We start from the raw sequence: 115,343 nt of genomic DNA, 5'->3' as shown, positions 1-115,343 counted from the left end.
GAACACGCGAAGAAGACTTAAACTGCTATCCTAAACTATTTGATAAAGTAGATGAGAGTAAATTTAGAAATGGACTAGATATTGAAAAATGCAAGCAAATTATATTTTGGTCTAATATTGGATTTACTAATCAACTATTAGAGGACATTCGTAATGGTGATATAAGTGCCTTGAACAGCGAAGTTATTATAAAAAAAATAGATGAATATTTTGATGAACTTAGAAAAGTATTCTATATTTCACTAAATGATTAGGGGAATGAAATCTGTGTGTTGTAAACGGAATATACGCATACTTGGCGTTGCACTTATAGCACTAATTATTTTTAATATTGGTAAACAACGGATTTATAGGAGGAATATAATGATTGAAATGCGTGAGCCAATAATTGTAGAGTTTCCTTTGCGAGGGGAATGGCTTTCACCTAATACTCCAGGAACAAAAATTCCGAGTCACGGCACGAACAAATTAGGTACAAGATATGCTTATGATTTTATACAGGTAGATTGGGAAAGAAAGGGATTACCCGCTTATCGAGTTAGCTTCTTGCAATATCTTATTTTTGGGGTTCCAGTGAATGAATATTATTGTTGGGGGAAAGAAATATATGCACCTTGTGACGGAACCATTGTGAAGGCAGAGGACGGTTATAAAGAACGAACACGGACGAAGCTACTATCAGATATGTCAAATGCTTATAAAAATGCTCATTATTTTGACCCTAAAAAAGACGACGAACAATCTGTCGCAGGCAACTACGTTATTATAGAAAGTAGCAAAAATCTATATGCTGCCTTATGTCATCTTCAAAAAGGGTCTATTCAAGTTTCAGTTGGTCAGAATGTGAAAAAAGGTGAAGTTATTGGCAGAATAGGAGATTCAGGAAATTCTCTTGCTCCACATTTACATTTTCAGCTTATGGATAGTAGTGATATATCAACGGCAAAAGGGTTACCTTGTGCTTTTGAAGAATATGAACTATTCAAAAATAGTGCATGGGTAAAAGTAAGGAATGGTATACCCAAATATAAAGATAGAATAAGATTTCAATAATTTAACCTCAAAATAGCAGGAAACGATAATTAACATTCAACAATTTAATATGTCAGTTATCAAAGAGCCAGACGCTAAGACGCAGAGCCGATAACCTATGATTCCTTTTCCTGACATTGTGGCAGCAAAACCATTAACCAGATTGTGAAGCATTACAGCGGCTATTAAGCAACTTTCCAAACTGGATAAGGAAATAGAATCAATTGAGAGAAAGAAAAGTAAGTTGGTGGATATGCGGTTGGAAGATACCCTTGACAAGGGCTCCTATGAATCAAAATATTCTTCTTTTACAGAGAAGCAGGGACAATTATTAAAAGACCGAGAGAAATTACAGGAAACGGCTGCAAATGAAAAGGGTATAAAACGACGTTTACGAGATTTTAAGAAGACTTTGGAGCATAATGAGGTTTTATCCGAATTTGACCGCTATGTTTTTGAAAGTATTGTTGAAAAAGTTATTGTAGGCGGTTATGATGAAGATGGAAACAAAGACCCAGCCCAACTTACATGTGAATAGGTGTCCATTGTAGTGGCTAACTTACTGTGTCCGAGACGAGTTTGAATATCTTTAGGTTCTGCACCTGACTCTAAAAGCATAGTTGCATGTGTATGTCTTAATGAATATATGGACAAGGTGATATTGGAGTAATGATAAATGGAGAACTTTATAATAAAATTCAAAATAATAGTAAATTAACCAGTAATAATATGGTATAATTTTTATAAAATTTAAGTCTTATAGTAAATAATTGTGAGCGATAAATAGTAATTTATAAGGAGGGTTCTATGTAAATATGAGTGATATTATTAGAATTCCATGTGGAAATGTAAATGCCTTTTTGATTAAAGAAGGAGACAGTGCAGTTCTTGTTGATACTGGACTAGCAGGATATGCAGAAAAAATCTATGATGTTTGTAAAGATAGCCAAGTAAAATGTATTATACTGACACATGGACATATTGACCATATTCAAAACACAGCAGTTTTGTCTAAACGACTAAATGTTCCAATTGCTATTGGAATTGGTGATGAAGATTTAGTTGATGATAACACATTACAATCCATGTATGGAAGAGGTGCAATTGGTAAAATATTGTGCTATTTCTCTCAAAAATCAATTAAAAGTAATCCTATAGAAAAATTTAAACCTACTATATTTTTAAAAGATGGAGATTCTTTAGAATGCTTTGGGATTAAAGGGAAAATACTTGGACTTCCAGGACACACTAAAGGCTCAATAGGTATTGATGTTGAAGAAAGAGATTTGATTGTTGGAGATTCCTTAATGAATATGATAAAACCATCTATCTCATTGATTTATGAAAATAAAATGCAACTTGAACTTAGTGCAAGAAAGATTAGCGATTTGGGGAATAGATTTATTCATTTTGGGCATGGAAAACCGGTACAAAATAGAAAATGGGTTTAAAATGCAAATTTCAATAAATAAACTTGAAGTTACTTTTGAAATTATAAATGAATTGGAGAAATTATAATGAGTACAGAATTAATATTAAGAATAGCGACTATAGACGATTTAGACTATGTAGAAAAAATATTTAAAAATGCTATTGAAGTGATGGATAGCAATGGAATTAATCAATGGGATAACATATATCCAACCAAAGAAATTTTAAAAGAAGATATTTTAAAAGGTGAAATGTTTTTAGGAGTAGTTGATAATAAAATGGCATGTGCATTTGTTTTAAATAGTGATTATGATGAAGAATACATTAATGGAAATTGGAAATATAGAAATGAATCTTTTAGCATAGTTCATAGATTATGTGTTAATCCTGATTTCCAAAATCAAGGTATTGGTACTCAGAGTATGATACTAATTGAAAAAATGCTAAGAAAAGATGGGATAGAATCTATTAGATTAGATGCTTTTTCATTAAATCCAGCTGCTTTAAGATTGTATGAAAAAATTGGTTATGTAAGAGTAGGAGAGGCAAATTGGAGAAAGGGATTATTTTATTTATATGAAAAAAAGATATAGATAAGAGTGCATATATTGATAGATAATTAGTATGATACATAATATTCTTAATGTATATGTGGATTATTATCTAAGATATAAGCTATTTGGAGAAAAGAAACCTATAGGAATACTGCAAAATTATAAGGATTTAATTACAGAAAATTAAATTTGCGCTATAATTAAGTAAAATACAAGAATTTAAAAAATCTTAACAATACGGTACAATATTAAAATATGACATCGTAATACAATAATTGGTTTGGAAGTGTAAAATGTAACAGAGATAACTTTAGAAAGATAAGGTAAAATGATGAACTTACTGTTAATAACTGCATCTTCAGATGAGATAAGGAATATAAGAAAATCAAGAGTTATTGGATTTCAACAATGTACTATGCCATATTTAGCTGCTCTTACCCCACCAAACTGGAATATTGAGCATGTAGATGAAGAGGTTGAAAGAGTTAACTTTAATAAGCATTATGATCTTGTTGCTATAACATTTCATACCCCAAGTGCAAATCACGCCTACAATATTGCCACAAGGTTCAGAGAAAAAGGTGTTGTAGTGGCCATGGGAGGCCCTCATGTTACACTGATGCCTCAGGAAGCAGAGAAATATGCTGATGTAATCTTTGTTGGGGAATCAGAAATAACCTGGCCTCAATTTATATATGAGTTTGAAAAAAAGCAGTATAAAAGAAAATATATATGTACTTATCCGCCAGAATTAGACGGTATACCTATGTCAAGAAAAGATTTATTTCATAGAAAAGATCACTCTAATGGAATAATGTTTGCTACTCGTGGATGCCCAAATAAATGCGAGTTTTGCACTATTTCAGTAATGTATAAAAATAAACTGAGAAAGAGGCCTATAGAAGAAGCTGCAAGAGAATATGCTTCCTTCAAAGGTAAAGTGATAATATTTTGGGACGATAACATCTCTGCTGATTTAGAATATTCAAAGAAACTATTTAAAGCTATAGCACCATATAAAAAGTGGTGGAGCAGTCAAGCAAGTATAAATGCAGGTAAAGATGACGAGTTTCTTGAATTAGCAGCAAAAAGTGGATGTAAACAGCTTTTTCTTGGTATAGAATCAATATCCCAAAAGAGCTTAAATAGTGCTAACAAGTCCTTTAACAAAGTAGATGATTTTTATAAAGTGATTCATAAAATACACTCTTACGGCATTTCTGTACAAGCTGGTGTAGTGTTTGGTTTTGATCAGGATACTAAAAATATATTTAAAGATACCTTAGATTTTCTAGAAAATGCAGGAGTTCAGAATGCCACCTTTAATATATTGACTCCATACCCAGGAACGCCACTGTTTAATAGACTTGAAGCTGAAAACAGGATTCTAACCTATGATTGGAGCAAGTATAATTCTAGAAAAGATGTAGTCTACATTCCTAAAAATATGAGTTCGGAGGAACTACTAGAAGGTTTTATTTGGGCTAATAAACGCTTTTATTCCTTAAAAAGCATATCAAAAAGACTGTCAAAGTCTACAGCAGGGTTATATTGGACACTTCCTCTTAACTTGATGTATCATTATTATTTAAAGTTACATAAGTAATCGAAAATTATTGTTCATCAACAGAAAATAACTTGAATAAATCTTATATGAAGTGAAATATAATAATAAATTAGTTGATTGTCCTAATTAAGTGCAACAAGGAGGAAATTTAGATGGAAAGTTATTTTATTAATAATAGTTCTGTAAATATTCATGTTCTAGAGAATGGGGTTCCTTCCAGTAAGACTCCATCACTGCTTGTAATAGGAGGATTATGGGAACCTGCTGAGCGTGCAATTCCAATACTCTCAGGGCTTTCGAGCCATGTTGTTGCCCTGAGCTTACGTGGCCGTGGGTTAAGCTCGACTCCTGAAGTAGGCTATGATCTTTCGGATCATTTGTCGGATATTGAATCGGTTGTTAAACATTGCCAACTAAAAAATTATTGTGTACTTGGGTTTTCACGAGGTGCATCCTATGCACTTGGATGGAGTTTAAAGAATCAACAGAATATGAGCGGTCTGATTCTTGTTGATCAACCTCCAGTACACAGTAAGCAAAGTGAGGAATCTGTAGAATATTGGTCTAATCTCGTTTATCAAGGAGTTTCATTACTTAATTTCATGCGTCGTAAAGCAATCGAAGGGCTTGCAAGAGATGTAAACATGGTTGATTTTTCTTCCGACCTAACACAACTAAACTTACCAGTTGCTTTTTTTGTTGGTAGGAACGAAAAAGCTTCTATACCTTCTAATGTCTCGGATGAGACCTTAGAATTATATAAAAATACTATACACTCCTGTGAAATTATAGAATTTTTACAATCTGGGCACATGATTCCAGATGAAGAACAACAAAAGTACATATCAGAAATTGCCTCGTTTATCAAGAAAATAGAACGTAAGTAATTATTATAGGTTTCCTTAAGTTACTTAAAAAATATTATTAGAGACTTCGTTATTTTCATAGAACTTTTAGTTTAGTAACTGGTATTACAGCTAATGAATATATTAGGAACAGAAGATTATCCATAGCAGGACAGGAACTATCTATATCTGATGCAAAGGTAATTGATATTGCTTTAAAATATGGTTATGAGTCGCCTGAGAGTTTTACAAAAGCATTTACCAGATTCCATTGTATTACGCCAAATGTAGCAAGGCGTGCAGGTATTAAGTTAAAATCCTTCAATCGCCTTCTTATTAAAATAAAGTTGGAAGGTGGTACTGTTATGGACTACAGAATTGAAAAAAGAGAAACATTTAAATTACTTGCTAAGGTTGCAAAGTTTAGGAATGAATCAATTTCGGAAGATGGAAATGCGGGAATTTCAGATTTTTGGAAAAAATGTGGTGCTAATGGCATACTTGACGTGCTAAAACAAAACACTAATAAATATGATATTTATGGACCTTGTGCACCTATTTCAAAGGAAAGTACACATTTTGAATATGGTATTGGTATGGAATTTAATGGAGATAATATTCCGGATGGATATACCGTATGGGAAGTAAAACCTACTTTATGGGCTGTATTTAAATGTATTGGCGACAACGGAGATTGTATAGGGGAAACATGGGGAAAAATCTTTTCAGAGTTTCTACCAAGTTCAGAGTATTGTAATAAATGTCTAAATAATTAATGCACAATCTTCTTATATTGTGACACAATATAAATATAAGACATGCTAAAGAAGGAAGTTTTGTATTATGTTTCATGAGGTGAAACTTTATTAAAATTAGTAGGAACTGCAAAAGTTGTGGAAGTATAAAAATAATATATAGACAGAAGGATTTAGATTGATTTCTAAGTCCTTTTTTAATCCAACTTAGGAGGTGCACTGTGGAAAATGAAGTCTTAAAAATTGCAATGATAATACGAACAATGAACTTTGAAAATTGAATAATACGGTGAAAATATAGTATCAAAAGCATCATATAGTAGATGATTTTATGGATTTAATTTCATAATAATGATATAATTACAAGTAATTAAGTTACAATCGTGATTTAACACAAAATATATACATAAAGCAACAAAAAAGGGGCTGTTTTTAAGTGTATCGGAAATTTGCCAATTATATTAAAAAACATGAGATATTATCATTTATAGTTATGGTGTATATATGTAGTTGGGCTATATGGGGAATATTGTATAGTTCCTGTGATGGAATTATAAGTAAATCAATATATAAAGAGCATATTGTTGTGTTTGTTTCTTTAGGTAGTATTATGCCTAGTATTATTTCAATAGTTCTTACAGGATGTATATATAAAAAGAAAGGTTTAAAACAATTATTTATTAGACTAACAAAATGGAGATTTAATATTGTTTTTTATATATTTGTTTTAGGTTATTATCCATTAATATATTATAGTATTGTTTTAATTTATAATACGATGAATAATGGTTCCAAGATTAGATTTGGTGGGACACCTCATTGGATATTAGTTTCTGCAATATGGATATTGATTTTTGGAGGACCGTTAGGAGAAGAAATTGGATGGAGAGGATTTTTGCTTCCAAGGCTTCAGGGAAAATTCAGTCCTTTTATAGCTAGTTTAGTTATTGGTATTATATGGGCTTGTTGGCATTTACCTTTATTTTTTATAGTAGGGACAGTACAAAATGGCACATCATTCCCATTATTTGTATTATCAACTCTAAACTTAACATTACAAATTACATGGGTGTTTAACAGAACAAAAGGTAGTTTGATATTCCCTATTCTATTTCATACAGCTTCAAACACAGCAGCCGGTTTAATATATGGATTAGTAATGCCACTTAGTTTTTCATTTGTTTTGGTTTGTATTACAGTTCAATTAATAATTACAGTTTTTATTGTAATTGATATGATTAATAATAAATTGGACAAGGTAGTAGATACCAACAAATATCTTTTATAAGATTAGTTCATAATTTTCTTATAAAACGTCATAACTATAAAAACCGAACAATTATATCAAACACCGTATTATTCAATCAAGAATTTTACGGTGTTTTTACGTCGCATTTCAAAAAAAATAAGAATAAAAATTGTACCTTGAAAATTGAATAATACGGTGAAAATATAGTATCAAAAGCATCATATACGCTTATATTTTATGGAGTTAATTGGATATTAATGATATAATTACAATTAGTTGAGTTACAATCTTAAGTTATTACGTCTTAGTGTATTGAAAGGAGAGCTGTATGAATAACATATCTAACATTGATAATATTCCAAAGGAATATATGTATGACCCTGATTTTCAATCTAAACTGAAAACAATATTAATAGGTGATGCTATTGGATGCGAAAAGATTTACGTGAACATAGATTATGTAAAACCTGGTGCTGAAAGTACAAAGTATCATTCACATTCAGTACAAGAAGAATTCTTTCTAATATTAAGCGGGGAAGGGCTATTGAGAATAGACGGAGAAAAAATAATAATAAGGAAAGGCGATGTTATTTCGAAGCCTGCTGGTAAAGATATAACACATCAGTTTATAAATAATAGTTCGGAAATATTGCAGATACTTGATATAGGAACTCGTGAAAAAGATGATATTATTACTTATCCTGATGAAAATGTAATTTATATAAAAGATAAGAAATTGATTTTTAATATTAATAATAGTATTAAAGATTGGACATCAGAACCGAATGAATAATATTAATATAAAATGTTACAACTGCGAACTATAAATTATAGAAAGGTTGGTATGTCTATGATACAGGATAGTTCAACCATTTGCTGGAATAAGGCTGGAAAGGAATTGTGTGAAATCGTAGAAACAAATGATTTCAGAATGTATTTTATTATGCCATATACATTACAACAACTTGGTGATGTTTCTGACAAAGTAATATTAGATTTAGGATGTGGTGAGGGAGGATATTCAAGAGCCTTAGCACACAATGGAGCAAACGTTACATCAATTGATTGTGCTATTGATCCAATAAATTATGCGATAAAAAAGGCTAAAGAGGAAGGCTTGAAAATTGAACATTTTGTACGTAATAGTAATGATTTATATGATATTCAAGATAATATTTTTGATATTGTACTTTGCTCCATGATGTTAATGGATATTGAGGACATTGAAGGGACACTTAAAGAAATATATAGAGTAATAAAACCAAAAGGGAAGGTGTTTATTTCCATACTTCATCCTTGTTTTAAGCCAAAAGAAAGTAAATGGACAATTGAGGATGAAACTATAAAAGTAATAGTTGATGATTATTTTAATCCAACCGAATGGGTTGGAGAAATTAAAGGAATAAATGCAGCAATTATATATAGGCATAGAACACTATCAGATTATATTAAAGCATTTAATAAGATTGGTTTTAAATTGACTGATATGAATGAACCTTTGCCATCTGAAAAACAAATAAATTTGTCTCCAAGAATTAGTTGGTTATCAAAAGTCCCTATGTTTTTGTTTATGGAACTTGAAAAATAAGTTTTAATGTTTCGGTGAAACTATAGGCATAAGATGAACTTAAGTAATTCGTAATTTTCTTATAAAGCGTTACAACTATAAGAACTGACCAATTATTTAAAGTATCGTATTATTCAAAAATGAATTTTACTTTATATTAAAAATAAAATAGGACATGGAAATAATAAATTGGATAGAATTGTAGCAGAACCAAAGCTTATTTATGATTCTAAGAACCAGTCCAGAAAGGAGGCAATATTTACTTTGCTCAATGTTCAGATATGATATAATTACTATTAATTAATTTAAAATAGTAACTAAATGTGATGCATTAGTAATTTAGTACAAATAAAAAATCCATACAGAAATTTTAAGGAGAAATGTTTTATGAAGGTAAGAGCTTATACATTAAATTCATTTGCGAAATGCATAGAGGGAGGAAACCCTGCTGGAGTTGTGATTAATGCAGATGATCTATCCGAAGATGACATGAAAAAGGTTGCAGGTATAATTGGTTTTAGTGAGACTGCCTTTGTCATGAAATCAGACTTAGCAGACTTCAAGGTGAGATTTTTTACACCTAATGAAGAAGTTGATATTTGTGGTCATGCCACGATAGCAACCTTCAGTACACTCTTAAGCCAAGGACGCATTGAACCAGGTAAATACTTTCAAGAAACCAAGGCCGGAGTTTTATGTGTGGAATTACAGGAAGATTTATCAATTATGATGAACCAAAATACTCCAAGCTATTATCAAACAATATGTAAACAAGAAATTGCAGATTCGCTGAACATTACTACAGCTGAAATGAGTGAGGAGCTACCAATACAAATCGTATCTACAGGCCTTAGGGATATACTTATACCTGTTAAAAATATAGATATGGTAAATACTATAAAACCAAATTTTGAAAAGGTATCAAAAATTAGCAGTAAATATAATGCAATTGGTTATCATATTTTCACCCTTGAATCACTTAACGGCTCAAATGCCTACTGTAGGAATTTGGCACCTCTCTATGGAATTCCTGAAGAATCTGCAACTGGTACATCCAATGGTGCCCTTGCATGTTATCTATTTAAATATGGTAAAATTAAATCTGATCATACTAATCATATAGTTATGGAGCAAGGTTATTCAATGGAAAAGCCTTCAGAGATAATTGTTTCCTTGATAACTGAAGGAAAAGAAGTTATTGAAGTTAAGGTTGGTGGAAAAGCATTAAATTTGTCTGAAATAGAGATTGGAATATAACAATTGACTAAAGTACCTCTTATTGTTTTTAAAATACTTCATAAGCTTGCCTGTAATAGTGCATGTATAGACTTAAACTGGAGGACTCATATAGTGCCAAAATCATCATATATCATTAGATTTTATGGAATTAAGTTATATGCTAGAGCAAGTAATTCTAAGTATCAGATTTATTTAAATAATTAGTACCCCAAGCACACATTAAATTTAGTATAGGGATCATACTTTCTCCAAATTCTGAGAGGCAATACTCGGTTTTAGGGGGAACTACTGGATAAACAGTTCTGACAATTAGTTCATCACCTTCTAGTTCGCGTAATTGCTGCGTTAGCATTTTGGGGGTAGCCTGAGGAATAAACTTCTGTAATTCATTAAAGCGCAAAGTTTTGTTTATCAAATGAAACAAAATGATTGCTTTGTATTTCCCGCCAATTAAACTTATGGGAGCTTCAATCGGACAGTTAAATGTTTTTGAATTATTCATTATTTACACCCACTTTCTTTTTGGGTAGTATATTACAAAAAAGTGCATTCTTGATTAAAAGAAAATTATTGTTATAATGATAACATGAATTAATTCATTAATCAAGAGTAATCATGATTACACCAGGAGGAATAAAATAATGAAGAAAAATATTGGAGCAGTGGTAGGTCTTTATCCAACACCTTCAACTCTGGTAGGAACAGTCGTGGAGAATAAAGTTAATTGGTGTAATGTTGCGCATATAGGAATCATAGGATTAGATTCCATAATGCTTAGCATAAGAAAAGGACGTTATACAAATCTAGGGATAAAAGAAAATAAAACAGTATCTGTTAATTTGGTAAGTGAAGATATGGTGGTAGAAGCAGACTATGTAGGACTTGTAACAGGTAAAACAGTTGATAAATCTCAAGTATTTGAATACCACATGGGGGAATTAAATGTTCCAATAATCGATAAATCACCACTTGCAATGGAGTGTGAATTAGTAGATATTTATGATACAAAAGATTATGATAATTTTATTTTAAAAGTTGTTCATACTCATGTAGAAGAACATGCTATAGATAAAAGTGGAAAGGTTGATTATCAAAAGCTAAGACCAGTGTTATTTGAAAAGCTAACAGGGACATATTTAAGAACAGGTGATGTGATTGCAAAATGTTGGAATGTTGGAAGAAAGTATAATGATTTATAAATAAAGATATTGTTATAATCAGCAGCTGCTAAAATTATGAATACACCGGAACAAGCATTTGTAGTTTTACTGAAAGAAAATGAAAAAGACAATATTGGCGTAGGCGGACAACTACTATCCGAAAAATAAAATATTAAAATTTAATATCACAAATTTAAAAACCGAACAATTAATTAAAATACCGTATTATTCTAAAACGAATTTTGCGGTGTTTTGCGATTATAAAGAAGTAGAAAGGCACTTAGCATGAAAGTTAAAGCAGACAATCCGCCTGTGTAATATTTTTCAAAAAAGCTTGTACTTATAAAAAAATTAAAAATCGTAGCTAAAAATAGAAAAAGTGTCATGATAATCAGTTTGAAATTTAAAAAAAGCTTATTCGTTTTTACTTGAATTAAATTTCCATAAATTAGATAGGTTATGCTGTAATAAAACCATAGTATGCAAAGGAAACCACTTACAATTCTAAGTTCAGGTGGGAAAATAGTGTATTTTCCACCAAATGAGAAACGCCCTAAAGGAAATCCAGCCATTAAAAGAAACTGAAGAATTGAGTTTAAAAAAAAGGATAATGAGCAAAGTATTGCTGCAATCTTAGACATAATAAACCTCCTATTTTTTTACTCGATTTACTATACATAAAGTATATCTAGTTATTTCTTGAATTATACATTTTTATATATAATATGTCAAGAGAAAAGGGGTTCTTCGCAGAGTTAGAAAATTTAAAATATCATTGTTACAAGGAGTTCAATTTGATAAAGCTATATTTTGACGTATTACACTAATATAAGATATAATTTATAATAATTATATACCGAGAGGTGAAGAATTATGTTTGATAAGCCAAGCGATTATCTTGAAGTAGGATTGAATTTATCCCTTGGAGAAGATTTGAAACACATATTTAATTCAACAGCTACTGTAAAGAGAGTTTTAAAAGGTACAAATGTTCTTAACCAAGGTGAAATACCATCTTCACTCTACTATGTTCATGAAGGAATCATGAGAGGATATTATATAGATAGTTTAGGAAATGATGTTACAAAATGCTTTGCAAGAGAAAGAGAATTTGCTTGTAGTGAAGGTCTCAGAAAACCTGGAGAAGCTAGTTTCAGTGTAGAGAGCCTTGAAGATAGTATTTGTGTAATCATACCGTATAGCTCAATAGCTGAAGGAGTTAAGAAAGGCAATGAAATGACAGATATAATCAATAAGTATAGTCAGAAAGCTCTTACTGATGCAGAAAGACATACAAGAGCCTTGCTTACGAAAAGTGCATTGGATAGGTATATAGAGTTTAAAAGTGCGTATAGCATTATAGAGGATAGAATAAGCCAAGCTCATATTGCTTCCTATATTGGTGTTAGAGCAAGTTCACTGTCCAGAATTAAAAGAAATTTGAAAACAGAATAGATTTACATAGAAAACATCAAATAAAAATATTTGATGTTTTTTTGTTGTAGTTGACATAGGTCAATTACAAGTAAAATGTTTAATGCTAATATGACTTATAAATTCAATTATAAATGGGAGGATTACAAGTATGAAAAAAATTTCTTTAGTAACAGGTGCAAATGGACATTTAGGCAACAATTTGGTAAGGGAACTATTAAAGAAGGGAGAAAATGTTAGAGCGGGTGTACGTAATTTAAAGGACAAAGAACCATTTGAAGGTCTTCAGTGTGAAGTAGTTTATGCTGACTTAATGGACAAAGATTCACTTCGCAAGGCATTAGAAGGAGTAGATACATTATATCAGGTAGCTGCTGTATTTAAACATTGGGCTGAGGATCCAGAAAAGGAGATAATTATCCCTAATATTGATGGGACTGAAAACATAATAGAAGCAGCGAGAGAAGCAAATGTGAGAAAAATAGTATATGTAAGCTCTGTAGCAGCATTGTCCTTAGACGAAGTTAACTCAAAAGGCAAAATTGATGAAACTACATGGCTTAAAAATAGTCATGGAAATGCATACTTTGTTTCAAAGAAAGAATCAGAGAAGAAAGCTTGGGATTTAGCTAAAAAATATGATTTGGATATGGTTAGCGTTCTTCCTGGAGCAATGCTTGGTGGAGAATTTTTAAAGAAAACTCCTACAATGATGGGCTTTGATAGTATTCTTTTAGGAAAGATGAAAATAAATTATATAACTGAAATGACACCAATAGATGTAACTGACGTTGCAAAGGCAATGATTGTAGCAGCAGAAAAGGGTAAAAAGGGAACAAGATATATTTTAGCTAATGAAGAACCTGTAACTTCAGATGAAATTATAGAAATTGCAAAAAAATTTGTTCCAAAGCTTGAAGCACCACAAAAATATACTAAAGAGCAGTTATTAAATTTAGCTGACAAATTAGAAGCTGAATCTAAAAAAACTAATACTCAGCCTTCGCTGCTTAGAAGTCAGGTAGAATTATATTATGGTGGAATAAACAGACATTATGATATTACTACATCAAAAAAGGATTTGAATTTTAATCCTAAATTAGGTGCAAAGGCATTGGAAGAATATTTTCAGCGAGTTTATAAAAGTCTTTAAGGAGAAGGGAACATTTAAATATTCCACAAAAGATTATTTTTCGTAGGTTATGAATATGGTTTACATAGTATTCAACAGCTTAATAATAAGATAACTACTTTAGAAAATGAAATAGCACAGTTAAAATCAGCATCCTAATAGGGGTGCTTTTTTAACATAGAAAGTGGTTGTATAAAAATTTAAAAAGCATAAATGCAATATATACTTTACATTATGTAATTTATAATGTACAATAAAACTATGAAAGGGGGAATTCCATGAAAAACAAAAGAATGAAAATCGCCCGAATGGAAGCTGATATGAAACAGGAGGACTTGGCAAAAGCCGTAGGCGTTACTCGACAAACTATCGGGCTGATAGAATCAGGTGAATATAACCCCACGTTAAACCTATGTATAGCTATTTGTAAGGAGCTTGGTAAAACATTAAATGATTTATTTTGGGAGGAATCAAAATGAAAAAGCAAAATTTGCAAGACGAAAGAGTTGTAGCGCAACGCCGTAAAATAAATAGTGAAGCATACGGCATTTTAATGATTGCGCTTATCTGTTCAATACTCGTACAGCAGTTTCTGCTGAAAGCTCCGTTTGAGCAGTATGCCGCTGAGCTTATATGCTTTTTAGGAATGTGCATTTACACGATAATACGGTACATGACCTTGGGACTTAACATATACGGCGAGGGAAAATCATCTAAAGCCATCATTTTTATGAACAGTATATTATCCGGAATTGTAGTAACAGCGATCAACGGTGTTTTGAACTATACACAGTACGCAGAAAAATATAAGGAAGATGGTATAGGTTATTTTATCGCCGTGTTGGTAGTTACTTTTATCAGCGCAACCGTTTTGGTTTTTGTTGTACTGTCTTTCCTTAATTATCTGAACAAGAAAAAACAGGCAAAAATTCAAAAACAGTTAGATGAAAAGGAACAGGACGAATAGCTGTGTTTTTCTTCAGTTAATATAATGAAAGATGAATCCAATAAATGAATAACGTTAAAATCAGCATCCTAATAGGGGTGCTTTTTTAATACAAAAAAATATAAAGGAATGGTGATTAATAATTAATATTAATGAAACAATAAACATGAATGGAAATATAACTTTTAAGGATACTTCTGGGACAGATGTCATAGTAGCTTATGTTATTTTTGCATAAATTACGTTAATGAAATTTAGGAGTTGATACTATGAAAAATCAGATTTATAAAGATTTAATACTAATATTCATCATGGGAGCTCTTTATATGGTTCTTGAAGGTTTATGGCGTGGGTGGACACATATCAGTATGTTAGTAGTTGGTGGTTTAAGTGCTTTCTTTATTGGAACATTAAACGAACACCCAAATTTTTGTGATAGGAAAATGTGGCGGGAATGTCTTATAGGTACCATAATAATCCTTGTAATAGAATTCATAAGTGGAATGATATTAAATGTTTGGCTTCGTTTAGATATATGGGATTACTCAAATAACTGGGGGAATTTATATGGCCAGGTATGTATTCCTTATGCTGCTCTGTGGTTTTTCTTAATTCCATTAGCTATTTATGGAGATGATTATTTAAGATATAAATTATTTGGAGAAAAGAAACCTATAGGAATACTGCAAAATTATAAGGATTTAATTACAGGAAATTAAATTTGCGCTATAATTAAGTAAAATATAAGAATTAAAAAAGTCTAATAGTATGAAAGGTGTCACAGGAGTTAATGTTAATATAAATTTTCTTTGAAGGGTGGATTATTGGTGAAAAAATGCGGCATATTAATAATATTTCTAATAATTATATTTGGTGCGTACACATTTTTTAGTCAAAGACAACAAATGCAGGATGCAGATCAAACATTTATTTATAATTTAAGTGAAGCAAATAGTTGTTTTGGAGTGGATTATACCAAATTAAGTGAGGAAGATAAAATAAGTTATTATATGAAAGCAGCTTCTAGTCTAAATGTAGCTATATATACATTGAAGTATACTTCTTATGATGATAAGCAAGACTTAGGAAATGCACTGGGTTCACTTAATTTATCTATTTCATTACATAGTGCGTCCCAATCTACTAATAGATCGAGAGCTTTTAACGAAAAAGAACACGATATATTTATGTGTTTAAGTCATATAACTTTTAATACTAATGATAAAAACAATTGCAAAGAACTTATTAAAGTTACAAATGAAATAGGCTATTAAACTTAAACTAATGTATATACAATGTTCATATATTAAGTCTTAGATTAAATTGGCTATAAAATTATTTTCGATTGGAGTGATATAAAATGATAATTAGAAATTCTGCAAGAGCAGTAATCATAGTCAATAACAAATTGCTTGTTACCAAGATGAACAATAGAGGAATATTTTATTTATTACCAGGTGGTGGACAGAACACAGGAGAGATTCTCACTGAGACTTTGGAACGAGAATGTGAAGAAGAGTTACAATATCAAGTAAAAGTCAATGAACTACTATTTGTGAGAGAGAGTTTTGATGATGATGAAACACAACGAGTTGAGTTTATATTTCAGTGTACTTTAGTTAATAAAGTTGAGAACTATGCTCCAGTTTTTGATGCAATGCAATGTGGCATAGAGTGGTTAAATATAGATGAACTGTCGTTATTACCACTCTACCCAGAGGAAATACGTTGTCAAATCCAACAGTTCTATAAGAAAAAACAAATAAAAACATATCATGGAACTAAAGATATTCAGTTTAGATAAAATATTAAAGTAGTTTAATTCGTAATTTTCTTATATTGTGACACAATCGAAATATAAGACATGCTAAAGAAGAAAATTTTGTATCATGTATAGAATATGCTTCATGAGGTGAAACTTTATGAAAATTAGTATGAACCGTAGAACTTGTGGAAGTATCAAAATAATATATAAATAGAAGGATTTAGATTAATTTCTAAGTCCTTTTTTAATACAATTTAGGAGGAGCATTTACTTACGTTCTCTAAGCTCTACCCTACCGCTACGGCGAAAGAGCTGTTTTATTATGTGAATGACGGCGTATTAAAACCAATCGGGAAAGATTATATTTTCTACAGCGATTGAATATTATCCCATTGTTTCATTATTATACATAAATCTTTAAAAGTAACTTGACTTAAAGCGCGCTTTAAGTGATATTTTAGGTATATAAGGAGATGTTTTTTATGGCAGACATTTAAATAAGTGACGTATCAAAATTAATGAAACTAAACTCAGGTACGCTAAGGTACTAAGAAAGCAGAACAAAGTTAATTTTTAATGAATTAGGAGGACATGGAACAATGAGTAAAAAATTAGTAGCATATTTTTCAGCAAGCGGTGTGACCGCAAGAATAGCAAACACGTTGGCAAATGCACTGGCTGCTGACTTATATGAAATCAAACCAGAAATACCATACACCCAAGCTGACCTAAACTGGCTGGATAAGACAAGTCGTACTTCCGTGGAGATGGCAGATAAAGCATCACGTCCAGCAATTACAGATAAAAATGTTGATATTGAGAACTATGATACCATTTTTATTGGTTTCCAAATTTGGTGGTATGTAGCACCGACTATTATTAATACATTTCTTGAAAGTCATGATTTTTCAGGAAAAACCATTATATTGTTTGCCACTTCTGGAGATAGTGGATTTGGAAAGACGATAGAAAGGCTAAAAGGAAGTGTAGCTGCTGACACTATAATCAAGGAAGGGATACTTTTGAATGGCAGAGAGTCCAAAGAAGCTTTATCTGTGTGGATTGAGAGTTTGAAAGAAAAATATTAGAGGAAAGGAATTAGAAAATGAGTGATACTATAATAGATTCAAACACTATGAACAGGTTTCCGATTTTGGAGTTACTTGCCTTGACAATAACAATATTTACAGCCATTATGACAGAAACACTTCCGGCAGGTCTGTTGCCACAAATAGGAAAGAGTCTTGGAGTCTCAGAAAGTCTTGCTGGCCAGTTAGTTACGCTATATGCAATCGGCTCATTAATTGCAGCTATACCATTGATTACCATAACTCGAAATTGGCGTCGTCGCCCACTTCTCCTTATAGCTACTTGTGGATTGCTTATTTTCAATACAATTACAGCAATATCATCTAACTATATGTTGACATTAATTGTACGCTTTTTTGGTGGGGTATTTGCTGGAGTTTTGTGGGGAGTGATTCCTGGATATGCTCGACGCATGGTTTCAGATAATTTAAAGGGACGAGGTTTAGCAATAGCAATGATGGGTGTCCCAATTGCTTTAGCTCTTGGAGTACCTGTTGGAACATTTATGGGCAACATTGTTGGCTGGCACTATATATTTGCATTCATGTCAATACTTAATCTGATTTCGGTAATATGGATTATTATAAAAGTCCCTGACTATCAAGGACAGTCTGATAAATCAACGTTTTCTGTTTTAAGTATATTTAAGACTTCTAGAGTATGCCCTATTTTATTCGTTATTATGACTTGGATACTGTCTCACAATATTATTTACACTTATATAAATCCATTTCTCGCATCATTGGGTATGGTAAATCATATTGATTTGGCATTGTTCATTTTTGGTATTTCAGCAATTGCAGGTATATGGATTGTTGGTATATTCATAGATCGGTGGTTACGGTTATTAGTTTTGGTTAGTATATTTGTATTTTTATTGGATTCAATCCTGTTTGGAATTTCTATCAATAATCTTATAGCTATCTATGTATGTACTGCTATTTGGGGGCTTACCTTTGGTGGTTCTTCTACGCTATTAAGTACAGCACTTGCTAATACTGTTCCAGATGAAGGTGTGGATATAGCTATGTCAATAAGCACAACTGTATGGAACTTGGCTATAGCAGGTGGGGGATTCGTTGGTGGAATACTCCTTAAAAGTTTTGGCGCTACTTCGTTTCTCAAAGTATTATTTATATTATTAATTTTTGCATTTCTGATAGCTTATATGTCAAAAAAACATGGATTCACTGAATAGAACATGCAATTGAAAATCATTATCTGAATGGAATTACTTTGTGAATGATTAAAAATTTTAATTATTTATAAAAAATCAGCCTGCCTTACGGTAAACACAAAAACGTAGTTATGGCAGGTGATTTGTTGCACTGAAATATAAAAAGAAGCCACACGGCGGGTTTGACATAAAATCAAAGCTGTCGTTTTTTAATACAGGATCTGCTGAGAATATTAGATTTAACTGTTTCATTTTGCGGTAGCTAAAGGAGGTAGCCGTCATGAACACTACTAGCATTAATGTTCATCTTTAGAATCATATTCATCACCCATTAATACTTTAAGAAATATTGTTATTATTGTACATAAAAATATTAGCAACCTTGTACAATTTAATTTTGGCATTAATATTAGCTTGGTATTCGTAGTGTAAGCCTAAAAAACAGTTAGTTAAACATGAAAAAAGATGACAAGTACTAGTTAAAATTAAAAAACGAACAATATTCTTAGAAGATTATAACAGAATCTATAAAATTTGACATGCATATACCGCATACATATAATATAAGGTGAATTCGATATTAAAGGAGATGAAAAAATGTTACAAACCAAAATCAAAGTTAAAATTGTCAAAATAGTTTCTTCTCTTGCCATCAGTACAGTAATGGCTTGTTCAATTTCTACAACTGCATCGGCACAGTCAACTACAACTTCAAGTAGTTATGGTATTTCACTTAGTAATTCCAGCAATTTTTACGGTTATAATTCTTTAGTTAATAGACCGTACACAGATGGCCAAAGTGCTTACAACTACAGCGTTGATATTGTTAAGACAGGAGAGGATACAGGTCAACGTTACAGAGCTTTTACTGGTGGTAGATGGAAGACAAGTACTGGTGACGGAGATCATGTATTGCAATGGACTACTCCTAATGGACAACCTGGTACATGGAGTATGTGGTCTAATGCACCAGAATTTTACCTTGGAAAGGAAACAGGCAACAGCAACTCATGGTATTCTGGAAACACGTTAGAACCAGATGTTTTGACGGCACCAAACACACCGTGGCTAATGTATACTCAGGTGGAGATTGACCCTGGTCAGCCTACAGATACTTATGGAGTCAATGCAAATACACAAGCTGACCGAATTATGCTACTAACAAGTTCAGATTGCAAAAATTGGACAAGAAAATCTGATCGAGGAGTAATAACAGACATACCTGATCCTGCAAATACATTTTTCCACCATGAAGCTGTAATTTATGTCCCAGACGATCCTGTCGGCAAATATTGGATGTATGTTTGTGTAGCGATAAATGGTCAGAATAATGGTTATTATCGTATTCGTTCAAATGACTATACAACATTTGACTTCGCTAAAAGAGAACAATCAAACATGGGAGATTTAGGAGCAAAGATAGGCTATCTCAAACAGGCTCCAGGTGGTCCTTTATATGTCCGTATTCCAACTGTGCAAAGTGGCAGTGGAAGGACAGTTCCTGCATTCCAGTTCTCCAGAGATGGGCTTAACTGGGATTCTAACAACAATTTACTTTTAGAAGGTTCCACAGATAATACTAACAATAAAAATTCTTATTTTAGTGGGGTCTCAACTATAAACGGAACAGGTGAAATTGAATACGCTGGAAATTACCAGTGGAAAGGTCTTTATGCTACTAGTACATCTAATTCACCTACAAGCCCTGATATTTTTAAATCGGAAATTGGATATGGTACGTTTACACTCAACATGAATAATCGGGCTATTACTCAGATCGATTATCCGCAGCAGACAACCTATTCTTCTTCCAGTGACATTCCTGTAACTGGTTGGGGAGTCAGTTTTGGAGGAACACAACGAGTAGATATTTATATTGATAATATTGGTTTGACGTCTATTACGAGTTTGGTTAATCGTCCAGATGTTCAGCAAATTATTAATACTAATAATCTTTACTCTAATGCGGCAAATAGTGGTTATGCAACTGTAATAAAAGCAGGTACACTCTCAAAAGGAACTCATACAATTGAGGTTGCAGGTATTTCTCTAGATGGTTCTGTATGCTGGCAAACTAGGAATTTTACCGTAAATTAAAATTAACTAAAACACCGTATTATTCAATTGAAATTTACGGTGTTTTTACATAGTATTTTAAATATATTTTAATTCATAGCAAAAGTAATGGAAGAACATTCAGAAATGGGTGTTCTTTTTATATTAAAAATAAAATAGGACAGGGAAATAATGAATATATACTTGTTTAATATGAAATAAAAGTAAAAATTAAGCCGAATATATAGTAATTGGTACTAATTAAATATTATTGTATTTCGATAATAATATAGATTATAGATAAAATTATATATATATATATATTAATGAGAGGGAAAATAAAAGTGAGAAAAAAATTTAATGTTATAGGGTTGCTTTTATGTACATTTTTTGTGGCAACGTCAGTTATGTTTAGTGGTGGAAGTAATAAAATATTTGCTGATGTAAATAAAGCAACTATAGCAACAAATACTGAAAAATATGTACCTAAAAAAGATTATTCGTCTAGTTTAGTAGCAAATTATAAAATGGATGAAACGAGTGGAACAGTTTGTAAGAACAGCTTAGGAAATGGAAATGACGGTACTTATAATGGAACTACAAGTGTAACTGATAGTGACGGAACTTATAGAAGTTTTAATGGTACAAGTGATTATATACAATTCAATAATTCAATTCTTCCAACTGGGAAAAAAACAATTAGATTTAAAATAAAAACAGATGTTGTTGGCAATGATGATAATTGCTATGTAATTCTTGATACTGCCGATGGACATACTAACAATAAAGGATTTACGTGTTTTGTATATAATGGTATCATAAGATTTTATTTAGACAGAGGTATTGCAGGTACCGGTGATTGTATTGATACTAAAACATCAATAAATGACAATAAATGGCATGAAATAATGTTTACGTGGACTGGAGATGATTCTACTGATGGAATGAAAGTTTACGTAGATAATATGAGCATTGCTGACAATGAAGTAACACATCAATATGCAGCTGTACATTCTCAAACAGATAAATTAACTGTTGGTAAAATACAGAGTAATGATAAATATTTTAAAGGTTTATTAAGTAACATACAAATTTATAATGATGTATTAGAGTACAATAGTATATCGACAGGAATTACATTAAATAAAACATCAGATTCGATAAATGTAGGCGAAACGGACACTTTGTCAGCTACAGTTAATCCTTCAAGTGTGGTGGTAACATGGAGTTCCAGTGATAGTTCTATAGCAACAGTAGATTCTAATGGTAAAATTACAGGAGTAAAAGCTGGACAAGCTACGATAACAGTGACTACAGCTGATGGCAAAACAGCAACATGCGTAGTTACGGTAACAGATTCAGATAGTTCAGATAAAGCTGCATTAAATATAACTATGACAAATGGCCAAGTTAAGCAGTACAATGTAACTATGAATGAAGTAAATAAGTTTATATCATGGTATAAGTTAAGATCAGCAGGTAGCGGGGATCCATTTTATGAGTTTGACATAACTCAAAGTTCAAATCCTAATATTGTAAGAACTGATTATGTTATATTTGACAAGATATCATCTTTTGAAGTAGATGATTATACAAAATAAATAGAAAAACAACTAAGGAGTCTCAAAATAGACTCCTTTTTATATTGAATTATTTTTCGGAATAGGTTGGTTATATTTTGGTAAAAGACCTTCAAAAGTTGAAGTGACAAATGATATTGATAAAGAACTTATAAATTTATTTAAGATGATTAAATATCATGCACCAGAACTTTAATATGATTTTTCAGGAAGAGATATATTTGAAGAATATAAGAATGAGAGTATAGGAAACCTTACAGAGATAAATAGGGCCGTAAGGTTTTTATATTTAATAACACAAAGTTTTGCAAGTAAATGTGGTAATTATGGTTATGGAACAAACGCAAAACCAAAGCAACAAATATTTTATACTGAAGCATTAAAAGATTTGAAAGAGAGGTTAAGTAATACTTATGCTGAAAACTTAAGATTTAAAAAAATAATTGATAAGTATGACAGAGAATATACTTGTTTATTTGCAGATCCACCTTATTTTGAAACTGCGGGTTATGGTAATGACTTTGGCAAAAAGGAACATTTATTGCTTAGAGATAAATTACATAATATAAAAGGCAAGTTTATTTTAACTATTAATGATTATGAAAAAGTCAGAGAGTGGTATAAAGATTTAAAAAAATAACAGTTGAAAGGAATTTAAAATTATATAATTTACACAAATTTAACATGCTTTTATATGATAAAAAATATAAGAATATGTTAAAAATGATATATTCGACAAAATGTAGCAAAAAAATATTTATTAAATTGTTATAATTATGTATAAATATATTAATTAGGGGGGATAAATAATGAAAAGTAAAAGTATTTTTTTTGTTTTATTTTTGGGTTTAATAGTAACTTTCATGTCAAATAGCAAAGCATACGCAGATGTAAATACAAATGGTATAATATGGAAATTACATACAGCGACACCATTAAGTAAAACAGATGGTAATTGGAGTTTTGCAATGGGGAGTTATAATAATGATGGAAAACCGGATATATACTGTATAAAGAGAAATGGAGGAAATGGAAAAACTGAGTTACACATTTTAAATGGAGCAAATAACTATCAATCGTTTTTACTTGAAACAGCAACAGCATTGCCTGAAACAGATGGTAATTGGCAATTTTTAGTAGGCGATTATAATCATGATGGAAAACCAGATTTATATTGTATAAAGGAAAATGGAGCAAATGGAAAGACTGAAGTACACATTTTAAATGGAGCAGATAATTATCAATCGTTTTTATATGAAACAGCAACAACATTGCCTGAAACAGATGGTAATTGGCAATTTGCAATAGGTGACTATAATAATGATGGGAAACCAGATTTATATTGTATAAAGGAAAATGGAGCAAATGGAAAGACTGAAGTACACATTTTAAATGGAGCAAATAATTATCAATCATTTCTACTTGAAACGGCAACAGCATTGCCTGAAACAGATGGTAATTGGCAATTTGGAATAAGTGATTACAACAATGATGGAGTACCAGATTTGTATTGCATAAAAAAGAATGGATCAGGTGCAACTGAAGTACACATTTTAAATGGTTCAAATAACTTTCAATCATTTTTATTTCAATCAGCAACACCAATGGAACCAACCGATCAAAGTACACAGTTTATAGTTGGACAAGGCAGTCTTAATATATACGCTATAAAGGAACAAGGTGGAACTTCTACTGAAGTACATGAATTTGGATATCCGGATCAAATTGGGACAGGTAATACAGTAGATGCTAATGGCATTATATGGAAACTACATACAGCGACACCATTAAGTAAAACAGATGGTAATTGGAGCTTTGCAATGGGTGATTATAACAATGATGGAAAACCTGATATATATTGTATAAAGAAGAGTGAATCAAAGACTGAGGTACATATACTAAATGGAGCAAATAATTATCAATCATTTCTACTTGAAACAGCAACAGCATTGCCTCAAACAGATGGTAATTGGCAATTTGCAATAGGTGACTATAATCATGATGGAAAACCAGATTTATATTGTATAAAGGAAAATGGAGGAAATGGAAAAACTGAGGTGCATATTTTAAATGGTGCAGATAACTATCAATCATTTTTGCTTGAAATAGCAACAGTATTACCTCAAACAGATGGTAATTGGCAATTTGCAATAGGTGACTATAATCATGATGGAAAACCTGATTTATATTGTATAAAGGGAAATGGAGGAAATGGAAAAACTGAAGTGCATATTTTAAACGGTGCAGATAATTATCAATCGTTTTTACTTGAGACTGCAACAGGATTGTCCCAAACAGATAGTAATTGGCAATTTGGAATAAGTGATTATAACAATGATGGAGTACCGGATTTGTATTGTATAAAAAAGAATGGATCGGGTGCAACTGAAGTGCATATCTTAAATGGTGCAAATAACTTTCAATCATTTTTATTTGAATCAGCAACACCAATGGAACCAACTGATCAAAGTACACAGTTTATAGTTGGACAAGGTAGTCTTAGTATATACGCTATAAAGGAACAAGGTGGAACTTCTACTGAAGTACATGAATTTGGATATCAAGATAACATTATTACAGGAAATACTGGTGATACAAATGGAGTGGCTGTTAATATGGCAAGTGCAAATATAATATATTTTATAAAAGAATGCGAGGGATTTGCACCATCGTTGTATCATGATAGTGTAGGAGTGTTAACAGGTGGCTATGGAATGACTGGGGTAGAATTAAATGGATTACCTGCATCTATAAGTGAAACAACTGCTACAAACTTATTGACCAATCATGTAAATAATGAGTATTATAAACAAGTATTAGATATTATACATGCACATGGAGTTGCAAACCCTTTACAAAGAGAAGTTGATGCGTTTACATCATTTGCTTATAATAACGGGATTAATGCTTTTAGCGGTTCTACACTATTAAAATTATATGCTTCTGGTTCTAGGGGTGCAGATATACAGAACCAATTTATGCAATGGGTTCATGCAGGTGATAAAGTTCTTCCAGGATTGGTAACCAGAAGAACATATGAATGGGAAATATTCAGTGGTTCAAATGCAAGCATTCCAGGATATAATTGTGCACCTAGCATATCATATATAAATACAGCTGGAAATCCTACTGGTCAAGTTGTTACAAACAATAACAGATATGGGGCCAGTCCTTATTAGAAGGTATAGATTAATAAAGCACATATGAAAAAGGAGAATAAATATGATTGATTTATTAAAGAAAAAAACAACTATTTTCGTTATTGTAGGTATTGTATTAATTATTTTAGTTGGAACATCTATTATAGCACGCAATAAGATGCAAAATAATAAATCAGCTTCTATTAACACTAAAAACAAACCTATACAAAATAGCATAAACAATACTACAAATACAAGTAGTTCACCAATAGTACAAAATAATGCTACAAGTACAAATAGTTCAGTATCAAAACAAAGTAATGCTACAAATACAAGCAGCTCAGCAGCAACACCAAGTAATACAACAAGCACAAACAGTTCAGTAACGGAGCAAAAGAGTACTACAAGTGCTTTTAATTACCAAGATTACTTTGGTGAGTGGACAATAAAAAAATCCCTTGGTACATCACCTGTTTCTGCAATGTCAAATGATCAAATAGCTGGCTATATAGGTAAAAAAATTATTCTTTCAGAAAGTCAGTTTACAGATTTAGATGGGAGTGTAGTAAAAAGCCCAACTTATAAACAAAAAATTGTATCAGACAGTGACTTTTTTAATGATAATCGGAGGGAATTAAGTTATTTTCAAATAAGTTCAAATTATATTAATGAAATTCAAATATACAATAATGGAGGTATATATAGTAATATTTTTATAATTGATAAAAATAATATAATGTATTTAGCAGATGGAGTATTTTTTCAACTTCAAAAATAGTTTATTTAATATGAATTCCACACAAGTGTAATTTTATAAAAGTAGTGAAATAAGAGTAAAGCCTTATAAATGCTTTACCCTTATTTTTTATTTTAAAATTACAAACATTAATTGAACATATTGAATCTATAATCATTTTTACTCAAAAAAGAACGCACCAGTTGGTATGCCTAAGCAGGCATTGATATATGAATAAATTCACTATAGTTATTATTCATAACAATTAAATATATGCATAAAAAAGAAAGTCCAGGATGATTAATCTCAGGCTGTTTTTTGCAAACTCAATAAAAATTTATAATCAAGTGCATTATCATTGGTACAAGTATTACATGCTCAATAAACTATAAAATATACAGACATGTATTAAAATTTCACTATTATAAATCTATCATATATTTACAATGTTTTAAATAGCAATAAATAGGAGGCAATGAGGTAGTTAAGACTTTTGTATATTAAGTAGACAATGAAATGATAAAAAAGCTAGGAGGATCAACCTTTAGCTTTTTGTGGAAGAATGTGTTAGATAATGCAACTAAATTATAATATATAATACAATAAAAAGTACGCACCTTTCGGCATGCCCTTATACAGATAATGAATATATAAAACATTCATAGATATAACCCTTAACATATTGTTCCGTATTATATTATATAACGTAGTATTATGTAAACAATATAGTAACACCCATGCAAGAATTTCTCAAGAAGGCGAGCATGTAGCGCAAAACCTGAGATTGGTAGCAAGTTACTGCAAAGACCGGTTTTAAGATGATTCGTTGAACGTGTGTAGGAAACAGGAAGAAAAGAAGAGTTAAGTAATATGCTATAATATTTATGTAAAATATGGTTAGGAGATGTTAAAATGTCTGATATAAAATTATTTAAAATAAATGGCAAAGTAGAAGAATTACCAGCTAAATGGGCTACATTAGAAAGAGCATTGCAGACATTAATTGAAAAAAACATGTCTGTATTCTTTGGCGTTAAATTTCTCAAAAGTGAATATACAACTTCCAATGGTGGGCGTATGGATAGCTTAGGAATAGATGAGAATAATTGTCCTGTGATTTTTGAATATAAAAGAGCTAGCAATGAAAATGTAATAAATCAAGGACTGTTTTATTTAGACTGGCTTTTAGATCATAAGGCTGATTTTGAACTTTTAGTTATGAAAACATTAGGAAAAGAATGTTCAGATAAATTAGATTGGACAATGCCACGTCTAATTTGCATAGCAGGAGATTTTACTAAATACGATGAGTATGCCGTGAAGCAAATAAATAGAAATATAGATCTTATTAGATATAAAAAATTTGGTGATGATTTATTGATGTTTGATTTAATAAATTCTAATGTTGCTACAAGACTTAAGGATATTGATGGAGATAAAGGAGCAAAGCCCCAAAGTAATGATAAGAATTTTGATGATCAATTAGAAGCAACAAGTGAAAAAATAAGAGGAGTATACTATTCTATTAGGGATTACATATTGGCTCTTGGTGATGATGTTACTGAAAATAAATTAAAATTGTATAGTGTATTTAAGAAGATAAAAAATATTATATGTGTAGAAGTTAAGATGAAAAGCATAGTCTTATATTTAAGATTAGATCCTAAAGATATTGCTATTGAAGATGGTTTTACAAGAGATGTAACTAAAATTGGACATTGGGGAACTGGGGATTTAGAAATCACAATAAAAGATGTTAGTGGTTTTGAAAAAGCTAAGAAATACATTGATAGAGCTTATGAGATGAATTAAATATGTTGGAACTGTATTTATAAATAGAAATTTTAAGCATAGTTATTAAGCTTAAAAAAGTTAAGATTGAGGTGGAATTATTTAATCCTATCTCTTTTTTTAGTTAAATAAAATTATTAAATGGGAAGTTAGAATAATAAATTGTGTTGTGTATTTTATAATAAAAACTTCTTAATAGAATGAAAGTTATTATTATAGGATAAGAGCTGGGATATTAAAAAGATGAAGTCCTGAATACTTAATTTTTAACTATAATTAAGTTCCAAAATGATATTTACAATATACAAATTTCAATGTATAATAAAGGATTAAAATTTTTTTGCTACTAGTTTTTGCTTTAATAACATTATTCTAACCTAAAAGTAACAAATATACAAGATAAACTAAGCATATGGAAATATATATTTGCAGTTTAGTTATTAATTGATATCAATATATCAGAGAGGTGTATATAAAATTTAGTATTTTTTATGGATAGTGATACAATATTTTTGGATAGAGACGTCTTTATACTAATTACAGATAAATTTGGAGAGTGATTTTAGTGCAAAAAATTTATGAAACTGAAAGGCTTTTGTTAGAAGTCTTAGACAAATCTTATGCAGAAAGGGTTGTAGATTATTATCTAAGAAACAAGTCTTTTTTAGAAAAGTGGGAACCTGTGAGGAGTGAAGAATTTTATACAAAGCAATATCAGGAAGAGCAATTAGATAAAGCGTTAACAGGTATTATAAATGCTAATTCATTGATATTATGGATATTTAAGAAACAAGATGACCACAGAATATTAGGTTCTATTGCCTTTACTAACATAGTAAAAGGTGTATTTTTATCAACTTATCTTGGTTATAAATTAGATAAAGATGAAATCAATAAAGGTTACATAACCGAAGCAGTTCAAAAGGGAATTGAAATTATGTTTAATGAATATGGATTGCACAGGATTGAAGCCAATATTATGCCTAAGAATGAAAGGTCTTTAAGAGTAGCTCAGAAATTAGGCTTTTACAATGAAGGAGTGGCATATAAATATTTAAAGATAAATGGAAAATGGGAGGACCATATACACATGTGCCTATTAAACGATAAGTTAGAATAATAGTACTTTGTATAGTATTTAATCATGAATTAACTGTTGAATATCCACTGTATTTTAAAACCTATTGCATAATATTAAAATGTAAGTTATAATTTCATTGAACAGGCGGTGAATAAATTGAAAAATAATAATATTAAACTTACAAATAGAGATCTTCAAGCACTAGAAAGACGTAGGCAACTTCTAGACTCAGCAAAGGAACTATTTGCCTCTAATGGTTACCATGCAACAACAACTAGACAGATAACAAAGAATATTGGCATGGCTGACGGGCTTATTTATCACTATTTTCCCGACGGAAAAAAGCAAATTTTAGATATAATTATTAAAGAATTTATCGATGAAAAATGGATTGAATTTGAAGAAGATATATCTGAAGTTACTAGCGACATACCACTTAAAAAAATTCTTTTAAAATTGGGAAATATAATATTTAAGTATATTGGTAATGATAAGAATATACTAATTATATTATTAAGGGAACAAAATATTTTATCCGATGAATATATTAATACTTTTAATAACCATATAAAGAAAGTAATTCATAAAACAGAACTTATTTTAAAAGAGAAAGCTGAAAAAAATGAAATAAAAACTTTTGACTTTTTTATGATGGCAAATCAGTTTTGGAGTGCTATATACACGTATATATTACAAAATACACTTTTTGGAGAAAGAAATTTGTATTCAAGAGGCAAAGATGAGTATTTAGAGCAAATTATAAATTATACTCAAATGACTTGGAAAAAATAAAAATTCCTTTGTGGAATTTTATATATTTTATTCACTGAGCGTTCAATTAAAAATAAAATATATTTACTAACAATAAAACTAAAAATTATTATATAGAGGAGGATTTAACCATGAAACTACATTTTCAAGACCAAGCATTTTCATTTGAATTATTAAGAGCTGTAACTTATGCAGGATATCAAGGAGCAGAAATAGGTGAAGCCTTAGCAACAGCTGCTAAAATTAAAGAAGGAGATTTTGATAGTTGGTATGAAGAATGGAAGAATACAGCTGAAAGAGTTGAACAAACAGGTATTGACTGCTTAAATAAGAGACATAAAATCAGTGCCCGAGAAGCTTTCCTTAGAGCGCATAATTATTACAGAACTGCTGAATTCTTTTTACAAGGAATTGATCCAAGACGCAGTGAAAATTTTGAAAAAAGTGTTGACACTTTCGAAAAAGCAATGAAGCTTATAGATTCACATTTTGAAATAGTTGAAATACCATATGAAGGTACATATTTAAAAGGTTATTTCTATGGAGCATTAAACTATGATAAAGCTAAGTCCACATCAATACCAACTTTATTATTTATCGGTGGATATGACTCAACTCTTCAAGAACTTTATTTCTGTGGGGCTGCTCCGGCTATAAAACGTGGTTATAACTGTCTGATCTTCGAATGCCCAGGACAAGGAGAAGCTTTAAGAAAGAATAAACTGTATATGCGCCATGATGCGGAAGTTCCAGTTGGTGCTGCAATAGATTACCTTGAAACAAGAAACGATATTGATATTAATAAAATTGCTTTGCTTGGCATGAGTTTAGGTGGTTATTTTGCACCAAGAGCAGCAGCTTTTGATAAACGTATAAAAGCATGTATTGCTTTCAACGTATTTTATGATACTTATGAATCTACTATAAATCAAAATCCTCAACTTGAAAAAGTATTAAGTTTGCCAGCAGAACAAAAAGAAGCAATGCTTGCAAAAGCTGAAGAAAATAATTCAAATCTTCGTTGGATGCTAAACAATGGGAAATGGGTATTTGGATTGAAACACAGATATGAAGTTTTTGATGAAATGAAGCAAGCTTCTTTAAAAGGAGTTGCTGAAAAGATTAAATGTCCTATATTGCTTACTATGGGAGAAGCAGATCATTTTGTTTCTAAAGATCAATTAAATGCCCTTTTAGATTCAATAAAAGCACCAAAGACAGTTCACATTTTTACCATAAATGAAGGAGCGGAAGAACATTGTCAGGAAGGTAATCATGCACTATTTCACCAAGTTATGTTTGATTGGCTAGATGATATATTTGGAAATTATTTAGACTAAAATTAAATTAATGTTTATAACCTGCCATGCAAGGATTGCCACTTGCCCTTGCCACAAGGGCAATCGATTTTATGTACATGATATTGAGCAATCAATAGAATTTTACGAAAAGGTCTTAAATGAAAAATGTAATTTGAGGTTTAAGTACCCTCAGGTAAATTTAGAATTAGCACAAGTAGGAAACATTTTAATTCTTGCTGGATCTGATGAGGCATTAAAGCCATTTAGGTATACTCAAGCAACATTTTTAGTTGATTCTATTATTGAATTCAAAGAGTTTTTATTAAATAATGGCGCTACAATTATTAGAGATTTAAAGGAAGTTCCAGCAGGAATGAATATGACTGTAAAACATTTTGATGGTACTATAGTTGAATATGTTGAACATAAAAATTAATCTGCAGTAAAATAATTCAATAATTAATTTATCCCTAGAGTAGTAGAAGCTATTCTAGGGAATTTTTTATTTACAAATTTAGAATAAATGTTTATTTTAAAAAATGTGCTATTTTAATACATAAAGAAATCGTTATGACTTTAGTTAGAATATTTTCACTGTAATTTCTTTAACATAATATTTTTTTATTTATCCCATTGACCTAAACAATTCCATGTGTCTCTTCCAACAACTCCATCTTGTTTTAGACCATAGTCGCCTTGAAATATGGAAACAAGGGTGTATGTATCAACACCATCAACTCCATCAATAAAATTATTGGAATGAACATCAAATATAAGAGCATCCATAGCTTCGTCTTGAGAGATACCTGGTCGAGTAAAGTAATAATAAAGAGCCGTTTGAACTTCTTTTACAACATATCCAACGTCATCTTTTTGTACAACACCACCTTCATTTAAAATAGTTACAATATTAGGACCACCATTAGGACCATAGTTAAATGCTGGACGAATTATTTTGGCTGATTTAACAAATGCTTCTGCTTTAATTGCAGAGGCTGGTTTATTAACAAATGCTTTTGTTTTAACTGCAGCAACGGGTTTATTAACTTGTACATTTCTATTATTATTGGTAGCACCGAAAGCGTTAGAAGAAATTAAGACAGTAGAAGCAATCCCTAAAACTAAAGTTTTTAATTTTAAGTTTTTCATTTTGAATCCCCCTTAAATTTGATTAAAATCTATTTTTAATACAATTACAATATATAACATACTGGAATAAATGTTAAATGTTATATTTGATTGAATTTTATTGTAATTACCTTAATAGGACAACCTCTAACAAATAGATGTAAAATTCTTACCGTAGGCTAGTGTTTCTGCAATTTAAAACATTTGGAGTAATTATAAATGGTGTTGAGACAGATTTTTATTCTGTAGACCATCATATAGAGTGTGACAGTGAACTGTAACGATGTTATACAGGAGAAAATGTAATTGAGCTCACTGGAAATATTATCAAATTATATTAACTCCAACATGGAGAACTTTATAATAAAAATCAAAATAATAGTAAATTTATATTCCAAAATTAAATATAGAACAGGCAATGAAATATGAAATAAAAAAGAGCAATATTGGATAAAAGTATATTTACAAAATATGATATATTAACATTAAAATATATAATTGAGAATCTATAAAGATTTAAATTATATGAAAAATAAAAAGCAAATTAAATTGAGAGTGGGGCTTAAATATGGAAAATACTATAATTAATTATTATAATACGTATGATGAAGACGGACGATTTTTTAGAAACAATGGACACCAAATAGAATTGATAACTTCTATGATATATTTTAAAAGATTCTTTAAAAAAGGTTCATTCATACTTGATGGTTGTGCGGGAACAGGAAATTATTCGTTTAAACTGGCAGAATTAGGACATAAAGTGATAGCAGGAGATATTGTTCCTCATAATGTTGATATTATAAGAGATAAGCAAAACAAAAATCCTATGTTGAATGATATTTATACTGGAAGTATAACTAATTTAACACGTTTTGAAAGTGAAATATTTGATGTTGTTTTGTGCATGGGGGCATTTTATCATATGGGTGATGAAGAAAGAAAGATTGCAATGGCTGAATGTTTACGTGTGTTAAAACCAAAAGGATTATTAGTTATTTCATATATAAACAACACAGCGGTTTCGGTATATTCACTAAATTCAAGTGATAAACTTGAAAATATTGAAGAAGCAGTCACTTGGTATAATAATAAGACAAAGGATGGTGTGTTCTTACATATGTCACCATTAGAAATTGAACAAATTGCAAAAATATACAATACTAAAATAGTTGCTCATATTGCAACAGACGGTATAGGTTATCTTCTTTCAAGTAAGATAAATCAGGCCAATAAAGAAGATTTTGAAAAATGGATTCAATTTCATCTACAAACTTGTGAAGATAAGAGCTTATTAGGGTATAGTTTACATGGATTAGCCATTTTAGAAAAAGTATAATTTTAATGTATGATGTAATCATAATATTAATTAAATTGAATCTATAATTATGAGGTCTTCTCAAAAACAGTCAGTGGAACTATAATAAAATTAACTTACTGAACGGTTTGGTCTACAAAGGAGGATGGCATGAATTTAAAATATTTTGAGTTACCAATAGATAAACAAAAAAAATAGTTAATGGCGGATACAAGCTGTTTGCATTATTCCCTTATAAAAAAGCTTCAATGGCTGCAATTGCTGATGAAGCTAATATTTCCAAGTCATTATTATTTTATTACTTTAAAAATAAGAAGGAGTACTATTTATTTTTATTTGAGACCGCAATTAAATTTACCAATGAGAAGAGAGCAGAAAGTATTCAAGAAAAAAAGTATGCTTTATTTGAATTAATCAATCAAAATGTTAAATGTAGGATGAAAATGATACACGATTATCCGTACTTATACAAATTTATGACAAGAGCATATTATGAAACATTTGAAGACATTAAATTTGAATTAGATATAAAGAAAAAAACAATAACACAAGTTGGGAAAGAAGAAATATTAAATCTTATTGATCATAATAGATTTAAAAATGCAAATGATGTACTGGTTTTGTTTAATATTATACTTTCCATAGCAGAAGGGTGTATGCGTGGTTGTGAAGATTTGGATATTTTGAAAACCCAGAGGATGATAGAAGAGTTTAATTGTATGATGGAATCTTTAAAAAAGCATTATTACAAGGAATAATATGAAAAATTAATGAAAGAGGGGGAATGGATTATGGAAGTCAAATTTCAACATTTAGTATTTCAAAATTTGAACTGTGAAATTCATTATTGGTACAGAAAAGGGTCAGAGAATAAATGGGTGCTATTTTTTCATGGAGCGGGTGTTGACCATGAAATGTTCGAACGCCAATTTGAAGTATTTGATAATACTTACAATTTGATCGCATGGGACGCTCGTGGACATGGAATGTCCAAGGTAGAACAAGGAAAAAAATTTGAGTTCAAGGATATGGTAAGTGACAGTAAAAAACTATATGAAATCTATAGTATTAATAAAGCAATTCTTATAGGGCAATCAATGGGCGGTAATTTGGCGCAACATTTTGCTTATTATTGTCCAGAGTTAGTGGAAAAATTAGTGTTAATTGATTGTACCAAAAACACAGGAAAGTTGATAGGTGTTGAAAAATGTTTGCTGAAAGGTTCTAAGTTTATATTTAAATGGTATCCATGGAAGGCACTTATTAGGCAGAGTGCAAATGGATGTGGAAACAAAGATAGTGTAAGGAAATACGTTATGAATTGCTTTAATAAAATAGATAAAGAAAGGTTTATTGAAATTATGATGGAATTGACAGGATGCCTGAACGAGGATGAAGAATTTATGTTTAAGCAACCGGTGCTATTGCTTTGTGGTTCAGATGATAAATTGGGCAATATCAAAAGAATTGCAGAACTATGGGCTAGAGGCGATAGCAATTGTACGCTTCATATGATTGACAATGCGGCACACAACTCAAATCAAGATAATCCTGAGATGGTAAATGAATTGATTTATAATTTCTTAAATTGTTAACTGAATAAAGCTGATGCACATTATGAGTGCAGTTAAAATAGAAGTTATTTCACATTTTTCTTCAATCATCCTTGCAAAATATGGAATATACAAAATTTAAATATTTAAACCAAGAGCTTGAATTGCAATTAGTTCAGGTTTTTATTTTTTTAAAACCTTTTTCCCCCAGTTCCACGGCATAAATAATTTGAAAAAAGAATTGATACCAATTATATACAGCGTGACTTCTATCACTTTTAGAGTGATATATAGTAGTACTAAATTGATAGAGAGGAGCAAATAAAGTACATGTAAAGATTATTGAACCAACAAAAAATGTACAGAATACTAAGAAGAAAGTATGTGCCTATGCAAGAGTTTCAACTGATAGTGAAAAACAATGAGAATCTTTAGAAAATCAAATACAGTACTATGAAAATATCATTCCCAATAATCCAGATTATGAATCTGCAGCAGTGTTTTCGGATAGAAGTATAACGGGAACTACTAATAACAGACCAGAGTTTCAAAGAATATTGGAGATTTGTAGGAATAAAAAGATAGATTTAATAATCACAAAATCTATATCGAGATTTGCCAGGAATACGACAATCGTACTAGAAACAACAAGAAATCTAAAAGATATAGGAGTAGAAGTTAGATTTGAAAAAGAAAATATAGAAACAATGTCAGGGTACGGTGAGCTAATGCTTGCTGTCCTTTCTTCATTTGCACAGGAAGAAAGCAAAAATGTAAGTGATAACTTAAAATGGAGAGCTAGAAAAAAATTTGAACAAGAAGAATTTATAAAGACTACATTGATGGCAAAGGTCCAAATAGGATTGCAATGGAACTTGAGGTTGAAGGAGTTCCTAATTGGAATTGAAAATCAAAGTGGTATGAAAGCAGCATAAGAAAAATGCTTAGTAATGAAAAGTATAAGGGCGATGCACTGTTTCAAAAGACCTATACGGTGGATTTCCTTACAAAGAAAAGGGTAGAGAATAACGGATAAATTCCGCAGTACTATATTGAAGAAAACCATCCTGGCATAATAGACAAAGAAATCTGGGGGGCGGTGCAGCTTGAAATGGAAAGAAGGAGGGTATTTGCTGAAACTTAAGGTGTATTTAAATTAGATTATGCAACATTAAGATATGTATCTTCATACATTCTAGGTTGATACGATTATTCTGATGGTAAAATGTAGACAGAAGAATTAATAAAATGCTTTAACCACAAAATGTTGTGGTTTTGCAACATAAAACCGGTCAGAAAAGGATAGATAAATACCTGTTTTTGTTTTGATTTTTAAACGAAAATATAGATAATTGAAAGAATATGAAAATAATTCTTGACCGTTCGTTCCCAAAATGTTATTATCAATACTATCAGGGAGGTAAGTTAATGGGAAGAAGTAGGGAATTCGATGAAAATGTAGTTCTACAGAAAGCAATGGAATTATTTTGGAAACAAGGTTATGAAAAGACATCTTTGAACGACCTAGTAGAGCATATGGGAATACATCGTAGAAGTTTATATGATACTTTCGGTGATAAGCATACATTGTTTTTAAAAACCATAGATTGTTACGAAGATTTAATAAAAGATAAAGTACAATTTGAAACTTTACATGCAGAAACGGCAAAACAAGCGATACAATTTATCTTTGATTTTATGATAGAAGGATACGAAGATAGACAATGGGGGTGCTTGATTGTAAATTCAGCAACTGAGATGGGGCTCAGGGATAAAGAGGTAAAAGAGAAGACAGAAGCAGCCTTTATGCAGACAGAGCATCTTCTTGCAGATCTTGTTCGCAAAGGACAGCAGACAGGTGAATTTTCCTGCGAGTATGATGCTGAAGTTTTGGCGGAAATCTTGCAAAATACTTTGCTTGGAATTCGCGTACTTTTAAGAACTTCAGCTAGCAAAGAAAAATTGCATCGTATAGCAGATTTTTTCTTGAATCTTCTAAATAAATAATTTTTTTTACACCAATTAGAATGAACGTTCTCAAAAGATATGCTTATGTTTATTTAAAGCTAGATATCAAACCAATTGAGGAGATGACTCAGACAAAGGGTAATTTACACCTGTAATAATGGAAATCAAAAAATTATGAGAAGGAGCGAGTTTAATGAAAACAGTATTCCACCAAACAGAATCGGGAGAAAATAATGTATTTGAGCCATTTAAATTGGCAGGTATAACATTTCGTAACCGAATTATTAGATCGGCAACGTTTGAAGGAGTGAGTGATGAAAATGGTAAGCCTAAAGAGCAATTACTTAAAAAGTACGAAGCATTAGCTAAAGGAGGGGTTGGTGGAATTATTACTGGTTTTATTGGAGTGGAGCAGCAAGGAAAAGCTTCAGATAATATGGCTATGATTAATAAAACTGAAAATATTGAAGCCTTCAAAAAATTAACGAAGAGAATGCATGAAATGGGGACCCCAATTATTGCACAGCTTAATCATTGTGGAGGTCAGTCAAAAGAAGAAAGTGCCCATATGCAGGTTGCTGCACCTTCTAAAATATCTGACTATAAAGCAAGAGAAATGACTAAAGACGAAATTTTAAAAGTAATAGAAGCTTTTGTTCAAGGAATAAAAAATGCAAAAGAAGCAGGTTTTGATGGTGTACAAATTCATTTGGCGCATGGATACTTACTTTCAGAATTTTTATCGCCAAGAATGAACAGGAGAAAAGATGAATGGGGTGGAAGTACAGAAAATAGATTTAGAATTATTAAAATAATATTTGAAAAAGCTAGGAAGGAAGTGGGAGATTATCCGATCATAGTAAAAGTAAATGGATATGAAACATTAAAGAATGGTTTGACAATTGAAGAGTCTGTAAAAATTGCTAAACTATTAGAGCAGGTGGGATGTGACGGAATTGAAGTTTCGAATGGAACACTAAAAGCTGGGCTTGCAACAATGCGCGGGCAGGTGCCGTGGAAAATGATAATAGCTCAAAATAAGAAGTTAAATAAAATGCCAGAATTTATGAAAAATCTCGTTGGTATAGTTGCAAAGAAAGCAGTACCACAACCTCAGCCAAAAAACTTATATAATTTGGAAGCAGCCATGTCAATCAAGAAAGCTGTAAATATTCCAGTTATTCTAGTAGGAGGAATAACGAAATTAGAAGAAATAGAAGACTTAATTGATAATTATAAATTTGATGCAATTTCCATGTCAAGGCCATTGATAATCGAATCAGATTTAGTAAATAAATTCAAAACAGGAAGACAGACACAGTCAAAATGTATACAATGCAATTTTTGTATAATCGCCGTGGAGAAGGGATCTCTTAGATGCTATTACGGGAATGTTCCAGTAAGTAATTTCTAGCATTTATATTAATCTAGAGTGGGAGGAAGATACTTTCACAGCACCTAAGCAATGGATTAAGTGACTATATTCACCGGACTGTATTGCTTGGGAGTACAGAACTAAAGAAGGATTTAAGAACTTCAAGGAATAGATGCAGGATATAGCTGACAGTCATGGAATGAACAAAATTATTTCCGGAATGGAACCATCTCTGGTAATTTCATTCCATGTAAAGAAAACAAAAGAGTAAGATTAGAAAAGGAGGAGTGCTTATGAGAGGATTAAAAGATCTTTTTCACAATAAAAAGGATTATGAAAATTTAAATTATTTAGTTAGTGGATATTTATTGTTTGTATTTATAATTAGCCATATATTAATGGAAGGCATCTTAATATATTATCAATTGCATTTTATGATTATTTACAATATTTTTTCCATAGTATTAATGTTTATATGCTTTTTTTTAAACCATGTCGGATTTCCGAAAATGGCTGTTATTTTGAATTTAATAGACATATGTATATTTTCAACATTGGGTAGCCTTTTTGGCGGGTGGAATGTAGGATTCTATTTGTTCTTTTTTGATGCAGTTGCAATAGCCTTTTTTACTGAAACATTAGGTCTTAGAACGAAAATGTTTTTTACAATTGCAGTTACTGCATTAGCTGGTATAGTGAAGGTTTATGCTCCGGATAGAGTTGTTTCAGCTGGAAATTCTGCCGATACACTTATCTATTGCATTATATTTTTAGGAATAATTTTATATATGGGGGTAATATATTATTATTTTGATAGTCAGCGAATCATGCTAGCTAAAGAAACTGTCAAATCAAAGCAATTTATAAAAAATATCGAGGGGATTCTAGAAAAGAACATGACAGTTTCAAATGAAGTAAAAAATATTGGAGAGCAGTTTTCAGCCAATTTTAGTGGTAATCTTCGTTCACAGAATGTAATTAGTAGTTCTGCAGAAGTGGTTGCTAAGAACAGCAAAAGTAGCTTGGATATTAATAAAACCATATCCGCAAGAGTTAGTGACTTCTCTGTTATGTTAGAAAAATTAAAAGATTCAGTAATTCAAATTCACGAGAATTCAAAGGAAGCACTTAATCTTAACAACAATGGGAATAAGAATATTATAGATATAGAATTTAAGTTAAATAGTAATGTTGAAAGTACAAATAAGCTAGGAGATGCTATAGTTGAACTAGAGGAAAGAGCTGTTGAAATCGGAACAATTCTTGATGCAATTAGGTCAATAACAAAACAAATTAATCTGCTTTCATTAAATGCTTCGATAGAAGCGGCCAGAGCAGGAGAGAATGGCAAAGGTTTTGCAGTTGTAGCTGATGAGATACGAAAACTTGCTGAACAATCAAGTAGTGCTACCAATGAAATTGAAGAGGTTATCAACAGTGTTAAAGGCAGTGTGGAGGGTTCTCGTAATAATATGAATGAAGTGTGGAATGCAGTAAGTATACAAAAGGAATTAACAGATGAAACGAAAACAAAATTTAATGATATTAAGAGTAAAATTGATATTATGACTAGTGAAATCACTTCAGTAAATGCGGATATACATAGAATTACCAATTTTAAAGAAGAGATATTAACACTTGTTCAGAAATCAGCATTAGAATCTGAAAGCGTTCACAATGAAACAGAAAAAATTGTTGTTTCGATTAAAGAACAAAGTAATTCAATGCAAAATTCAAATTCAATAGCAGAAAAGCTGCTATCTTTGTCGAATAAGTTAAATGCTAATGATGTCCATCTATAATAGCAAAACAAAAAAATTAATGGATAAGTACAAAAATTATTAAGGAGTGAATAAAAATGAGTTTAATAACTATAAATGAAGAAAAATGTATAAAATGTGGATTGTGTGTAGAGGAATGTCCATTAGGAGTATTAAAACTAGAATCTACTGGTCCAAAAGAAGTGAATCCTGATGCATGTTTTGCCTGTGGTCATTGTGTAGCTATATGCCCAAAAGAAGCTATAGATAATAATAAATCACCATTAGCTATGCAAACGGAGAAAGAAGAAATTCCTAAATTAAATGCAGAAGAAGCAAAGAATTTTATTCGATCACGAAGATCTATTCGTTCTTATAAGAATACACCAGTTGAAAGAGAAAAGTTAATGCAACTTGTTGATGTTGCTCATTTGGCTCCAACTGCTAGTAATTCACAAGGTATATCTTATCTAATAATAGATGATAAAAAAACAATTGAATTAGCAGTTGAGGAGTGTATCAACTGGTTTGAGAATGATCCAACTTGGAGTAAGATGCTATCTGGCATTATTAAGGGATACAGAGAAAATAAAGTTGATACTATTTTAAGAGATGCACCTAGTATAATTTTAACTTTAGCTGATGATGATTTTTATAATGGCAGAGAAAATTCTATGATTTCATTATCGTATCTTGAATTATATGCTCCATCTCTTGGACTTGGATCATGCTGGGCAGGAGTATTTGAGATTTGTGCTCGTAGTGAGAATTCACCAATGTACAAGATTTTTAATATTCCAGAAAAAAAGAAAATAACAGGAGCTGTAATGGTAGGATATCCTAAGTATTGTTATAAAAGATTTACAGACAGACAACCATTATCTGCTTCCTTTTATGAAAACTAAATGATGGAATAGATCGAAGCAACATATGGAAAACTTGTACTAGTGATTTTTACTATAAGGAGGTATATATTATGAAAGCAGCACAGATTAGAAAATATTCAAAAATTATTACAGTAGAAGTAAATGACATTCCAATTCCAGAAATTGGTGACAATGAAGTTTTAGTTAAGGTTAAAGTTGCGGCAGTCAATCCGTTGGAAATGCTTATTATTACTGGTAGCGTAAAATTGATTCAGGATTATAAGTTCCCATTGACGCTTGGTAACGAACTGACAGGTGTGATTGAAAAAATCGGTAAAAAGGTGCAGGGATTTAAAGTAGGAGATGCCATATATTCGCGGCTACCCTTAACAAAAATCGGAGCTTTCGCCGAATATGCGGCAATTGATGCAGGTGCTATCGGGCATTTACCGGCTAATCTTGATTTTGTGACCGGGGCGGCTGCACCATTAACGGGATTGACTGCTTATCAGGGGTTACATGAAGAATTGGAAGCCAAAACCGGTGAAACCGTGTTTATCCCCGGCGGTTCCGGATCATTTGGACAAATGGCCATTCCTATTGCCAAGGCAATGGGGCTTAAAGTGATTGTCAGTGGAAATCCTCAGGCACGTGAGCGGACAATTGAGATAGGCGCAGACCAATACCTCGATTATACAACTGAAAATTATTGGGAATTGCTTAGCAATATAGACTATGTGATTGATACCTTAGGACCAGATGAATTCGATCATGAACTTTCAATTATTAAAACGGGCGGCAGGCTTCTTTCTTTGCGGACCAGTCCTAACAAGCGTTTTGCAGAAGATCATGGGTTTCCAGGTTGGAAACAAAAACTCTTTGCTTTTGCTGGGAATAGATATGATAAAAAGGCGAAGAAAAAAGGGGTTCAATATCGTTTCATTTTTGTTCGAAGTGACGGAGCACAATTAGAAAAGATTAAGAAAATTATTGAAGATAACAAGATTGTACCGGCGGTGGACCAAACAGAGTTTCGCATTGAAGACATTGATAAAGCACTGAATCTTGTTGCGCAAGGTCATATAAAAGGGAAAGTTGTAATCAAATTTTAAGGAATGATATGCACAGGTTCATTTTAAGTTTGTGTTATATTCCAATGAAATCATGTTAGATAAGGTGGGATTGCCATGAACACAAAATATTCATATATAAAACAGCCCAATTTAAGTATTACGGCGGCAGATAGAACAGTATACGCTTACCGTGAGCTAGGTGAGAAAAAAGGTATTCCAGTGATTTTTTTCACTCATCTGTCGGCGAATCTTGACAACTGGAATCCGCGTGTCGTGGATGGCGTTGCCGAAAAGCATTGGGTGCTTGCATTTGACAATAAGGGCATCGGACTTTCCAGCGGAACAGTTCCGGATACCATTGAGCAAATGGCAAGAGATGCTTTGACCTTTGTTCATATTCTGGGCTTTGAACAAATCGATATATTAGCCCTTTCTATGGGTGGAATGGTTGCGCAAGAACTTTTAGCTATTGAACCGAAGCTTGTCCGCAAACTTATATTGACTGGAACAGGTCCCCGTGGCGGTGAAGGTATTAAGAATGTTACGAAAATTACTAATTTTGATATGGTACGCGCCATATTTACGCTGAAAGACATAAAAACCTATTTGTTTTTTACGCGTACAGATAATGGCAAACAAAAATCAAAGGAGTTTCTGGCTCGTATCAAGGAACGTAAAGAGGCACGGGATAAGATGATTAGTATCAAGGGATATCGTACACAGCTTAAGGCGATTCACAAATGGGGATTGGCAAAACCCACTGACTTGTCAAAAATTAAGCAACCTACGCTTGTTGTGAATGGGGACAATGACAGAATGGTACCTACACTGAATTCCTATGATTTGGCAAAGCGAATTCCGAATAGTAAGTTGATTATTTATAAGGATTCCGGTCATGGTGGGATTTTTCAAAATCATGATGAATTTGTGAAAGCAGTACTAGAATTTCTGACAAAATAATAATATGAAAATCAAGACACTAAATTACAGGAGTACTTTAATGAGAGTGCAGTTTTTATTAAATATAACGAAATGAGGTAGAAAGAATGAAACTTAATATTCCAATAGAAGAAACTATTAAAAAGAGGGTAAGTGTAAGAACATATGATTCTAAAAGCCTTTCAGAAAAGGATAAAGAAAAATTAGTGAATGAAATTAATAAGTTAACGAATCCATTTGCAGTAAAGGTTCAAGTTCATCTAATTGAAAAAGATACAGCAGCCAATGGAGGAAAATTAGGAACATATGGAGTAATTAAAGGTGCAAAGACATTCTTAGGTGTTTCTGTTGACAAGAGTGAATATGGACTTGTTGCGGCTGGATATCAATTTGAGAATCTGATTTTATATGCCACAAATATGGGGCTTGCAACTGTCTGGCTTGCCGCTACCTTTAGCAGAGAGCAATTTGAAACTGCTATGGATATAAAAAAAGACGAACTGTTTCCGGCAATTTCTCCAATTGGATATGCAGCAGGCAAAAAAAGTGTTACTGAAAGCCTGATGAGAAAAACAATGAAGTCAGATAAACGGAAACCATGGGAAGAGATTTTCTTCCAGGATTCTTTTGAAAATCCACTTTCAAAAGAAGAAGCAAATGAGTATTTAAAACCTTTGGAAATGCTTCGTTTAGCACCTTCTGCTACTAATGCACAACCATGGAAAGTAGTGAAAAAACAAGGCTCTTATCATTTTTTTGAGTCACATAAGAAGAATATAAAAGAAGAGGAAATTATGATTAAAAAGGTTGATCTTGGAATTGCTTTAAGTCATTTCCATCAGACAGTACTGGAGAATGGATTAACTGGAAATTTTGAAAAGCAGTCAGATTTTAAAATAGATGTTCCAGATAATACGGACTATATTATTTCCTGGAATATGGCGGATTAAAAGTAAAACTATTAAATCAAGATCTAAGGGATGTTTGACAAATACATGATGTAGAATACAATTTTACGGTGTGAATGGATATTTAGAGACTAATATTTCAACTTTTATAGAAATTAAGGCGATCGATTAATGAATTGGTTGTATTTTTGTTTATGGACTTTAGTCTGTTGAGATCGTGAAGCAGGCGAAACAATAAACCACCCGCTATGCGGGTGCGAGACAGGAGTTATACGAAAAATAATATACAATGAATAAAAATAAAGTATAGGAGTAGTAATAAGATAATTATGCAATTACAAAGTAGTAGAGATAATAGAATGGCATTTAATGAATGACCATATACAAAGGTTTGTAAGTATGACACCTAAATTAAGTGTATCTAGTTTTATGGGATGCTTAAAAAAGGAAAGAGTGCTTTAATAATATTTGACAAATATGCAAATTTAAAATACAAGTTTAGTAATAGACATTTTTGGGCATAAGGCTATTGTGTTAGTACTGTTGAACTAAACGAAACAATAATAAAAAAATATATACAAGAGCAAGAAAAACACGATATTATAGTTGATAAATTAAGTGTAAAGGAATATGAAGCCCCTTTAAGGGATATCAAGTAGTACGTTCGTCCATTTAGGGACGGCAAAAGAGGCTTATATCCTCAGAGTAAGCCACCCGTTTTACGGGTGGTCATGACTTTCAATTTTGTCAACTTTAACAATTCTCAAACAATTTACAAACATAACTTTTGTAAAATACGAAAATATATTATAATAAATTAAAGGAGAATTGTAAAATGAAAGACAAAGAAAAATCAGACGAATAAAATATTTCTCAAGACAAGTATAGTATGCTTAAAAAAATTATGAGTAACAATTTAAATATAAGCAAGAGTAAATCAGAGTATGGATTGAATATTACTAAAAAAATTATTTTTAGTAAATTTAATACTTGACCTCAAAATGAAAATCTAGTATCATTTGTATATGCAAGTGATGTTATTAGGAGGGAAGTTATGAAAAGTGATGAATCTGTTTTAGCTAAGTGTTTATTTTTTACATCAAATCGTCTTTCTAATATAATGAGAAAGGTTGCTGATGAAGCCTTTAGTAATTTAGATATTGCATCATCTTATGTATATTTATTAATACTAGTTAATCAATATAATGGAATTACTCAATCAGAACTTAGCCAAAAGCTAGATATTGCACCATCTACGTCTACAAGGTTTGTTGATAAATTAATATCACAAGATATTGTGAAAAAGGAGTATCAGTGGAAAACTGCTCATATCTATCTTACAGACAAAGGAAAATATATATGCGAACAGATTGATGATTGTTTTAAAAACTTATATAAATGCTATACTGATATTTTAGGCGAAGATGTGAGTAATAATTTAGCTAAGGAAATGTGGGAAGTTAGTGAAGCTTTAGCGAAAAAGGGATACTGATTTCTTTTTTTACAATATCAATTGCATATGCAACTGATGCTAATTATAATCTTAAAATAGTTTTTACAACAGCTGAAGCAACTGGTAAGCATATTATCAAAATTGTTGGTACAGCAACAATTGTAACTAAACTGTCCGAAAAAGAAGAAGCTTATTCTAAAATGGATAAAGTAGTTTTAGCCATATATAAATCTTGGAGTAATCCATTATTAGAAATTTTGTGTTTGTCAGACTGTGAAATAAAATTTACAAAAGGATTTGGGCTGTCTGAGATGATTAAAGGTTAATTAAATAGGTATAGTTCACATTTTTGTGATTAGTCCATATAATTATGGAGACTTGTGCTCATTATAATATTACATATAATTGTGTTGTAATCAAAGCATTGCAACAATTATAAATAAATAAATAGGTAATATTGGAGGAAAATCAAATGATTAATTTTGAAGAAATTTTAAACAAAAAAGTAAATGGTGTTCTTGCAACAATCTGTGAGAATGGTCCACAAACTAGAATATTTCAATCTTTATGGGCAGAAAATAATAAGGTATACTTTTGTACTGGAGCACAGAAGGATGTTTATAAACAATTAGTAAATAATTCTAACGCATCTTATTGTGTAGAGAATAAGTTCTCGCCAGTTCTATCTGTAAACGGAAAAGTTTCGCTTGCAGAGGAATTGGAATATAAGGAACGTGCATTTGAAGTATTGCCTATGTTAAAAAATCTTTATCAAGAGCCAACTAATCCAAATTTCAAAGTTTTTTATATTGATATAAAACAAGTGAAAACTTTTAGTTATGCTGAGGGACCAAAAGAATACAAACTATAAGATATTAATGTAAAAACCTATGCCAAATTTCTTGTTTAGCATAGGTTTTTTGTTGCAAAAAGTACTGTAAAATAGTCTGTGCTTTTTAGGTTTACACCTCTAAAGTAAATCCGGTAATAAAATATTTGGTGCTTTTTCAAGGCTAAATCATGAGTTAATAAATCGCAATCAAATAAAAAAACGAGTGGATTGAAATTGTATATCTTTATACTTTTACTGGATAATTGAATGAAATTTAATTATCTACACCTTCTATATCTTGGAAAAACATTTTTGCACAAAATCACATTGTTACGCATATCAACATCATCTTATCTTAGAGACAAAGAGTTAATCAATCTAAATTGGAGAATTTCACCACCACATTTGATTTATGGGGGACATCTTTACGCAAAATCAATCGTAATGCGTATTAGTATCATTTTTCTATGAAAATATACTTTGTTTACAAGGAGCGAAGTGACGAAGTAAACAATATAGTACCACCAATGCAAGGATTGCCCAATAAGGCGAGAAGGTGCAAAACCTGATTGGTAGCAAGCTACTGCGGAAATCCATTTTAGGATGATTCAAAAGCGTTGAAGGGTTTTAATTAAATATTGAAGTGTTTTTTATGTTCCCTCAGACTTGGGTTTGAGGGGATTTTTTAGTTTAGATGGGTAAAGCAATTTGGAATAATATAAATGAAATCAAAACTTGAGCATGGACTTATCTGGAGAATTTTGTGATAAAAATCAAAATAATAGTAAATTATCCAGTAATAATGTGATATAATGCTTATAGAATTTAGGTAGCGATGGTAAAATGTGGTGAAATAATTAACATTAATAATAATGGAGGTAAAATATGTCTAAAATTATATTCTTTGCTCAACCAACCGTGGGTCATACGAATGCAATGTTAAACATTGCTGTCAAATTAAAAGGACTTGGGCATGATATAAAATTCATTGTTCCTATCGCAGAGAAAATGTCCCCCAAAATACTTGATAAAATGCCTAATTTTATTAAGACATCTTTGGCAATACCCGAAAAAATAAAAGCAAATGGTATAGATTATATTAGTATGGATATACCGATAAAACAAGGATTAGGATTTTGGGTATTGCCTTTAGCTAAAGGATTTGAAGAAACCCAATTCGCAGTCAAGGTGTTTTCAACTTCTTTATATAAGTATTCTAAAGAAGTTGAAAAAATAGTTTTAGATGAAAAACCTGATGCAATAGTTAATGACTTTTTCTTTATAGCACCATATATTGTTGCTGAAAAATATGATATTCCATGCATAACTATATACCATAGTGGATTACCTTTCAGTGGGAAAGGAATACCACCATTTGGCAGTGGACTGGCTATTAATGGGCAGTGGGGCTGGAAAGGAAAACTATACTATATTCTTTCAAAACATAATAGAAAATTGGTAACAAAAAGATACAAAAAAGCCTGTAGGAAAATGGCAATTTCAGATATTAAAGATTTCGACCTATATAAGCCATACTCTAAATGGTTGAATTTATTGCTCACAGCAAAAGAAATTGAAGCACCAAGAGAAATAGATAATGACAATACAATTTATGTAGGACCACGCTCTTCAGATAAAATAATCTACTCAAAAGAAAACTTCCCATTTGAAGTGTTAAAATCAAATACACCAAAGATTTATGTATCACTTGGAACAGTGTTTAACAATAAACCTAAAGTTTTTAAAAAAATATTGTGTGGATTGGAAAAAATGGATTATAAAGTTATAGTTAGTGCAGGTGGTGCATATGAAAATTTAATAAATTATGGCTTTGATGATAATATATTAATATTTAAAAGTGTACCTCAACTTGAAATTTTAAAGAAAGTTGATCTTGTTATAAGTCATGGAGGAAATAATACAATAAATGAGACTTTGGCAGCAGGAAAACCAATTATTGCAATGCCTATTGGAGGCGAACAAGGAGATAATGCCAGTAAAATTGAGTATTTGAAAGTTGGTAAGAGAATAAATGTATGGAATTTTAGTATGAAAGAGATATTAGAAAAAGTAAAAATGATACTTAATGAACCCATATATAAAGAAAATGCTGAAAAAATTAGAAAAATTTTAAATAAAATGGACGGTGTTAATAATTCTGCTGAATTAATAAATTGGGTAGCAGAAAACAAAAAAACTATAAGCTTGAGGTCATAGTGTTAAATAATTGAATAATATATTTAAAAAAGGAGACATGATAATAAGATATAGCTATTTATAGAAAAGAAACTTATAGGAATATTAAGGTGGGATATATGTTATGACAAAAGTAAAAGCAAATGGCATACAAATTGAATATGAAATTTTTGGAAATGACACAAATTCTACAATAGTGCTTATTGCAGGAAATGGTGCGCAACTAAATTTTTGGGAACCAGATTTTTGTGAAATGCTCACAAAGAATAAACTGCAAGTTATACGCTTTGATAATCGCGATGCAGGATTGTCTACAAAATTCCATGCGGCTGGTATTCCTGATATGAAAAGAATATACCAGGCAGCAAAAGAAGGAAAACCAATTAAGACAGCATATACATTGGAAGATATGGCTGATGATGTGGCTGGTTTGCTAGATGGGTTGGGGATAGATAAGGCTCACATCTGTGGTGCTTCTATGGGAGGCACAATTGCTCAGGTTTTTGCCTATAGGCATCCTTTGCGTATAAGTAGTTTAATTTCAATTATGTCATCTACAGGTAATCCGAATAATCCTGAGATATCACCAGAAGCATTGGCCATTGTTACAGCGACACCTCCAGCTGAGCGGGATGAATATATTGATTATAATTTACGTATGTGGAAAAATATTTGGAGTAAGGGATTTCCTTTTGAAGAAGAACGTGCAAGGCGTTATTGTGAAGAAAGCTATGATCGTTCTTATTATCCACAAGGAGCTGTGCGCCAAAATGCAGCGTTGGTTGCTAATGGGGATAGGAGAAAACACCTTTCATTATTAACAGTTCCAACGCTGGTGATTCATGGAACTGAAGATATGTTGTTTCCTGTTGAAGCAGGAAAAGATACAGCACGCACAATACCTAATGCTAAATTACTTTTAATTGAAGGAATGGGACATGATATGCCTAAGGGAACCTGGAAAGACATAGTTCAAGCTATTGCTAGTCAGGTAAACGAAACGTCACATTCATATTAATACGGTACAATAACAATTTAAAGCGAAATAAATTAAGGAGATGAGACTATGAATCTTGCCAATAAAATAACATTAGTTAGAATATTTCTTGTGCCAATATTTATGTTATTTTTAACACCAATACCAGATTGGATAATAAGCAAGAATGCGCTACTGCATACAATTAATCATTATGGTTTGGGGATTGCTACTATTATATTTATTATTGCGGCGATAACAGATAAATTAGATGGATATATTGCTAGAAAATATAATGAAGTAACAAAGTTTGGGTGCCTAGTAGACCCACTTGCAGATAAGCTAATGGTAGTTTCAGCGTTATTTTTCCTTGTACAGCAAAACAAAGTAGCTGGATGGATAGCACTTGCTATTATAATAAGAGAATTGGCAGTAACTGCTTTAAGAGTAACTGCAGCATATAATAAAAAAGTGCTTGCTGCTGATAAATATGGAAAAATTAAACTTGTATCTCAGGTAACTGCAATACCATTATGTTTACTAAATAACTATCCAATAAGTCTTGTAACACATTTTCCACTTGATAGTGTTATGATGCTTTTTGCGGTTCTAATTACTGTATTCTCAGGTATAAATTATTTCATAAGAAATAAAGAAGTCTTTTATGAGTGTGGAAAGTTTAGTATTTAGTAGAATATAATTCGGAATAAGGTTAGTTTATTATATTCTTTTATTGCGAAATAATCCAAATATAATACGTGCCAAAGAAGGAAATTTTGTATCGTGTATAGAATATGTCTCATGAGGTGAAACTTTATGAAAATTAGTAGTGACTGCAAAAGTTGTGGAAGTACCAAAATTAAATATATGGGTAAGTCTTATTGTATATTTAAAAAGAATAATCTTGAAACAATTATAATGGAAGATGAATCAAATAATTGCATTTTTTTAAATGAGAAAGATTCCGTTTATAAAGAGATTTTAACAAAGTATAGAAATAATATATAGACAGAAGGATTAAGAAAGATAAAATTTCGAATTATGGTATTAGCATGATGAAAGGTGGTTTAGCAATGAAGATACTTATAGTTGGATATTTTACAGAGGACTCAAAATCAAATATTATAAGGCATTTTCCGGAAGAATGGGAGGTTGTAATTGTCCCACCAGGAAAAGAAATGCTGCAGCATATTAAAGATTGTCAGATAATCATACCTGAACATATTAAAGTGGACAGCAATCTGCTTTCTATAGCAAAAAAATTAAAGTTGGTACAGACAGGTGCAGGATTTGACAATGTAGATATTGATGCCTGCACGAAGTCAGGCATTTGGGTGGCTAATGCTGCGGGAGTGAATGCACAGGCAGTGGCCGAACACGTAATGGCGCTGATATTGTCCTATTATAAAAACATACCGTTTCTTGATGCATTCATGAAAAACAGGATGGATGAAAATCAATTGGCCTATACAGGAAGTGAATTAAAGGGTAAAACCATTGGGATCATCGGCTTGGGCGCTGTCGGTAAAAAATTAGCTGAGTTTTGCAAGGTTTTTGATATGAATGTGCTGGCTTATGCTAGAAATGCCGTTGTACATTCTGACGGTTTTGTGAAAATCACGGATTTCGATACTCTTGTAAACACATCAGACATAGTAAGTGTACATGTATCCTTGAATCAGCAGACAAAACAGCTAATCAACAAAGCAGTATTCAAGAAAATGAAGAATACAGCCATTTTTATCAATACGGCCCGAGGTGGAATTGTCAATGAAAGAGATTTGATAGATGCATTAAAAAACAGGGATATTTCAGGTGCATGCCTAGATGTGTTTGAATCTGAACCACTTCCTATTGACAGTGAGCTCCGAAATTTTGGAAATGTAATACTTACCCCACATACGGCAGGTATGCCTGACGGTCTCAAATTCCACAAAAAAAGATATGAGTTCTTCGTGAATAATATAAAACGTGTAGAGAATGGCGAAGAGCCTGAAAGCAAGCTCAATCAGTTATTATAGTTTTGGTACAAAAATGCACCCCTCGGGTGCATTTTTTATCGGAAATATTTTTAATGTTTTTTTATTCATCATAAATTAAGGAGGTTTTTATTAAAGGTGTTTTAGGTGTGTGCGATAGTGACGTAATTTCGATTCATTTTGAGTTTTGCACATCTTTTCAAGATAGGTGACTATGGTAACTTTGTCCTTTGGAAGATGGCCTTTAACAAAAATAGCATTTGACGCACCTAGAGTGGCGAAGAATGTTGGAATATTCAAATTTACAATGAGAGTCTTCAATTCCTCCAATTTTTCCAATTCTGTTTCTTCAGACCAATTACCAGCCTGAATCTCAGCGAACAGTTCAGACTTAGGATAGATAGTAAGCATGGATGAACCTATAATTTGTGGGTGAGTTTGGTTAATTACTTTGGCGGTTTCTAATGCACCGATTTTCCCTCGTCCAGCACCAGAAATACCCGCAAGATAAAAATAATTATATTTGATGTTGGCATCATCCAGGCGGTGGCTTTGGGTTGTGATTTCTTCCGGTGGATATCCCTTATTCATGAATTCAAGAATTTCTCCATCACCAGTTTCCACGCCGATGGTAATGCCATCATAACCAAGCTTATGTAAAGCCTTTAACTCATCGGATGTCTTAAGAGTAATATCAGTAACACGGGCAAAACAGCCTATTGTCTGGCAATTGGGTAGATATTTGTGAATCAGATTTGCGATTTCTTTTAGCCGTTCGAATTTTAAAACGAAAGGATTGGCTCCGGTTAAGTAGACGCGGTTGACTTCCTCGCTATGCCATTCAGCCTGTACTTCTGCTAAATCTTCTTCGATATCTTTCAGGGGGGACATTCTAAATTTGAAAGGAAGATCATCATAGAGAGTACAAAATTTACACTTGTGATGAGTGCAGCCAGCGGTGACTTCAATTAGTAGAGAGGATGCCTCATATGGAGGTCTCCAAATGGTTCCAGTGTAATGCATATATATCACTCCTAGTAGTTTTTCTCGATGAAACGAGTCTCAAGATGATGGCCTCCCGTTTCTGATTATTATGTTACAGTAAAGGTTTTTTTTATTCAAGTACGGTATTTTTATGATTATAGTACTATTTTTAATACTAGGTATAAGAAAAAGCAGTACATTGTTCTTATTAAAATCGTGAGGTATACTGTTTATGAAATGGAGGGATAACTTATGGCAGAAAATAAGTTCCGCGACAAGAATTTGATGGCTCAATGTGTGCCAATGAGCACTCTACAGTCTGTATTGAATGGTAAATGGAAAATATTAATTTTATGGTATATAGCTTTTTATAAAGTTCAGCGTTTCGGCGAGCTTATACGACGGTTGAATGGCATAACACAGTCTACACTTACCAAACAGCTTCGTGAGTTAGAAGAAGATGGTTTTTTACACCGGGAAATTTACAAAGAAATTCCACCGAAGGTTGAGTATACTTTAAGTGAACTGGGAGAAAGTTTTATTCCCATTTTAAATGCCATGATGGACTGGAGTCAAACTCATTTGTGCCCAGATTATAAGAATCCATATATAAGCCAAGAATAAGTAGATAAAAACATAAACAATATGATATAATGTTCATGCATTAAGAAACATATATCAATAATGTTTAAATAAAACGTTATATTAAAATTATATGAAAAAATTAATTGTGAGGTGGTTTTATGAATAAAATAACAGAGTATATTCAAAGTTTTATTACTATTGACAACAAACAAATAAATGAAATTGTAAAACAAGATGAGGTTATGAATGATATCCAGCCGTGTGTAGGAATGGAGGTTGGGAAACTTTTAGGTTTATTGATAAGGTCAAACAGTGCCAAAAGAGTGTTGGAATTTGGTACATGCCTTGGGTATTCTACAGTATGGATAGCACAAGCCTTAAAGGAAACTGGAGGAAGACTTACATCAGTTGAATATAGGGAAGATTTATATGAAATAACAAAAAGAAATATTGAACTAGCAGGGTTGTCTGAAGTTGTGGAACTAATATTAGGAGACGCAAGTGAAGTAATTAACACTGCTCAAGGACCATTTGATATAATCTTGCAGGACTCTGATAAATCTTTATATTCTCCAATGTTGGAAAAGTGTATAAGTTTAACCCGTAAAAACGGATTGATAATTGCAGATGACGTTCTTTTTAAACCTATGGGTATACCAGAAAAGTTTAGTGAACCTGTACATGAATATCTTAAAAAAGTTTCCTCAGATAAGCGTCTTTATAATACGATACTTCCCATAGGCGATGGGTTAGCTATTAGCATAAAACTTTGTGACTAAACCATTATGATTTTAAAATTTTATTAAGATAGTACATATATTCTCATTATACGAAACAATTATAAAAATTATATCTTAGTAAAACAATTAATATTGATAAAAGATACATGGGGGATTTAACATGAAACTAAATATAAAGCAAATGAATTATGATGAAGCAAAGCAAATTTCAAAATGGATTTATAAAGAGCCATATTCAATCTATAGTATGGATGGAAGTGATAATTGTATAGGTGAACTTCTTAATGAAACATATTTTTCGGCTTCTGATGAAGAAAACCATCTTATAGGTTACTATTGCTTTGGTGAATCTGCTCAAGTTCCAGTAGGAAATCAATTTGGTGCTTATGAATGCAAAGATATTACTGATATTGGTTTAGGAATAAACCCTAATTTGTGTGGTCAAGGATTAGGACTTAAATTTTTTATTAGTGGTTTAGATTATGCCAGAAACAATCTATCAGCAAAAAGGTTTCGCTTGACGGTAGCAACTTTTAATAAGCGAGCAATAAAAGTATATCAAAAGGCTGGTTTTAAAAAGCTTAACTCTTTTGAAAGAATTACGGAAACTGGTAAAACTGATTTTTGGGTTATGATTTTGTGTTAATTAAGATATTAGTTGATTCACACCTTCATTATAACGTATTGAGCTGTATTATATAATGTAATATTTTACCGAAATATAATTGGAGTCAGATTGTTTAATTTATCTGAAAATGATAATATAGTATGTACAAATAATTGCTAGGAGATGACAACTTTGAAACAAGTGAAAAAAAAGTTATTTATAATACTAACAATATTTGGTATAATGACTTTGGTTATATTGTTGGCAAAATTAACAGGAAATATAGGAACTAAAACAAATAGTAATAATGTAAAAGATTGGAAACTAGATACATCGCCAATTACTTTTAATTGGTATATTAATTATTCATGGTTTAATACAAGATGGGGAAATAACCTTGTATCAAAAAATGTTACTAAAAAAACAGGGGTAAACATAAATTTTATTAACCCAAGTGGAGATGAATCTGAGAAATTAGATGCAATGATTGATACTGGAGATTTACCAGATTTAATAACCTTAAGTCCTTTTGATGATGAATATAAAAATATAATCAAAAATAAATTAGCGTTGCCTTTGGATAAATTAGCGGAAAAATATGATACATATTTCATAAAGATTGCTGATAAGCAGAAAATGGAATGGTATAGACAGCCGGATGGATACGTTTACTGTTATCCGAATTATTCTGTTCCTATTAGTAATACTGGAGACAATACAGAAAAATATCCATCGAACCAAACATTTTTAGTTAGAAAGGACATTTATGAAGCTTTAGGGAAACCAGATATGAGAACGCCAGAAGGATTTTTAAATGCACTTAAAGAAGCAAAAGAAAAATTTCCAATGATAAATGGTCAGGAATTAATACCATTAGGGCTTCATGAATTCACTGATTCTGGGAATTTATCCTTGGATAATATTTTGCCGAATTTTCTAGATATCCCTTTTGAAAAAAACGGAAAAATATATGATAGAATAACTGATCCGCAATATATAAAATGGTTAAAAGCTTTAAATAAAGCAAATAATCTTGGACTACTATCAAAAGAGATTTTTGTAGATAAGAGACCACAGATTGACGAAAATATTTCTAATGGAAGATATTTTGCATTGTTATATCAAAGATCAGACATGGTTAATGATCAATTAATGTTGTATAAAAATAATAAGAATTCAATATATATACCAGTTGATGGACCCGCTGATTCAAATTTAGATCCTCCTAAACTTGCTGGTGATACACTTTCTGGGTGGACAGTCACACTTATTTCTAAAAGTTGTAAAAATCCTATGAGAGCAATAAGATTTTTAAGCTATCTTATAAGTGAAGAAGGAAATATGGATTTATATCTTGGAGTAAAGGGGGTTACTTGGAATACCATAGATGGGAAAAATGAACTCAAACCAAAGGTAGTGGATTTATTAAATGAAGATAGAATAGCTTTTGATAATAAATACGGCGCAGCGGATACCTATTGGATGCTTCTAGATGACAGTATGATTCAAAAATGGCGTCCTAAAGATCCTGAACCATTAGTAGCTTTAGAGAATTGGCCAAAAGGTAAAACATATAATTTTTCTTTGTATGATAAAATTTACAATGAAGATGACGATTTACAAGGTTATGCCATTTATTCACAAATAAATGCTGCTTGGAATAGTACTGTTAAAAATTTATTGATAGCAAAAGATGATAAGGAATTTGATACTATTTTAAATAACTTTTTAACGAATAGAAAAAATGATGGATATGAGCAATCACTTCAATATCAACAACAAAAATTAGAAGAGAACAAGAAAAAACTTGGCATAAATAAATGATACAAGCTTAGGGGGTTAATATGAAGTGTAAAATTATATTATTTTTAAAGAAAATCGTGAAAAAGAACAAAAATAATAGTTTAATGAAAAAATTAATACTGGCTTATATTATTGTTATTGGGATTCCTATAATATTTTTTTCAATGAATACTTTTTATGAACTTTCAAATAATGCAAAACAAGACGCCATTAATAAGTATAATTATGAGTTACAGAACGATTGCAATAATATTGAAAAAAGTATTTATATAATGAGAAATATTATAAATACTGCTTTAAACAACCAAGAGCTTATGTCATATTTAGATAGCAATAAAGCTGTACAAACAAGTGAATTAATTAATTTTAATGATACCACTTATAAGCAGTTAATAAATTTACAAAATAATAACCCTTCAATTAAGCAAATTAATATTTTTACATCAAATTCAAACGTGGAAGAAATATGGCCTTTAATATATAGAGAAGATAGGATTATAGATGATGATTGGTATAAAAAAACTCTTGAAAATAATGGAGCAATATATATTAATGTAAACCATTACGATAACGATATTAAAATAAATTCATCAAATAATGAGCAGTCAAAAGATTTAGTTGTATCTCTTTATAAGGAAATTGTAAATAGTGATAACAAATATGATGGAATCATAAGAGTAACAATGCCATCAAAAGATTTTTTACCTAATTTGTTTAACAAAGAAAGTTCAGATAATGGACAAATATTTTTTTATAACCTAAATGGAAATGAATTAGATACGGATGAGAATAATTTACTTTTAAAAAATCTAAAGTTTAATAGAAATAATTTTAAGATTTTTATAAGAGATAAATTAAAAAAAGAAAGTGGACAGTTAGTATATAATCAAGGAAGCGAAAATTATTATATACTTTACAAGGAAACTCCAATAGCAAATAATTATTTAATAAGTGTAATAGATATTACTAATGTTACAAAAGGAATTAAGAATTCTAGAAATGATCTATTAATTACAAGTACTTTATTATTAACCGTTCTTTTGATATTTATTTATTTTGTTACAAAGGCTATTTTAAAAAGAATTTATATTGTTATAGATTCAATAAAAAAAGTAGGAAATGGTGATTTAAAACTTAATATTCCTGTATATGGCACTGATGAGGCGGGTATATTAGCACACAACTTTAGAAAAATGATGAAAACTATTGATAAACTTATAAGTGAAAATATACATAAGGAGGTAATTGGTAAGGAAACTGAATTAAGGGCATTAAAAAGTCAGATAGATGGACACTTCCTGTTTAATACTTTAGAAAATATAAGAGTAATGGCGCTTGTTGAAGAAAATTATATAGTTGCAGATTCATTAGTTTCTTTGGCAGACATGATGCGATATAATATTAAATGGGATAATGATTATGTATCGTTAAAAGATGAGATAAATTATATAAAAAATTACGTTGCATTAATGACAATTAGATACGACAATCAAATTATTTTAAATATTGAAATCGAAGACCAATATATTAATAAACAAATTTTAAAGCTTATTATTCAGCCTTTAGTAGAAAATGCTGTTAAGCATGGAATTTCAGAGAAGTTAATTAGTGAAAATGGAACAATCAATATTTATATTGAAACTGACGAAAATTTCTTATATTTAGTTGTAAAGGATGATGGTAAGGGAATGGATAATAAAAAAGTTTTAGATTTGCAAGATCATATTAATGGAAAAATAAATATGAATTTCGGACTTGGTCTTAGAAATGTAAATGAAAGAATAAAGCTTTATTATAGTGAGGATTGCGGAGTTTTTGTTGAATCTAAACAATGGAGTTACACAAAATTAACTCTTAAATTGTTGAAATAAATGTAATACAGTTTTGTGGGAGGGGTAAAAGTGCATTCTGTAATGATAGTAGATGATGAACCGTTAATAAGAATAGGATTAAAGAAAACAGTAAATTGGCAACAATTTGGGTTTAATATAGCTTGTGATTGTAAAAATGGTGAAGAAGCACTAAATATGTTAAGTAGTCACAAAATTGATTTTATAGTAACTGACATAAAAATGCATAAGATGAGTGGAATTGAATTGTTAAAAGCAATCAGGGAGATGAATTTGGATATTCCGGTATTACTTTTAAGTGGATATGATGATTTTAAATATGCTCAGGAAGGAATAAGGCTGGGAGCTTTTGATTATATTTTAAAACCTATTGAGCAAGAAAAGTTTGAAAAGGTGCTGTTAAAAGTTAATGAAAAATTATTTACTATGGAAAAAAGCATTAATGAATTTAATAAAAACAAATCTATATCAAAGGAAAAAGTATTATATGATTTATTAAGAGGGAAAAACTTGATGATTATGGATGAGATTATTTCAAAATATGAACTTCCATTAATTAAAAATAAAGTTCAAGTAGCCATTGTAGAAATAAATGAAATAGTAATTAATTGTGAAGAGTTAATAGAAAATAATGATTTAGAATTATTGGAAAAATCGGTTAATAGTATTATAGAATATGAAATGAAAAAGTGTGGTTTAGGTCATTATTGTGTGGTTGATGGTGAATTTGGAAAAAAAATTATTATAGCTCAAACTAAGTTAGAAGTTAGTGAAACAGAATTTGATAATATTTTTGTAGTAGCGCTAGACGCAATTCTTAAATCAAGTAATGAACAATCGAGTGCTGTGCTAAATATAAGTATTGGTAAAGTTTATAATCAACTGTATTCAATGCATAAAAGCTATTTTAATGCTAAAGAAGCACTAAAGTATAAATACATATTAGGAACCAACAGATTAATTCATATAAATCAAATATCTCAAATTAGACGAGATAAATTTAGATACCCACTGGAGAAAGAAAAAGAGTTAATAACTTCAATAATTTTAGTTGATGATAATTCCATTGAAAAACTTAAAGAGCTTCTAAAAGAGATATCTGAAATGATGAATTATGATGTGTTTAAAATTAATGTTACGTTAACGCAAGTAATAAACAATATTTATAGTAATGTTTTAAAAAAATATAATTTTATAGAAAATGTATACGATTTAACATCAATATTGAAAATTGGTTTTTTAGGAGTAGAGACACTTGAAGACATTGAGAAAAGATTAGTTGAGAATATTTCAGAACTAATCAAAATTATTAAGGAGTATAATTTAAATCAAAGTGACAATGTGGTAAAAAAGGCATGTGAATATGTGCTTAATCATGTGGAAGAAGATATAACCTTGACACTTATCTCAAATAAACTTAATATAAGTAAAAATTATTTTTGTTCTATTTTTAAGCAACAAACAGGTGGAAATTTCAACGAATATTTAACAAAAGCTAAAATTGATAGGGCAAAAATTTTATTAAAAAAGCATGAGATGAAGGTCTATGAAATATGTGATATGTTAGGATATAAAGAAACTGTATATTTTAGTAAATTATTTAAAAGGTATACTGGATTAACTCCTGCTGAATACAAAAAAATTTAATATATATACGTTTAAGGGATTCTATAAGGGTCTCTTTTTTTTATGTAAATGTTTAAATCCGTAATTATTTAATATTATATCGTAATTTTGTACCGTTTTAGTAAACGTTTTTTTAATATATTATAAAGGTGTAATAAGAATTGAGGAGGGACAATTCTTAAGGAAAGTGGGCCTAATGTATCAATTTTCGAAACTGGTTTCTGAAAATGAATTAAAAAATCTTCAAACTAAAATGGCCTTGTTAGGATGTACTTTTAGTAAAAATTAATCTTGGGGGGTAAATTATTATTATGAAAAAAAATTATTTAAAAAAAGTATTACTAATTGCAATGTCAATTGCAATAGTGGGATCTGTTATCACAGGTTGTGGTAGCTCAACTAGTGATAATAAATCAAGCCAAACCTCTTTTACACAAAAAGATGCAAAGGATTACAAAGGAACAATCAATCTGTGGTCCTTTACAGATGAACTTAAATCATCACACTTTATTGACCAATTTAACAAAGAATATCCAAATATTAAGGTTAACTTAACAGTTATACCCATGGATAATAATGCATATACAACAAAGCTTTCATCAGTTTTGGCTTCAGGCTCAGGAGCACCTGATGTTTTCACTTCAGAAGTTGCTATGGTAAACAAATATGTTAATACACCGTATTATGATAACCTTTCTAAGGCACCATACAACGCAGAAGATATTGCAAAAAATGAAGCAAAATATACTGTAGATGTTGGAAGAAATGCAGATGATAAAGGTATTAGAGCACTTTCTTGGCAAGCAACTCCAGGTGGATTGTTCTACAAGAGAAGTTTAGCTAAACAATATCTTGGAACAGATGATCCAGATGAAATTTCTAAGAAATTTAGTTCATGGGATTCCCTTATAGCAACTGGTAAAGAATTAAATGATAAAAGTGGTGGTAAAGTTAAATTACTTCCAAATTATAGCGAAATGTTTGTTGTTGCACTTGGTAGCAGAACAAAAGGTTGGGTAGTAAATAATAAGCTAGTTATTGATGATAAAATGATGCAATACATTGATATTGCTAAGCAAATAAGAAGTGACAATGAAGATGCTAAATTTAATTCATGGTCAGCACCATGGTCAGCATCAATGGCCGGCGCAGTAAATGGGACAAACGTATTGTGTTATGCACTACCTACTTGGGGATTACCATTCGTAATAGCTACTAATGCAAAAAACACAAGTGGAGATTGGGGTCTAGCTAAAGCACCAGCAGCTTACTATAATGGCGGTACTTGGTTAGGTATCTACAGCAAGAGTCAGAATAAGGAACTTGCATGGCAATTTATAAAGTTTATGAATTCTAAGAAATTTCAAACATGGGATTCAAAAACAAATGGAGATTTTTCATCTTTAACAGAAGTAAGCCAAGAATTTTCAAATTCCGATGCTGGAAAAAATGCTTTCTGTAATGGACAGAATATTTCTAAAACTTATAATGAAATAGTCCCATCAATCACTGGTAAGTTAATTACTAAGTACGATGAAACTATTAACGATAAATTCCAAAATGATTTAGACTCATATATTACTGGACAAAAATCAAAAGATGCCTTTTTAAAACAGTTTAAGCAAGATGTAAAAACTGCATTCCCAGATATAGACGTAAACTAACATAATAAGAACCTTATTAGCTGTTTATTTAAACAGCTAATAGGGTATTTAAATTAGGAGGTGGTTTCATGCCAAAGGGAAAAAGTAAAGTAGATAAAGGTAGATATGGAATATACTTCATCATACCTTATTTTGTTATATTTTTGTTGTTTTCGTTATATCCGATTATATATACTTTCGTTATAAGTCTTCAAAAGTGGGATGGTATGTCACTAAATGCAACTTTTGTAGGTCTTAAAAATTACGTTACTCTTATTCATGATCCTGTATTTTATCAATCTATAGAAAATACATTAATAATGTGGATTTGTGCTGTAATCCCACAGATGGTTTTTGCACTTTTACTTGCAGTAGTGTTTAATAATACAAAAAAACTTAGAGGAAAAGAATTTTTTAGAGCAGTTATATATCTTCCTAATCTCATTACACCAACAGCAGTAGCAGTGTTATTTTTCTTTTTATTTGATTGGCAAACGGGTGCAGTTAATAAGATTCTTTTAAACTTACATATAGTGAGTGCACCAATTAACTGGTTTTTGACTGCAGGTACTTCTAGAGGAATAATGTCACTTATATCATGGTGGATGTGGTTTGGATATAGTGCCATAATTTTTGGAGCAGGACTAAATAATATTTCAGCTGAATTGTATGAGTCAGCAAGTATAGATGGGGCAACTTCTTGGCAGAGTTTTAAGAGTATAACATTTCCATTACTAAAGCCAACCCTATTATATGCTTCTATTACATCACTTATCGGTGGTATGCAGACATTTGATATTCCTTATGTTATGACTCAAGGGCAAGGTGGTCCAAATAATCAAACATTGACGGTTGTTATGTATCTATATAATACTGCCTTCCAAAATTCAAACTATGGATATGGTGCTGCTATTGGATATGGCTTATTTATATTGATACTTATAGTATCTATACTAACTTTCAAATTTATAAATGGAAATGTTGAGGATGAATAGGGGTGATGTTAATGAAAACAAATAAGAGTCCAATAAGTATTAAAAAAGTGGCTAGTTATATACTTTTAATTTTACTTAGTTTAATATGCGTAGTTCCATTTTATATAATGATCATAGATGCTACTCATACAAATGGAGAAATAGCATCAAAACTCTGGCTTCTGCCAGGTAAGTCATTATTAAATAATTACCATAGGTTAGTTGAAAGTGTTCATATATGGAGAGGATTTGCCAACAGTTTATTCATAGCAGTTTCTACTACAGTAGTAAGTGGATATTTTAGTGCTTTAACTGCTTATGGATTTTCAAGATATAAATTTAAGGGTAATAAAGCACTTTATGCAATTGTTTTAGGTTCAATGATGATTCCAATGCAGTTAGGATTCATAGGATTTTACCAATTAATAAGTAAAATACATTTACTTAACAGTTATATTCCATTAATTGTACCTGCAATTGCAAATGCAAGTTCCGTTTTCTTTATTAAAGGGTATACAGATGGTGCAGTTCATGAATCCTTGATTGAAGCAGCGAGAATAGATGGGTCAGGTGAATTTGCTACATTTAATAAAATTGGATTGCCGCTTATTATGCCTTCTATTGCAACTATGTCTATATTTACATTTATAGGAACTTGGAATAGCTATTTAACACCACTTATTCTGATAACTGATATGGACAAATATACACTTCCAATTATGCAGGTTGTTGCAAGGGGTGTTTATAAGACTGAATTTGGCACAATATACACATGTATTGCAATTTCTGTTGTTCCTATAATGATAGCATTTGCATTCCTTTCAAAAAAGATAATTGGTGGATTAACAGTTGGAGGAGTAAAAGGTTAATAATAAAAACAACATAATATAAAAAGGAGGTATTACAGTGAGTTTTAAAAAAGATTTCATATGGGGTGCTGCTACTGCTGCTTATCAAATTGAAGGAGCTGCCGGCGAAGATGGAAGAGGACTTTCTGTTTGGGATACATGCTGCAAAAGACCAGGATTTGTAAGGGATGGTGATACTGGAAATATTGCATGTGATCATTACCATAGATACAAGGAAGATGTTAAGCTTATGAAGAAAATTGGATTAAAAGCCTATAGAATGTCTATTTCATGGCCTAGAATTCTTCCGAATGGTATTGGTAAAATCAATGAAAAAGGTTTGGATTTTTATGACAGACTAGTAGATGAACTTTTGGATAATGGAATTACACCTTATGTAACACTATTTCATTGGGACTATCCTCAGGAATTGTTTAAAAAGGGTGGCTGGTTAAATCCTGACAGTTCAGATTGGTTTGCTGAATACACTAAGGTTGTTGTTGAAAGGCTATCAGATAGAGTTAAACATTGGATGACACTAAATGAACCTCAATGTTTTATTGGACTGGGACATAGTAAGGGAGTTCATGCACCTGGTTTAAAACTTGATTTGAGTGATGTTTTATGTGCAAGCCACAATGCACTTCTTGCACATGGAAAAGCAGTTCAAACCATCAGAAAGTATTCAAAGGAACTCTGTGAAATTGGATATGCACCTGTTGGGGTAGTATCGTTTCCGGATACACAGTCAAAAGAAGATATTGAAGCTGCAAGAAAAGCAACCTTTGATTTTGATGGCCCTAGTCTCTGGAATTCATCCTGGTGGATAGATCCTGCTTACCTTGGAAGTTATCCTGAGGAAGGTCTTAAGGTTTTTGAAAAGTGGCTTCCTAAAATTGGTGCAGATGATATGAAAACTATTTTTCAGCCAGTGGATTTTTTGGGCTTAAATATTTATAGAGGTCCAAGAGTACGTATGGACCAAAATGGCAATCCTGCAAAAGTAAAGAAAAATGTGGGATATGATCAAACAGCTATAAAATGGCAAATAACTCCTGAAACTCTATATTGGGGACCAAAATTCTTTTATGAAAGATATCAAAAACCTATACTAATAACAGAGAATGGTCTTTCAAATACAGATTGGATAAGTCTTGATGGTAAGGTGCATGATCCTCAGAGAATTGACTTTCTCAATAGATATTTAAGGGAATATAAGAGAGCAGCTCAGGATGGGGTAGATGCAAAAGGATATTTTTGTTGGTCTTTAATGGATAATTTTGAATGGGCTGAAGGTTATAATGAAAGATTTGGGCTTATTTATATAAATTATCAAACCCAAGAAAGAATTATAAAGGACTCTGGTTTTTGGTATAAAAGTGTAATAGAAAATAATGGTGAAAACTTATAATATACTTAATGAAACTAATGTAGAAGAACTAGTTCAAATAACTATTAAGTACGGAGTTTGATAATAATGACTGAAAGGTGAGGATAGTATGAATAAAAAAAGTCAATTTAATCAAGGCGCTATTTTTACTATTTTCAATTATGTATGGTGGTTTTTTTTAGGAAACTTGTATTTTTGGGTTTCGAATATTCCATTTATATTTGTGGCATTAGGAATGAGAAATTATGGCACCGATAATGTGTATATGATTATTATCTTAATGTTGTCATCAATACCTATGGGACCTGCACTAACTGCTATGTTAAGTATAATGGGTAAACTCACCAGGGATGGTGACATTAACGTTACAAAAGACTTTTTTAAAGCTTATAAATTAAATTTTATTGATTCAGTATTTTTTTGGACCTTAGGGATAATTATTATAACTTTAGCTTGGATTGAAATATTATACTTTAGTTATAATTCTAATTTGACTTCAGTAGGAATTATACCTAAGATTATAATTTTTGTATGCATTGCTTTCTGGTTTCATATCTTTCCCATAATATCAAGATTTTATTTGAAAAAAAAGGAAGTTCTGGCGTTATCCGCAATGTACTTCATTAGGAAAATTTATATATGTATAATATCCATTGTAGCAGCGTATATGCTTTGGATTATACTCATAAAAATTAAATTAGTAATGGTACTGATGTTATTTTTTGTTAGCATCATATGTTACCTAATAATGCTAATGGAAAAGGGTATGATTCAAGATATTGAGCAAAAATATTATAAAAGGTAAGATAACAATGTTATAGGAGGCAAAAAAATGAGAGAAGTTGTGGCTAGAAAAGTTAAACAGTCTGCAGAGCAAAGCTTAAGAGAAGTATTTAATGAAAGAATTGAAAAACATACTATTATAGATGGCATATTTTATGATAGCACATATAAAAAGGCAGTTGGCGTCGCTAATTTACCGATTAAAATTCCTGTTACCTTAGATATATTTAAGCATCGAGAAATAGCTATAATGTTAGACAGAATTTTAAATGACAATGAATTTGTAATCATTAGACTTACTAAAAATATAAATCAAGGGACTTTATTAACATGTAGTAAGGGACAAATTACTGAAAGAACCTTGGCTTCTGAGGTTTGCAATAAGATAAACAGAATAGTACAAAAGATAATTTGTGGTGTAGGACTTATAAATGAAGATGGAGAACATGAAATAGATTTATTAGCTCCGGCTCCTGGACCACATTTTTATACAAATTTATTGTTAGGCAATAGAATTAATTTTTCACATCCGCTGCAGACTACACCAAAGAGCGTAGTGGATAAATTAGGAAGAGGAAGCTTTAGATCTCATGCTGCTATGCAAGTATTAGCTACAAGATGGGATATGCTTCAAGAAGAAAATGGTTTCCCTGCAAACCGTCAATTTTATTTGGTGGAAGATGGAAAACAAATATTTTATTCAGCAAATGTCACAGATGAAAATATAGAATCCGGTAAATGCATTCATTCTCAAAATCACACTAAAATTATTTATAAAACTAAGTGTGGATTAGACATTGAAAGATTAATTTTCTTACTTCCTCAAGAAGAGAACATGCCTATAGCTGTTGAGGCACAACAAATTAAAATAAAGAATAATACCAATAGAGTAAGGAATATAAAAATAATTTATACTGGTATGTTTGGAAGTGCGGCTCCAGGTGCATTGATGGAAGACGTTTTATACAGTAATGTAATTATGCAGGCAAAGGTATTGGTTGATGATGAAGGGGCTGTAATGGCAATATCTTCAGATTATTATCCAATGTATACAAGCGGGGACTACAGATTTCATACAATGATTACACATAATGAAAAGGGATCAGTACTTCCTAAGGAGTTTTGCACAAGCTATAGTGAATTCGTAGGAAGTGGTTCATTGGAAAGACCAGAAGGATTATATAAACTTAGTAGTAATTTAAATAGAAAAGGACCAGGTTTCTTTGCTGTTAGCAGTGAGCTTGAAATACAACCTTTAACTGACATTTTTATTGATAATTTAACCGGATTAGTTTCAACTAAAACAAATGATAATTTTGATGAAAATACCTTTAAAAATGAAGTGCAAAAGCTAATTAATAAATACAGCAATGAAAAGGAAATAATAAATGCTTTTAATAAAAGTATGAACTTTATTAATGAATATAGAAATTATTTACAAGTTATTTCGGGAGACAAGCAATTTGATACTTATGTAAATAAAAATTTACCTTTCCAAGTTCTATATCAAACTTTTGTATCACGTTCCTTTGATCAAACACAAAAGGGATATAGAGAAATGGGATTTAGAGAAATTCAAGATATTTATGCATCAATGTACTACTTTATAGGAATGGGTAAAGAAGATCTAGTTAAAAAATTGATAAAGGAATGGGCTGAAAAGGTATTTGAGTTTGGGTATGCTTACCATAACTTTTTCTGGGTTGGTAAAGAACCAGGGAAATGGTCAGATGATGGGTTATGGTTAATTCAGGCTGTGTATAGATATATAAATATTACTGGCGATATTGGATTCTTGGATGAACAGTTCACTATCGGAGGAAGTAATCCCATAAAGAAAAGAAGCTTATATGATACAATGAAAGCTATTTTAAGATATTCTGGAGAAATTTCAATAGGAAAACATGGAATACCGCTACTTGATTTTGCGGATTGGAATGACTGCCTTAAACTTGATACTGATTTTATAAATGGTGTTGAAAAAGAGAGAAGATACAAGGAGCAGATTGCGAGAACAGGAAGAGATGGGGAGCCATTTGAAAGTGATTATTCTGAAAGTGTTATGAATGCTTTTCTATTAAAAGTTGCTATAGATGAAATAATTGAAATTGGGAAACAAAAGGAAGATACATTATATTTTAATAACATGAAAAAGGCATCTAATAAACTTTATAATAATCTGCAACAATATGCTTGGAAATATGATTTCTTTGCAAGAGTCCTATTTAATAGATATAAAGATGGAGAATTCACTTATCTTGGTGCCAAAGGAGATAATCTTTCAGCAGATCCAAGTAAAGATGGCACATATTTCTTAAATTCTTTTAGTTGGGCGATTTTATCTAATTGTGCAACTGAAGAACAAATTAAAATAATGCTTGAATCTATAGAGGCTCATCTAAAAACTCCTTATGGCATAAAACTTATTAGTCCAACAGATTTAGAGAAGGTTGCAACGGGAACTGCTACAGGAGAATATTTTCCTGGAGATAGAGAAAATGGTGGAATATTTAAGCATGCTACAATGATGGCTACAAGTGCTATGCTAAAAGCAGCTAAGATGGTTGAAAGTGATGAATTAGCAAGAAAGCTTACTAATACAGCATATTGGATGATAAATCTAGTTTTACCTTACAACACAATGGAACATCCATATGAAACCTGTGGAAACCCAAGATTCTGTACTCAATATAATAATAGTGATACTGGTGAAAATATAGGACCTACACTTAGTGGTACTTCTACTTGGCTTACATTATCATTATTTGATGCCTTTGGTGTTGAATATACAGCTAAGGGTATAAAGATAAATCCAATACTAGCGGAAGAACAAAAATCACTAAACTTAACTCTTAATAACGGTAAAGCTAGCATTAATGTTATGATTACAAAACCTGAAGGCTTTTATAGAATGAAGGATTGTTCATATTCTATAAGAGTTGATGGTGAGAAAATCCAAGGTAATGTTATAAAGAATTTTGAGGATGGTAAGCAGCATAGTGTGGAAATACACTTCTAAATGTAAGTAGTGCTAAGGCTTTAAAAGTAAAATTTAGGAAGTATAGATAAGAGGTGTTATATGAAGAGAATAAATGAAACCAAAAATGATTATATAGATGAATTTGGATTTTATGTTATAGAAAATTACGATAAAAAAGCTCCTTTTGCTAGTTTTTTATCAGGTATTGCTGGTGTAGAAGGAATACCTATGTGGTCATTTTACGTTAATAGAGGACAAGCGATAAGCAGCATTGGAATAAGGGATAAAAGTAATTGTATAATGGAGTTTTTTCCAGCTAATGAAGCTTATAAAATGGTGTATAGCAACGGATTTAGAACTTTCATAAAGGTTAGAAATAATGAAGAAGAATTTGTTTTTGAACCATTTTCTATGATTACAAATAAGAATATAAAAAGAATAATAAAAATAAAAAATAATGAGTTGAGACTGGTTGAAATAAATAGCGAATTAAATTTAAATATAGAAATAACCTACTTTACAATTCCGAGAGAAGAGTTTTCAGCTTTGGGAAGGAAAGTAGAAGTTATAAATACATCTAATGTGAAAATAGAAATAGAAATATTAGATGGGTTGTCTGCTATATTACCATATGGATCTGATAATGCAACATACAAAGAAATTGGAAACACCTTAAGAAGTTACATGGAAGGAGAAATTAAAGAAGATAGGACTGCTATATATAAGTTAAGATCTTCAACTGAAGATACTGCAAAAACAAGCACAGTAGAAAATAGTTATTTTTATCTAGCCTTTGATGAAAATGAAAATATGTTAAGTCCAATAGTTGATCCAGATAATATATTTGGATATGACACATCTTTAAGAGAACCAATAGAATTCTCCAGTAGTAAAATTGAAGAATTGTTTCAAAACAATAATATTTGTAACAATAAAGTTCCTTGTGCATTTACAGGAAAAACTATAGCCTTAGAGGAGAATAATAGAACGTCTATTTATAGTTATGTAGGATATATGAATAATGGTGATGATGTTAGGAGCGCATTAAAGAAAATATGTAATAAAAATTATTTTAATGCTAAGATAAATGAAAGTAATGAAATAATTGACAACATAAGCAAAAGTGTTCAAACTCAAACTGCATATCCACTATTTGATGACTATGTAAAGCAATGTTATATAGACAATGTTTTAAGAGGTGGATATCCACTACAATTTGGAAATGTACATAAAAAAATATATTATGTATATTCTAGAAAACATGGAGATTTAGAAAGAGATTATAATTTCTTTAGTATAGAACCTAATTTCTATTCTCAAGGAAATGGAAACTTTAGAGATGTAAATCAAAACAGGAGAATGGATGTATTTATTCACCCATTTACAGGAACAGAAAATATTAAATTATTTAATGATTTAATACAGCTTGATGGTTATAATCCTTTACTGATTAAAGGAAAAAAATTTTATGTAGATGAAAGTAACAAGGAAAATATATTAAACTTAATAAGCATATATGGAAATGAAGAATTGGATAAAACTTTAGAAGGTAAATTCACTGTAGGCGAATTGTATTCTTTACTAAGAAATACAAAGGGTATTGAGAGTAAAAAAATCAATGAAATAATGAATGATATTATAGAAATGTGTAGTGAAACGGTGGAAGCGGATTTTGGCGAAGGATTCTGGAGTGACCACTGGACTTACAACCTTGATTTAATAGAAGAGTACTTAAATGTTTATCCAGATAAGATAAAAGAATTATTAATTATGGATGAGAATTATAAATTTTATAACTCTCCAGAATACGTATTGGCTAGAAAAGATAAATATAGTATTGAAGATGGAAAAGTTAGACAATACAAAGCTTTAATAAAAAAAGAGAACATATGCGATAATTGGATTTTTGATAGTCAGGGAAATTTATATAAAACAAATTTATTTGCAAAGCTATTTATTCTTGCAGAAATTAAATTTATGACTTTAGATCTTATGGGATTTGGAATAGAGATGGAAGCTGGAAAACCAGGCTGGAATGATGCTATGAATGGACTTCCAGGATTACTTGGCTCAAATTTTTCAGAAACTTTAGAGTTAAAAAGATTATTGCTATTTATAAATGAAAAGTTAGATGTTGTAGAAGCTTCAATAAAATTGCCAGAAGAATTTTATAAATCTATATGTGAAGTAGAAAAGGTTCTTTCATTAAATTTAAATGAGGGATTAAGTCAATTAGAATATTGGGACAAAGTTTCTACAATAAGAGAAGAATATAGGGAAAAAATCAAATATTCAGTAAGTGGGAATAATGAATCTTATGAACAAAAAGCTATTGCAAGTCTAATTAGTAAAATGCTTTGTAAAATTGATTTAGGAATTAATAAAGCAAAGAACATGAACCAAGGTAACCTTCCTACATTTATGTATTATGATGTAACTAAATATGAAATAGATAAGAAAGAAGAAATAAAATTTTTAGAGTTCAAAACTAATTTCTTACCAGCGTTTTTAGAAGGACCTACTAAATATTTGAAGACTAATTTAGAAAATGATGAAAAACACAAAGTATATAAAGCTGTTAAGAAAAGTAATGTTTATGATAAAAAATTAAAAATGTACAAAACTTCAGAATCCATAGAAGATGTATCTTTTGAAATTGGAAGAGCAAGAAGTTTTACAGCTGGTTGGCTTGAAAGAGAATCAGTATTTATGCATATGGAGTTTAAGTACCTTTTAGAATTAATGAAAAATGGATTGTATGAAGAGTTCTTTGAGGATATAAAAACTGCAATGCCGCCATTTATGGCTCCAGAGATATATGGAAGAAGCATATTAGAAAACTCATCTTTTATTGCAAGTAGTAGCAATCCTGATGAAAGGAATCATGGACGAGGTTTTGTAGCAAGATTAAGTGGTACAACTGTTGAAATGCTTAATATTTGGAAACTAATGATGGTTGGAGAAAAACTATTTGTATGTGAAGATGGAATTCTAAAATTTAGATTAAACCCTATTGTAACAAAAGATTTCTTTAAAGATAGTAAATTAATTACTACAATTTTAGGCCATATAAAACTTGTTTATACAAATATAAATAATAAAGATACTTTTGGACCAGAAAAGGGAATCATAGAAGAAATTAATTTAGTTAATAAAGATAGCGGCATAACGAAATTTAAAGGAAACGAAGTATGCGGAGAATTTGCTGAAAAAATTAGAAACGGTGAAATAGCAGAAATTTATGTTACTATGTTATAAGCTATGTATATTATGTAAGGATAATATACATAGCTTATAGAAGAGAAGAAGGGAAGGTATACAAAGTGAGTACAATTTATGAAATAGCAAAAATCGCTGGAGTTTCTCCAACTACAGTTTCAAAAGTAATAAACAATTACACTGATGTAAGTGATAAAACTAGGGCTAAAATACAAAAAATTCTTGACGAGAAAAATTTTTTACCCAATGCACAAGCTCAGTTTCTATCAACTAAGAGAACATGGACATTAGGTATTGTATATTTTGAAAATCTTGGAGTTGGACTTAATCATCCTTTCTTCTCAGGAGTAATAGAAGCCTTTAAAAAGCAAGCAGATAAACACGGATATTCATTATTATTTGGTTCTAAAAATGATAGATTAAAAAATGATACTTTTTTAGAATATTTTAAATATAGAGCTGTAGATGGAATAGCAATTATCTGCACAGACCCATCTGATAAAGAAACATTAGAGCTTATAGAGAGTGATTTTCCAATTGTAGTAATAGATATGTTTAATAAAAATACAGCCACAGTAACGTCAGATAATGTAGAAGGCTGCAATTTAGCTGTTAGGTATTTATATGATTTAGGACATAGGAAAATTGCCCATATATCAGGTTCGAATTATCCAGATAATTGGCCAAGTATTATAAGAGTAGAAGGTTATATTAAGGCAATGAATAAATTAAATTTGAAAATAGACAGTGAATATATTGTATCTGCAGTGAATTTTGATGTTTCTGGAGGCTATAATGCTATGATAAATTTATTAAAGCTTAAAGAAAGGCCAACGGCAGTGTTTGCAGCCTGTGATAAGGTTGCAATTGGTGCAATAAATGCTATAAAAGATTCAGGATTAACTGTGCCAGATGATATTTCTATAATAGGATTTGATGATATAGAGTTAGCAAAATATACAACCCCTAAGCTAACAACTATAAGGCAAAACAGCGTTGAAATTGGAAAAAGTGCAGTTGATTTATTGGTAAAACAAATTAATGAAAAGGCAGATCTTAAAATTAATAAAATTATACCAGTAGAGCTTATAGAAAGAGATTCTTGTAAGAAAATAGATTAATGGAATTAAGTGAAAAATTATAAATATATATATTTAATTAAGAAATTGAAAAGGTGGTTTTAGTGTTATGTCAAATTATAAATTTATAAATGACAAAGGGACTTTTAAGCTCAAAAGTCCAGAAAATAACAGTTACATGTATTTTCCACTTGCAAATGAAGTTGGAGTTATGTCTAGCATAACTCCAACTTTAAATGGTGATTGTAAAATGGATCAAAATACATTTTTACTTGCTCCAGTGAGCGGCGAAGACCTCCATAATAACAAATCATCAAGAAACTTTTGGGTATATGTTGATGGAATAGGAGCATGGTCAGCTACAGGAGTTTCAGCAATTCAACAAGCTGAAGTTTTCAGTGAAGATAAAGAGGAAACAGAATTAGAAGCTGGTGTTATGTGGCATAAGATAACTAGAAAGTCAAAGAAGTTTGGAATCAAAAGTGAAATAACTTCTTTTGTTCCAGCTACTGATGAAAAAATAGAATTAATGAAGGTTACTATAACAAATATAAGCAATAAACCTAAAAAAATAACACCAACAGTAGCAATACCATTATATTGCCGTTCAGCGGATAATCTTAGGGATCATAGACATGTAACTTCTCTTTTAAATAGGATAGAAACTACTGAGTATGGAGTTATTGTAAATCCAACATTAACCTTTGATGAGAGAGGTCATAAGAGGAATACTGTAGTTTATGGAGTTGTTGCTTCAACAGGAAATGGAGAAAAACCTATAGGCTTTTGTCCAATAGTTGAAGAATACATTGGTGAAGGTGGATCTTTTGAAATTCCCAAAAGTGTTTTATTAAATGAAAAATTTGAAATTCAAAAAGGTGCTCAAAGAGAAGGCTATGAAGCAATTGGAGCCATACGATTTGAAGATACAGTAATTGAAGCAAATGCGGCCAATACCTATATTGTTGCTATAGGCTTTGGAGCTTCAAAAGGTGACTTTGATAATGCTGCTATAAATGAACTTAACGAAACTGCGTTTGATAAATGCCTTGAAGAAACAACTGCATATTGGGAAAGAAAGATTAATATCTCATACAAAACAAAAGATAAACAATTTGATAATTGGATGCATTGGGTTAATTTTCAGCCAATACTAAGAAGAATATACGGATGCTCATTTTTACCGCATCATGACTATGGTAAAGGTGGTAGGGGCTGGAGAGACTTATGGCAGGATTGTTTAGCTCTTTTAGCTATGGATCCAAGTAATGTTCGCAAAATGCTATTAGATAACTTCGGCGGGGTCCGCATTGATGGTACTAATGCTACTATTATAGGAAAAAAACAAGGAGAATTTATAGCGGATAGAAATAATATAGTCCGTGTATGGATGGATCATGGTGCATGGCCATTCTTAACAACAAAATTATATATTGAACAAACAGGAGATATTGATTTCCTTTTAGAGAAACAAAGTTACTTCAAGGATCTTCAAGTAGGAAGAGGAACTCAAAAAGATAATTTATGGGATTTAAGTCAAGGAAATAAAGTTCGCACACAAAATTCTGAGGAATATAAAGGAACTATTTTAGAACATCTCTTAGTGCAACATTTAACAGCATTTTATGATGTTGGAGAACACAACAACTTGAGGTTACACGGTGCTGATTGGAATGATGGACTTGATATGGCAGATGAAAAGGGTGAAAGTGTTGCATTTAGTTCACTATACGGAGGTAACCTTCAAGACATTGCAGAGTTATTAAGGTATTTAAAAGATGTAAAGAAAGTAAAGAATATAGAGTTAGCTGAAGAATTACAAGTACTTTTAACAGATAATGTTAAAGTCTATGACATAGTAGAAGAAAAACAAAATATATTAAAAAGTTACTGTGATAAGTGCAAACATGATGTGAAAGGAAAAATATCTAGTATAAGCTGCGATGAATTAATTGCGGATATTGAAGGAAAAGCAAAATGGATTAAAGAGCATATTCAAAAAAATGAATGGATTACAAATAAAGAAGGTTATAGTTGGTATAATGGATACTATGACAATAATGCTAGAAGGGTAGAAGGAGATACAGAGTTAGGAACACGCATGATGCTAACTGGTCAAGTATTTACTATTATGAGTAAGACAGCTGCAGAAACGCAAGTTGAAAGCATTATAAAATCTGCAGATAATTATCTTTATGATAAAGCTGTTGGTGGTTATAGATTAAATACTAATTTTAATGAAGTAAAATCTGACTTAGGAAGAATGTTTGGTTTTGCTTATGGACATAAAGAAAATGGAGCAGTGTTTAGCCATATGGCAATTATGTATGCAAATGCACTTTATCAAAGGGGTTTTGCAAAAGAAGGATTTAAGGCTATTGATACTATATATAGCCACTGCAATAACTTTGAGGTAAGTAGAATATATCCAGGTATACCTGAATATATAAACGAAAAAGGAAGAGGAATGTATCATTATTTAACAGGATCAGCAAGTTGGTTAATACTTACTGTAGTATCGGAAATGTTTGGAGTAAAAGGACAAATGGGCAATTTAGTATTTGTTCCTAAGATATTATTACAGCAGTTTGATGAGGAAAATAAAGTTGCTATTGAAATTAACTTTGCTGAAAGAATGCTTAATATTGTATATATCAATGAAAGCAAAAAAGAATATGGCGATTATAGCGTTAAGGAAATTTATATAAATGGTGAAGAATACAAATTCAATGGACAACCTGCTATTAATAGAAATTTAATAACTTCGCTTGATGAAAATATTAGGCATACAATAGAAATTGTTCTTAAATAATTAGAATTCCAAATTACTTGTAAAGTGGTGTATTACAATATAAAAGGCAAATTAATTTTAACTATTAATGACTATGAAAAGGTAAGAGAGTGGTATAAAGATTTTAATACTAAAGAAGTTGATGTAAACTATTCAGTATCAAGACAGCAAAAGATTAGAGGAAAGTATAAGCAATTGATTATCACGAATTATATGAATTGTTAACAAGCTATAATTAATTCTTTACAGATCATACTTAAAACCGACATACAACTGTCATAAATAAAAACTACAATGTAAACATAAAGATTACCCCTTTTAAATATATTTTTAAGCATTTGGTTAATTCCAAGTGCTATTTTTTATGCAAAATTATAAATGAATTTGAGGTGAAACATGTTAAAAATGCAAAAGGTAAGGAATATGTATTAATATGAATGTCATATATGCTATAGCTAAAAAATAGATAATGGCTGATTATAAAATATGCTATAATATCAGAGTGTGTTTATTCGGATTAAGAAAAAATATTTAATTTAGTAACAAAGAGACAAGCTTTTTATATAATTATTCGCTCTCGGCATTTGTTGGAGTATATAAGTAAAAATGAATGTTTAATTGTAATTGTTTTAATATTAAAAAGATTATAGTAAATTTAGTTATAAGTGTTGGGGGTATATTTTATGAATATAAAGTGGTTTTGGGATAAAGTAATATCAATTTTTAAAACAGAAATAGTTTTTTCTATATCATTATTTTTAGCATTAAGTACTTCAATGATTTCTCCACCAAAATTAGATTATATAAATTTTCAGGTATTAATATTAATGTTTAATCTTATGATAGTAATAAGTGCCTTTGAAAAGCTAAAATTATTAGATAGGATAGCTGTTCAAATATTGATAAAACATAAAAACCTTAGAATGGTTTCATTAATATTAACTTCTTTATGTTTTATTTCTTCAATGTTAATAACAAATGATGTGGCATTAATAACTTTTGTACCACTTACTATGATTATTGCTAAAAAAGCTAAGTTTAACCCAATGAAAATAGTAATTTTAGAAACCTTAGCTGTAAATATTGGTAGTAGCCTAACTCCAATGGGAAATCCGCAGAATTTATATTTATTTTCTTTTTTTAAAATTGGAATATTAGAATTTTTTAAGACTACAATATTTTTTGTGATAATAGGTGCAATATGGTTATTTATTCTTAATTGCAGGATTTCAAATGTAAACTTAAAATATGATTTAGATAAGATAAAAATTAAAGATAAAAAAAGTGGAATTATTTATTGTGGGTTGTTTATTTTTATATTATTTTCAGTTTTTAATATAGTTGATTATATAGTCGCCTTTATAATAACTTTAATTGTTAGCTTTGTTATAGAAAAAAAATTATTTAAGGAAGTAGATTATGTTTTATTACTCACTTTTGTGTGCTTTTTCATAGCAATAGGAAATTTATCCAATATGACAATTATAGATGAATTAATGAGGAAAGCATTAACAAATATTAAAAATGTATATTTTTATTCAATATTTTTAAGTCAGTTAATTAGTAATCTTCCCTGCGCAATTTTATTATCTAAATTCACAAATTCTTGGAAGGAAGTATTGATTGGTGTAAATATTGGAGGGATGGGAACAATTATTGCTTCACTTGCAAGCTTAATATCTTATAAATTTTATTCTAAAGAATATGATGGGAAATTATATATGTTTAAGTTCACCATATATAATTTTGCTAGCCTTATAATATTTACATTACTATTTTATATGTTTTTTGTAATTTAAAAAGTTGCCAATAGGATACTTAAAAAATATATATGGATGGAAAGTTACAAAGAAAAGTAATACAATTAAAATAAAGGAGAAAATATTATGGCTGTAAAATTGTATATAGCAAATGAATTTAAAGAAATAAAACAAAAAACTAAGTCTATAGTCTTTAGAGAGGAAATTCAAGAATATCTAATAAAAACAAAAAATAGAACAATGCCTAAAAGTTTGTTTTTACTAAAACTTGATCCATATCGAACTCATAGAGTATTAGAAAAAGATGAGGTAAGAGAGCTAATTGAAATTGCAAAATTACTCAAAGATAAATATGAAGAAATAGAAATAAACAAATTCGCTGATGAGTTACTAAAATTTTGCTCATATGCAATTGAAAATGATGTGAATGTATTTGCATTGGGAGATTAAAATATACTGAAATGGCGGCCTTGAATTTGAAAGGGTGATGGTTATGGGAGAATATGTTTTTTGTAATATTACCGAATTAGCATCTCCGGTTGGCATATTTACTGTTAAATACCAGGAAAAAAGGATTCCGTTTTCAATTAAAAAGAACAACTTCGACATTCCAGTTGAAGTTTATGACAGTGAAAATAGGAATGTAGTTGCAATGTTGCAAACAGAAACGAACTATGCACTGATTATTGATTTTAGCAACCTTGAAATTGGTATAACTTACAAAATTTCTTTTTCAGGCGGCAATTTGAAACGCTTTGACTCAGACGAACACACAGAAGCGCTAACAACAACAATAAATGGATACTCTGTGGGAATTGGAATGTATAACCCAAATGATGATGAAGAGATTGAACAATCAATTTGTTATTCAAAACAGAGGGGATTTTATACACAAAAAATGATTATAGAACCACCTTCGTATGATGAAACAAAATTTCGGGGATACACAATAAAACAAGCAGAAGACAAAACAGGGTACTATTTCAAAGTATTAGATAATACGCTTGACAAAATTACATTTTTGGTAGCTTGGATTGAAAATAAAAGTCTATCTGCAAATAAATATGAAGATGCATTAAGTTTTTGGCTTACTTGATTATTTGTAATTGTGGTATCAAATTCTATTCTAATAGAAAGCTAGAGCTGAGAACAAAACCTCGGTTCTTTTTCATACATAGTCTATAATTCTAGTGCAGTTAAGGTGGAAATATTATGACTGTAAATTTCGCTGATGAGTTACTAGAATTTTGTTCATATGCAATTGAAAATGATGTAAATGTATTAGCATTGGGAGATTAAACTTAATATTCATTAAATAAGTGTTATGCATCTTAGTGATAAAACATTGTTGTTTTGGAAACAATATTACAGTATACTATTATTAACACTTGAAGGTTTGGAGGACGGGTAATGAGCAAAGAAGAACAGTCCATAACAAGTTTATGGAACATGTTTACAAAAAAGATGTGGCTTGACAGCTTTAAGATGAAGAGCAAGCTTAAAAATTATAATCCTTCTGAGATACATTGTATCGAACATATTGGGAAATATGAAGATTCCAACGTGACAAAATTGGCAGAGGCCTTCGATATGACAAGAGGTGCCATAAGCAAATTGTCCAAGAAGCTTATAAAAAAAGGGCTTATAGAAAGTTATCAGAAGTCAGATAACAAGAAAGAAGTTTGTTTTAAGCTAACCAAACAAGGAAAAGAAATTTACAACATCCATGAGGAAATGCACAGAGAGTTTAAGGATAGAGATCAACCCTTTTTTGAACAAGTAACCGAGGAACAGCTGGATATTATAATCGACTTCGCGGAAAAGTATAACAGGCATCTAGATGCGGAAATAAAGAAAGTCGGTGTGAAGATGAAAGTCGATAACCTATAGTTATCAGATTGGAATATATTTAAGAACACAAAAGCAATCAGGGTTTGTTATTAAAGATGATATGCAAAAGAGCAGGGATAATTGAGTGACACCTATCCCTGCTTTTTTACGGTTACCTTAATGATAAATAGTGATTATCATTTAAAAAATGAGGTGGATATATGATTAAAAAAAATGAATTTATTATATGGGGTAATTATTGTAATAAATGTGGAAATGAATGTAGTATTCTTCAGAATGAACATCATCCTTGGAATGATACTACATTTTCTATTAAACTAAAATGCAATTTTTGTGGTAATGAAGTTATTGTAGATAAAAAACATGCAGAAGTATTTTACAATAATAAGATTTATTCTTATTATAATGGTTTATATGGAAAGGTAATTGATTTAGGATGTGGTAGTGGTTTTTTAAGTAGATATTTGTTAAATCAAAACAAAATAGAAAAAATATACGGATTAGATGAAGATAAGGGATGTTTAGACGAATTATCAGATATAATAAAAAGTGAAAAGAAATTTGAGTTTATTAATTATGATATTAGTAACATCAGCAAAATATTCAATTTCAAAAGTATAGATTTTCTTATTAGTAGAGATGTGTTCATGTTTATTGAAGATACGGATAGATATTTTGAGGAGATAACTAAAATTGTTAATAATGGTATAAGGCAGATTGCATGGTATCTCAAAGATAACAGTAGAATGAAAAATAAGCTTACACCACATCAGATTGCTAATGAATATAGCAAAAGAGGATGGAATGTAGAATTAAAATATCTTGACTGGTATAAATATGGATATTTTATTAATGCCAATAAGTTATGAAAGTACAAAAATAGTATCTGGAAATAGGAAATCTAAAAGGGGAATGATATTATGAAATTATATGATTTAATAAAAAACTACGATTTTCATGACAGTTCCGTTGAAGATTTACAATATGATAAGATTAATAAAAACATAGTTATTGATATTGAATTATGCAATTGGAGACAAAAAGGGTATAAGAAAGATGAACCAGAAATTGTTTTATGTAAATTAGTGTTTAGTGGAGTTGAAAAATATACAATTAAACCAGATTGTAAAAAATTTGGAGATGATGAAATACTTAATGTAGTAGTGAATTCTGGTGAAGATATATTGCATATGGTATTGTTAACTAGCAAACAGGAAGTAAAAAATATTGAAATTTTGGCAAATGACGTTGAAATAAAATTCATCTAAAGTATGACATGCATCACTGTATTAAGGAGGGAATAGTTTGAGTAATAATGAAACTCATTTTCCTAAATATAGAATAAATTTTGAACCAAATCAATTAAGCGGATGGAAGAGAATATTTAGAGATAGGAATTGTAGAAAGTATCCTAAAAAATCTATTATTGTTAATCAGGGGCAAAGTGTAAATTATCTATACTTTATTGTTAAAGGATTAATTGAATACACATATATTAATGACGGTGGTACAGAAGAATTAGTGGAGGTTTTAGGAGATCAAAATCTTTTTGGGTTACAAGCTATATTCGGAGACAATCATTCAGCTGGATTTTTTATTACATTAGAAGATTCAATAATATCGTCTATAAGTATTTTAGAGCTAAAAAAATATCTTAGTAAAGATAACAATTTATCTAAAGAACTTTTAGAGGAATTGTCTAAAGTAACTAATGGATTAACAAGACAAATTTTTGAACAAAGACTTACCGCAGAGGAGAGAGTTGAGGAAACTATTTATTGTTTAGCTGAGTATTATGTAAAGCGAGGAGGGGACTTTGAAAATCAAATATTTATTCCGCTTTCACAAACTGAACTAGCCAGAATTTCTAGAACTACTAGGGTTACAGTAACAAAAGTTTTAAGTAAATTAAAAAAATTACAATTAATTCATACTGCATATGCAGGGCTTATAATTTATAACTTCAATAAAAAAATAAAATAAAAAAGTTATTAAATTGTATCCTACTTAGCAGAGTTAAAAAAATATATATTATAAAATGACATTAAGAAATAAATCTTAATGGAGGTAAATATGAAAGGGAAAATAGGTTTAGAAGAACATTTTGCTATTGCGGAAACTCTAGAGGATTCAGAAAGATACTTTAATAATGAGGTTTGGCCAGAATTTTCGAAAAAAATTCTTGATTTAATGAAAAATCGTATTAATGAAATGGATTATTATGGTATGGAAATGATGATTCTTTCTTTAAATTCACCGGCAGTGCAAGCAATTTATAATAAAAGGAAAGCAATCGAAATTGCAATAAAAGCAAATGATACAATGGCTGAAGCAATTCAAAGAAATCCCAAACGGTTTAGAGGACTTGCGGCACTACCAATGCAAGATCCAGATGCTGCAATTATAGAAATGCAAAGAGCGGTTAAAGATTTGGGGTGCGTAGGAGTTTTAGTTAATGGTTATTCACAAATTGACACAGAAGATAATTATAAATATTTAGATGATCCGATTTATTTGTCGTTTTGGCAAGAATTGGAGAAACTAAATGTACCATTCTACATGCATCCACGTGAACCAATGCCATGCAATATGCAAATATATAAAGGACATCCTTGGCTTGAAGGTGCAGCATGGGCTTTTGGAGTCGAAACAGCTACCCATACGTTAAGATTAATGTGTAGTGGAATTTTTGATAAATATCCTAAGCTTAAATTAATATTAGGACATTTAGGTGAAACATTACCATTTTCCATCTGGAGAACACAAAATAGAATAAACAAAACGAGTAGAGGAATTCCGGCAAAGAAGCCATTAAATTATTATATGGGCGAAAATATGTGGTTTACAACTAGTGGTCAATTTAGAACAGCCGCATTATGGAATACTATAATGGAATTTGGTTCAGATCATATATTATTTGCTACTGATTTCCCATTTGAAGAAGTTAGTGATGCTTGCGAATGGTTTGATACTTGTTCTATAAGTGAAGCTGATAGATATAAAATTGGTAGACAAAACACTATTGATTTATTTAAATTAGGTATATAAGAAGGTATGTCATGCATCTAAAAATTCCAAAAGAGAATTCTTATTTAGTATAAAAATTTGTTTATACCTAGTGCAAATCCATTCATAGTTAGAAAATTTCTTTAAAGTTTTACTTACTGTAATTCTACTTACACCTACTGATTTTCCAATATCTTCATGGGTACAATTTATGGGCTGATTTTTGTATCTATTCATACTTATCAGATATTGAGCTATTCTTTTTTCAGCAGATAAAAACGAAATATTATCAATCTCATTTGATAGCATCCTAACTTTTTGCGATAAAAGTTCTATAAAATTTAAAGCAAGAAAAGGTTCTTTTTGAAAATATGACATAATATCAGTTTTATTAATGGTTATAATTTCTGAATCAGAAAGAGTTTTAGCTGATGACATTCGTGGAAAACCATCAAAAAAAGAGGCTTCTCCAAAGACTTCACCATTTTTATAAATTTTTAAAATTTTTTCTAAACCATCTGAAGAATTTACAAAAACCTGGACTATGCCTTCTTTTAAGTAATAAAAATTATGGGCAATTTCTTCTTGACGATAGATTACTTGATTGCTTTTAAACTTACGTGCAGGTTTTGTTTTAAAAGTTTCAAATAATTTAGTAGGTATGTCTATTTGGTGGTCTAAAAATGAATTGCACTTATCCAAGAAAAATACCTCCGTTGAAATAATGTTATCCTAATTGTAACATAGTTTACATTCTTCATTAAAGTTTTATGAAATAATATAATAAATAAATTACGGAGGTAATAGATTATGAAATGGAATAGTAAGCTATACGATAATAAACATTCTTTTGTAGCGGAATACGGTAAATCAATGATTGATTTAGTAAATGTGGAGGAAGACCAAAAAATTTTGGATTTAGGTTGTGGCACTGGGATAATAACAAATGAACTAGCAAAAGAAGGTGCAACTGTTATTGGGATAGATTCATCTATAGATATGATTAAAAAGGCAAAATTAAATTATCCAAACTTAAATTTTCAAGTGGGAGATGCAACAAATTTATGTTTTCAAAATTATTTTGATACTGTTTTTTCTAATGCAGTTTTTCATTGGATTCCAAATCAAAAAAAATTATTATGTTCCATTTATAATTCATTAAAAGATAATGGGAAATTGATTTGTGAATTTGGAGCAAAAAATAACGTGTTTCAAATACAAACTGCGTTTGAAAAAGCACTAAAGCAAAAAGGATATTCTTATAGTTCAGAATTTTATTTCCCATCAAAAGATGAATATAAATTGTTGTTAGAAGAAACTGGTTTTGAAATACAACATATAATTGAATATGACAGACCAACGCTACTTTATGATGGGGAAAAAGGATTACGTAATTGGGTTTGTCAATTTTTTGCAAGCTATTTATCAAATATTTCATATGAAGAAACAGAACAAATTTTATTTGAAACAGAAAAATTTTGTAAAAATAGTATATGGAAAGATAATCAATGGATAGCTGATTATAGGCGTATTCAAATTATTGCGGTAAAAAATAAATAAATTTAATTTTGTTATCTATAGTATATGTGTGTTAATTTATAAAAGTTTGGTCCGTGTGTAAACACAAAAGTTTTTGGTACAAGCATAAATACAAGCTTGTATGAGCCTAAAACCTGCCCCGTTTGTATTACTGCCCATTGATTGATTGCCCCATGTCCAATTACATTAGTTCTAACACCTTGATTAGCATATGGTATATAAGTTGTAGAGCTTTTAGGTACCCAAAAGAAAACTTTCATATGAGGCAGGTGGTCAGCTCCAATCATCCAGCTGTGAACTGGGCTCCCTCTTTTTTCAACTTCATTAGTATAAATATAATGTGAAGTAGAATTAGATGAAAGAAAAAGTGACGACGTTTTAATGAATACAAAAACACAAAATGGAAAAACAAATATAAATAAAAATATTTTTAAATATTTCATTATTAAAACTTCCTATCTTTAGAATTATCAATTAAATTGTGAATATATAATTTGTAATAAAGTTTAAGTTACATATCTTAGTATAATAGCATTAAATAAGCATTTACACAATGTGGTTAAGGCATTTTGTTCATATGTTAGTTATAACACAATTACGATTTGTGTAACCTAAAATTTAAATGTAATTTGCCACGGTAAACTTCTATTTTACAAACAGAGAAGGGTGCTTTATAATAAGGACATGCACCATATTTTATCAAAAATATAAATATAAAGAAACATAAAAATGCGGGGTAGTGAAATGATAAAACTTGGATTACTTGAAAAAGATGATTTGGAAAAAATTATAGAGTGGAATATGAATAAAGATGCTGATGATTTATTACAATGGGCTGGACCTAAGTTTAGTTATCCGTTGACACTTGCACAGGTTGAAAATTATTTTTTTTATGAGGTGAAGAAGGAAAACTCAAACATTTTTGTTTATAGGATAAGATTTGTTAATACTGATGAAGTCATTGGAACTATTGAACTGCGAGAGATAGATAAAAATAATAAAGTTGGAAGAGTATGCAGATTTCTAATTGGAAAAGAAAATGTTAGAGGTAAAGGCATTGGAACAAAGGTATTAAAAGAAGTATTAAGAATTGGATTTGAAGATTTAAAGTTTGAAAAGATAACACTTGGGGTATTTGACTTTAATCACAGTGCTATTAAATGCTATGAAAATGCAGGATTTGTGAAAAAGAAGTTTTTAGAGAACGTAAGAAAATCAGCAACAGGTTATTGGAATTTATACGAGATGGTTATTTCAAAAAATGAATGGAAAATGAAAAAATAAGGATTATTTTTGTAAATGTATATAGGAAGATTCGCATAGTCGGCTATTTTACCGAGATTTCAAAATTAAACATTGTAAGGGGTTTTATTTCACATTCATCAATTTCATCATTTTATTTTCGGTATCAGTTTCAGGTGCTGGAGCATTGATAAATAATTTAAGATTCATATTATCTGATACGAAAAAACTGCTATGTTCAAATGTCAGTTTTCCTGCTATTGGGTGATTGAAAATTTTATAACTTTCTCTTTCATTTTCAACATTATGCATTGACCACCATTTATCAAATTCCTTACTCTCATTTCTTAATTTTTCAACAAATTCAGTTACCCAAGGGTCTTCGATATACTTACCACATTCAGCTCGAAAGCGGGCGATAAGGCCTTGTGCTTGATGCTCCCAATTGTCAAGCATGTTCTTGTAGTTAGAATTAGTAAATGTCAGCCAAATGTAATTTCTATCCACAATATTTATATTTTCAAAATTTATTAGAGCTGTTTTAGCTGCTTTATTCCAAGCAATAATATTCCAGCGAGTATCAAGAATCATGGAAGGAGAGAGTAATAAGCTGTCCAATATACGTTGCAGCATGGGGTTAATGACTTGATTATGTGGTGGAATGCTCATTGGTGAAGTTTGATTTGCAAGTGTATACAAATGACGTGTTTCATCTTCATTTAACATTAATGCTTGAGACAGACTTTCTACCACTTGTGCGGATACCTGTATCTCTTTTCCCTGTTCTAGCCACGTATACCATGTAATTCCGATACCAGCAAGAGACGCAACTTCTTCCCGTCTTAGTCCGGGTGTTCTGCGGCGTGAACTTTCTGGAAGCCCTACTTGTGCAGGAGAGATTTTTGATCTGCGAGTTTTTAAAAAATCACCAAGTTCCTTATATCTGGATATTATCTCTTTCATAATTAATGATCTCCTTTTTACAAAATTATAGGAATAGATATTGATAAGTTTTAAACTGGTAGTATTTATACTACTATAAATACCGTTCTAGTAATAGTATAAGATATGCAATATACTAAAATCAAATATTTCATAATATGAACGTATATGAATAGGAGTTGAATTCATGAAATTAGATAAACAAAATTGCGTTAATAAATCTCCTTTGAATCATTATTTGATTTTAGTCATGTCCATTGCAAGTGCTTTAACGGTAGCAAACATATACTATATGCAACCATTGCTAGCGAAAATAGCACAGTATTATCATGTTACACAAGGGTATTCCGGTTTGCTTGCAACTTTAACACAGATTGGATATGCTTTTGGGATATTCCTGATTTTACCATTAGCAGACATTATAGAAAAGCGTGACCTGATTCTAAGTATGCTATTGGGAGCTGCGGTATTTCTTTTGCTTTTATTTTTTTCTTCTAATATAGTCATTGCTTTATTTGCTTCGTTTGGCATAGGATTTTGTTCTATTGTACCTCAACTTTTAATTCCATTGGCTGCACAATTAGCAAATCCTAATGAAAGAGGAAAAGTAATTGGAAGCATTATGAGTGGATTGTTGATAGGAATATTACTTTCACGAGTGGTAAGTGGTTTTGTGGGAAAATATATGGGGTGGAAAAGTATTTATTTAATGGCTGCATTTTTCATGTTTATGCTTTTGGTGATTTTACGGTTTACACTTTCTAAAAGCTATGCAGGTTCTAAAATAAAATATAGTGAATCTTTAAAATCAATGGTAGTTTTAATAAAGCAGTTTCCTATATTAAGGGAGTCTTCTATAGTTGGTTCAATGGTATTTTTGGCATTCAGTGCCTTTTGGGCAGCACTTACATTTTTACTGCAAAGCTCGCATTATAACATGGGAACTGATGCGGCTGGATTATTTGGTTTGGCTGGAATCGTTGGAGCATTATTTTCACCATTAGCAGGTAAAATTTCGGATAAAAAAGGGGCACGATTTACAGTTGGAATAAACATTGTTGTTATTATAGCTGCTTATGTAGTATTTATTATATTTGGCTTTCAGCTATGGGGCCTTATTATTGGTGTAATTCTGCTTGATCTAGGAGTTCAGTCTTGTAATGTAAGTAATCAGACTAGAATTCATCAGTTAAGTGAAGAAGCGCGTAATCGTGTAACATCAGTTTACATGGTATCGTATTTTCTAGGAGGTGCTGTGGGCTCCTATTTAGGAACATTCAGCTTTCAACATTTTGGTTGGATTGGTGTTTGTGTTATTGGATTTTTAAGTCAGCTTAGTGCTGTATATGCGCATACGTATAAGTTGAAGAAAAAAAACCAATTTTAATGCCTTCACTAAAGAATTGTTAATGAAAGAACTTTTAAGTAGAATTGCAAAAAATATTTATATATATTGAAGGAGGAGAGAGTTTGAAAATATTTCTTACTGCAATTGGACTAAGTACAGTTATGTTTTTAATAAGTGTAGCTTTAAAAAAATCAATTATATTCTCTATAATATTAAGCATAAATTTTTTTATAGTATATTTCATACTAATGCTTTTATTTCAGAAGTACAAAAGAGATATTTTGAAGATTTTTATTAAGGATAGAAAGTAAAAGATACCTTTTTTATTTTGAATTAACCTAACTTAAGAATTTGTAAAAGAAAAAAATCCCATAATATGTTGAATTATTTATTTTCAATGCCTCTAATGTGATAAAATAAGTGAATATCAAAGCTTTATAAAAAAATTTGTGGTATAAGATTAATATTTTAAGGAGAAAAATATGAAGTTAATCATATGTTCAATATTTTGTGGATTTTTAGGTTTGACAGTGGCAGGAAAAATTTTAAGCATAGGTGGTCAAGCTGGTAGTTTTGGAATTGTTTTGTTTGGAGTAATTGGTTTTTTTAGTCCTAGCATTTATGTCCTTAACAAAATATATGAGAATTTCAAAAATGAAAATAATGTTAAGAATTAAAAAAGTGAGGCACAGTATATGGTTAAAGTGAATTTTTATGAATTAAATAGTATACAGGATAATAAATTAAAATTTGCTGTAATGATGACAAAATTTAACGGACAGTGGATTTATGTAAGACATAAGGATAGGAATACTTGGGAAATTCCTGGAGGACATAGAGAAGAAAGTGAAAATATCAATGATACTGCTTCAAGAGAACTATTTGAGGAAACAGGGGCAACGAAGTTTCAATTAACGCCAATATGTATCTATTCTGTAGAAAGAGAGGAAAATGTTAACTATACTGAATCTTTTGGACAATTATTTTATTCAGAAGTAGATACGTTAGATACTGTACTTCATTTCGAGATAAGTGAAATTAAGTTATTTGATGATATACCAGATAATTTAACTTATCCTCTGATTCAACCGTTTTTGCATAAAAAAGTATTAGAGTTTTTAAATAAAATGTAGTTTTATTATGGAATTTGAAAGGCGAGTTTGGAAAGAAATTAATGGACTTGCAAAGGTTTTTCAATATTTAATTAGTTTGTTTTACTGTTTTAATGCCTTTCATCCTTTTAATGGATATAGTAGTGTAATTACCAATAGAATAGATGTGACTATATTAGGATTTTTCAAAATATCTACTTTATTGATTTTAGCTTCATAAATAAAAAGTATGCCGCTAACTATATATAAAGGTGCTGCAAAAAAGAAGTGTACAGGTTCAGTGCCGTAATATAGAAAGAATACAGCACCAATAAAAATACAGCTTATACCTAAAGTGATTTTTGGAAAAAAATAAAAATGCTTTACATAAGCAACCAGTATACTAATAGCGATAAGTGCTAAAAGAATTACTTGAATAAAGATAGTATGTATATTATATTTTGCGATTACATTCCAAAAAGCTGATGTACTCATATTTAACCCTCCTAAGATAGATGTTACAATTGTGACATGTCATACTGTATAGTATAATTACGGTAATATGCACTGTCAATAACATTGAGACATGTGCTACAAAACTACATTTTTGTGACAGGTGGGAAATTTGAACTATTTAAAAAGAAAGAGGCTTTTGGAACTTATTAATTAAATGGATAGAAGATGGTTGTACAAAGACTTCGGAAGATATGTCTGCTATAGTAAATGAAGTATTTAATTTGAAACAATAAATACTACTGGTAGTTATTGAACTTATGGTTGCGCTGAAAGTTATTTTAATAGGATATTGAAGGAGGGTAATGCATGATTGAATCAAAAGCTTGGGACTGGAGTAAGAACCAAAGTACCCAATGGCTAGTTCCTGCAATAGAAGCATGTTATTTATCTGAATCATGGAAATCGAAAGGATTTAAGAGATTTCTTGACTTAGGATGTGGACTTGGGAGACACTCAATTTATTTTGCACAGAAAGGATATGAAGTGAATTCTGTGGACTTGTCCGATTATGGTATAAATCATTTAAAAAATTGGGCAGAGAAAGAAAATTTAAATATTAAAGCAGACGTATGTGACATGCTTAACTTACCTTTTGCTAATGATACATTTGATTGTATAATAGCATACAATGTTATCTATCACACAGATACTAAAGGTTTTATTAAATCGCTTGAAGAAATAAAGAGAGTATTGAAAAATAAAGGAGAACTGTTTATTACTTTACTCTCAAAAAACAGTTTGACATATCAAAGTGCAGATCAGTATAAACATGTTGATAATAATACTATTTTGAGAGATGAGGATGACACAGAAAGAAATGTTCCTCATTTTTATGTTGATATAGAAGATATAAAAAAATATTTCCGTGAATTTGATTTTGTTGGTATACCTGTGGAACAAACGGAGTATAACATGGACAATACAGAACAGATGTCTAAGCATTTCAAATTCATTGTTAAAAAATGAGGTGAGAGTAATATGTTTCCAAATAGAGAAAACGCTGAAAAAGAATTAGAAATAGCGGGACAATTAAACCAAGGACCATGGACGGAACACTCTATCAATGTAGGATTAGCGGCTCAAATTATTGCAGAAAAATGTACTAATATTAACCCTGACAAAGCATACGTATTAGGACTTCTTCATGATATAGGTAGAAGATATGGTATAAGTGCAAGAAGACATGGTATTGACGGATATAAATTCATGAAGGAAAAGGGATGGGATGAGGTTAGCAGAATTTGTTTGACACATTCATTTCCAGTTCCTGACTTTAACAAAGAAATAGGAAAAAATGATATGAGTGACGAAGAAAGTCAATTTGTTAGAAAGTATCTTAGTGACATAACTTATGATGACTATGATAAGTTGATAATTGTTTGTGATTCACTTGCAGATGATCAAGGTTTTTGTATGTTGGAAAAGCGGTTTGTTAATACAACAAGACGTTATGGAATATTTCCATTTACTGTGGAACGTTGGAATGCGACGTTTAAAATGAAAGAGTATTTTGAAAAACGAATGAATCGTTCTATATATGACATTCTTCCAAATGTAAAGGAGACTACATTTATAGATGCACCACTATGGAAACCACACACTTTCAAGAGTAAAAAAGAAAATGCCAAATGATGAGTATCCAGTTTTATCCTAAATAGTAGATGACGTTAATGAAGAATATGCTGCGTTTATATTTATAAAAACTGAATATAAACTAAAGGAGGAGTTGGAATGTTGTTTATAATAGAAAGCATTATTTTATGTAGTCTATTTACATTGATAGTGGTTCCAAGTACGTTAAAAGATCCATTAAAACAGATAGATAATTATCCACCGGCAATTAGGCAAAGGGTGAAAAGTTTACCTGATTATAACGGTAAAATTCCTACAAATAAAAAAGTATTAAGCACAAAAATAATTGGGATAATACTGTTTGTTGTTATGTTTTCTATTTTAGTATATCTTTCAGGAGCAAGAAAATTTGTATCTGCGTTTACATATACATTTGGATTGTGTATGATTATAAATTTATTTGATGTATTGATTTTAGATATAGCATTTTTTTGTCATTATAAAAGATATAGGATTCCAGGAACAGAGGATATGGTGAAAGAATATGAGAGCCCATGGTTTCATATTATAGGTGGCGTAAAAGGCATATTTATTAGTATAGTAATATCAATAATGTCAGCTGGATTGATAGTTGCAGTAGTATAAAAATATTATGTGTTAGATAAAAAAGTTTATTTTGGAGGTAAAAATGGAATTATTACCGTTTAATCGGCCAACTAAATATTACGATGAAAGAGTTAAGCAGATTGATGAAAAAATTTGTGAGTTAATAAAACAACGCAAGGAGATTTCAAACAATAACCCTGGTTATCCACCTTTTGAGTATGTTTCTCAATGGGCAGAGAAATTTGATTTATATGAAGAACAACTAAAATTCGTATTTAAATCATTGTGGAATGAAAAAGCATATAGACCTTTTGTTAATCCAAATGGATTTAGAATGAACTTACCTGTATTAAAGATAGTTGAAAAAGATAACAGCCTTTTTTCTGTGATTTTTATTCGTCAATACTCAAACTCAAGTGTTATAAACTTCAATATAGATTTGAATGAAACAAGAGATACATCAAATTTTCAATTAATACGTAATAATTTTAAATTATCCATAGGAGAAGAATACGATTGTAGAATGACTAGTGGAAGTGGAGGAAAAGATCATTATTCTTATAACTTTGTTGTATCGCCACCACTACCTGATAATTTTTCTGGAATCGATTTAAGATTTAAGGAATATAAAATTATTATTGGAGAGGGAGAAAAGTCAACAGGTAACGAGGTAGTAATACATTTATAATAAAAGTATTATTAATATAAGAGCATCACAGGAATTTTCAAAATTAAGCACGATACAGTTAGAAATGTATGGACTTAATTAATTGGAGGTTAAATTAGTGGAGAATATAATAAAATATTATGAGCATCAATGTGAAGATAACAGACTAATGGCGGATAGGGCACATAGTTTGGAATATTTAACAACAATAAGATACCTTGATAGAATTTGCTCTAAGCAAGTAAAAATTTTGGATGCATGTGCAGGAACAGGAGCATATTGCTTTTATCTTGCAAAAAAAGGCAATGCAGTAATAGCTGGAGATATAGTTACAAACAATATTAATATTATTAAAGAGAAGCAAAAAATAAATCCTATTTTAAAGGACATATATACTGGTGACATTTGCAATCTTTCAAAGTTTGAAAATGAAAGTTTTGATGTAGTATTGTGTTTAGGAGCTTTTTATCATTTACATGATGAAAATGAAAGAAGAAAGGCAATGTTAGAGTGTAAACGAGTAACCAAAAACGGTGGTAATATTGTTGTTGCCTATTTAAATAGATTTGCAAGTTTCGTTAATAACTTTAGTAACGAACCAGATAATATACATGAAATACTTAATCAGTTTTACACAGGAAACAAAAATGTTTTTTATCGCTCAACCCCTGAAGAAATTGAGAATTTGATGGTTGAATGTAAGATAGTAAAAAAACATAATATAGCAACAGATGGACTGTCTTTTATGTACTCAAAACAGCTTGAAAGTATTTCAGAGATTGAATTCGAGGAATACCTTAATTATCATTATAGTACTTGTGAAAATGAAAATATATTAGGATACAGTTTGCATGGATTGTTTATTGGAGAGAAATAGACAAGTTTTGATTTTACTGGCACTATTCATATTTAGCATCTCAACTGGAAAATCAAACGATTATATTTAAAGATTTGAAGTTAAAGAGTTGTATTACTTTTTATAATTTGTAACAAGAGGTGTTTCTATGCAAGTAATATTTTAAATAAACCTCTAAAAGCATTCGAGGAGTTGGCTAAATGAAACACCTAAATAAGGAGCAAATAATATATAAACCTCTTGGAGAAATCTGAGAGGCTTTTTAATATAGAAAAATAACAACAAGATAATGGTTATTAAATCATAGTTAATATTAATTTGTTCTATGTTATTTTATTATACGGTGGTATAATAATTCTATAATAAACTACAGAAAGAAACTGATATTATGGAAAAATTAAAACTTATTGAAATAATAAAAAATAATCCAAGCGCCATAGGGTATATAGATAATCCAACAGATGAAATGAAACTGCTAGCAGTAAAAGAAAATGGACTTGTATTAAAGAATATAAATAATCCAACTATAGAGATGCAAGAAGTAGCTGTAGCTAATAATGGGAGAGCAATTGAATTTGTTGAAAAACCAACAGAAAATATGATGATAAAAGCAGTAAACTCTGGGTGGACTAATTTGGAGTTTATTAAAAAACCTACAGATAAATTAATAAAATTAGCTATAAACCAGGCTGGATGGGCTATTAAATATATTAATAATCCAAGTGAAGAAATACAGCTATCAGCTATAAGAAAAAATTATGAAGCAATAAAGTTTATTAGGGAGCCTTTTGAGAGTGTACAAGAGGAGGCTGTAAAAATAAGTTATGATGCATTAAGGTATATAAATTCACCTTCACATAATGCAGAAATTACAGCTGTAAAGAATAATGAGAAGGCTATTACGTTTATAAATAATTTAGATAAGAATAAAATATTGGAATTTTTGAGGCTAAATTTTTTAGTAATCAAATATGTTATTAAAAATATAACTAAAGACGAATTAGAACAGTTGTTAAAGGAACAATTATCAAAGGAAGACATTGATGAAAAATATGTTAGGGATTTTTTGAATTATAAAAGCATTGATAAGAGTAATAACGTTATGCCAGATAACAAGCTAATGTTTATTTATGAATATGGAAGCAAATATGCTAAAAAAATAGCTGTAGATGAAAAACTGAAGATGATATAGGAGATGATACATTATGAATTTTACAGATACATTGAAAAGTACCGAATTAGTACTAGCTACTGGAGAAGTTCCGCTAATAGTTGGTGAAAGTGGAATAGGAAAAACGGCTTTGGCAAGAAAAGTAGCTAAAGAGGATAACCTTAGCTTAATTGTAATTGATGGTAATCTCCTTAAAGAGGGTGAAATAGGAGGGCTTCCAACTATAGAATCCTATGAAGTAATCAATGATATGAATGAAAAGGAAGTAAGAAAAACTACAGTGTATGCAGTTCACAATAAGCTTAGAGAAATTGATGAAGAGATAAAAAATGGTAAAAAAGTTCTATTGTTTATAGATGAGATAAACCGCTGCGAACATACAGTTCAACAAGAACTTATGAACTTAATATTAAATAGAGAGATTAATGGATATAAGTTGCATGATAATGTAAAAATATTGGCAGCTATGAATCCTTCAAGTAAAAATGGTTATGATTTTGATTATCAGGTTGTGGATATGGATGCAGCGCAGGAAAATAGATTTGTATGGTTATACATGGAGTCAGATTACATTCAGTGGTTAGATTGGGCAGGGGATGCAGCAATTGATCAAAAGGTCATAGAGTTTATATCAACATTTCCAGAGTATCTACACAAAATAAATGAAGATGATATAAGAGCAACCCCAAGAAGTTATGAGAGAATCTCTAGCGCTTATAAAATTTATAAGGAAAGCAAAGATTCAATACCTAGAGCTGTTTTCTTAAATGTTATAAAAGGAAATGTAGGAAAATTAATTGCTGAAGAGTTTGTAAGTTTTGTCGAATCAAATTATAGGCCGTTAATATCCTATGAGGATGTTTTTTCAGGAGATTCTATTAACAAGGCTATTGTGGAAAGAGTAAAAAGTGAAACGCATACAAGACTTTACCTATCAGCAAAGAATATTTTGAAAAACATGGAGTTAAATATAAAAAATAATAATTATGATTCAGAGTACCATACTAATAGACTTATTGAACTCTTAGAAATATATCCTGCAGATTTAAGGATAGGTATAATGAAAGATATTAAAAATAGTTATACAGGAATATATAAGTATGCTATAGAAAATGAAGCTTTTGTAGGAATGTTCTTCGAATCCTACAATTTAATAAGGTGATAATTTATGGAAAGTAAATTTGATAATGAAGTAAAAAATCTTTGTGAAGAGGCAAATAAAATTGTTGATACTTTTTTTAAGACAAATTATAAGAATGATAATGTTCCAGAAGAATTTAAAAGCAGATTTTTTATTCTTATAGATAAAGTTAATTTAAGTCTTATGGAAGATGAGGATAATTTCTACGGATACTTTTTGTTTCAGATGGAAAGAGAAATAAGGTTTAATATAAGTAGTCCAACTGCTGTGAACTTTAAGGGAGCAAAATATGTTATATATTTTAATCCTATAATTTTTCTAAATCTTAATATAAAACAGATGGAAAGTACTATAAAACATGAAATATTACACATATTGTCCATGCATCTAATAAGAGCTAAGAAATTTAAGGAAAATTACAATTCCTTTGCTGTTAATATGGCAATGGATATAGTGGTAAATACATTTTTGGATAATTTACCTCCCTATGCAACTACTTTAGATTGGGTAAATGTAAAATATAATTTAAAACTTTTTCCTTTTAAAACCTTTGAATACTATGTAGAGGAGATTCAAACTGCAATAGACATAGATGAAGAGTATAGAGAAGAAGATAATGATAAAGATGATAAAGTGGAAACAGAGTATAATCCTCAAAATACTCATGATATTTGGGAAGAATCCAGTGATATAGATGAAAAAACACTTAAAGAATTTACTGAGAAGTTTATTAATAATGCTAAAAAGGGAACAATACCTGAATATTTAGATAGTATGGTAGCTTCACTTAAAAGCAGCAATGGTGAATTGCCTTGGAATTTATATCTTAAAAAGTTAATGGGAACTATTGAAAGTAATAAAAAGAAAACTATAACAAGAAGAAGCAGAAGGCAGCCTGACAGATTGGATTTAAGAGGTGAGCTTAGAGACCACATGGCAGAAATTGCTGTGGCCATTGATATAAGTGGAAGCATTAGCGATGAGGAATTTAATCAGGCAATTAAAGAAGTAATTGGTATAGTAAAAAATTATAAGCATGAAATTACTATTATAGAATGTGACAATGAAATAAGACGGATTTATAAAATCAAATTCTTAAAAGATATAAGAGAGCGAATAGCCCCAAGAGGTGGTACTAAATTTAATCCTGTTTTTGAATATGTGAATAAGCATAAATTTAATTTGTTAATTTACTTTACTGATGGCAAGGGTGAAGAGGAGCTTTTAGTAACGCCTAATGGATATAAAACGCTATGGGTTATTTCAGGAAGAGGAGATAAACTTTCTTTAAAAGAACCTTATGGAATTATAAAAAAACTTAGAAGTGTTGAGATAAAAGATGATGGTGCTGATGAACTTATAAAAAGTGGATTTTCAATGATGAATCAGGAACCAGAACGGATTTAAACAATATATGAGGTAATAATATGAAGAATTGGATACAGTGAAGTAGGTTCTATACCTAATTTATATAGAGCAGGAGTAACTGAACATTTAATGATGAAGTTAAGAGAATAAATATAGAGGTATCATGTTTATATATAGGTTTAACGGAGAATCTTACATATATATCATTTTAAAGTAAATTATGACTATCATAGCAGTTATAATAGTGATATATTTTAAAAAATATATTCCAAAATTGAGGAGGATATATTATGGTTAAAATACTGACAAGTGGATTTTCTAATGGATTTACCGACGATTTTAGTAGGTTATTAAAGACATATATAAAAACATGCATGAACTTTGTTTTTGTGGCTTCTGAATTTGAAAATATACATGAGAGAACGGATTGGTATTGTAATCACTTTTTAAAGATGTTTTCCGATTGCGGGATAACTTTTGGTAGCGTAGATGTTATAGATAGCAGAATGTCAAGAGAAACAGCACAAGATACCGTTAGAAATGCTGATGTTTTATGGCTCTCAGGTGGAGATACACCTACCCAGTTTGCCTATTTGGAATCTTATGGACTGATACCATACATCAAAGAACAAAAAGGTGTGATTATCGGAATGAGTGCAGGTTCGATAAATATGACAAAAACGGCTGTATGTACATTAACCTACGAACATGATAAATTGGAAATATATGAAGCACTCGGACTAGTTGAATTTTCGGTTGAGCCACATTTAGATAAAGATAATATAACTGACGAGTTACTTGTTCTTTCCGAAAAATATCCGTTATATGGTATATGTGATGACGGTGCCATCCTATGTACGGAGAACAACACTTCGTACATAGGCGATGTATTCTTGATAGCTAATAGGCATGTAACTCGAGTTTGATAAATTCTAAATTTGAATAGTAGTTTGAAATAAATAACATTTATACTATCCATGGTTATACATCGGTGTTAAATTTCCAATTTGAAAGAGAGTGGCATATATGAGATTAGAAACTTGCAGAACAATTCTTCGCCGTTTTGAAAAGAAAGACTTAGAGGATTTAAATGACTATTGTAGTCAAGATGGTATTGGAGAAATGGCTGGATGGAAGCATCATGGTAATCTATTATCTTCAAAAGAAGTATTGTATAAAAATATTCAAAACGAAAACATTTTTGCAATAGAAAATAAAGAAAATAGAAAAGTGATTGGTCACATAGCAGTAAATAGCGATTCTGAGAATGGAAGAGAAGATACAAAAGAGTTGGGTTTTGTGTTGAATCGTAACTACCACAATCAAGGAATTATGACAGAAGTAATTTATAAGATTTTGGACTATCTATTTTCTAATGATATAAAATATGTGTATGCATGCTGTTTTCAAAATAACAGACCATCTAAACGGTTAATCGAAAAATGTGGTTTTACTTTTGAACAAGAAGGTTCATTTCATTCAGAATCACTTAATAAAACTTTTAAGTCATTTGAGTATGTTTATAGTAAAAGTGATTGGCAGTTACGGCTTTAAAAGGAACGGCGCTAGAAGACAAAGTAAATTAAGTTTATAGTGAGTTCTTGACAATGAGAGAAGTAGCGGCTTATTATATGTATGTGCATATGATAGGAGGAATTTTATATGAATGTTAAGAGCAGTAGAAAGCACTTAAAAGACTGTGCTTGCAGAAATTTGAGGATGACATCAAGAGTGATAACCCAATATTTTGACAAAGCACTTCAGCCAGTAGAACTTCGAGCAACACAATTTGCTTTGTTAGCGGACATTTCATCTAGAGATAGCAGTACGGTAGGAGAGCTAGCTAATGTTTTACTAATGGATCAAACAACTGTAACTCGTAATATCGAAATTTTAAGGAAAAGCGGACTTATAGATGTAAACATAGCCGATGATGATTCGAGAAAAAGGTGCGTTAAAATAACAGAACTTGGAACTACTAAACTTATTGAAGCCATACCTTCATGGGCAAAAGCTCAGCAGCATATTGAAGATGGAATTGGTAAGGAAAGATATAAGGAATTTTTACACATATTATCTGATATACAAAGTATTATATAAATCGATGCTTAAGTTAAAGAAGTGAAGGTAAGGATGTGAATGAGTTTTGATTAGAGATATTATATGGGATTTTGATGGCACTCTGTTCAATACATATCCAGGAACAGTTAATTCATTTAGAAAAACACTTAAGGATAATGGCATAGATGAATCAAACGAAAATATATTGAACTATATGAAGATTTCTGAAAGTTATGCTCTTACATATTTCAAGGAATTATACGGACTGGATGATAATTTCATTGAAAAGTATACTTCTTATAAAAAAGATATGAAGCCAGAAATGATTCAACCATTTCCATTTGCGGCAGATGTATGTAGACGAGTTATTGATTTAGGGGGAAGAAACTATATTATCACCCATAGAGGAGAGTCAACACTAAAAATCCTTCAGCATTATGGAATGATGTGCTATTTTACAGAAATAATCACAAAACAATATGGATTTAAACGCAAACCAGACCCAGAAGCATTTATATATCTAATTGAGAAATATCAGATTAATAAAAGAACAGCATTAGTAATTGGAGATAGAGAATGCGAAGTTTTAGGTGGAAAGGCAGCTGGAATTAGAACATGCCTATATGATACAAATAACGTATCACTTACTGAAGTACCTGATTACAATATAGACTCTCTGAAAAATTTGGTTGATATGCTTAACTGATGAAAAATTAATTATAAAGCAGAGCAAGACTGTGAAGAAAGTTTCATAGTCTTTTTATTTTTTATAAATTTATAAGTTATAAGCAATACTTATGACATGATAACCAAACTATATTTCTTATATTAAGCGTATAGAAGTATAATTGACTTGAAAAAGGAAGGGGGATTTAGTTCATATGGAAACTGCTTATAAAAAAAATTTACTGTCAAATATATATGTAAAACTTATCATAGCACTTGCTATCGGTATTGTAATATGGATTTTGCCTTGTCCTGTAGGAGTTAGACCAGTTGCTTGGCACATGCTGGCAATTTTTATTGCAACAATTGTAGGTTGCATATTAAAGCCACTTCCGATAGGTGCTGTAGCCATAATAAGTTTGACGTTGTCAATTTTAACAAAAACTACTTCCATGAATGTAGCAATGTCAGGTTTTAGTGAAAGCAGTATATGGCTTATAGTTTGTGCATTTTTTATATCAAGAGGTTTTATAAAAACTGGTCTTGGTTCAAGGATAGCTTATCTATTTGTAAAATCATTTGGTAAAAAAACCCTTGGGCTATGCTATTCCATTATATTTTGTGATCTTGTAATAGCTCCGGCAACCCCAAGTAACACGGCAAGAGCTGGTGGAATAATTTATCCTATAATAAAATCACTTTCTGAGGCATTTGGATCAAAACCAGAAGATGGAACAGAAAGAAAAATAGGGGCTTTTCTAATATTTTCTGAATTTCATGGAGATACTATAACTGCTGCGATGTTTCTAACAGCTATGGCTGCAAATCCACTGGCTCAAACTCTTGCAAAAGGACTTAATGTTAATATAACTTGGTTTGGATGGTTCTTAGCAGCACTTGTTCCTGGCATCGTATCGCTAATTTTTATACCACTTATAATATACAAGCTGTATCCGCCAGAAATTAAAGATACTCCTAATGCTCCCAAAATTGCAGAAGAGGCTCTTTCAAAAATGGGACCACTAAAGAAACAGGAAAAATGCATGATTTTGGTTTTTGTTGTTATACTCTTATTATGGGTAACGGGTAGTTTTACACACATTGATCCTACACTTACAGCCTTAATTGGCTTATCACTTTTACTCGTTTTTAATGTACTTGATTGGAATGATGTAAAGAGTGAAAAAGGTGCTTGGGATACGCTTGTATGGTTTTCTGTGTTAGTTATGATGGCAAACCAGCTTAATAAACTTGGTTTAATTAAGTGGTTTAGTGACCTAGTTGGAGAAAGTGTTCATGGATTTAGCTGGCCTATAATATTGCTTATTTTACTTATAGCATATTTTTATATACATTACATATTTGCCAGTTCAACGGCTCATGTAAGTGCAATGTATTCTGCATTTCTTGGTGTTGCTATAGCTGGTGGAGTTCCGCCAATGCTTGCTGCGTTAACTTTAGGTTTCTTTGGAAACTTAATAGCTTCAACTACTCATTACAGTAATGGACCTGCACCTCTTCTTTTTAGTTCAGGGTATGTAAGTCAAAATAAATGGTGGAGTTTAAACTTTATTCTTGGTATAGTATACTTTATTATATGGCTTGGTTTAGGATCCATATGGTGGAAAATTATTGGAATATATTAAAATTTAAAGGAGTGTTATTAAATGATCAACATAAAAGGACAAGATTTATTAAGAAACCCATTTTTAAATAAAGGAACTGCATTTACAGAAAAAGAAAGGGAAGAATACGGGCTTACGGGACTTCTTCCAAATGCAGTAAGAACAATTGAAGAGCAAGAACAAATTGTATATGAAAGAACAAAAGTTTTTGAAGATAACTTAGAAAAACACAATTATCTTATGAATTTATATGATACAAATAGAACTCTTTTTTATTATGTTGTAGGAAAGCATGTTACTGAATTCCTTCCAATTATATATACTCCAACTATAGGAGATGCGGTAATAAACTATTCTAAAAATTATGAAACTCCAAAAGATGCAGTGTTTTTATCTGTTGATCATCCTGAAAACATTAAGAAGTCCATTGAGGCAGGAATAAAAGATCTTGATGAAATTAAACTTATTGTTGTTACAGATGGTGAAGGAGTTCTTGGAATAGGTGATTGGGGAGTTCAAGGTGTTGATATTTCCATAGGAAAACTTGCAGTATATACTGTTTCTGCAGGCATTAACCCTAAGAACTTTCTTCCGGTAGTAATTGATGCTGGAACAAATAACGAAAAACTTTTAAATGATCCACTATACACAGGAAATAAACACAGAAGAGTTACTGGTGAAAAATACGATAATTTTATAGATGAATTTGTAAAAATCTCTACAGAGCTTTTCCCTGAAGTGCTTCTCCACTGGGAAGATTTTGGTCGTGGAAATGCTAGTAGGATACTTGAAAAATATAGATCAAAAATTTGTACTTTTAATGATGATATTCAAGGTACAGGTGTAATGATGGTATCTGCAATGAATGCTATTGCAGAAAGTACAAATATTCCTGTAAAAGACCATAAAGTGTTAGTATTTGGAGGTGGTACTGCTGGAGTTGGAATATCAGACCAAATACTTCTTGAAAAAGTTAGAAGTGGATTATCTGAAGAAGAAGCCATAAATGATTTCTATCTTATAGACAGACAAGGACTTATTACAGAGGATATGGAGGGCTTAACAGATGGACAGAAGAAATATGCAAGAAAAAGTGGAGAATTTGAAAATCCATTAACTGATATTGCTGATATAGTAGCAGCGGTTAAACCTTCTGTTCTTATTGGATGCTCTGGAGTTCATGGCGCATTTTCAGAAGCTGCAGTAAGAAAGATGGCAGAAATAAATGAGAAACCAGCTATTATGCCGATTTCAAATCCAACAAGACTTGCAGAAGCAACTGCAAAGGATCTTATAAAGTGGACTGACGGAAGAGCGCTTGTAGTAACTGGAAGCCCTTCTGACCCTGTTGAATATAACGGCGTTACTTATAAAATAGGTCAGGCAAACAATGCACTTCTTTATCCAGGACTTGGTCTTGGAATAATAGTTGCAAAAGCAAAAACAGTTTCAGATGCAATGCTTTCAGCTGCTGCACATGGAATTGCAACATTACAGGATCTTTCAAAACCTGGCGCATCAATACTTCCTCCTGTTGCAAGAATTAAGGAAGCCTCAAAATTAGTGGCAATAGCAGTTGTTGAAGCAGCTGTTAAAGAAGGCTTAAATAGAAATGAAATAGAAGATGCGAAGGAAGCTGTTGAAAAGGAAATTTGGGAAGCACAATATAAGTAGTCACATTAAAGGACAATTTGAAAAAATTGTCCTTTAATGCTATCTATTTATCATAAAAAATATTAATATTGATGCCCTTTTGCAAATAGTATATTCTATTTATAAAGGAGTTGTAATTATGAATCTAAGAGATTTAGAATATTTTAATTGTCTGTGTAAGACTAAAAATTTTACTGAGACTGCGAAAATTCTTTATGTTTCACAGCCTTCGGTGACTATGGCTTTGCATAGACTTGAAAAAGAATTAAATACAAAACTTATTATAAGAGACCATTCATTAACTAAATTTTCATTGACTGAAACTGGAAAAATCCTTGAAAGTCATTGTGCAACCATATTTAATGAAATAAATGAAATAAAGTTTGAAATTTCGAAGGTAGCAGGACGTAAAATAAAGTTAGGAGTTCCCCCTATTATAGGTGCATATTTTTTCCCAGCATTTATGGAAAAATTAGTTGAAAATGGAGCTATTGAAAAAGTAGAACTTGTAGAGACAGGATCAGCAACTATGAAAAATCTTTTATTGGCGGGCAAGGTTGACATGGCCCTTATAGGTTCACTCACTCCAATAGACGCTACTGACATAGATGCAACTATTTTAAAAACAGACCAATTCGTAGTTTGCTTAAGTAAAAATCACATAATCCCAGAAAAAGAAGGATTAGATTTTAATGATATTGCAAAGGAAAAATTTATTGTTTTGGGAGATTCTTATATACATAATAAAGTACTTAAAAATCTTTTCCTCAAAAACAAAACTTCTTTAACAAACTATTATTGCACAGATGAAATACAAACAGCAAAATCACTTATAGGCTCAGGTATTGGAATAGGAATAATGATACATATGGCGGTTAAGAATATCGAAAGCATAAAAAAGGTTCCCCTTAAAGAATCAATACTTTTTTATATATCACTTGCAATAAAGAAAAACCATTATATGACTTCGGACGAACATAAAATCAAAGATGTTCTTCTTTCTAGAAATAATGTGGGTTTAAATTTATAGATAATATTGAAATGGAAAATCAGATGTATATCAAAGATTTGACATAATACTACAGACTAATAAACATAAATTACAATGAAATGTTGCAAAAAGTTATTGTGAGGTATATACTAATTTTAAACATATATGATAAAACACAGTAGAAAAATATCTTAATTACAAATCTGTAACCAAAATAAAGTTAGGATGTGATGATATGTCAAATGTACTTTTTTTTAACATTCCAGCCCATGGTCATATTAATCCAACATTAGGGCTTGTGGATGAACTAATTAGAGAAGGCGAAAATGTGGCTTATTTTTGTACCGAAGAGTTTAAAACAAAAATAGAAAAAACTGGAGCTACTTTTATGAGTTATACTAATTTCAGAAGGGATGAAATTAATCGTAAAAAAGGGACTAATATTAATGATTATCTAGATTTCATTAATAAAGACATTGATAAAAGTCAAGAAATCATTAATGAAATTCTAGATAAGATTAAGAATTTAAAATTTGATTACATAATTCATAGTTCTATGTTCCCTTATGCAAATATCATTGCTCAGATATTAAAATTACCCACTGTATCTTCTTTTGCAATATTTGCAACTCCAAAAGAACTTATGTCAAAGGAAGGTTTATCTATAAGCGAAGAACAAATAAAAAACCATCCAATGATTAAAACTTATGAAAGAGTAGCGCATAACTTAGAAGAAACTTATAATATTACTATGCCAAATTTAATTGATATGTATTTTAATAATGGTGATATAAATATTGCATATACATCAAAGTATTTTATAACTAATCCTAAGTATTATAATGACAATTTTATATTTATTGGTCCACCAATATACAATAGAAAAGAAAACTTAGACTTTCCGTTTGAAAAGTTAAAAGATAAAAAAGTTATATATATTTCATTAGGTACAGTTTTCAATAATACAGATAATAGGCTTTATGATATATTTTTTAAAAGCTTTGGAGGTAGTGATGTAGTAGTAGTTATGGCTGCTTACAATGTGGATTTATCTTCATTTGATATACCCAAAAATTTTATTGTGAGAAATTATGTTCCACAATCAGAGATTTTAAAGTATACGGATGTTGCAATAACTCATGCAGGAATGAATAGTACCAATGATTTATTGTATAATAATATACCTTTTGTAGCAATACCTATAGGAGCAGATCAGCCATATATGGCAAAAAGAGCATCGGAACTTGGAGCTGCCATTTCCCTAGATAAAGACAAGCTTACACCAGAAATATTAAAAAATTCTGTTAAGAAGGTTTTAACTGATCCGAGTTATATAAATAATATTAAAAAGATAAGTAGTTCTTTTAAACTGACTGGTGGGTACAAAAAAGCGGTGGAGGAGATTTCTAAATTAAAGAAAGAAAAGGGTATTTTTGCTTAGAGATAGAAATATTAATATCCGAAAATAAGGCGTGTCACTCTGGGTAGTGTCAAAACCAAACCAACACCTAGAGTGCACGTTTTATTTTATTTTATTTTATTTTGTCTGTGTAGCAAATCGGACACCCATATCAAAGGCATTCTCACAGTCTTTTGGAAATTGTGTTTTTCTAACCTTTGCTTTTTCAGTTTCATCAAATAGTGTGGCAACATATTTCGAATAATCATCAAATTGATAGGTATCATTTACAAATAATGATTCAAAAGAACCAAATATTTTTGTCATATACATTTCTGTAAATTTAAATTCATGTTCATAACCTGAATCCTGCATCCGTTTTCTAGATACATTCATGGTATAAATGAATCCAGTTTGTGTTTTTCTAGGGAAAAGACTTGAATGATCAGGCGTGTAAGATAAATAAGGAAAAACTAACCTTTCTAAAAATGATCTCATAACTCCTGTAATTGAACTTAAATATATTGGGGAACCAAGTATAATGGCATCTGCATTTGCAGCTTTTTCAAGAATCGGTGCTAAATCATCCTTTAAAGCGCATTTGCCATAATTTTTGCCATCTTTTAGTTTACAGGAAAAACAGCTAATACAACCCTTATAATTTTGATTATAAAGATGAACAATTTCCGTTTCAGCTCCCTTAGATGCTGCTCCCTCAAGAGCCTTGTTAAGAAGGGTAGCGGTATTTTTATTTTTTCTTGGACTTCCGTTTATTGCTAGTATTTTCATGAATATTACCTCCGTATATATAATATGATTGACTTTATGTTATGAATTATATATCATTATAGAAAAATGGGGAAGTATGCACTTATATGTTATATACTAACCAAAAGGTGAGTTAGGAGTATTGCTATATGAAAAATTTCGAAAGTAAATATGGAAGCTGTTCAATGTATTATACAATGTCTGTGTTTGAGGGAAAATGGAAATGGATTATATTATGGGAGTTATACAAAGCAGAAGTTATAAGGTATAACAAATTAAAGGATAAATTACAGCCAATTGCTCATAAAACATTAAGTAAACAGTTAAAGGAAATGGAAAGTAGTAATCTCATTCACAGAGAACAGTATAATGAAGTTCCACCTAAAGTTGAATATTCTTTAACTGAAGAAGGAAAAACATTAATACCAATACTTATAAGAATGTTCCAGTGGGGTGAAAGGCATAATAAAAATATTTAATTTATGTATCAAGCATTTTTCCATTGAATTTAGTAAGAGTGTCATAGTGTTCTAATTTTTTGTTTACTAGTCTTAGAAGTTTAGTATATTCCTTAATATGATTCTCAATAATTTCCTTTTGCTTAACGATAATTTCACGCCTTTCAGATATAGTATCGTCTCCTTGACGACATAAATCAACATAGTCTTTTATATAAGATATAGACATACCAGTAGCTCTCATGCAGCAAATAAGCTGTAGCCACTCAAGGTCAACATCACTGTAAACTCTAGTTCCATTACTTGTACGATGAATATTTGGCAAAAGTTCTTCTTTTTCATAATAACGGAGAGTGTAAGGGGATATGTTAAATTTCTCAGATACATCTTTAATGGAATAATTCAAGCTAGTCACTCCTTTTAAAAAATTCTATTTAAAATTTTGTAATACATTTATTATATATGATTTATCCGAAGACTACCATCTGTAAAACTCCACCTGAAACCAAGAACTCTGTTTATAGGATTTATGGGAGACGAAGATGAATAAAACTATGGAATAAAAAAGTCTTGTATTTTGGAAGAATGCCAAAAAATACTCATCTTATTATTTATATACTTTACAATAGTTGATTTACTTAGTAAAATTTATCTAAGTAGATTAAATGCTGTAAAGCTATGTAGAAACATGTTGATTTTATAGAGGTGGAAATAAGATGAAATTTAATATAAAAGATGTTGCAAGAGAAGCTAAGGTCTCTATGAGTACAGTATCTAGAGTTATAAACAATAATTATCCTGTGAAAGAAGAGACTAGGCTTAGGGTTGAAAAAGCAATAAAAAAATTGAACTTTAGTCCTAACATATTGGCAAGGTCATTAATTAGTCAAAACACAAAAACTATAGGGGTGATAGTTCCAAGTATAAATAATCTGTTTTTTTCAACTGTAATTAAAGCTATTGAATATGACCTAAGAATAAATGGTTATTCAATATACCTTTGTGATACAGATGATAATGCTCATGAAGAAATAAAATATATAAATTCACTCATGGGCAGACAGGTAGATGGAATCATAGTTATCGATCCTAAAACTGAAAATATGAAAAATGGGTTTTATGAAGAGGTGACTAAAGATATACCTCTTGTGGCTATTAATGGATACAATGAGGGAGTAGACTGCAATTTTGTAATTAATGATGAGGCTAGTGGTGCAAGACAGGCAATGGAGCACCTCTTGGGACTTGGACATAAAAATATAATATTTGTAAGAGGTAAAGAAAGTTATTCATATGATATAAAAGAAAAAGTTTATAATAAATTTATGGAAGAAAATAAGTTAATTGATATGAAAAAAACTGTAAATATTGGTGAAGGTAATAGCTATAAAACTGTGGATGGAACTATGAAAATAATGAGTAAAGTATTAAGCATAGTAAAACCACCTATAGCTGTATTTGCATGTAATGATTTGATGGCATTAGGAGTTCTTAATGCATGTAAAATAATGAAACTTGATGTACCTAAGGATGTTTCTATAATTGGATTTGATAATATATATATTTCAAGTATAGTTGAGCCAAAGCTAACAACTGTAGATCAAAACATGTATTTACTCGGACAAAATGCTTCAAAGATGCTTTTAGATATAATTGAAAATGGAAATCAGAAGCTTAGTAAGGTTAAATTGAAAACGCAACTTATTATTAGAAATAGCTGTAGCAATATATAGGGTATTAGGTCATGAATTTTATGACCTTTTATGGAATAAACTCTCAGATACTTGCTAATAAAAAATCTTTATGATATAATAAATTTAATAGGATTCAATTGTGAAGATGCTATTTCAATTGCATATCGTTAAGACGGAGCGCCAACTGATTTTAATGTCACATTTAATGATTAGTTAAGGTGGCTTTTTTTATTTTATCATGACTTATAATTCTTTTTCTAGAGCAGGCCTACTGCTAATTTATGTTACGTGATTCAATGTGTAAATAAATTCCCAGAACCTAATGAAAATTATTAAAAATATAATACTAAACTAAAATCATACTCTCTTAAGGAAAGTATGGTTTAGAAACGAAACTATGAAGGAGGAAAATTTATGAAAGCATTATTTCTTGCTGGTGGAATGGGAAGCAGATTAAAACCATTAACAAATGATTTACCTAAATCTATGGTACCAATCATGGTAAAGCCACTTTTAGAAAGAAACATTTTAAAACTTAAGGAATGTGGTATAGACGAAATTATAATTACCACATGTTATAAGGCAAAGAAGTTCGAACAATATTTTGGTGATGGTACAAAATTAGGAGTGAAAATTACCTATATATGTGAGGATATACCGCTAGGCACAGGAGGCGCAATTAAAAATGCTGAGAGTTTTTTTGATGACACATTTATAATACTTAATGGAGACATATTAAGCAATATAAACATACAGGATATGATAAAATTCCACAAAGAAAAAGCAGCAGCAGTTACAATTGCAGCAGTGCAGGTTGAAAATCCATCTGATTATGGTGTTATTGAGTATAATGAAGATTTTTATGCAAAAGCATTTACTGAAAAACCAGAGACTTTACCTGTAAAATCACATAGCATTAATGCAGGCATTTATATATTTGAACCAAGTGTCTTAAAAGAAATTCCTGATTCTGAAGTGGTATCAATTGAAAGAGAGACATATCCTTTATTAATAAAAAAAGGTTATCCAATTGCAGTTTATAAAAGTGATAAATATTGGATAGAAATAGGAAGCATTAATAAATATATGCAGGTTCAACAAGATATATTTGACGGAGTGTGTCAGATTGAAGAGTTTAATCACCAAAGTCAAGATATATATATAGGTGAAAATACTACAATTCCACATTCTACTAAGATTATTGGGCCTGCGTATATAGGTGAAAATACTAAAATTGGTCCATATTCAACTATAGGTCCCAACACAATAATTGGAAGCAATTGCAAAATAGGCGTAAGTAACACAATAAATAATTCGATTATCTGGGATAAAATAAGTATTGAAAACAATTGTACATTTTCTAATATTATTCTAAATTCAACGTTTACAATATTTAAGAGTAGCATCGATACAGTAAATGTTGAAAATCAGAATATAAAGAAAAACAATATACTTTAATACGTAAGAGGAGAATATACAGTAATTAAAAGTCAGTCGAATAATTATATCTTGTAAGGTAAGTATATAATGCTCCAATTAAATTGGAATCGTTGTAAAATTTGCAACGAATGATTTCAGGTTTAATTATATATGGAATTTCATCTGCACATTTGTCTATATTTTTTTGGATATATTCAATCAAAATATCTTGTTTGCTTATGCCGCCGCCAATAGCAAATTTTTCTGGATCATAAATGTGCTGTAAGTTATACAGTTGTAATGCTATTTTATAACAATAATCATTTATTACATCAAGTACTTCTTTATCACCGCTTTTAGCAAGTTCAAAAACTTTATATCCATTTACGTTTTCTTGTGGAAGGTGTTTGATTTTTGCTACAGAAGTACATAATGCAGGTGTTCCTGACTGCGTAGCCCACATTCCTAAGTGCTTATCAGTATAATCGTTTAAATTAGTTTGGATAAGACTAAATTCTCCAGCAATAAAATGTTTTCCTTTAAGTAATTTTTTATCCTTAATGATGCCGCCTCCAATTCCAGTACCGATAACTATTACTATGGCATCATCGAAATTTTTTAAGTTTCCAAGCCATGTTTCGGCTAAAGCGGCACATTTGCCATCATTTTCTATTGTAATTGGTACAGGACAGCGCTGTTGCACTAGGGTTGCCATCTCTTTATTATCATTGTACACTAAAGCACCTCCAGTATATAAATATCCTCGATCGCTGTCAATGCGGCCAGGCATACTCATGGCAATACCTTCAATTTTGTCCCTATATTTATCAAAAATTGTACCAATGGTCTCTATAAAGTTTTCTATTGTGTCAGCTGGAGTTGGCACATTTCCTTTTTCTATAAATTGTGTTTTTTCATTCATAAGTGCATATTTTATAGCTTGACCACCTATGTCTAATACTAAAAAATTCATAACAGTCCCTCCCTCATATATAAGTTGTGTCTATTTAATTAGTTAAGATTTAATAAAAAGGTTTACATATAAATTTTATCATAAAATTTTCAAAAATATAAGGCAAAAAAATATTTTATGGTAATATATTGAAATTTACAGTTGTATATAATATGACACATAGTTGTCACCTTATACATGTTATAATTATTTTTTAATTAAAGCTAAAAAGGAAGTGCAGCATGAAATTTATTAAGGCAAAAACTATAATATCTTCTTATATGAACAATAATGGTTGGTTTGGAAATAATTATAACATGAATATTTATAAAGGGTGTTGTCATGGATGTATTTATTGTGATAGTCGTAGCGAATGTTATAAAGTTGAGAATTTTGATGAAGTGAAGGTAAAAGAAGACGTATTAAACATAATTGCACGTGAACTTAAATCAAAACGGAGCACAGGGGTTATTGGAACTGGTGCAATGAGCGACCCATACAATCCATTTGAAAAAGAACTACGTTTAACAAGAAAGGCATTAGAACTAATTAATATTTATGGTTTTGGAGTGTCAATTGACACAAAAAGTGACTTGGTTAAGAGAGATATAGATGTGCTTAAGAAAATTCAAAAACACTCTCCTGTACTAGTAAAAATAACAATAACAACTTATGATGATAATTTATGTAAGAAAGTCGAGCCCAATGTAGCAGTATCCTCTAAAAGATTTGAAACCATTAAAGAACTTTCTAATAATGGCATATTTGCAGGAATATTATTAATGCCCGTATTACCATTTTTGGAGGATAATGAGGAAAATATAAATAGAATAATAGAACTCGCATATGAAAGTGGAGCAAAATTTATATTTCCTAGCTTTGGTGTCACGCTTAGACAAAACCAAAGAGATTGGTATTATAAAAAGCTTGAGGAACAATTTTATGGTCTCAAGCAAAAATATATTAGTCACTTCAAGAATTCATATGAATGTTCCTCTCCTAAAGCAAAAGAATTGTGGCAACTTTTCAAAAAAGAATGTGATAAAGTTGGTATTCTCTATAAGATGGAGGATATTATAAATGGGTATAAGGGAGAATATGAACATAAGCATAAGCAGATCTCCTTTTTTTGAATATTTAACCAAAAGTAATGTAACCTTTCGTCATATAGAAATATTATGATGAAAGGTTTTTTTATAATATTTCTGAAAAAACTTATCATCAAATTTTCTTTGTATAGCTTAATAATGGACAATATGGGATATTTTATTGCTTATAAAATTCTTATATTATCAGAATCTTGTACAATCTAATTAATTTTTGTAGAAACTTTTGTATTGAAAATAATTCTAAAGGAATATATACTTCATAGTAACCAGTTATTTCCAATTTATAAGTGTAGGAAATAGTTTTTTTATGAATTTAAAAGAGGTGAAGGCGTGAATGTATTGATGGTTGGACCACATAGAAAAGTGAAAGGTGGGATTTCTACTGTAGTAAATAATTATTATCAATCAAAGTTAATAAGTGCAGTTAATTTGAAGTATGTTCCTACAATGATTGACAGTAATAAATCGGTTAAATTTATATATGGCATAGTAGCGTACATTAGAATATTACTTATATTATTATTCTTTCGCATTGATATAGTCCACATTCATATGTCCTCTAGGGCAAGTTTTTACAGAAAAAGTGTTATTGTGAAAATGGGAAAAATTTTTAAAAAGAAAATAATTATACATATGCATGGAAGTGATTTTGATGTTTTTTATCATAAGGAGTCTAATGAAAAGCAAAAAAAAATAATACGACAGACATTAAGTTGTTCAGATATCATATTAGCTCTTAGTGAAGAATGGAAAGAAAAGATAAAGAAATATTGTGGCAACGCGGAAATTTTAGTTTTATATAATGCAGCTATTATACCTGAGAGTAATTTGTACTCTAATAATTCTTGCTACATTTCTTTGATGGGGAGACTTGATGAAAGAAAAGGTGTATATGATTTAATTCATATTATTGGAGAAATATGTAGTAAGTATCCATATTTGAAGTTTAAGCTAGCAGGAGATGGTGATTTAGAAAGACTTAAGAAAAATATTAAAAGTTTAGGAATTGAGAAAAATGTAGAGGTCTTGGGGTGGATTAACAATGAAAAAAAATTTGAAATTTTAAAGAAGACTCTTATATATTTACTTCCTTCATATAATGAAGGAATGCCTATGTCAATAATTGAAGCAATGAGTTATGGAATTCCGTCAGTGACTTCAGATGTTGGAGGAATACCAAGATTAATTAAAGATGGAGAGAATGGGTATCTAATAAAATCTGGTGATATAGAGGCTTTAAAAAAGTATTTATTTAAACTTATAAGCAACGAAGCTTTAAGACAAAAATTTAGTGAACAAACCTATTTAAGGGCAAAATCTTTATTTGATATTAATGAGAATGCTAAACAACTAGTAAATATATATAACAGTTTGCTTTCAAGTGAAAATGAGGTTAGGGTTTAATGAAAAAGTATGAATGGTATTATAACAGACTTAAAGCTATGAGTACTTCTGAAATAAAATATAGAACAAAAAAAGCAATTAAAAACAAAATATTTAAAAATATTAAAATTACGAATGACATTAAATTTTATATAAATAACAAAATAAAAGATTATATAGATAGTTTAGACCTAGAATTTATGACAGTAGATCTGAAATTTTGTGAAAATTGCATTAAACATAGATTTAAAATTTTTGATACAGAATATTATTATGGTACAAATATAGATTGGAGATTAGACGTTAAGAACAATATTAAAAGCAAATTAATGTTATGGAACAAAATTAACTACAGAGATTCAGAAAAATATGGAGATATTAAATATATATTTGAAATAAATAAACTACAACAATTACCTGTTTTAGCTTTTTCATATAAAAAGACAAAAGACAAAAGGATACTTTCAGAGATAATATATGAAATTTTAAGTTGGATAGATCAAAATCCTTATAAAATGTCAATTAACTGGACAAGTTCCATTGAATGTTCTTATAGGAACCTCTCTATACTTTTTACTTATTATTTATTGTACGAGGATATAAAAGATGAAGAAGTTAAAAAGGCTATAGAAAAGATAATTTACTTAAATGGAGAATATATTATTGAAAATTTATCTTTGTACTCCTCTGCAAATAATCATTATTTAAGTGAGCTTTTGGGTCTTTTTTTAACTGGTGTTATGTATAATTCAGAAGATAAAAAAATGAAAACTTGGATTCAGTATTCTTATAATGAGCTTTTAAAAGAGATGTATAAGCAGAATAATAAAGATGGCGTAAATAAGGAACAAGCTATTTGGTATCATGCTGCGGTTACTGATATTTATATTTTATTTATTAAAATTTGTGAAATACAGGGCTTTGTAGTTGAGAAAAAGTATTATTCTCTATTAGAAAAGATGTGTGAATATGTTATGTACAGTTATGGAAGTTGTAAAGTACAACCCAACGTGGGTGACAGAGATGAGGAAATAATACTAAAGCTTGACATTGATAAAAAATACGACTATTTTAAATCAATCTTAACCTCAGGAGCTATTATGTTTAAAAGAGTTGATTTTAAGTTTTTCAGTGGAGGGATTGATAACAGAAATGTTTTTTTATTTGGTAGCCAGGGAATAGAAACGTTTAATTCATTAAAAGATAAAAATATAAAATTAAAAGATAAAATATTTGTTTATGGTGGTTATGGATATTTTTATGATGATTCCTCTGAAGTAAAGTTTGATTTTGGCAAGTTAGGTTATTTGTCACTAGCAGGCCATGGACATGCAGATTGTTTAAGTTTCCAGCTTTTTAAAAATGGAATGGGATTTTTAGTGGATTCAGGCACCTATTGTTATCATACAAAACCACAATGGAGATACTACTTTAAAAGTACAGCCGCACATAACACTGTAGAAGTAAATGGACAAAGTCAATCCCAATATGGTGGGAGCTTTTTATGGTTACATAAGGCTGATGGAAAGTTATTAAATTATAGTATAAATGATAAATGTTCTATTATTACAGCTTCACATAATGGATATAAAAAAAATGGAGTGAGTCATATAAGGACTCTTTATTTTGTGAAAAATAAGTTTTTACTAATTCAAGATAAAATAAATAATAATCAAAAGAATAATTTCACATGGAATTATCATTTAAGTAATGAATGCAACTTATATAAAAAGGAGAAACATTATGTAGTAACCAATGAAAAAGAAAGTATCTCAATTCAATTTTATCCATATAAAACAGTAGAAACTTGTTTAGGATGGGAATCTTATAGATTAAATGAAAAACATAAAGTTATAAAAATAAAAATAAAAATAGAGTCTAATGAGGATTTAGTCCAATATACGTTAATAAACTTAGATGGGAAAAATAGATTTATAAAAAATACTACTGAAGAAGATTGGATTTTTGAAGACAACAATAAAGTTATTAATTTTCAGGAGGTATTAGTGTGAATGTGAGTATATTTGGTCTAGGATATGTCGGGTGTGTAAGTGCAGGGTGTTTTGCGAACTTTGGAAATTATGTTGTAGGCGTTGACGTAAATGATACTAAGGTTAACCTTATAAACAGTGGGAAAGCAACAATTATCGAAAAGGATATAGATGTTTTAATAGATAAGGCTCATAAAAATGGAAGGCTGAAAGCAACAAAAGATGTAAAGGAAGCTGTGTTAAGTACAGATGTTTCAATCATATGTGTGGGAACTCCAAGTTCCAAAACTGGCGATTTAAATCTTAAGTATTTGCATAATGTTGTAAAGGATATAGGAGAAGCCCTGAGTGAAAAGGATTCGTTTCATGTAATAGCAATAAGGAGTACAAGTATACCTGGAACAAGCAGTAAATGTGAAAAGATAGTTGAAGACGTATCTGGAAAAAAGAAAAATGTTGATTTTGCTTTTGTTTCAAATCCAGAGTTCCTGAGGGAAGGAACAGCAGTTTATGATTATGAAAATCCTTCTTTTATACTTATGGGGTCCAATAGCGAAAGAGCCTTGGATATTTTAAGTGAGCTTTACAAGGATGTGAATGCTCCAATAATTAGAACAGTTTTAAGTACTGCAGAGATCATGAAATACGTAAATAATACCTTTCATGCTTTGAAGATTACCTTTGCAAATGAAGTAGGAAACATATGTAAGAATCTTGGCATTGATAGTCATAGCGTAATGAATATTTTGTGTAAGGATAAAAAATTAAATCTCTCATCCTATTATTTGAAGCCAGGTTTTGCATATGGAGGTTCATGTCTTCCTAAAGATTTAAAAGCATTAAATACACTTGCTAAACACATGAATGTTAATGTA

General features: G+C 30.4%; 114 protein-coding genes and 7 pseudogenes (2 of these 121 only partly in view). 109 read left to right on the top strand and 12 right to left on the bottom strand.

The genetic code is table 11. From position 1 onward, the window contains the following. The 4 genes and pseudogenes from B8978_RS03165 to B8978_RS03155 form a co-directional block, all read left to right on the top strand. Nucleotides 1–254, top strand: partial view of a TetR/AcrR family transcriptional regulator gene (locus tag B8978_RS03165; protein WP_084113829.1) — the final stretch only. The gene continues 382 nt to the left of window position 1, outside the view; 254 of the gene's 636 nt are visible here — the last part of the coding sequence; its start codon lies off the left edge, out of view; it ends in the stop codon at nucleotides 252–254. Between the two features lie 109 nt (nucleotides 255–363). Beyond that, on the top strand, nucleotides 364–1,053 hold the full coding sequence (locus B8978_RS03160) for a M23 family metallopeptidase (protein WP_084113828.1): 690 nt from the start codon (nucleotides 364–366) through the stop codon (nucleotides 1,051–1,053). A 19-nt stretch (nucleotides 1,054–1,072) separates the two neighbouring features. Next, nucleotides 1,073–1,147 (top strand): annotated as a pseudogene (locus B8978_RS20575) (cysteine-rich KTR domain-containing protein); the annotation flags it as partial. A 144-nt stretch (nucleotides 1,148–1,291) separates the two neighbouring features. After that, a complete protein-coding gene (locus B8978_RS03155) occupies nucleotides 1,292–1,570 on the top strand; it encodes a hypothetical protein (RefSeq protein WP_341435432.1) in 279 nt (92 codons plus the stop codon). Here the strand turns inward: B8978_RS03155 and B8978_RS03150 are convergent. After that, nucleotides 1,522–1,677: pseudogene (locus B8978_RS03150) on the bottom strand (tyrosine-type recombinase/integrase); the annotation flags it as partial. The gene B8978_RS03155 and the pseudogene B8978_RS03150 overlap by 49 nt on opposite strands. Nucleotides 1,678–1,847: 170 nt before the next feature. On the opposite strand from B8978_RS03150, the gene B8978_RS03145 reads away from it, so the two are divergent. The 10 genes and pseudogenes from B8978_RS03145 (at nucleotide 1,848) to B8978_RS03105 (ending at nucleotide 10,257) form a co-directional block, all read left to right on the top strand. Next, complete coding sequence (locus B8978_RS03145) at nucleotides 1,848–2,483, top strand: MBL fold metallo-hydrolase (RefSeq protein WP_084113827.1); 636 nt, start codon at nucleotides 1,848–1,850, stop codon at nucleotides 2,481–2,483. Between the two features lie 66 nt (nucleotides 2,484–2,549). Beyond that, complete coding sequence (locus B8978_RS03140) at nucleotides 2,550–3,056, top strand: GNAT family N-acetyltransferase (protein ID WP_084113826.1); 507 nt, start codon at nucleotides 2,550–2,552, stop codon at nucleotides 3,054–3,056. A gap of 289 nt (nucleotides 3,057–3,345) precedes the next feature. Continuing rightward, complete coding sequence (locus B8978_RS03135) at nucleotides 3,346–4,623, top strand: B12-binding domain-containing radical SAM protein (RefSeq protein WP_242950465.1); 1,278 nt, start codon at nucleotides 3,346–3,348, stop codon at nucleotides 4,621–4,623. 113 nt (nucleotides 4,624–4,736) lie between these two features. Continuing rightward, complete coding sequence (locus B8978_RS20160; RefSeq protein WP_139795955.1) at nucleotides 4,737–5,471, top strand: alpha/beta fold hydrolase; 735 nt, start codon at nucleotides 4,737–4,739, stop codon at nucleotides 5,469–5,471. Nucleotides 5,472–5,530: 59 nt separating this feature from the next. Then, nucleotides 5,531–5,716: pseudogene (locus B8978_RS20340) on the top strand (helix-turn-helix transcriptional regulator); the annotation flags it as partial. A 78-nt stretch (nucleotides 5,717–5,794) separates the two neighbouring features. Continuing rightward, a complete protein-coding gene (locus B8978_RS20150; RefSeq protein WP_242950464.1) occupies nucleotides 5,795–6,205 on the top strand; it encodes a GyrI-like domain-containing protein in 411 nt (136 codons plus the stop codon). Nucleotides 6,206–6,620: 415 nt separating this feature from the next. Then, on the top strand, nucleotides 6,621–7,472 hold the full coding sequence (locus tag B8978_RS03120) for a CPBP family intramembrane glutamic endopeptidase (protein WP_084113823.1): 852 nt from the start codon (nucleotides 6,621–6,623) through the stop codon (nucleotides 7,470–7,472). Between the two features lie 289 nt (nucleotides 7,473–7,761). Then, nucleotides 7,762–8,226, top strand: a complete 465-nt coding sequence (locus tag B8978_RS03115; protein ID WP_084113822.1) for a cupin domain-containing protein — start codon at nucleotides 7,762–7,764, stop codon at nucleotides 8,224–8,226. Nucleotides 8,227–8,283: 57 nt separating this feature from the next. After that, entirely contained in the window at nucleotides 8,284–9,021 is a 738-nt protein-coding gene (locus B8978_RS03110; RefSeq protein WP_084113821.1) for a class I SAM-dependent methyltransferase, read from the top strand. Between the two features lie 366 nt (nucleotides 9,022–9,387). Further along, a complete protein-coding gene (locus tag B8978_RS03105) occupies nucleotides 9,388–10,257 on the top strand; it encodes a PhzF family phenazine biosynthesis protein (RefSeq protein WP_084113820.1) in 870 nt (289 codons plus the stop codon). A gap of 157 nt (nucleotides 10,258–10,414) precedes the next feature. On the opposite strand, the gene B8978_RS03100 is transcribed toward B8978_RS03105, so the two are convergent. Further along, on the bottom strand, nucleotides 10,415–10,741 hold the full coding sequence (locus B8978_RS03100) for a winged helix-turn-helix transcriptional regulator (protein ID WP_084113819.1): 327 nt from the start codon (nucleotides 10,739–10,741) through the stop codon (nucleotides 10,415–10,417). Between the two features lie 139 nt (nucleotides 10,742–10,880). Here B8978_RS03100 and B8978_RS03095 point away from each other — a divergent pair, with 139 nt between their 5' ends. Beyond that, on the top strand, nucleotides 10,881–11,438 hold the full coding sequence (locus tag B8978_RS03095) for a flavin reductase family protein (protein WP_084113818.1): 558 nt from the start codon (nucleotides 10,881–10,883) through the stop codon (nucleotides 11,436–11,438). A gap of 33 nt (nucleotides 11,439–11,471) precedes the next feature. Then, entirely contained in the window at nucleotides 11,472–11,567 is a 96-nt protein-coding gene (locus tag B8978_RS19410) for a tautomerase family protein (protein WP_278326779.1), read from the top strand. 62 nt (nucleotides 11,568–11,629) lie between these two features. Here the strand turns inward: B8978_RS19410 and B8978_RS03090 are convergent, their stop codons facing one another. Continuing rightward, nucleotides 11,630–12,040: a hypothetical protein gene (locus B8978_RS03090; RefSeq protein ID WP_084113817.1), complete on the bottom strand. Its 411-nt coding sequence runs from the start codon at nucleotides 12,038–12,040 to the stop codon at nucleotides 11,630–11,632. A 232-nt stretch (nucleotides 12,041–12,272) separates the two neighbouring features. Between B8978_RS03090 and B8978_RS03085 the strand changes: the two genes are divergently transcribed. From B8978_RS03085 to B8978_RS02995, 19 genes and pseudogenes are all read left to right on the top strand, one after another. Beyond that, complete coding sequence (locus B8978_RS03085) at nucleotides 12,273–12,854, top strand: Crp/Fnr family transcriptional regulator (protein ID WP_084113816.1); 582 nt, start codon at nucleotides 12,273–12,275, stop codon at nucleotides 12,852–12,854. A 130-nt stretch (nucleotides 12,855–12,984) separates the two neighbouring features. Then, nucleotides 12,985–13,986: an NAD-dependent epimerase/dehydratase family protein gene (locus B8978_RS03080; RefSeq protein WP_084113815.1), complete on the top strand. Its 1,002-nt coding sequence runs from the start codon at nucleotides 12,985–12,987 to the stop codon at nucleotides 13,984–13,986. 257 nt (nucleotides 13,987–14,243) lie between these two features. Next, the gene (locus tag B8978_RS03075; RefSeq protein WP_084113814.1) at nucleotides 14,244–14,444 is read left to right on the top strand and encodes a helix-turn-helix transcriptional regulator; all 201 of its coding nucleotides are present in this window, start codon (nucleotides 14,244–14,246) and stop codon (nucleotides 14,442–14,444) included. Then, nucleotides 14,441–14,932: a DUF6773 family protein gene (locus tag B8978_RS03070; RefSeq protein ID WP_084113813.1), complete on the top strand. Its 492-nt coding sequence runs from the start codon at nucleotides 14,441–14,443 to the stop codon at nucleotides 14,930–14,932. Before B8978_RS03075 ends, B8978_RS03070 begins: the two co-directional genes overlap by 4 nt. Before the next feature lie 248 nt (nucleotides 14,933–15,180). Then, nucleotides 15,181–15,630: a putative ABC transporter permease gene (locus B8978_RS03065; RefSeq protein WP_084113812.1), complete on the top strand. Its 450-nt coding sequence runs from the start codon at nucleotides 15,181–15,183 to the stop codon at nucleotides 15,628–15,630. Between the two features lie 108 nt (nucleotides 15,631–15,738). Then, nucleotides 15,739–16,185, top strand: coding sequence for a hypothetical protein (locus tag B8978_RS03060; protein WP_084113811.1), 447 nt, complete (start codon nucleotides 15,739–15,741; stop codon nucleotides 16,183–16,185). An 86-nt stretch (nucleotides 16,186–16,271) separates the two neighbouring features. Beyond that, nucleotides 16,272–16,715: an NUDIX domain-containing protein gene (locus B8978_RS03055; RefSeq protein ID WP_084113810.1), complete on the top strand. Its 444-nt coding sequence runs from the start codon at nucleotides 16,272–16,274 to the stop codon at nucleotides 16,713–16,715. Between the two features lie 560 nt (nucleotides 16,716–17,275). After that, the gene (locus B8978_RS03050) at nucleotides 17,276–17,764 is read left to right on the top strand and encodes a flavodoxin (RefSeq protein ID WP_084113809.1); all 489 of its coding nucleotides are present in this window, start codon (nucleotides 17,276–17,278) and stop codon (nucleotides 17,762–17,764) included. Nucleotides 17,765–17,781: 17 nt separating this feature from the next. Beyond that, the gene (locus B8978_RS03045; RefSeq protein WP_084113808.1) at nucleotides 17,782–18,963 is read left to right on the top strand and encodes an MFS transporter; all 1,182 of its coding nucleotides are present in this window, start codon (nucleotides 17,782–17,784) and stop codon (nucleotides 18,961–18,963) included. Nucleotides 18,964–19,605: 642 nt separating this feature from the next. Beyond that, nucleotides 19,606–21,039: a hypothetical protein gene (locus B8978_RS03040; protein ID WP_139795953.1), complete on the top strand. Its 1,434-nt coding sequence runs from the start codon at nucleotides 19,606–19,608 to the stop codon at nucleotides 21,037–21,039. A 302-nt stretch (nucleotides 21,040–21,341) separates the two neighbouring features. Beyond that, nucleotides 21,342–22,598, top strand: a complete 1,257-nt coding sequence (locus tag B8978_RS19685; protein WP_176212589.1) for a LamG-like jellyroll fold domain-containing protein — start codon at nucleotides 21,342–21,344, stop codon at nucleotides 22,596–22,598. Between the two features lie 40 nt (nucleotides 22,599–22,638). Next, nucleotides 22,639–23,205 (top strand): annotated as a pseudogene (locus B8978_RS03030) (DNA adenine methylase); the annotation flags it as partial. A 181-nt stretch (nucleotides 23,206–23,386) separates the two neighbouring features. Then, entirely contained in the window at nucleotides 23,387–25,756 is a 2,370-nt protein-coding gene (locus B8978_RS03025; RefSeq protein ID WP_242950463.1) for an FG-GAP-like repeat-containing protein, read from the top strand. A 43-nt stretch (nucleotides 25,757–25,799) separates the two neighbouring features. Then, complete coding sequence (locus B8978_RS03020) at nucleotides 25,800–26,495, top strand: hypothetical protein (RefSeq protein WP_084113805.1); 696 nt, start codon at nucleotides 25,800–25,802, stop codon at nucleotides 26,493–26,495. A gap of 870 nt (nucleotides 26,496–27,365) precedes the next feature. Beyond that, a complete protein-coding gene (locus B8978_RS03015; RefSeq protein ID WP_084113804.1) occupies nucleotides 27,366–28,265 on the top strand; it encodes a DUF5655 domain-containing protein in 900 nt (299 codons plus the stop codon). Between the two features lie 544 nt (nucleotides 28,266–28,809). Continuing rightward, entirely contained in the window at nucleotides 28,810–29,364 is a 555-nt protein-coding gene (locus tag B8978_RS03010; RefSeq protein WP_084113803.1) for a GNAT family N-acetyltransferase, read from the top strand. Between the two features lie 117 nt (nucleotides 29,365–29,481). Then, nucleotides 29,482–30,117, top strand: coding sequence for a TetR/AcrR family transcriptional regulator (locus tag B8978_RS03005; RefSeq protein ID WP_084113802.1), 636 nt, complete (start codon nucleotides 29,482–29,484; stop codon nucleotides 30,115–30,117). A 110-nt stretch (nucleotides 30,118–30,227) separates the two neighbouring features. Beyond that, a complete protein-coding gene (locus tag B8978_RS03000) occupies nucleotides 30,228–31,436 on the top strand; it encodes an alpha/beta hydrolase family protein (RefSeq protein WP_084113801.1) in 1,209 nt (402 codons plus the stop codon). Between the two features lie 133 nt (nucleotides 31,437–31,569). Next, entirely contained in the window at nucleotides 31,570–31,833 is a 264-nt protein-coding gene (locus B8978_RS02995) for a VOC family protein (protein WP_341435431.1), read from the top strand. 185 nt (nucleotides 31,834–32,018) lie between these two features. On the opposite strand, the gene B8978_RS02990 is transcribed toward B8978_RS02995, so the two are convergent. Further along, entirely contained in the window at nucleotides 32,019–32,546 is a 528-nt protein-coding gene (locus tag B8978_RS02990; protein WP_084113799.1) for a peptidoglycan-binding domain-containing protein, read from the bottom strand. Nucleotides 32,547–33,093: 547 nt separating this feature from the next. Here B8978_RS02990 and B8978_RS02985 point away from each other — a divergent pair. The 21 genes and pseudogenes from B8978_RS02985 to B8978_RS02895 all read left to right on the top strand — a co-directional run bounded on the left by B8978_RS02985 (nucleotide 33,094) and on the right by B8978_RS02895 (nucleotide 51,763). Next, nucleotides 33,094–33,864, top strand: coding sequence for a class I SAM-dependent methyltransferase (locus tag B8978_RS02985; protein ID WP_084113798.1), 771 nt, complete (start codon nucleotides 33,094–33,096; stop codon nucleotides 33,862–33,864). Nucleotides 33,865–34,037: 173 nt separating this feature from the next. Continuing rightward, the gene (locus B8978_RS02980) at nucleotides 34,038–34,601 is read left to right on the top strand and encodes a TetR/AcrR family transcriptional regulator (protein WP_084113797.1); all 564 of its coding nucleotides are present in this window, start codon (nucleotides 34,038–34,040) and stop codon (nucleotides 34,599–34,601) included. Between the two features lie 33 nt (nucleotides 34,602–34,634). Then, nucleotides 34,635–35,438 (top strand): alpha/beta fold hydrolase, encoded by an 804-nt coding sequence (locus tag B8978_RS02975; RefSeq protein ID WP_084113796.1) that lies wholly within the window; start codon nucleotides 34,635–34,637, stop codon nucleotides 35,436–35,438. 401 nt (nucleotides 35,439–35,839) lie between these two features. After that, nucleotides 35,840–36,331 carry a recombinase family protein gene (locus B8978_RS20145; protein ID WP_139795952.1) on the top strand — a complete coding sequence of 164 codons (492 nt, stop codon included), beginning with the start codon at nucleotides 35,840–35,842 and terminating at the stop codon, nucleotides 36,329–36,331. Nucleotides 36,332–36,336: 5 nt separating this feature from the next. Beyond that, nucleotides 36,337–36,540: pseudogene (locus B8978_RS20450) on the top strand (recombinase family protein). Nucleotides 36,541–36,824: 284 nt separating this feature from the next. Next, a complete protein-coding gene (locus tag B8978_RS02965) occupies nucleotides 36,825–37,403 on the top strand; it encodes a TetR/AcrR family transcriptional regulator (protein WP_084113795.1) in 579 nt (192 codons plus the stop codon). Nucleotides 37,404–37,557: 154 nt separating this feature from the next. Further along, nucleotides 37,558–38,778 carry an NADH:flavin oxidoreductase gene (locus tag B8978_RS02960; protein ID WP_084113794.1) on the top strand — a complete coding sequence of 407 codons (1,221 nt, stop codon included), beginning with the start codon at nucleotides 37,558–37,560 and terminating at the stop codon, nucleotides 38,776–38,778. A gap of 254 nt (nucleotides 38,779–39,032) precedes the next feature. Then, complete coding sequence (locus B8978_RS02955) at nucleotides 39,033–40,541, top strand: methyl-accepting chemotaxis protein (RefSeq protein ID WP_084113793.1); 1,509 nt, start codon at nucleotides 39,033–39,035, stop codon at nucleotides 40,539–40,541. A gap of 56 nt (nucleotides 40,542–40,597) precedes the next feature. Continuing rightward, nucleotides 40,598–41,404, top strand: coding sequence for a nitroreductase family protein (locus tag B8978_RS02950; RefSeq protein ID WP_084113792.1), 807 nt, complete (start codon nucleotides 40,598–40,600; stop codon nucleotides 41,402–41,404). Nucleotides 41,405–41,475: 71 nt separating this feature from the next. Continuing rightward, nucleotides 41,476–42,477: an NADP-dependent oxidoreductase gene (locus B8978_RS02945; RefSeq protein WP_084113791.1), complete on the top strand. Its 1,002-nt coding sequence runs from the start codon at nucleotides 41,476–41,478 to the stop codon at nucleotides 42,475–42,477. A 75-nt stretch (nucleotides 42,478–42,552) separates the two neighbouring features. Continuing rightward, nucleotides 42,553–43,398, top strand: coding sequence for an alpha/beta fold hydrolase (locus B8978_RS02940; protein WP_084113790.1), 846 nt, complete (start codon nucleotides 42,553–42,555; stop codon nucleotides 43,396–43,398). An 86-nt stretch (nucleotides 43,399–43,484) separates the two neighbouring features. After that, on the top strand, nucleotides 43,485–44,327 hold the full coding sequence (locus B8978_RS02935) for a nitroreductase family protein (protein WP_084113789.1): 843 nt from the start codon (nucleotides 43,485–43,487) through the stop codon (nucleotides 44,325–44,327). Nucleotides 44,328–44,612: 285 nt separating this feature from the next. Then, nucleotides 44,613–44,944 (top strand): annotated as a pseudogene (gene tnpA, locus B8978_RS02930) (IS200/IS605 family transposase); the annotation flags it as partial. A gap of 395 nt (nucleotides 44,945–45,339) precedes the next feature. Continuing rightward, nucleotides 45,340–45,777 (top strand): MarR family winged helix-turn-helix transcriptional regulator, encoded by a 438-nt coding sequence (locus B8978_RS02925; protein ID WP_084113788.1) that lies wholly within the window; start codon nucleotides 45,340–45,342, stop codon nucleotides 45,775–45,777. 161 nt (nucleotides 45,778–45,938) lie between these two features. Next, complete coding sequence (locus B8978_RS20335) at nucleotides 45,939–46,064, top strand: hypothetical protein (protein WP_278326696.1); 126 nt, start codon at nucleotides 45,939–45,941, stop codon at nucleotides 46,062–46,064. Nucleotides 46,065–46,210: 146 nt separating this feature from the next. Beyond that, nucleotides 46,211–46,609 carry a pyridoxamine 5'-phosphate oxidase family protein gene (locus tag B8978_RS02920; RefSeq protein ID WP_084113787.1) on the top strand — a complete coding sequence of 133 codons (399 nt, stop codon included), beginning with the start codon at nucleotides 46,211–46,213 and terminating at the stop codon, nucleotides 46,607–46,609. Between the two features lie 846 nt (nucleotides 46,610–47,455). Continuing rightward, a complete protein-coding gene (locus tag B8978_RS02915) occupies nucleotides 47,456–48,787 on the top strand; it encodes a glycosyltransferase (protein ID WP_084113786.1) in 1,332 nt (443 codons plus the stop codon). A gap of 103 nt (nucleotides 48,788–48,890) precedes the next feature. Continuing rightward, entirely contained in the window at nucleotides 48,891–49,784 is an 894-nt protein-coding gene (locus B8978_RS02910; protein WP_084113785.1) for an alpha/beta fold hydrolase, read from the top strand. A gap of 48 nt (nucleotides 49,785–49,832) precedes the next feature. Then, complete coding sequence (pgsA, locus tag B8978_RS02905; RefSeq protein WP_084113784.1) at nucleotides 49,833–50,432, top strand: CDP-diacylglycerol--glycerol-3-phosphate 3-phosphatidyltransferase; 600 nt, start codon at nucleotides 49,833–49,835, stop codon at nucleotides 50,430–50,432. Nucleotides 50,433–50,558: 126 nt separating this feature from the next. Further along, nucleotides 50,559–50,750, top strand: coding sequence for a hypothetical protein (locus tag B8978_RS02900; RefSeq protein WP_084113783.1), 192 nt, complete (start codon nucleotides 50,559–50,561; stop codon nucleotides 50,748–50,750). A gap of 65 nt (nucleotides 50,751–50,815) precedes the next feature. Continuing rightward, a complete protein-coding gene (locus tag B8978_RS02895) occupies nucleotides 50,816–51,763 on the top strand; it encodes an NAD(P)-dependent oxidoreductase (RefSeq protein ID WP_084113782.1) in 948 nt (315 codons plus the stop codon). Between the two features lie 90 nt (nucleotides 51,764–51,853). On the opposite strand, the gene B8978_RS02890 is transcribed toward B8978_RS02895, so the two are convergent. After that, a complete protein-coding gene (locus tag B8978_RS02890) occupies nucleotides 51,854–52,744 on the bottom strand; it encodes a radical SAM protein (protein WP_084113781.1) in 891 nt (296 codons plus the stop codon). Nucleotides 52,745–52,957: 213 nt separating this feature from the next. Here B8978_RS02890 and B8978_RS02885 point away from each other — a divergent pair, with 213 nt between their 5' ends. The 24 genes and pseudogenes from B8978_RS02885 to B8978_RS02775 all read left to right on the top strand — a co-directional run bounded on the left by B8978_RS02885 (nucleotide 52,958) and on the right by B8978_RS02775 (nucleotide 82,282). After that, on the top strand, nucleotides 52,958–53,329 hold the full coding sequence (locus B8978_RS02885) for a winged helix-turn-helix transcriptional regulator (RefSeq protein WP_084113780.1): 372 nt from the start codon (nucleotides 52,958–52,960) through the stop codon (nucleotides 53,327–53,329). 119 nt (nucleotides 53,330–53,448) lie between these two features. Next, nucleotides 53,449–54,069 (top strand): O-methyltransferase, encoded by a 621-nt coding sequence (locus tag B8978_RS02880; protein WP_084113779.1) that lies wholly within the window; start codon nucleotides 53,449–53,451, stop codon nucleotides 54,067–54,069. Between the two features lie 121 nt (nucleotides 54,070–54,190). Further along, a complete protein-coding gene (locus B8978_RS02875; protein WP_084113778.1) occupies nucleotides 54,191–54,676 on the top strand; it encodes a GNAT family N-acetyltransferase in 486 nt (161 codons plus the stop codon). Nucleotides 54,677–54,838: 162 nt separating this feature from the next. After that, on the top strand, nucleotides 54,839–56,461 hold the full coding sequence (locus B8978_RS02870) for an extracellular solute-binding protein (RefSeq protein WP_242950487.1): 1,623 nt from the start codon (nucleotides 54,839–54,841) through the stop codon (nucleotides 56,459–56,461). A gap of 20 nt (nucleotides 56,462–56,481) precedes the next feature. Continuing rightward, the gene (locus B8978_RS02865) at nucleotides 56,482–58,311 is read left to right on the top strand and encodes a sensor histidine kinase (protein ID WP_084113776.1); all 1,830 of its coding nucleotides are present in this window, start codon (nucleotides 56,482–56,484) and stop codon (nucleotides 58,309–58,311) included. Nucleotides 58,312–58,341: 30 nt separating this feature from the next. After that, a complete protein-coding gene (locus tag B8978_RS02860; protein WP_084113775.1) occupies nucleotides 58,342–59,937 on the top strand; it encodes a response regulator transcription factor in 1,596 nt (531 codons plus the stop codon). Between the two features lie 290 nt (nucleotides 59,938–60,227). Next, nucleotides 60,228–61,580, top strand: a complete 1,353-nt coding sequence (locus tag B8978_RS02855) for an ABC transporter substrate-binding protein (protein ID WP_084113774.1) — start codon at nucleotides 60,228–60,230, stop codon at nucleotides 61,578–61,580. A 68-nt stretch (nucleotides 61,581–61,648) separates the two neighbouring features. Continuing rightward, nucleotides 61,649–62,554 carry a carbohydrate ABC transporter permease gene (locus B8978_RS02850; RefSeq protein ID WP_084113773.1) on the top strand — a complete coding sequence of 302 codons (906 nt, stop codon included), beginning with the start codon at nucleotides 61,649–61,651 and terminating at the stop codon, nucleotides 62,552–62,554. 11 nt (nucleotides 62,555–62,565) lie between these two features. Beyond that, entirely contained in the window at nucleotides 62,566–63,402 is an 837-nt protein-coding gene (locus tag B8978_RS02845) for a carbohydrate ABC transporter permease (protein ID WP_242950460.1), read from the top strand. 37 nt (nucleotides 63,403–63,439) lie between these two features. Next, entirely contained in the window at nucleotides 63,440–64,792 is a 1,353-nt protein-coding gene (locus B8978_RS02840; RefSeq protein WP_084113772.1) for a GH1 family beta-glucosidase, read from the top strand. Between the two features lie 88 nt (nucleotides 64,793–64,880). Then, nucleotides 64,881–65,576 (top strand): DUF624 domain-containing protein, encoded by a 696-nt coding sequence (locus B8978_RS02835; RefSeq protein ID WP_084113771.1) that lies wholly within the window; start codon nucleotides 64,881–64,883, stop codon nucleotides 65,574–65,576. A 27-nt stretch (nucleotides 65,577–65,603) separates the two neighbouring features. After that, complete coding sequence (locus B8978_RS02830; protein ID WP_084113770.1) at nucleotides 65,604–68,573, top strand: GH36-type glycosyl hydrolase domain-containing protein; 2,970 nt, start codon at nucleotides 65,604–65,606, stop codon at nucleotides 68,571–68,573. A gap of 60 nt (nucleotides 68,574–68,633) precedes the next feature. Further along, on the top strand, nucleotides 68,634–71,792 hold the full coding sequence (locus tag B8978_RS02825; protein ID WP_084113769.1) for a hypothetical protein: 3,159 nt from the start codon (nucleotides 68,634–68,636) through the stop codon (nucleotides 71,790–71,792). Between the two features lie 65 nt (nucleotides 71,793–71,857). After that, entirely contained in the window at nucleotides 71,858–72,874 is a 1,017-nt protein-coding gene (locus B8978_RS02820) for a LacI family DNA-binding transcriptional regulator (protein ID WP_084113768.1), read from the top strand. A gap of 67 nt (nucleotides 72,875–72,941) precedes the next feature. Next, nucleotides 72,942–75,644, top strand: coding sequence for a GH36-type glycosyl hydrolase domain-containing protein (locus tag B8978_RS02815; RefSeq protein WP_084113767.1), 2,703 nt, complete (start codon nucleotides 72,942–72,944; stop codon nucleotides 75,642–75,644). Between the two features lie 33 nt (nucleotides 75,645–75,677). Continuing rightward, nucleotides 75,678–75,848, top strand: a pseudogene (locus tag B8978_RS19390) (DNA adenine methylase); the annotation flags it as partial. A 458-nt stretch (nucleotides 75,849–76,306) separates the two neighbouring features. Further along, nucleotides 76,307–77,422: an SLC13 family permease gene (locus B8978_RS02810; RefSeq protein WP_084113766.1), complete on the top strand. Its 1,116-nt coding sequence runs from the start codon at nucleotides 76,307–76,309 to the stop codon at nucleotides 77,420–77,422. Between the two features lie 87 nt (nucleotides 77,423–77,509). Beyond that, the gene (locus B8978_RS02805; RefSeq protein ID WP_084113765.1) at nucleotides 77,510–77,833 is read left to right on the top strand and encodes a hypothetical protein; all 324 of its coding nucleotides are present in this window, start codon (nucleotides 77,510–77,512) and stop codon (nucleotides 77,831–77,833) included. A 34-nt stretch (nucleotides 77,834–77,867) separates the two neighbouring features. Then, nucleotides 77,868–78,479, top strand: a complete 612-nt coding sequence (locus B8978_RS02800) for a hypothetical protein (protein WP_139795951.1) — start codon at nucleotides 77,868–77,870, stop codon at nucleotides 78,477–78,479. 314 nt (nucleotides 78,480–78,793) lie between these two features. After that, nucleotides 78,794–79,273: a MarR family transcriptional regulator gene (locus B8978_RS02795; RefSeq protein ID WP_084113763.1), complete on the top strand. Its 480-nt coding sequence runs from the start codon at nucleotides 78,794–78,796 to the stop codon at nucleotides 79,271–79,273. Nucleotides 79,274–79,434: 161 nt separating this feature from the next. Then, on the top strand, nucleotides 79,435–80,103 hold the full coding sequence (locus tag B8978_RS02790; protein ID WP_084113762.1) for a class I SAM-dependent methyltransferase: 669 nt from the start codon (nucleotides 79,435–79,437) through the stop codon (nucleotides 80,101–80,103). Between the two features lie 51 nt (nucleotides 80,104–80,154). Next, nucleotides 80,155–80,502: a hypothetical protein gene (locus tag B8978_RS02785; RefSeq protein ID WP_084113761.1), complete on the top strand. Its 348-nt coding sequence runs from the start codon at nucleotides 80,155–80,157 to the stop codon at nucleotides 80,500–80,502. Nucleotides 80,503–80,539: 37 nt separating this feature from the next. Further along, nucleotides 80,540–81,217 (top strand): Crp/Fnr family transcriptional regulator, encoded by a 678-nt coding sequence (locus tag B8978_RS02780; RefSeq protein ID WP_084113760.1) that lies wholly within the window; start codon nucleotides 80,540–80,542, stop codon nucleotides 81,215–81,217. Between the two features lie 90 nt (nucleotides 81,218–81,307). After that, nucleotides 81,308–82,282, top strand: a complete 975-nt coding sequence (locus B8978_RS02775) for an amidohydrolase family protein (protein ID WP_084113759.1) — start codon at nucleotides 81,308–81,310, stop codon at nucleotides 82,280–82,282. Nucleotides 82,283–82,291: 9 nt separating this feature from the next. Here the strand turns inward: B8978_RS02775 and B8978_RS02770 are convergent, their stop codons facing one another. Further along, complete coding sequence (locus B8978_RS02770) at nucleotides 82,292–82,942, bottom strand: Crp/Fnr family transcriptional regulator (protein WP_084113758.1); 651 nt, start codon at nucleotides 82,940–82,942, stop codon at nucleotides 82,292–82,294. A 108-nt stretch (nucleotides 82,943–83,050) separates the two neighbouring features. Between B8978_RS02770 and B8978_RS02765 the strand changes: the two genes are divergently transcribed. Then, nucleotides 83,051–83,800, top strand: coding sequence for a class I SAM-dependent methyltransferase (locus B8978_RS02765; RefSeq protein ID WP_084113757.1), 750 nt, complete (start codon nucleotides 83,051–83,053; stop codon nucleotides 83,798–83,800). An 11-nt stretch (nucleotides 83,801–83,811) separates the two neighbouring features. Here B8978_RS02765 and B8978_RS02760 read toward each other — a convergent pair whose 3' ends face one another. After that, nucleotides 83,812–84,222, bottom strand: a complete 411-nt coding sequence (locus B8978_RS02760; RefSeq protein ID WP_084113756.1) for a hypothetical protein — start codon at nucleotides 84,220–84,222, stop codon at nucleotides 83,812–83,814. Nucleotides 84,223–84,523: 301 nt separating this feature from the next. Here B8978_RS02760 and B8978_RS02755 point away from each other — a divergent pair, with 301 nt between their 5' ends. Then, entirely contained in the window at nucleotides 84,524–85,063 is a 540-nt protein-coding gene (locus B8978_RS02755; RefSeq protein ID WP_084113755.1) for a GNAT family N-acetyltransferase, read from the top strand. An 84-nt stretch (nucleotides 85,064–85,147) separates the two neighbouring features. Here B8978_RS02755 and B8978_RS02750 read toward each other — a convergent pair whose 3' ends face one another. Continuing rightward, nucleotides 85,148–85,984, bottom strand: a complete 837-nt coding sequence (locus tag B8978_RS02750; protein WP_084113754.1) for a helix-turn-helix transcriptional regulator — start codon at nucleotides 85,982–85,984, stop codon at nucleotides 85,148–85,150. Nucleotides 85,985–86,150: 166 nt separating this feature from the next. Here B8978_RS02750 and B8978_RS02745 point away from each other — a divergent pair, with 166 nt between their 5' ends. The 4 genes from B8978_RS02745 (at nucleotide 86,151) to B8978_RS02730 (ending at nucleotide 88,444) form a co-directional block, all read left to right on the top strand. Beyond that, on the top strand, nucleotides 86,151–87,350 hold the full coding sequence (locus tag B8978_RS02745) for an MFS transporter (protein WP_084113753.1): 1,200 nt from the start codon (nucleotides 86,151–86,153) through the stop codon (nucleotides 87,348–87,350). A gap of 83 nt (nucleotides 87,351–87,433) precedes the next feature. Next, nucleotides 87,434–87,622: a hypothetical protein gene (locus B8978_RS02740; RefSeq protein WP_084113752.1), complete on the top strand. Its 189-nt coding sequence runs from the start codon at nucleotides 87,434–87,436 to the stop codon at nucleotides 87,620–87,622. 171 nt (nucleotides 87,623–87,793) lie between these two features. Beyond that, entirely contained in the window at nucleotides 87,794–87,988 is a 195-nt protein-coding gene (locus B8978_RS02735) for a hypothetical protein (protein ID WP_084113751.1), read from the top strand. Between the two features lie 18 nt (nucleotides 87,989–88,006). Then, nucleotides 88,007–88,444 (top strand): NUDIX hydrolase, encoded by a 438-nt coding sequence (locus tag B8978_RS02730; RefSeq protein ID WP_084113750.1) that lies wholly within the window; start codon nucleotides 88,007–88,009, stop codon nucleotides 88,442–88,444. A gap of 99 nt (nucleotides 88,445–88,543) precedes the next feature. On the opposite strand, the gene B8978_RS02725 is transcribed toward B8978_RS02730, so the two are convergent. After that, nucleotides 88,544–88,897, bottom strand: coding sequence for a DUF6064 family protein (locus tag B8978_RS02725; protein ID WP_084113749.1), 354 nt, complete (start codon nucleotides 88,895–88,897; stop codon nucleotides 88,544–88,546). 327 nt (nucleotides 88,898–89,224) lie between these two features. Here B8978_RS02725 and B8978_RS02720 point away from each other — a divergent pair, with 327 nt between their 5' ends. The 16 genes from B8978_RS02720 (at nucleotide 89,225) to B8978_RS02645 (ending at nucleotide 104,736) form a co-directional block, all read left to right on the top strand. Further along, nucleotides 89,225–89,884 carry a class I SAM-dependent methyltransferase gene (locus B8978_RS02720; RefSeq protein WP_084113748.1) on the top strand — a complete coding sequence of 220 codons (660 nt, stop codon included), beginning with the start codon at nucleotides 89,225–89,227 and terminating at the stop codon, nucleotides 89,882–89,884. Between the two features lie 12 nt (nucleotides 89,885–89,896). Next, nucleotides 89,897–90,550, top strand: a complete 654-nt coding sequence (locus B8978_RS02715) for an HD domain-containing protein (RefSeq protein WP_084113747.1) — start codon at nucleotides 89,897–89,899, stop codon at nucleotides 90,548–90,550. A gap of 99 nt (nucleotides 90,551–90,649) precedes the next feature. Further along, nucleotides 90,650–91,135, top strand: a complete 486-nt coding sequence (locus B8978_RS02710) for a hypothetical protein (protein WP_084113746.1) — start codon at nucleotides 90,650–90,652, stop codon at nucleotides 91,133–91,135. Nucleotides 91,136–91,178: 43 nt separating this feature from the next. Further along, on the top strand, nucleotides 91,179–91,784 hold the full coding sequence (locus B8978_RS02705; protein WP_084113745.1) for a hypothetical protein: 606 nt from the start codon (nucleotides 91,179–91,181) through the stop codon (nucleotides 91,782–91,784). A gap of 97 nt (nucleotides 91,785–91,881) precedes the next feature. Then, nucleotides 91,882–92,640: a class I SAM-dependent methyltransferase gene (locus tag B8978_RS02700; protein WP_084113744.1), complete on the top strand. Its 759-nt coding sequence runs from the start codon at nucleotides 91,882–91,884 to the stop codon at nucleotides 92,638–92,640. A gap of 367 nt (nucleotides 92,641–93,007) precedes the next feature. Then, the gene (locus B8978_RS02695; protein WP_084113743.1) at nucleotides 93,008–93,811 is read left to right on the top strand and encodes a hypothetical protein; all 804 of its coding nucleotides are present in this window, start codon (nucleotides 93,008–93,010) and stop codon (nucleotides 93,809–93,811) included. Between the two features lie 13 nt (nucleotides 93,812–93,824). Then, nucleotides 93,825–94,952 carry an ATP-binding protein gene (locus B8978_RS02690; protein WP_084113742.1) on the top strand — a complete coding sequence of 376 codons (1,128 nt, stop codon included), beginning with the start codon at nucleotides 93,825–93,827 and terminating at the stop codon, nucleotides 94,950–94,952. A gap of 6 nt (nucleotides 94,953–94,958) precedes the next feature. Then, nucleotides 94,959–96,338, top strand: coding sequence for a vWA domain-containing protein (locus B8978_RS02685; RefSeq protein WP_084113741.1), 1,380 nt, complete (start codon nucleotides 94,959–94,961; stop codon nucleotides 96,336–96,338). 251 nt (nucleotides 96,339–96,589) lie between these two features. Next, nucleotides 96,590–97,225 (top strand): Type 1 glutamine amidotransferase-like domain-containing protein, encoded by a 636-nt coding sequence (locus B8978_RS02680; RefSeq protein ID WP_084113740.1) that lies wholly within the window; start codon nucleotides 96,590–96,592, stop codon nucleotides 97,223–97,225. A gap of 100 nt (nucleotides 97,226–97,325) precedes the next feature. Then, entirely contained in the window at nucleotides 97,326–97,853 is a 528-nt protein-coding gene (locus B8978_RS02675) for a GNAT family N-acetyltransferase (RefSeq protein ID WP_084113739.1), read from the top strand. A 108-nt stretch (nucleotides 97,854–97,961) separates the two neighbouring features. Continuing rightward, complete coding sequence (locus B8978_RS02670; protein WP_084113738.1) at nucleotides 97,962–98,399, top strand: MarR family winged helix-turn-helix transcriptional regulator; 438 nt, start codon at nucleotides 97,962–97,964, stop codon at nucleotides 98,397–98,399. A gap of 46 nt (nucleotides 98,400–98,445) precedes the next feature. Next, complete coding sequence (locus B8978_RS02665) at nucleotides 98,446–99,066, top strand: HAD-IA family hydrolase (protein ID WP_084113737.1); 621 nt, start codon at nucleotides 98,446–98,448, stop codon at nucleotides 99,064–99,066. 175 nt (nucleotides 99,067–99,241) lie between these two features. Further along, on the top strand, nucleotides 99,242–100,672 hold the full coding sequence (locus tag B8978_RS02660; protein ID WP_084113736.1) for an anion permease: 1,431 nt from the start codon (nucleotides 99,242–99,244) through the stop codon (nucleotides 100,670–100,672). Between the two features lie 21 nt (nucleotides 100,673–100,693). After that, on the top strand, nucleotides 100,694–102,325 hold the full coding sequence (locus B8978_RS02655; protein ID WP_084113735.1) for an NAD-dependent malic enzyme: 1,632 nt from the start codon (nucleotides 100,694–100,696) through the stop codon (nucleotides 102,323–102,325). Nucleotides 102,326–102,443: 118 nt separating this feature from the next. After that, nucleotides 102,444–103,334: a LysR family transcriptional regulator gene (locus B8978_RS02650; RefSeq protein WP_084113734.1), complete on the top strand. Its 891-nt coding sequence runs from the start codon at nucleotides 102,444–102,446 to the stop codon at nucleotides 103,332–103,334. Nucleotides 103,335–103,530: 196 nt separating this feature from the next. Beyond that, complete coding sequence (locus tag B8978_RS02645) at nucleotides 103,531–104,736, top strand: macrolide family glycosyltransferase (RefSeq protein WP_084113733.1); 1,206 nt, start codon at nucleotides 103,531–103,533, stop codon at nucleotides 104,734–104,736. A 96-nt stretch (nucleotides 104,737–104,832) separates the two neighbouring features. Here B8978_RS02645 and B8978_RS02640 read toward each other — a convergent pair whose 3' ends face one another. After that, a complete protein-coding gene (locus B8978_RS02640) occupies nucleotides 104,833–105,483 on the bottom strand; it encodes a flavodoxin family protein (RefSeq protein ID WP_084113732.1) in 651 nt (216 codons plus the stop codon). A 128-nt stretch (nucleotides 105,484–105,611) separates the two neighbouring features. Between B8978_RS02640 and B8978_RS02635 the strand changes: the two genes are divergently transcribed. Next, the gene (locus B8978_RS02635) at nucleotides 105,612–105,941 is read left to right on the top strand and encodes a winged helix-turn-helix transcriptional regulator (protein WP_084113731.1); all 330 of its coding nucleotides are present in this window, start codon (nucleotides 105,612–105,614) and stop codon (nucleotides 105,939–105,941) included. 1 nt (nucleotide 105,942) lies between these two features. Here the strand turns inward: B8978_RS02635 and B8978_RS02630 are convergent, their stop codons facing one another. After that, nucleotides 105,943–106,326 (bottom strand): MerR family transcriptional regulator, encoded by a 384-nt coding sequence (locus tag B8978_RS02630; RefSeq protein ID WP_084113730.1) that lies wholly within the window; start codon nucleotides 106,324–106,326, stop codon nucleotides 105,943–105,945. Nucleotides 106,327–106,636: 310 nt separating this feature from the next. On the opposite strand from B8978_RS02630, the gene B8978_RS02625 reads away from it, so the two are divergent. Beyond that, nucleotides 106,637–107,653, top strand: a complete 1,017-nt coding sequence (locus B8978_RS02625; protein ID WP_084113729.1) for a LacI family DNA-binding transcriptional regulator — start codon at nucleotides 106,637–106,639, stop codon at nucleotides 107,651–107,653. Nucleotides 107,654–108,028: 375 nt separating this feature from the next. Further along, the gene (locus tag B8978_RS02620; protein WP_084113728.1) at nucleotides 108,029–109,072 is read left to right on the top strand and encodes a nucleotidyltransferase family protein; all 1,044 of its coding nucleotides are present in this window, start codon (nucleotides 108,029–108,031) and stop codon (nucleotides 109,070–109,072) included. Nucleotides 109,073–109,097: 25 nt separating this feature from the next. On the opposite strand, the gene B8978_RS02615 is transcribed toward B8978_RS02620, so the two are convergent. Then, entirely contained in the window at nucleotides 109,098–110,006 is a 909-nt protein-coding gene (locus tag B8978_RS02615; RefSeq protein WP_084113727.1) for an ROK family protein, read from the bottom strand. 221 nt (nucleotides 110,007–110,227) lie between these two features. On the opposite strand from B8978_RS02615, the gene B8978_RS02610 reads away from it, so the two are divergent. The 4 genes from B8978_RS02610 to B8978_RS02595 all read left to right on the top strand — a co-directional run. Continuing rightward, complete coding sequence (locus B8978_RS02610) at nucleotides 110,228–111,118, top strand: SPL family radical SAM protein (protein ID WP_084113726.1); 891 nt, start codon at nucleotides 110,228–110,230, stop codon at nucleotides 111,116–111,118. Between the two features lie 306 nt (nucleotides 111,119–111,424). Continuing rightward, nucleotides 111,425–112,498 (top strand): glycosyltransferase family 4 protein, encoded by a 1,074-nt coding sequence (locus B8978_RS02605; protein WP_084113725.1) that lies wholly within the window; start codon nucleotides 111,425–111,427, stop codon nucleotides 112,496–112,498. Beyond that, nucleotides 112,498–114,489, top strand: coding sequence for an alginate lyase family protein (locus tag B8978_RS02600; protein WP_084113724.1), 1,992 nt, complete (start codon nucleotides 112,498–112,500; stop codon nucleotides 114,487–114,489). The genes B8978_RS02605 and B8978_RS02600 overlap by 1 nt, the downstream gene beginning before the upstream one ends. Then, a protein-coding gene (locus B8978_RS02595; RefSeq protein WP_084113723.1) for a nucleotide sugar dehydrogenase crosses the window boundary here: on the top strand, nucleotides 114,486–115,343 show its 5' portion. It continues 516 nt past the right edge of the window; only the first 858 of its 1,374 coding nucleotides appear in the window; its start codon is at nucleotides 114,486–114,488; the stop codon falls past the right edge of the window. Before B8978_RS02600 ends, B8978_RS02595 begins: the two co-directional genes overlap by 4 nt.

The sequence above is a fragment of the Clostridium acidisoli DSM 12555 genome (assembly GCF_900176305.1).
GTDB lineage: Bacteria > Bacillota > Clostridia > Clostridiales > Clostridiaceae > Clostridium_I > Clostridium_I acidisoli.
This window is presented reverse-complemented; position numbering and strand designations above follow the sequence as displayed.

Bases quoted from the DNA above. Each gene is read 5' to 3' on its own strand.
- B8978_RS02825 (WP_084113769.1), top strand. From the start codon at position 68,634: ATGAAGAGAATAAATGAAACCAAAAATGATTATATAGATGAATTTGGA.
- B8978_RS02915 (WP_084113786.1), top strand. From the start codon at position 47,456: ATGTCTAAAATTATATTCTTTGCTCAACCAACCGTGGGTCATACGAAT.
- B8978_RS02880 (WP_084113779.1), top strand. From the start codon at position 53,449: ATGAATAAAATAACAGAGTATATTCAAAGTTTTATTACTATTGACAAC.
- B8978_RS02655 (WP_084113735.1), top strand. From the start codon at position 100,694: ATGATCAACATAAAAGGACAAGATTTATTAAGAAACCCATTTTTAAAT.
- B8978_RS03075 (WP_084113814.1), top strand. From the start codon at position 14,244: ATGAAAAACAAAAGAATGAAAATCGCCCGAATGGAAGCTGATATGAAA.
- B8978_RS02750 (WP_084113754.1), bottom strand. From the start codon at position 85,984: ATGAAAGAGATAATATCCAGATATAAGGAACTTGGTGATTTTTTAAAA.
- B8978_RS02615 (WP_084113727.1), bottom strand. From the start codon at position 110,006: ATGAATTTTTTAGTATTAGACATAGGTGGTCAAGCTATAAAATATGCA.
- B8978_RS03115 (WP_084113822.1), top strand. From the start codon at position 7,762: ATGAATAACATATCTAACATTGATAATATTCCAAAGGAATATATGTAT.
- B8978_RS03110 (WP_084113821.1), top strand. From the start codon at position 8,284: ATGATACAGGATAGTTCAACCATTTGCTGGAATAAGGCTGGAAAGGAA.
- B8978_RS02975 (WP_084113796.1), top strand. From the start codon at position 34,635: ATGGAAGTCAAATTTCAACATTTAGTATTTCAAAATTTGAACTGTGAA.
- B8978_RS03055 (WP_084113810.1), top strand. From the start codon at position 16,272: ATGATAATTAGAAATTCTGCAAGAGCAGTAATCATAGTCAATAACAAA.
- B8978_RS02610 (WP_084113726.1), top strand. From the start codon at position 110,228: ATGAAATTTATTAAGGCAAAAACTATAATATCTTCTTATATGAACAAT.
- B8978_RS02865 (WP_084113776.1), top strand. From the start codon at position 56,482: ATGAAGTGTAAAATTATATTATTTTTAAAGAAAATCGTGAAAAAGAAC.
- B8978_RS02965 (WP_084113795.1), top strand. From the start codon at position 36,825: ATGGGAAGAAGTAGGGAATTCGATGAAAATGTAGTTCTACAGAAAGCA.
- B8978_RS02835 (WP_084113771.1), top strand. From the start codon at position 64,881: ATGAATAAAAAAAGTCAATTTAATCAAGGCGCTATTTTTACTATTTTC.
- B8978_RS02845 (WP_242950460.1), top strand. From the start codon at position 62,566: ATGAAAACAAATAAGAGTCCAATAAGTATTAAAAAAGTGGCTAGTTAT.
- B8978_RS03145 (WP_084113827.1), top strand. From the start codon at position 1,848: ATGAGTGATATTATTAGAATTCCATGTGGAAATGTAAATGCCTTTTTG.
- B8978_RS02735 (WP_084113751.1), top strand. From the start codon at position 87,794: ATGAAGTTAATCATATGTTCAATATTTTGTGGATTTTTAGGTTTGACA.
- B8978_RS02755 (WP_084113755.1), top strand. From the start codon at position 84,524: ATGATAAAACTTGGATTACTTGAAAAAGATGATTTGGAAAAAATTATA.
- B8978_RS02640 (WP_084113732.1), bottom strand. From the start codon at position 105,483: ATGAAAATACTAGCAATAAACGGAAGTCCAAGAAAAAATAAAAATACC.
- B8978_RS03025 (WP_242950463.1), top strand. From the start codon at position 23,387: ATGAAAAGTAAAAGTATTTTTTTTGTTTTATTTTTGGGTTTAATAGTA.
- B8978_RS03020 (WP_084113805.1), top strand. From the start codon at position 25,800: ATGATTGATTTATTAAAGAAAAAAACAACTATTTTCGTTATTGTAGGT.
- B8978_RS02935 (WP_084113789.1), top strand. From the start codon at position 43,485: ATGAAACTTAATATTCCAATAGAAGAAACTATTAAAAAGAGGGTAAGT.
- B8978_RS03015 (WP_084113804.1), top strand. From the start codon at position 27,366: ATGTCTGATATAAAATTATTTAAAATAAATGGCAAAGTAGAAGAATTA.
- B8978_RS20150 (WP_242950464.1), top strand. From the start codon at position 5,795: ATGGACTACAGAATTGAAAAAAGAGAAACATTTAAATTACTTGCTAAG.
- B8978_RS02705 (WP_084113745.1), top strand. From the start codon at position 91,179: ATGGAATTATTACCGTTTAATCGGCCAACTAAATATTACGATGAAAGA.
- B8978_RS02955 (WP_084113793.1), top strand. From the start codon at position 39,033: ATGAGAGGATTAAAAGATCTTTTTCACAATAAAAAGGATTATGAAAAT.
- B8978_RS02805 (WP_084113765.1), top strand. From the start codon at position 77,510: ATGGCTGTAAAATTGTATATAGCAAATGAATTTAAAGAAATAAAACAA.
- B8978_RS02950 (WP_084113792.1), top strand. From the start codon at position 40,598: ATGAGTTTAATAACTATAAATGAAGAAAAATGTATAAAATGTGGATTG.
- B8978_RS03095 (WP_084113818.1), top strand. From the start codon at position 10,881: ATGAAGAAAAATATTGGAGCAGTGGTAGGTCTTTATCCAACACCTTCA.
- B8978_RS02685 (WP_084113741.1), top strand. From the start codon at position 94,959: ATGGAAAGTAAATTTGATAATGAAGTAAAAAATCTTTGTGAAGAGGCA.
- B8978_RS02745 (WP_084113753.1), top strand. From the start codon at position 86,151: ATGAAATTAGATAAACAAAATTGCGTTAATAAATCTCCTTTGAATCAT.
- B8978_RS02625 (WP_084113729.1), top strand. From the start codon at position 106,637: ATGAAATTTAATATAAAAGATGTTGCAAGAGAAGCTAAGGTCTCTATG.
- B8978_RS02875 (WP_084113778.1), top strand. From the start codon at position 54,191: ATGAAACTAAATATAAAGCAAATGAATTATGATGAAGCAAAGCAAATT.
- B8978_RS03000 (WP_084113801.1), top strand. From the start codon at position 30,228: ATGAAACTACATTTTCAAGACCAAGCATTTTCATTTGAATTATTAAGA.
- B8978_RS02960 (WP_084113794.1), top strand. From the start codon at position 37,558: ATGAAAACAGTATTCCACCAAACAGAATCGGGAGAAAATAATGTATTT.
- B8978_RS02890 (WP_084113781.1), bottom strand. From the start codon at position 52,744: ATGCATTACACTGGAACCATTTGGAGACCTCCATATGAGGCATCCTCT.
- B8978_RS03090 (WP_084113817.1), bottom strand. From the start codon at position 12,040: ATGTCTAAGATTGCAGCAATACTTTGCTCATTATCCTTTTTTTTAAAC.
- B8978_RS02985 (WP_084113798.1), top strand. From the start codon at position 33,094: ATGGAAAATACTATAATTAATTATTATAATACGTATGATGAAGACGGA.
- B8978_RS02830 (WP_084113770.1), top strand. From the start codon at position 65,604: ATGAGAGAAGTTGTGGCTAGAAAAGTTAAACAGTCTGCAGAGCAAAGC.
- B8978_RS02790 (WP_084113762.1), top strand. From the start codon at position 79,435: ATGATTAAAAAAAATGAATTTATTATATGGGGTAATTATTGTAATAAA.
- B8978_RS02855 (WP_084113774.1), top strand. From the start codon at position 60,228: ATGAAAAAAAATTATTTAAAAAAAGTATTACTAATTGCAATGTCAATT.
- B8978_RS03040 (WP_139795953.1), top strand. From the start codon at position 19,606: ATGGCTTGTTCAATTTCTACAACTGCATCGGCACAGTCAACTACAACT.
- B8978_RS02760 (WP_084113756.1), bottom strand. From the start codon at position 84,222: ATGAAATATTTAAAAATATTTTTATTTATATTTGTTTTTCCATTTTGT.
- B8978_RS03065 (WP_084113812.1), top strand. From the start codon at position 15,181: ATGAAAAATCAGATTTATAAAGATTTAATACTAATATTCATCATGGGA.
- B8978_RS02920 (WP_084113787.1), top strand. From the start codon at position 46,211: ATGATTAATTTTGAAGAAATTTTAAACAAAAAAGTAAATGGTGTTCTT.
- B8978_RS02695 (WP_084113743.1), top strand. From the start codon at position 93,008: ATGGAAAAATTAAAACTTATTGAAATAATAAAAAATAATCCAAGCGCC.
- B8978_RS03160 (WP_084113828.1), top strand. From the start codon at position 364: ATGATTGAAATGCGTGAGCCAATAATTGTAGAGTTTCCTTTGCGAGGG.
- B8978_RS02650 (WP_084113734.1), top strand. From the start codon at position 102,444: ATGAATCTAAGAGATTTAGAATATTTTAATTGTCTGTGTAAGACTAAA.
- B8978_RS02925 (WP_084113788.1), top strand. From the start codon at position 45,340: ATGAAAAGTGATGAATCTGTTTTAGCTAAGTGTTTATTTTTTACATCA.
- B8978_RS02690 (WP_084113742.1), top strand. From the start codon at position 93,825: ATGAATTTTACAGATACATTGAAAAGTACCGAATTAGTACTAGCTACT.
- B8978_RS02675 (WP_084113739.1), top strand. From the start codon at position 97,326: ATGAGATTAGAAACTTGCAGAACAATTCTTCGCCGTTTTGAAAAGAAA.
- B8978_RS02795 (WP_084113763.1), top strand. From the start codon at position 78,794: ATGAGCAAAGAAGAACAGTCCATAACAAGTTTATGGAACATGTTTACA.
- B8978_RS03085 (WP_084113816.1), top strand. From the start codon at position 12,273: ATGTTTGATAAGCCAAGCGATTATCTTGAAGTAGGATTGAATTTATCC.
- B8978_RS02635 (WP_084113731.1), top strand. From the start codon at position 105,612: ATGAAAAATTTCGAAAGTAAATATGGAAGCTGTTCAATGTATTATACA.
- B8978_RS02945 (WP_084113791.1), top strand. From the start codon at position 41,476: ATGAAAGCAGCACAGATTAGAAAATATTCAAAAATTATTACAGTAGAA.
- B8978_RS02620 (WP_084113728.1), top strand. From the start codon at position 108,029: ATGAAAGCATTATTTCTTGCTGGTGGAATGGGAAGCAGATTAAAACCA.
- B8978_RS02680 (WP_084113740.1), top strand. From the start codon at position 96,590: ATGGTTAAAATACTGACAAGTGGATTTTCTAATGGATTTACCGACGAT.
- B8978_RS03045 (WP_084113808.1), top strand. From the start codon at position 17,782: ATGAGTGATACTATAATAGATTCAAACACTATGAACAGGTTTCCGATT.
- B8978_RS02670 (WP_084113738.1), top strand. From the start codon at position 97,962: ATGAATGTTAAGAGCAGTAGAAAGCACTTAAAAGACTGTGCTTGCAGA.
- B8978_RS02910 (WP_084113785.1), top strand. From the start codon at position 48,891: ATGACAAAAGTAAAAGCAAATGGCATACAAATTGAATATGAAATTTTT.
- B8978_RS03105 (WP_084113820.1), top strand. From the start codon at position 9,388: ATGAAGGTAAGAGCTTATACATTAAATTCATTTGCGAAATGCATAGAG.
- B8978_RS02815 (WP_084113767.1), top strand. From the start codon at position 72,942: ATGTCAAATTATAAATTTATAAATGACAAAGGGACTTTTAAGCTCAAA.
- B8978_RS02990 (WP_084113799.1), bottom strand. From the start codon at position 32,546: ATGAAAAACTTAAAATTAAAAACTTTAGTTTTAGGGATTGCTTCTACT.
- B8978_RS02730 (WP_084113750.1), top strand. From the start codon at position 88,007: ATGGTTAAAGTGAATTTTTATGAATTAAATAGTATACAGGATAATAAA.
- B8978_RS02940 (WP_084113790.1), top strand. From the start codon at position 42,553: ATGAACACAAAATATTCATATATAAAACAGCCCAATTTAAGTATTACG.
- B8978_RS03050 (WP_084113809.1), top strand. From the start codon at position 17,276: ATGAGTAAAAAATTAGTAGCATATTTTTCAGCAAGCGGTGTGACCGCA.
- B8978_RS02785 (WP_084113761.1), top strand. From the start codon at position 80,155: ATGAAATTATATGATTTAATAAAAAACTACGATTTTCATGACAGTTCC.
- B8978_RS02775 (WP_084113759.1), top strand. From the start codon at position 81,308: ATGAAAGGGAAAATAGGTTTAGAAGAACATTTTGCTATTGCGGAAACT.
- B8978_RS02715 (WP_084113747.1), top strand. From the start codon at position 89,897: ATGTTTCCAAATAGAGAAAACGCTGAAAAAGAATTAGAAATAGCGGGA.
- B8978_RS20160 (WP_139795955.1), top strand. From the start codon at position 4,737: ATGGAAAGTTATTTTATTAATAATAGTTCTGTAAATATTCATGTTCTA.
- B8978_RS02600 (WP_084113724.1), top strand. From the start codon at position 112,498: ATGAAAAAGTATGAATGGTATTATAACAGACTTAAAGCTATGAGTACT.
- B8978_RS02725 (WP_084113749.1), bottom strand. From the start codon at position 88,897: ATGAGTACATCAGCTTTTTGGAATGTAATCGCAAAATATAATATACAT.
- B8978_RS02900 (WP_084113783.1), top strand. From the start codon at position 50,559: ATGAAAATTAGTAGTGACTGCAAAAGTTGTGGAAGTACCAAAATTAAA.
- B8978_RS02895 (WP_084113782.1), top strand. From the start codon at position 50,816: ATGAAGATACTTATAGTTGGATATTTTACAGAGGACTCAAAATCAAAT.
- B8978_RS03135 (WP_242950465.1), top strand. From the start codon at position 3,346: ATGATGAACTTACTGTTAATAACTGCATCTTCAGATGAGATAAGGAAT.
- B8978_RS02710 (WP_084113746.1), top strand. From the start codon at position 90,650: ATGTTGTTTATAATAGAAAGCATTATTTTATGTAGTCTATTTACATTG.
- B8978_RS02850 (WP_084113773.1), top strand. From the start codon at position 61,649: ATGCCAAAGGGAAAAAGTAAAGTAGATAAAGGTAGATATGGAATATAC.
- B8978_RS03100 (WP_084113819.1), bottom strand. From the start codon at position 10,741: ATGAATAATTCAAAAACATTTAACTGTCCGATTGAAGCTCCCATAAGT.
- B8978_RS03070 (WP_084113813.1), top strand. From the start codon at position 14,441: ATGAAAAAGCAAAATTTGCAAGACGAAAGAGTTGTAGCGCAACGCCGT.
- B8978_RS03140 (WP_084113826.1), top strand. From the start codon at position 2,550: ATGAGTACAGAATTAATATTAAGAATAGCGACTATAGACGATTTAGAC.
- B8978_RS03080 (WP_084113815.1), top strand. From the start codon at position 12,985: ATGAAAAAAATTTCTTTAGTAACAGGTGCAAATGGACATTTAGGCAAC.
- B8978_RS02720 (WP_084113748.1), top strand. From the start codon at position 89,225: ATGATTGAATCAAAAGCTTGGGACTGGAGTAAGAACCAAAGTACCCAA.
- B8978_RS02810 (WP_084113766.1), top strand. From the start codon at position 76,307: ATGAATATAAAGTGGTTTTGGGATAAAGTAATATCAATTTTTAAAACA.
- B8978_RS02885 (WP_084113780.1), top strand. From the start codon at position 52,958: ATGGCAGAAAATAAGTTCCGCGACAAGAATTTGATGGCTCAATGTGTG.
- B8978_RS02660 (WP_084113736.1), top strand. From the start codon at position 99,242: ATGGAAACTGCTTATAAAAAAAATTTACTGTCAAATATATATGTAAAA.
- pgsA (WP_084113784.1), top strand. From the start codon at position 49,833: ATGAATCTTGCCAATAAAATAACATTAGTTAGAATATTTCTTGTGCCA.
- B8978_RS02645 (WP_084113733.1), top strand. From the start codon at position 103,531: ATGTCAAATGTACTTTTTTTTAACATTCCAGCCCATGGTCATATTAAT.
- B8978_RS20335 (WP_278326696.1), top strand. From the start codon at position 45,939: ATGGATAAAGTAGTTTTAGCCATATATAAATCTTGGAGTAATCCATTA.
- B8978_RS02765 (WP_084113757.1), top strand. From the start codon at position 83,051: ATGAAATGGAATAGTAAGCTATACGATAATAAACATTCTTTTGTAGCG.